General features: G+C 68.7%; 107 protein-coding genes, 5 tRNA genes, 1 pseudogene and 2 riboswitches (2 of these 115 only partly in view). Of the genes and pseudogenes, 65 read left to right on the forward strand and 48 right to left on the reverse strand.

Annotation, left to right across the window (positions count from 1 at the left end; genetic code table 11):
• Positions 1–1,765, reverse strand: the 5' portion of a protein-coding gene (locus ACFOYW_RS05380; RefSeq protein WP_390227721.1) for an alpha-1,4-glucan--maltose-1-phosphate maltosyltransferase. 254 nt of this gene lie to the left of the window's left edge; 1,765 of the gene's 2,019 nt are visible here — the first part of the coding sequence; it begins with the start codon at positions 1,763–1,765; its stop codon lies off the left edge, out of view.
• A gap of 71 nt (positions 1,766–1,836) precedes the next feature.
• Between ACFOYW_RS05380 and glgP the strand changes: the two genes are divergently transcribed.
• On the forward strand, positions 1,837–4,398 hold the full coding sequence (glgP, locus tag ACFOYW_RS05385; RefSeq protein ID WP_390227723.1) for an alpha-glucan family phosphorylase: 2,562 nt from the start codon (positions 1,837–1,839) through the stop codon (positions 4,396–4,398).
• Positions 4,399–4,437: 39 nt separating this feature from the next.
• On the opposite strand, the gene glgX is transcribed toward glgP, so the two are convergent.
• Entirely contained in the window at positions 4,438–6,492 is a 2,055-nt protein-coding gene (glgX, locus tag ACFOYW_RS05390; RefSeq protein WP_390227724.1) for a glycogen debranching protein GlgX, read from the reverse strand.
• Between the two features lie 20 nt (positions 6,493–6,512).
• Between glgX and ACFOYW_RS05395 the strand changes: the two genes are divergently transcribed.
• The gene (locus ACFOYW_RS05395) at positions 6,513–7,667 is read left to right on the forward strand and encodes a cysteine desulfurase family protein (protein ID WP_390227726.1); all 1,155 of its coding nucleotides are present in this window, start codon (positions 6,513–6,515) and stop codon (positions 7,665–7,667) included.
• A gap of 3 nt (positions 7,668–7,670) precedes the next feature.
• Here ACFOYW_RS05395 and ACFOYW_RS05400 read toward each other — a convergent pair whose 3' ends face one another.
• Positions 7,671–8,201, reverse strand: a complete 531-nt coding sequence (locus tag ACFOYW_RS05400) for an EXPERA domain-containing protein (protein WP_390227727.1) — start codon at positions 8,199–8,201, stop codon at positions 7,671–7,673.
• 81 nt (positions 8,202–8,282) lie between these two features.
• Between ACFOYW_RS05400 and ACFOYW_RS05405 the strand changes: the two genes are divergently transcribed.
• From ACFOYW_RS05405 to ligA, 3 genes are all read left to right on the forward strand, one after another.
• Entirely contained in the window at positions 8,283–8,735 is a 453-nt protein-coding gene (locus tag ACFOYW_RS05405) for an SRPBCC family protein (protein WP_390227728.1), read from the forward strand.
• A 9-nt stretch (positions 8,736–8,744) separates the two neighbouring features.
• Complete coding sequence (gene mnmA, locus ACFOYW_RS05410) at positions 8,745–9,851, forward strand: tRNA 2-thiouridine(34) synthase MnmA (RefSeq protein WP_390227730.1); 1,107 nt, start codon at positions 8,745–8,747, stop codon at positions 9,849–9,851.
• 181 nt (positions 9,852–10,032) lie between these two features.
• Positions 10,033–12,264, forward strand: a complete 2,232-nt coding sequence (ligA, locus tag ACFOYW_RS05415; protein ID WP_390227902.1) for an NAD-dependent DNA ligase LigA — start codon at positions 10,033–10,035, stop codon at positions 12,262–12,264.
• 13 nt (positions 12,265–12,277) lie between these two features.
• On the opposite strand, the gene ACFOYW_RS05420 is transcribed toward ligA, so the two are convergent.
• Together ACFOYW_RS05420 and ACFOYW_RS05425 are read right to left on the reverse strand one after the other, a co-directional pair.
• Complete coding sequence (locus tag ACFOYW_RS05420; RefSeq protein WP_390227732.1) at positions 12,278–12,880, reverse strand: TMEM175 family protein; 603 nt, start codon at positions 12,878–12,880, stop codon at positions 12,278–12,280.
• A 7-nt stretch (positions 12,881–12,887) separates the two neighbouring features.
• Positions 12,888–13,325, reverse strand: coding sequence for a DUF6314 family protein (locus ACFOYW_RS05425; protein ID WP_390227734.1), 438 nt, complete (start codon positions 13,323–13,325; stop codon positions 12,888–12,890).
• Between the two features lie 74 nt (positions 13,326–13,399).
• Between ACFOYW_RS05425 and gatC the strand changes: the two genes are divergently transcribed.
• The 9 genes from gatC to ACFOYW_RS05470 all read left to right on the forward strand — a co-directional run bounded on the left by gatC (position 13,400) and on the right by ACFOYW_RS05470 (position 21,074).
• Positions 13,400–13,699 carry an Asp-tRNA(Asn)/Glu-tRNA(Gln) amidotransferase subunit GatC gene (gene gatC, locus ACFOYW_RS05430; protein WP_390227736.1) on the forward strand — a complete coding sequence of 100 codons (300 nt, stop codon included), beginning with the start codon at positions 13,400–13,402 and terminating at the stop codon, positions 13,697–13,699.
• Between the two features lie 4 nt (positions 13,700–13,703).
• Positions 13,704–15,230 carry an Asp-tRNA(Asn)/Glu-tRNA(Gln) amidotransferase subunit GatA gene (gene gatA, locus ACFOYW_RS05435; RefSeq protein WP_390227738.1) on the forward strand — a complete coding sequence of 509 codons (1,527 nt, stop codon included), beginning with the start codon at positions 13,704–13,706 and terminating at the stop codon, positions 15,228–15,230.
• Complete coding sequence (gene gatB, locus ACFOYW_RS05440) at positions 15,230–16,729, forward strand: Asp-tRNA(Asn)/Glu-tRNA(Gln) amidotransferase subunit GatB (RefSeq protein WP_390227740.1); 1,500 nt, start codon at positions 15,230–15,232, stop codon at positions 16,727–16,729. The genes gatA and gatB overlap by 1 nt, the downstream gene beginning before the upstream one ends.
• Positions 16,730–16,801: 72 nt before the next feature.
• Positions 16,802–17,314, forward strand: coding sequence for a VOC family protein (locus ACFOYW_RS05445; RefSeq protein ID WP_390227741.1), 513 nt, complete (start codon positions 16,802–16,804; stop codon positions 17,312–17,314).
• Between the two features lie 50 nt (positions 17,315–17,364).
• Entirely contained in the window at positions 17,365–17,733 is a 369-nt protein-coding gene (locus tag ACFOYW_RS05450; protein ID WP_390227742.1) for a sigma factor, read from the forward strand.
• Positions 17,628–18,608: an RNA polymerase sigma factor gene (locus ACFOYW_RS05455; protein WP_390227743.1), complete on the forward strand. Its 981-nt coding sequence runs from the start codon at positions 17,628–17,630 to the stop codon at positions 18,606–18,608. The genes ACFOYW_RS05450 and ACFOYW_RS05455 overlap by 106 nt, the downstream gene beginning before the upstream one ends.
• Positions 18,601–19,023 (forward strand): YciI family protein, encoded by a 423-nt coding sequence (locus ACFOYW_RS05460; protein WP_390227744.1) that lies wholly within the window; start codon positions 18,601–18,603, stop codon positions 19,021–19,023. Before ACFOYW_RS05455 ends, ACFOYW_RS05460 begins: the two co-directional genes overlap by 8 nt.
• Before the next feature lie 47 nt (positions 19,024–19,070).
• Positions 19,071–20,609: a DUF7059 domain-containing protein gene (locus ACFOYW_RS05465; RefSeq protein WP_390227745.1), complete on the forward strand. Its 1,539-nt coding sequence runs from the start codon at positions 19,071–19,073 to the stop codon at positions 20,607–20,609.
• Positions 20,610–20,624: 15 nt separating this feature from the next.
• The gene (locus tag ACFOYW_RS05470) at positions 20,625–21,074 is read left to right on the forward strand and encodes a DUF3054 domain-containing protein (RefSeq protein WP_390227746.1); all 450 of its coding nucleotides are present in this window, start codon (positions 20,625–20,627) and stop codon (positions 21,072–21,074) included.
• Here ACFOYW_RS05470 and ACFOYW_RS05475 read toward each other — a convergent pair.
• From ACFOYW_RS05475 to ACFOYW_RS05495, 5 genes are all read right to left on the reverse strand, one after another.
• Positions 21,031–21,705, reverse strand: coding sequence for a DUF1345 domain-containing protein (locus ACFOYW_RS05475; RefSeq protein WP_390227747.1), 675 nt, complete (start codon positions 21,703–21,705; stop codon positions 21,031–21,033). The genes ACFOYW_RS05470 and ACFOYW_RS05475 overlap by 44 nt on opposite strands.
• Positions 21,706–21,770: 65 nt before the next feature.
• Positions 21,771–23,459 carry a long-chain-fatty-acid--CoA ligase gene (locus tag ACFOYW_RS05480; RefSeq protein WP_390227748.1) on the reverse strand — a complete coding sequence of 563 codons (1,689 nt, stop codon included), beginning with the start codon at positions 23,457–23,459 and terminating at the stop codon, positions 21,771–21,773.
• Complete coding sequence (locus ACFOYW_RS05485; protein ID WP_390227750.1) at positions 23,456–24,115, reverse strand: SDR family oxidoreductase; 660 nt, start codon at positions 24,113–24,115, stop codon at positions 23,456–23,458. The genes ACFOYW_RS05480 and ACFOYW_RS05485 overlap by 4 nt, the downstream gene beginning before the upstream one ends.
• A gap of 30 nt (positions 24,116–24,145) precedes the next feature.
• Positions 24,146–25,969, reverse strand: coding sequence for a MinD/ParA family ATP-binding protein (locus tag ACFOYW_RS05490; protein WP_390227751.1), 1,824 nt, complete (start codon positions 25,967–25,969; stop codon positions 24,146–24,148).
• A gap of 136 nt (positions 25,970–26,105) precedes the next feature.
• Positions 26,106–27,110, reverse strand: a complete 1,005-nt coding sequence (locus ACFOYW_RS05495) for an aldo/keto reductase family protein (protein WP_390227752.1) — start codon at positions 27,108–27,110, stop codon at positions 26,106–26,108.
• Positions 27,111–27,184: 74 nt separating this feature from the next.
• Between ACFOYW_RS05495 and ACFOYW_RS05500 the strand changes: the two genes are divergently transcribed.
• Complete coding sequence (locus ACFOYW_RS05500; protein ID WP_390227754.1) at positions 27,185–28,429, forward strand: DNA polymerase IV; 1,245 nt, start codon at positions 27,185–27,187, stop codon at positions 28,427–28,429.
• 11 nt (positions 28,430–28,440) lie between these two features.
• On the opposite strand, the gene ACFOYW_RS05505 is transcribed toward ACFOYW_RS05500, so the two are convergent.
• Positions 28,441–29,358 carry an endonuclease/exonuclease/phosphatase family protein gene (locus tag ACFOYW_RS05505; protein ID WP_390227755.1) on the reverse strand — a complete coding sequence of 306 codons (918 nt, stop codon included), beginning with the start codon at positions 29,356–29,358 and terminating at the stop codon, positions 28,441–28,443.
• Between the two features lie 136 nt (positions 29,359–29,494).
• Here ACFOYW_RS05505 and ACFOYW_RS05510 point away from each other — a divergent pair, with 136 nt between their 5' ends.
• The 6 genes from ACFOYW_RS05510 (at position 29,495) to ACFOYW_RS05535 (ending at position 33,931) form a co-directional block, all read left to right on the forward strand.
• Entirely contained in the window at positions 29,495–29,863 is a 369-nt protein-coding gene (locus tag ACFOYW_RS05510; protein WP_390227757.1) for a hypothetical protein, read from the forward strand.
• 124 nt (positions 29,864–29,987) lie between these two features.
• A riboswitch (TPP riboswitch) is annotated at positions 29,988–30,098 on the forward strand.
• 38 nt (positions 30,099–30,136) lie between these two features.
• Positions 30,137–30,766, forward strand: a complete 630-nt coding sequence (locus tag ACFOYW_RS05515) for an ECF transporter S component (RefSeq protein ID WP_390227759.1) — start codon at positions 30,137–30,139, stop codon at positions 30,764–30,766.
• A 77-nt stretch (positions 30,767–30,843) separates the two neighbouring features.
• Complete coding sequence (locus ACFOYW_RS05520) at positions 30,844–32,250, forward strand: ABC transporter ATP-binding protein (protein WP_390227761.1); 1,407 nt, start codon at positions 30,844–30,846, stop codon at positions 32,248–32,250.
• Positions 32,247–33,002: an energy-coupling factor transporter transmembrane component T family protein gene (locus ACFOYW_RS05525; protein WP_390227762.1), complete on the forward strand. Its 756-nt coding sequence runs from the start codon at positions 32,247–32,249 to the stop codon at positions 33,000–33,002. Before ACFOYW_RS05520 ends, ACFOYW_RS05525 begins: the two co-directional genes overlap by 4 nt.
• The gene (locus ACFOYW_RS05530) at positions 32,999–33,589 is read left to right on the forward strand and encodes an ATP-binding protein (protein ID WP_390227764.1); all 591 of its coding nucleotides are present in this window, start codon (positions 32,999–33,001) and stop codon (positions 33,587–33,589) included. Before ACFOYW_RS05525 ends, ACFOYW_RS05530 begins: the two co-directional genes overlap by 4 nt.
• Positions 33,590–33,667: 78 nt before the next feature.
• Complete coding sequence (locus ACFOYW_RS05535; protein WP_390227765.1) at positions 33,668–33,931, forward strand: hypothetical protein; 264 nt, start codon at positions 33,668–33,670, stop codon at positions 33,929–33,931.
• A 49-nt stretch (positions 33,932–33,980) separates the two neighbouring features.
• On the opposite strand, the gene ACFOYW_RS05540 is transcribed toward ACFOYW_RS05535, so the two are convergent.
• The 4 genes from ACFOYW_RS05540 to orn form a co-directional block, all read right to left on the reverse strand.
• The gene (locus tag ACFOYW_RS05540) at positions 33,981–34,364 is read right to left on the reverse strand and encodes a metallopeptidase family protein (RefSeq protein WP_390227766.1); all 384 of its coding nucleotides are present in this window, start codon (positions 34,362–34,364) and stop codon (positions 33,981–33,983) included.
• Entirely contained in the window at positions 34,348–34,977 is a 630-nt protein-coding gene (locus tag ACFOYW_RS05545; RefSeq protein WP_390227767.1) for a response regulator, read from the reverse strand. The genes ACFOYW_RS05540 and ACFOYW_RS05545 overlap by 17 nt, the downstream gene beginning before the upstream one ends.
• Positions 34,978–35,170: 193 nt before the next feature.
• Positions 35,171–35,246 (reverse strand) — tRNA-His (locus tag ACFOYW_RS05550).
• Between the two features lie 45 nt (positions 35,247–35,291).
• A complete protein-coding gene (orn, locus tag ACFOYW_RS05555; RefSeq protein WP_390227769.1) occupies positions 35,292–35,912 on the reverse strand; it encodes an oligoribonuclease in 621 nt (206 codons plus the stop codon).
• A 69-nt stretch (positions 35,913–35,981) separates the two neighbouring features.
• Between orn and ACFOYW_RS05560 the strand changes: the two genes are divergently transcribed.
• Together ACFOYW_RS05560 and ACFOYW_RS05565 are read left to right on the forward strand one after the other, a co-directional pair.
• The gene (locus ACFOYW_RS05560) at positions 35,982–36,242 is read left to right on the forward strand and encodes a thioredoxin family protein (RefSeq protein ID WP_390227770.1); all 261 of its coding nucleotides are present in this window, start codon (positions 35,982–35,984) and stop codon (positions 36,240–36,242) included.
• Between the two features lie 41 nt (positions 36,243–36,283).
• Positions 36,284–36,359, forward strand: a tRNA-Arg gene (locus ACFOYW_RS05565).
• 53 nt (positions 36,360–36,412) lie between these two features.
• Here the strand turns inward: ACFOYW_RS05565 and ACFOYW_RS05570 are convergent.
• Positions 36,413–38,755 (reverse strand): FAD-dependent monooxygenase, encoded by a 2,343-nt coding sequence (locus tag ACFOYW_RS05570; protein WP_390227772.1) that lies wholly within the window; start codon positions 38,753–38,755, stop codon positions 36,413–36,415.
• A gap of 292 nt (positions 38,756–39,047) precedes the next feature.
• Here ACFOYW_RS05570 and ACFOYW_RS05575 point away from each other — a divergent pair.
• Positions 39,048–39,503 (forward strand): annotated as a pseudogene (locus ACFOYW_RS05575) (TetR/AcrR family transcriptional regulator C-terminal domain-containing protein); the annotation flags it as partial.
• A 10-nt stretch (positions 39,504–39,513) separates the two neighbouring features.
• On the opposite strand, the gene ACFOYW_RS05580 reads toward ACFOYW_RS05575, so the two are convergent.
• Together ACFOYW_RS05580 and ACFOYW_RS05585 are read right to left on the reverse strand one after the other, a co-directional pair.
• Positions 39,514–41,592 carry an NAD(+) synthase gene (locus tag ACFOYW_RS05580; RefSeq protein ID WP_390227775.1) on the reverse strand — a complete coding sequence of 693 codons (2,079 nt, stop codon included), beginning with the start codon at positions 41,590–41,592 and terminating at the stop codon, positions 39,514–39,516.
• A 53-nt stretch (positions 41,593–41,645) separates the two neighbouring features.
• Positions 41,646–42,359, reverse strand: a complete 714-nt coding sequence (locus ACFOYW_RS05585; protein ID WP_390227777.1) for a hypothetical protein — start codon at positions 42,357–42,359, stop codon at positions 41,646–41,648.
• A gap of 96 nt (positions 42,360–42,455) precedes the next feature.
• On the opposite strand from ACFOYW_RS05585, the gene msrA reads away from it, so the two are divergent.
• The 6 genes from msrA to ACFOYW_RS05615 all read left to right on the forward strand — a co-directional run bounded on the left by msrA (position 42,456) and on the right by ACFOYW_RS05615 (position 48,359).
• Positions 42,456–42,983, forward strand: coding sequence for a peptide-methionine (S)-S-oxide reductase MsrA (msrA, locus tag ACFOYW_RS05590; RefSeq protein ID WP_390227778.1), 528 nt, complete (start codon positions 42,456–42,458; stop codon positions 42,981–42,983).
• Positions 42,984–43,113: 130 nt separating this feature from the next.
• The gene (locus tag ACFOYW_RS05595; RefSeq protein ID WP_390227780.1) at positions 43,114–43,704 is read left to right on the forward strand and encodes a single-stranded DNA-binding protein; all 591 of its coding nucleotides are present in this window, start codon (positions 43,114–43,116) and stop codon (positions 43,702–43,704) included.
• Positions 43,705–43,791: 87 nt separating this feature from the next.
• Complete coding sequence (locus ACFOYW_RS05600; protein ID WP_390227782.1) at positions 43,792–44,286, forward strand: DUF6993 domain-containing protein; 495 nt, start codon at positions 43,792–43,794, stop codon at positions 44,284–44,286.
• A gap of 51 nt (positions 44,287–44,337) precedes the next feature.
• Positions 44,338–46,050 (forward strand): esterase-like activity of phytase family protein, encoded by a 1,713-nt coding sequence (locus ACFOYW_RS05605; protein WP_390227784.1) that lies wholly within the window; start codon positions 44,338–44,340, stop codon positions 46,048–46,050.
• Between the two features lie 93 nt (positions 46,051–46,143).
• On the forward strand, positions 46,144–47,826 hold the full coding sequence (ettA, locus tag ACFOYW_RS05610; protein ID WP_390227786.1) for an energy-dependent translational throttle protein EttA: 1,683 nt from the start codon (positions 46,144–46,146) through the stop codon (positions 47,824–47,826).
• Positions 47,826–48,359: an acyl-CoA thioesterase gene (locus tag ACFOYW_RS05615; protein ID WP_390227787.1), complete on the forward strand. Its 534-nt coding sequence runs from the start codon at positions 47,826–47,828 to the stop codon at positions 48,357–48,359. Before ettA ends, ACFOYW_RS05615 begins: the two co-directional genes overlap by 1 nt.
• A 15-nt stretch (positions 48,360–48,374) precedes the next feature.
• Here ACFOYW_RS05615 and ACFOYW_RS05620 read toward each other — a convergent pair whose 3' ends face one another.
• Together ACFOYW_RS05620 and ACFOYW_RS05625 are read right to left on the reverse strand one after the other, a co-directional pair.
• Entirely contained in the window at positions 48,375–48,821 is a 447-nt protein-coding gene (locus ACFOYW_RS05620; protein ID WP_390227789.1) for a QcrA and Rieske domain-containing protein, read from the reverse strand.
• 26 nt (positions 48,822–48,847) lie between these two features.
• Positions 48,848–49,732, reverse strand: a complete 885-nt coding sequence (locus ACFOYW_RS05625) for an acyl-CoA thioesterase (RefSeq protein WP_390227790.1) — start codon at positions 49,730–49,732, stop codon at positions 48,848–48,850.
• A gap of 22 nt (positions 49,733–49,754) precedes the next feature.
• On the opposite strand from ACFOYW_RS05625, the gene ACFOYW_RS05630 reads away from it, so the two are divergent.
• Together ACFOYW_RS05630 and ACFOYW_RS05635 are read left to right on the forward strand one after the other, a co-directional pair.
• The gene (locus tag ACFOYW_RS05630) at positions 49,755–50,408 is read left to right on the forward strand and encodes a hypothetical protein (protein WP_390227791.1); all 654 of its coding nucleotides are present in this window, start codon (positions 49,755–49,757) and stop codon (positions 50,406–50,408) included.
• A 69-nt stretch (positions 50,409–50,477) separates the two neighbouring features.
• A complete protein-coding gene (locus ACFOYW_RS05635; RefSeq protein ID WP_390227792.1) occupies positions 50,478–51,983 on the forward strand; it encodes an arylsulfotransferase family protein in 1,506 nt (501 codons plus the stop codon).
• 7 nt (positions 51,984–51,990) lie between these two features.
• On the opposite strand, the gene ACFOYW_RS05640 is transcribed toward ACFOYW_RS05635, so the two are convergent.
• From ACFOYW_RS05640 to pepN, 8 genes are all read right to left on the reverse strand, one after another.
• A complete protein-coding gene (locus ACFOYW_RS05640) occupies positions 51,991–53,658 on the reverse strand; it encodes an FAD-binding dehydrogenase (RefSeq protein WP_390227793.1) in 1,668 nt (555 codons plus the stop codon).
• Entirely contained in the window at positions 53,655–54,095 is a 441-nt protein-coding gene (locus tag ACFOYW_RS05645; protein ID WP_390227794.1) for a globin, read from the reverse strand. Before ACFOYW_RS05645 ends, ACFOYW_RS05640 begins: the two co-directional genes overlap by 4 nt.
• Positions 54,092–55,225, reverse strand: a complete 1,134-nt coding sequence (locus ACFOYW_RS05650; RefSeq protein ID WP_390227796.1) for a mechanosensitive ion channel family protein — start codon at positions 55,223–55,225, stop codon at positions 54,092–54,094. The genes ACFOYW_RS05645 and ACFOYW_RS05650 overlap by 4 nt, the downstream gene beginning before the upstream one ends.
• A gap of 11 nt (positions 55,226–55,236) precedes the next feature.
• Positions 55,237–55,917: a response regulator gene (locus ACFOYW_RS05655; protein WP_390227797.1), complete on the reverse strand. Its 681-nt coding sequence runs from the start codon at positions 55,915–55,917 to the stop codon at positions 55,237–55,239.
• The gene (locus ACFOYW_RS05660) at positions 55,914–57,203 is read right to left on the reverse strand and encodes a sensor histidine kinase (protein WP_390227798.1); all 1,290 of its coding nucleotides are present in this window, start codon (positions 57,201–57,203) and stop codon (positions 55,914–55,916) included. The genes ACFOYW_RS05655 and ACFOYW_RS05660 overlap by 4 nt, the downstream gene beginning before the upstream one ends.
• 14 nt (positions 57,204–57,217) lie before the next feature.
• Positions 57,218–58,084, reverse strand: a complete 867-nt coding sequence (locus ACFOYW_RS05665; protein WP_390227800.1) for an ABC transporter permease — start codon at positions 58,082–58,084, stop codon at positions 57,218–57,220.
• A complete protein-coding gene (locus ACFOYW_RS05670) occupies positions 58,081–58,992 on the reverse strand; it encodes an ABC transporter ATP-binding protein (RefSeq protein WP_390227801.1) in 912 nt (303 codons plus the stop codon). The genes ACFOYW_RS05665 and ACFOYW_RS05670 overlap by 4 nt, the downstream gene beginning before the upstream one ends.
• Positions 58,993–59,078: 86 nt before the next feature.
• Entirely contained in the window at positions 59,079–61,640 is a 2,562-nt protein-coding gene (pepN, locus tag ACFOYW_RS05675; protein WP_390227802.1) for an aminopeptidase N, read from the reverse strand.
• A gap of 53 nt (positions 61,641–61,693) precedes the next feature.
• On the opposite strand from pepN, the gene ACFOYW_RS05680 reads away from it, so the two are divergent.
• The 4 genes from ACFOYW_RS05680 to ACFOYW_RS05695 all read left to right on the forward strand — a co-directional run bounded on the left by ACFOYW_RS05680 (position 61,694) and on the right by ACFOYW_RS05695 (position 65,380).
• Complete coding sequence (locus ACFOYW_RS05680; protein WP_390227804.1) at positions 61,694–62,296, forward strand: mycothiol-dependent nitroreductase Rv2466c family protein; 603 nt, start codon at positions 61,694–61,696, stop codon at positions 62,294–62,296.
• 66 nt (positions 62,297–62,362) lie between these two features.
• Positions 62,363–62,851 (forward strand): ribose-5-phosphate isomerase, encoded by a 489-nt coding sequence (locus ACFOYW_RS05685; protein ID WP_390227805.1) that lies wholly within the window; start codon positions 62,363–62,365, stop codon positions 62,849–62,851.
• The gene (locus ACFOYW_RS05690; RefSeq protein ID WP_390227806.1) at positions 62,851–63,867 is read left to right on the forward strand and encodes an Fpg/Nei family DNA glycosylase; all 1,017 of its coding nucleotides are present in this window, start codon (positions 62,851–62,853) and stop codon (positions 63,865–63,867) included. The genes ACFOYW_RS05685 and ACFOYW_RS05690 overlap by 1 nt, the downstream gene beginning before the upstream one ends.
• Positions 63,868–63,883: 16 nt before the next feature.
• Positions 63,884–65,380, forward strand: coding sequence for an amidohydrolase (locus ACFOYW_RS05695; RefSeq protein ID WP_390227807.1), 1,497 nt, complete (start codon positions 63,884–63,886; stop codon positions 65,378–65,380).
• On the opposite strand, the gene ACFOYW_RS05700 is transcribed toward ACFOYW_RS05695, so the two are convergent.
• Positions 65,362–66,027 (reverse strand): Pr6Pr family membrane protein, encoded by a 666-nt coding sequence (locus ACFOYW_RS05700; RefSeq protein ID WP_390227808.1) that lies wholly within the window; start codon positions 66,025–66,027, stop codon positions 65,362–65,364. The genes ACFOYW_RS05695 and ACFOYW_RS05700 overlap by 19 nt on opposite strands.
• 92 nt (positions 66,028–66,119) lie before the next feature.
• Here ACFOYW_RS05700 and ACFOYW_RS05705 point away from each other — a divergent pair.
• The 6 genes from ACFOYW_RS05705 to clpX all read left to right on the forward strand — a co-directional run bounded on the left by ACFOYW_RS05705 (position 66,120) and on the right by clpX (position 70,575).
• Positions 66,120–66,190: transfer RNA gene (locus ACFOYW_RS05705), tRNA-Gly, on the forward strand.
• Between the two features lie 27 nt (positions 66,191–66,217).
• Positions 66,218–66,292: transfer RNA gene (locus tag ACFOYW_RS05710), tRNA-Pro, on the forward strand.
• A 37-nt stretch (positions 66,293–66,329) separates the two neighbouring features.
• Positions 66,330–67,700, forward strand: coding sequence for a trigger factor (gene tig / locus ACFOYW_RS05715; protein ID WP_390227809.1), 1,371 nt, complete (start codon positions 66,330–66,332; stop codon positions 67,698–67,700).
• A gap of 162 nt (positions 67,701–67,862) precedes the next feature.
• Complete coding sequence (locus tag ACFOYW_RS05720; RefSeq protein ID WP_390227810.1) at positions 67,863–68,450, forward strand: ATP-dependent Clp protease proteolytic subunit; 588 nt, start codon at positions 67,863–67,865, stop codon at positions 68,448–68,450.
• Between the two features lie 23 nt (positions 68,451–68,473).
• Complete coding sequence (locus ACFOYW_RS05725; protein ID WP_390227811.1) at positions 68,474–69,157, forward strand: ATP-dependent Clp protease proteolytic subunit; 684 nt, start codon at positions 68,474–68,476, stop codon at positions 69,155–69,157.
• Between the two features lie 137 nt (positions 69,158–69,294).
• Complete coding sequence (clpX, locus tag ACFOYW_RS05730) at positions 69,295–70,575, forward strand: ATP-dependent Clp protease ATP-binding subunit ClpX (RefSeq protein WP_390227813.1); 1,281 nt, start codon at positions 69,295–69,297, stop codon at positions 70,573–70,575.
• A 35-nt stretch (positions 70,576–70,610) separates the two neighbouring features.
• Here clpX and ACFOYW_RS05735 read toward each other — a convergent pair whose 3' ends face one another.
• From ACFOYW_RS05735 to valS, 4 genes are read right to left on the reverse strand one after another with little or no spacing between them, the layout of a single operon-like run.
• The gene (locus tag ACFOYW_RS05735; RefSeq protein ID WP_390227814.1) at positions 70,611–72,656 is read right to left on the reverse strand and encodes a M3 family metallopeptidase; all 2,046 of its coding nucleotides are present in this window, start codon (positions 72,654–72,656) and stop codon (positions 70,611–70,613) included.
• Positions 72,657–72,691: 35 nt separating this feature from the next.
• Complete coding sequence (locus ACFOYW_RS05740; RefSeq protein WP_390227815.1) at positions 72,692–72,937, reverse strand: hypothetical protein; 246 nt, start codon at positions 72,935–72,937, stop codon at positions 72,692–72,694.
• Between the two features lie 31 nt (positions 72,938–72,968).
• Positions 72,969–73,442 carry a GNAT family N-acetyltransferase gene (locus ACFOYW_RS05745; protein WP_390227816.1) on the reverse strand — a complete coding sequence of 158 codons (474 nt, stop codon included), beginning with the start codon at positions 73,440–73,442 and terminating at the stop codon, positions 72,969–72,971.
• Between the two features lie 41 nt (positions 73,443–73,483).
• Positions 73,484–76,063, reverse strand: coding sequence for a valine--tRNA ligase (gene valS, locus ACFOYW_RS05750; protein ID WP_390227818.1), 2,580 nt, complete (start codon positions 76,061–76,063; stop codon positions 73,484–73,486).
• Positions 76,064–76,195: 132 nt separating this feature from the next.
• Here valS and ACFOYW_RS05755 point away from each other — a divergent pair, with 132 nt between their 5' ends.
• From ACFOYW_RS05755 to ndk, 5 genes are all read left to right on the forward strand, one after another.
• The gene (locus ACFOYW_RS05755; protein ID WP_390227819.1) at positions 76,196–76,810 is read left to right on the forward strand and encodes a TMEM175 family protein; all 615 of its coding nucleotides are present in this window, start codon (positions 76,196–76,198) and stop codon (positions 76,808–76,810) included.
• Positions 76,811–77,018: 208 nt separating this feature from the next.
• A complete protein-coding gene (gene ileS / locus ACFOYW_RS05760; protein ID WP_390227821.1) occupies positions 77,019–80,264 on the forward strand; it encodes an isoleucine--tRNA ligase in 3,246 nt (1,081 codons plus the stop codon).
• Positions 80,261–81,646, forward strand: coding sequence for a bifunctional folylpolyglutamate synthase/dihydrofolate synthase (locus ACFOYW_RS05765; RefSeq protein ID WP_390227822.1), 1,386 nt, complete (start codon positions 80,261–80,263; stop codon positions 81,644–81,646). The genes ileS and ACFOYW_RS05765 overlap by 4 nt, the downstream gene beginning before the upstream one ends.
• Entirely contained in the window at positions 81,643–82,008 is a 366-nt protein-coding gene (locus ACFOYW_RS05770) for a DUF4233 domain-containing protein (RefSeq protein WP_390227823.1), read from the forward strand. The genes ACFOYW_RS05765 and ACFOYW_RS05770 overlap by 4 nt, the downstream gene beginning before the upstream one ends.
• A complete protein-coding gene (gene ndk, locus ACFOYW_RS05775) occupies positions 82,005–82,427 on the forward strand; it encodes a nucleoside-diphosphate kinase (RefSeq protein WP_390227824.1) in 423 nt (140 codons plus the stop codon). Before ACFOYW_RS05770 ends, ndk begins: the two co-directional genes overlap by 4 nt.
• A 73-nt stretch (positions 82,428–82,500) precedes the next feature.
• On the opposite strand, the gene ACFOYW_RS05780 is transcribed toward ndk, so the two are convergent.
• Positions 82,501–83,109 (reverse strand): vitamin K epoxide reductase family protein, encoded by a 609-nt coding sequence (locus ACFOYW_RS05780; RefSeq protein WP_390227826.1) that lies wholly within the window; start codon positions 83,107–83,109, stop codon positions 82,501–82,503.
• A 252-nt stretch (positions 83,110–83,361) separates the two neighbouring features.
• On the opposite strand from ACFOYW_RS05780, the gene ACFOYW_RS05785 reads away from it, so the two are divergent.
• Complete coding sequence (locus ACFOYW_RS05785) at positions 83,362–85,959, forward strand: Rne/Rng family ribonuclease (protein ID WP_390227827.1); 2,598 nt, start codon at positions 83,362–83,364, stop codon at positions 85,957–85,959.
• Here the strand turns inward: ACFOYW_RS05785 and ACFOYW_RS05790 are convergent.
• Entirely contained in the window at positions 85,930–86,196 is a 267-nt protein-coding gene (locus tag ACFOYW_RS05790; RefSeq protein ID WP_390227828.1) for a DUF4031 domain-containing protein, read from the reverse strand. The genes ACFOYW_RS05785 and ACFOYW_RS05790 overlap by 30 nt on opposite strands.
• A gap of 172 nt (positions 86,197–86,368) precedes the next feature.
• Between ACFOYW_RS05790 and rplU the strand changes: the two genes are divergently transcribed.
• The 13 genes from rplU to ACFOYW_RS05855 all read left to right on the forward strand — a co-directional run bounded on the left by rplU (position 86,369) and on the right by ACFOYW_RS05855 (position 95,826).
• Positions 86,369–86,677: a 50S ribosomal protein L21 gene (gene rplU / locus ACFOYW_RS05795; RefSeq protein ID WP_390227829.1), complete on the forward strand. Its 309-nt coding sequence runs from the start codon at positions 86,369–86,371 to the stop codon at positions 86,675–86,677.
• 39 nt (positions 86,678–86,716) lie between these two features.
• Positions 86,717–86,974 carry a 50S ribosomal protein L27 gene (gene rpmA, locus ACFOYW_RS05800; RefSeq protein WP_390227830.1) on the forward strand — a complete coding sequence of 86 codons (258 nt, stop codon included), beginning with the start codon at positions 86,717–86,719 and terminating at the stop codon, positions 86,972–86,974.
• Between the two features lie 109 nt (positions 86,975–87,083).
• Entirely contained in the window at positions 87,084–88,607 is a 1,524-nt protein-coding gene (gene obgE / locus ACFOYW_RS05805) for a GTPase ObgE (RefSeq protein ID WP_390227831.1), read from the forward strand.
• Positions 88,594–89,382: a glutamate 5-kinase gene (gene proB / locus ACFOYW_RS05810; protein WP_390227832.1), complete on the forward strand. Its 789-nt coding sequence runs from the start codon at positions 88,594–88,596 to the stop codon at positions 89,380–89,382. Before obgE ends, proB begins: the two co-directional genes overlap by 14 nt.
• A 42-nt stretch (positions 89,383–89,424) precedes the next feature.
• On the forward strand, positions 89,425–90,720 hold the full coding sequence (locus tag ACFOYW_RS05815) for a glutamate-5-semialdehyde dehydrogenase (protein ID WP_390227833.1): 1,296 nt from the start codon (positions 89,425–89,427) through the stop codon (positions 90,718–90,720).
• A 41-nt stretch (positions 90,721–90,761) separates the two neighbouring features.
• Positions 90,762–90,995 carry a hypothetical protein gene (locus ACFOYW_RS05820; protein ID WP_390227834.1) on the forward strand — a complete coding sequence of 78 codons (234 nt, stop codon included), beginning with the start codon at positions 90,762–90,764 and terminating at the stop codon, positions 90,993–90,995.
• A 20-nt stretch (positions 90,996–91,015) separates the two neighbouring features.
• Positions 91,016–91,618, forward strand: coding sequence for a nicotinate-nucleotide adenylyltransferase (nadD, locus tag ACFOYW_RS05825; protein ID WP_390227835.1), 603 nt, complete (start codon positions 91,016–91,018; stop codon positions 91,616–91,618).
• Positions 91,615–92,619, forward strand: coding sequence for a hypothetical protein (locus ACFOYW_RS05830; RefSeq protein ID WP_390227836.1), 1,005 nt, complete (start codon positions 91,615–91,617; stop codon positions 92,617–92,619). The genes nadD and ACFOYW_RS05830 overlap by 4 nt, the downstream gene beginning before the upstream one ends.
• Before the next feature lie 12 nt (positions 92,620–92,631).
• Positions 92,632–93,012: a ribosome silencing factor gene (gene rsfS, locus ACFOYW_RS05835; RefSeq protein WP_390227837.1), complete on the forward strand. Its 381-nt coding sequence runs from the start codon at positions 92,632–92,634 to the stop codon at positions 93,010–93,012.
• A gap of 105 nt (positions 93,013–93,117) precedes the next feature.
• Positions 93,118–93,193: transfer RNA gene (locus ACFOYW_RS05840), tRNA-Ala, on the forward strand.
• A 157-nt stretch (positions 93,194–93,350) separates the two neighbouring features.
• Positions 93,351–93,584, forward strand: coding sequence for a helix-turn-helix transcriptional regulator (locus ACFOYW_RS05845; RefSeq protein ID WP_390227838.1), 234 nt, complete (start codon positions 93,351–93,353; stop codon positions 93,582–93,584).
• Positions 93,581–94,852 carry a tyrosine-type recombinase/integrase gene (locus ACFOYW_RS05850; protein ID WP_390227839.1) on the forward strand — a complete coding sequence of 424 codons (1,272 nt, stop codon included), beginning with the start codon at positions 93,581–93,583 and terminating at the stop codon, positions 94,850–94,852. Before ACFOYW_RS05845 ends, ACFOYW_RS05850 begins: the two co-directional genes overlap by 4 nt.
• A gap of 167 nt (positions 94,853–95,019) precedes the next feature.
• Entirely contained in the window at positions 95,020–95,826 is an 807-nt protein-coding gene (locus ACFOYW_RS05855; protein WP_390227840.1) for a hypothetical protein, read from the forward strand.
• A gap of 27 nt (positions 95,827–95,853) precedes the next feature.
• Here the strand turns inward: ACFOYW_RS05855 and ACFOYW_RS05860 are convergent, their stop codons facing one another.
• The 10 genes from ACFOYW_RS05860 to ACFOYW_RS05905 all read right to left on the reverse strand — a co-directional run bounded on the left by ACFOYW_RS05860 (position 95,854) and on the right by ACFOYW_RS05905 (position 107,185).
• The gene (locus tag ACFOYW_RS05860) at positions 95,854–96,258 is read right to left on the reverse strand and encodes an HIT family protein (RefSeq protein ID WP_390227903.1); all 405 of its coding nucleotides are present in this window, start codon (positions 96,256–96,258) and stop codon (positions 95,854–95,856) included.
• A gap of 49 nt (positions 96,259–96,307) precedes the next feature.
• Positions 96,308–96,838 (reverse strand): universal stress protein, encoded by a 531-nt coding sequence (locus ACFOYW_RS05865; RefSeq protein WP_390227841.1) that lies wholly within the window; start codon positions 96,836–96,838, stop codon positions 96,308–96,310.
• Positions 96,839–96,987: 149 nt separating this feature from the next.
• Complete coding sequence (locus ACFOYW_RS05870) at positions 96,988–97,824, reverse strand: IclR family transcriptional regulator (RefSeq protein ID WP_390227842.1); 837 nt, start codon at positions 97,822–97,824, stop codon at positions 96,988–96,990.
• Entirely contained in the window at positions 97,737–99,695 is a 1,959-nt protein-coding gene (gene ftsH, locus ACFOYW_RS05875) for an ATP-dependent zinc metalloprotease FtsH (RefSeq protein ID WP_390227843.1), read from the reverse strand. The genes ACFOYW_RS05870 and ftsH overlap by 88 nt, the downstream gene beginning before the upstream one ends.
• Positions 99,692–101,743 (reverse strand): proton-conducting transporter transmembrane domain-containing protein, encoded by a 2,052-nt coding sequence (locus ACFOYW_RS05880; protein ID WP_390227844.1) that lies wholly within the window; start codon positions 101,741–101,743, stop codon positions 99,692–99,694. The genes ftsH and ACFOYW_RS05880 overlap by 4 nt, the downstream gene beginning before the upstream one ends.
• The gene (locus ACFOYW_RS05885) at positions 101,740–102,534 is read right to left on the reverse strand and encodes an NADH-quinone oxidoreductase subunit B family protein (protein WP_390227845.1); all 795 of its coding nucleotides are present in this window, start codon (positions 102,532–102,534) and stop codon (positions 101,740–101,742) included. The genes ACFOYW_RS05880 and ACFOYW_RS05885 overlap by 4 nt, the downstream gene beginning before the upstream one ends.
• Positions 102,534–104,036 (reverse strand): hydrogenase large subunit, encoded by a 1,503-nt coding sequence (locus tag ACFOYW_RS05890; protein WP_390227846.1) that lies wholly within the window; start codon positions 104,034–104,036, stop codon positions 102,534–102,536. Before ACFOYW_RS05890 ends, ACFOYW_RS05885 begins: the two co-directional genes overlap by 1 nt.
• Positions 104,033–105,529 (reverse strand): proton-conducting transporter transmembrane domain-containing protein, encoded by a 1,497-nt coding sequence (locus tag ACFOYW_RS05895; RefSeq protein ID WP_390227847.1) that lies wholly within the window; start codon positions 105,527–105,529, stop codon positions 104,033–104,035. Before ACFOYW_RS05895 ends, ACFOYW_RS05890 begins: the two co-directional genes overlap by 4 nt.
• A 1-nt stretch (position 105,530) precedes the next feature.
• On the reverse strand, positions 105,531–106,223 hold the full coding sequence (locus tag ACFOYW_RS05900) for a hypothetical protein (RefSeq protein WP_390227848.1): 693 nt from the start codon (positions 106,221–106,223) through the stop codon (positions 105,531–105,533).
• 2 nt (positions 106,224–106,225) lie between these two features.
• On the reverse strand, positions 106,226–107,185 hold the full coding sequence (locus ACFOYW_RS05905) for a respiratory chain complex I subunit 1 family protein (RefSeq protein WP_390227849.1): 960 nt from the start codon (positions 107,183–107,185) through the stop codon (positions 106,226–106,228).
• A gap of 86 nt (positions 107,186–107,271) precedes the next feature.
• A riboswitch (Fluoride riboswitch) is annotated at positions 107,272–107,345 on the reverse strand.
• Between the two features lie 176 nt (positions 107,346–107,521).
• Here ACFOYW_RS05905 and ACFOYW_RS05910 point away from each other — a divergent pair.
• The 4 genes from ACFOYW_RS05910 (at position 107,522) to crcB (ending at position 110,535) form a co-directional block, all read left to right on the forward strand.
• Complete coding sequence (locus ACFOYW_RS05910; RefSeq protein ID WP_390227851.1) at positions 107,522–108,280, forward strand: 2,3-bisphosphoglycerate-dependent phosphoglycerate mutase; 759 nt, start codon at positions 107,522–107,524, stop codon at positions 108,278–108,280.
• Between the two features lie 74 nt (positions 108,281–108,354).
• On the forward strand, positions 108,355–109,608 hold the full coding sequence (gene eno / locus ACFOYW_RS05915) for a phosphopyruvate hydratase (RefSeq protein WP_390227852.1): 1,254 nt from the start codon (positions 108,355–108,357) through the stop codon (positions 109,606–109,608).
• A complete protein-coding gene (locus tag ACFOYW_RS05920) occupies positions 109,595–110,155 on the forward strand; it encodes a fluoride efflux transporter FluC (RefSeq protein WP_390227853.1) in 561 nt (186 codons plus the stop codon). Before eno ends, ACFOYW_RS05920 begins: the two co-directional genes overlap by 14 nt.
• Entirely contained in the window at positions 110,152–110,535 is a 384-nt protein-coding gene (gene crcB / locus ACFOYW_RS05925) for a fluoride efflux transporter CrcB (RefSeq protein WP_390227854.1), read from the forward strand. Before ACFOYW_RS05920 ends, crcB begins: the two co-directional genes overlap by 4 nt.
• Here the strand turns inward: crcB and ACFOYW_RS05930 are convergent.
• From ACFOYW_RS05930 to ACFOYW_RS05940, 3 genes are all read right to left on the reverse strand, one after another.
• On the reverse strand, positions 110,528–111,766 hold the full coding sequence (locus ACFOYW_RS05930; RefSeq protein ID WP_390227855.1) for an MFS transporter: 1,239 nt from the start codon (positions 111,764–111,766) through the stop codon (positions 110,528–110,530). The two genes, crcB and ACFOYW_RS05930, sit on opposite strands and share 8 nt — an antisense overlap.
• 3 nt (positions 111,767–111,769) lie before the next feature.
• A complete protein-coding gene (locus ACFOYW_RS05935; protein ID WP_390227856.1) occupies positions 111,770–112,276 on the reverse strand; it encodes an inorganic diphosphatase in 507 nt (168 codons plus the stop codon).
• Positions 112,277–112,540: 264 nt separating this feature from the next.
• Positions 112,541–112,917, reverse strand: the 3' portion of a protein-coding gene (locus ACFOYW_RS05940; RefSeq protein WP_390227857.1) for a hypothetical protein. Its footprint extends 220 nt past the window's final position; 377 of the gene's 597 nt are visible here — the last part of the coding sequence; the start codon falls outside the window, past its right edge; it ends in the stop codon at positions 112,541–112,543.

A 112,917-nucleotide genomic window follows, 5' to 3' on the forward strand; every position in this document is an offset into this window, starting at 1 on the left:
TCGAGTAGACGAGCACCGCGTCGTCCTCCGAGCCGTGCAGCGTGAGGTTCCGCAGCTGTCGCAGGGCGGGGTGCGCATCGCGCGCCTGGTTGAGCATCGTCAGGTAGGGCGCGAGCGAGTCGCCCGACTGCTGCGCCCTGGCGAAGTCACGGGGACGGTACTCGTATTTCTCGTTGTCGATGTACTCTTCGGCACCGGGCCGAGCGACAGACTCGAAGAGCTCGAAGCCCGAGTAGACGCCCCAGACGGGCCCCGCGGTGGCGGCGATGGCGGCGCGGATCTTGAACGCGGGCCGGCCGCCGAACTGCAGGTACTCGGTGAGGATGTCGGGGGTGTTCACGAAGAGGTTCGCGCGGTAGTACGGCGCCCAGTCGTGGGAGATGGTCGTGAGGAACTCTTCGAGCTCGGCGCGCGTGTTGCGCCAGGTGAAGTACGAGTACGACTGCTGGAACCCTGCTTTGGCGAGCGTCTGCATCACGGCGGGGCGGCTGAACGCCTCGGCGAGGAACACGACCTCGGGGTGGCTCGCGTTGACGTCGTGGATCAGCCATTCCCAGAATCTGAGGGGCTTCGTGTGCGGGTTGTCGACGCGGAAGATACGGATGCCGAGCCCGATCCAGTACTCGACGATTCGCCGCACCTCGCGGCGCAGCCCGTCGTAGTCGTTGTCGAAGTTGAGGGGGTAGATGTCCTGGTACTTCTTGGGCGGGTTCTCGGCATACGCGATCGTGCCGTCGGGCAGTGTCGTGAACCACTCGGGGTGCGTCGTGACCCAGGGGTGGTCGGGGGATGCCTGGAGCGCGAGGTCCAGGGCGACCTCCAGTCCGGACAGCTCGGCCTTGCCGAGGAAGAACTGAAAGTCCTCGACCGTGCCGAGGTCGGGGTGGATCGCGTCGTGCCCGCCCTCGGCGCTGCCGATGGCCCAAGGGGAACCCGGGTCGCCGGGCGCTGCCGTGAGCGCGTTGTTGGGGCCCTTGCGGAACGACGTTCCGATCGGGTGGATCGGGGGCAGGTAGACGACGTCGAACCCCATCGCGGCGACCTCGGGCAGCCGCGCGGCGGCCGTGCGCAATGTGCCGGACTGCCAGCTGCCGTCTGCGCGCCGCTTCGCGCCGATCGAGCGGGGGAAGAATTCGTACCACGACCCGACTCCGGCGCGCGTGCGCTCGACGACGATCCGTCGCGTCGCGGAGAGCGTCTGCAGGCCGACCAGCGGACGCTCCGTGAACAACTCGGTGAGACGGCGTTCGGATGCCGCTGCGAGGCGCTCGGCGGCGGAGGCGTTCGTGTTCCGCAGCGCCGCGGCCACGTCGTCGAGGTAGCGGCGTTCGGCCTTCTGGCGCCGCTTGTCCCGTGCCGCGCGCTCGGCGAGCAGCGCGCCCTCTTCGAAGGTGACGGCCTCGTCGACACCCACCGGGATCTTCTTGTCGGCGATAGCGCGCCAGGTCGCCCACTCGTCGGCCCACGCCTGCATGCGGAAGCGCCACTCGCCTTCGCCGTCGAGCGCGGCGAGCACGCCCCATCGGTCGGGATGCTCGGGGCCGAGCGGAGCCATGCGATGGCTCGTCTGCTCGCGGGATGGTGAACGCAGCAGCAGGTCGACGCCGATCAGGTCGTGACCTTCGCGGAATGCGGTGATCTCGAACGGCACAATCTCGCCGCTGAACGCCTTCGCCGGGAAGGTGCCGCCGTCGATTTCAGGCGACGGTTCGAGAAGAGGGATCCTGCCGAGAGTCGGGGTGAAGGCATCCGCACTGTTCGCCACGATGCGAACCTATCGCGTCTCGTCTGCAGCGCGTTACCCTCTGGAAACTCGGCGCCGTTATGGTGACCGGTGTGAAGGCCATCCGCAGATTCACCGTCCGCGCCGTCATTCCCGAAGCCCTTTCGGCGCTCGAGGAACTCGCTCTCAATCTGCGTTGGTCGTGGCACCGGCCGACGCAGCGGTTGTTCCGCGCCATCTCGGAAGAGGCATGGCAGGCGGGGCACGACCCGATTCAGCTGCTCGGCGCCGTCGAGCCGGCCCGGCTCGACGAGCTGGCACGGGACCAGGGATTCGTCAACTGGGCCAACGAGCTGCGCGACGACCTGCGCCGCTACATCGCCGAGCCCCGGTGGTATCAGGGCCTCGAGGGCGCGCCGGAATCGGTCGCGTACTTCTCTGCAGAGTTCGGTGTGGCTGCGGCGCTGCCGCAGTACTCGGGCGGCCTCGGAATCCTCGCGGGCGACCATTTGAAGTCCGCCTCCGACCTCGGCATCCCTTTGATCGGCGTCGGCCTCTTCTACCGCAGCGGATACTTCAAGCAGTCGATCTCCGCCGATGGCTGGCAGCAGGAGTCGTACCCCGTGCTCGACCCGGACGGACTCCCGTTGTCGGTGCTCCGCCAGCCCGACGGCATGGCGGCGCGCGTCTCGCTGGCGCTTCCCGACAACCGCGTGCTGTACGCGCGGGTGTGGGTCGCAGACGTGGGCCGGGTGAAGCTGCTGATGCTGGACACGAACATCCGCCAGAACGATGAGGACCTGCGCTCGGTCACCGACCGGCTCTACGGCGGCGGCGGCGAGCACCGTCTGCTGCAAGAGCTGCTGCTCGGCATCGGCGGGGTCCGCGCCCTCGACCTGGCCGTCGAGCTGCTCGGCCTGAAGCGCCCGACCGTGTTCCACACGAATGAAGGCCACTCCGGGTTCCAGGGTCTCGAGCGCATCTCGAACCTCATCGGCGACGGCCTCAGCTTCGACGAAGCGCTGCAGGTGGTGCGCGCGGGCACCGTGTTCACGACCCACACTCCGGTGCCGGCCGGCATCGACCGCTTCGAGGTGCCGTTGATGCAGCGGTACTTCTCGACGGCCGAACTACTGCCCGGCGTCTCGTTCGAGCAGGTGCTCGGCCTCGGCGTCGAGTCCCAGATGGGCGGCCCCGGCAACGTGTTCAACATGGCGGTGCTCGGCCTGCGCCTCGGCCAGCACGCCAACGGCGTCGCGAAGCTGCACGGCGCCGTCTCGCGCGAGATGTTCTCGCCCCTGTGGCCGGGCTTCGACGTCGCCGAGGTGCCGATCACGTCCGTGACCAACGGCGTGCACGCGCCGACGTGGGTCGACACCACGCTCGCTGCTCTGGCGGAGGAGGTGCTCGGCTCGGCGGACACGACGCGGGTCGACTGGAACAGCGAGGCGCTGACGAACGCGCAGCTCTGGGCGGCGCGCAATGAGATGCGGGCGGCTCTCGTCGCCGACGCGCGGCGACGGGTGCGCGCGGCGCACGAGACGACGGGCGGCATCGCTCCGGCGTGGACCGAGCGGGTGCTCGAGCCCAGTACCCTCACGATCGGCTTCGCGCGGCGCGGCGCGACCTACAAGCGGCTGACGCTGATGCTGCATGACAAGGAGCGGCTGAAGAGCATCCTCGTCAACCCGGAGCGGCCGGTGCAGATCGTGATCGCGGGCAAGGCGCACCCCGCCGACGACGACGGCAAGCGCCTGATCCAGGAGATCTACGACTTCGCGGACACCCCGGAGGTGCGCGACCACATCGTCTTCCTGCCGAACTACGACATCACGATGGCGCAGACGCTCTATCCCGGCACCGACGTGTGGCTGAACAATCCGCTCCGGCCGATGGAGGCGTGCGGCACGAGCGGCATGAAGGCCGCGCTCAACGGCTCCCTCAATCTGTCGATCCTCGATGGCTGGTGGGACGAGTACTTCGACGGCGAGAACGGCTGGGCGATCCCGTCCGCCGATGCCGCCGGCGACGCCGGTGAGCGCGACGCGCTCGAGGCGAACGCCCTGTACGACCTGATCGAGCACCAGATCGCGCCGCTGTTCTACGAGCGCGATGCCGACGACGTGCCCGCTCAATGGCTCACGCGTGTGCGCTACGTGCTGAGCACCCTGTCGCCGCAGCTGTCGGCCGACCGCATGGTGCAGCAGTACGTCACCGAGCTGTACTCGCCCGCGCACAAACTTGCGGTCAAGGTCGAGGCGGACAGCTGGGCGGCGGCACGGTCCCTCGCGGCGTGGAAGGCGCGGATCGCCGCCGAGTGGCCGCGGGTGTCGGTAGCGCACGTCGAGTCCGGCGGGCTCGATTCGGTACCGCAGGTCGGCGATGAGCTGCATCTGCGGGCGCACGTCACCCTCGGCGCACTCACGCCGGAGGATGTGCGAGTCGAGGTGGTCTACGGACACAGCGAGAGCGGCGACGAGCTTTCTGCCGTGCGCGCGTCGGACCTCGACGTCGAGCCCGACGCCGCTGGGTTGGACGGCGCCCAGGCGACGGTCTTCGGCGGCACTGTGAAGCTCGACCGTGCCGGCTCGTTCGGCTACACCGTGCGCGTGCTGCCGCGGAACGAGCTGCTCGCGTCGCCGGCCGAGCTCGGGCTGGTCGCGTCAGCGCACTGAGGGCCGGGCGGCCCGGGCACGTCGGTCTCGGCCGACCGCTCAGGGGCGCCCCGCGCAGCGGAAGAACAGCATCGAGGTCGGCCCGACGGGCACGATCTCACCCGGCTTGAACGTCTCGCTGTGAGGCCGCGGCGTCTCGTCGGTGCTGTCCCACAGCAGCTCGTAGGCGTCGACGCCGTCGTGGACGGGCAGCGTGACGTGCACGGGCGTCTCCAGCGCGTGCACGACGAGCAGGATGCGGTTGAAGTCCTCGAACTCGGGCGTCGAGGCGGCGACGTACTGCAGGGTGCGCGCTGACGGGTCCTGCCAGTCCGCGAGGTCCATGGTGTTGCCGTCCGCGTCGTACCAGTCCATCTGGCTCGACTGGGGCACGCGCTCGCCGAGCACGGCGTAACGCACCGGTCGCACGGCGGGGTTCTCCCGGCGCAGCCGGATCAGCTCGCGGGCCACGTCGGCGAGCTGCAGCGCGGCTGCATCGTGCTCCCACGACAGCCAGCTGAGCTCGCTGTCGTGACAGTAGGCATTGTTGTTGCCGTGCTGAGTGCGGCCGACCTCGTCGCCGGCCGTGAGCATCGGAACACCCGCCGAGAGCAGCAGCGTGCCGAGCAGGTTGCGCATCGACTTTCGCCGCTCGCGGAGGATCACAGGATCCGTCGTCGGCCCCTCGACGCCGTGGTTGAAGGAATGGTTGTTGTCGGAGCCGTCGCGGTTCGACTCGCCGTTGCCGAGGTTGTGCTTGCCGTCGTACGAGACCAGGTCGGCGAGTGTGAAGCCGTCATGGGCGGTGACGAAGTTGACGGATGCGAGCGGCCCGCGCTCAGTGCTGAACGTGTTCGACGACCCGGCGAGCCGGCTCGCGAACCCGCCGATGCCGGTCGACGCGTGCCCGCTCGTCCGCGCCTCGGCGATGTCGCGCAGCCAGAACTGTCGCACCCGGTCGCGGTAGCGGTCGTTCCACTCGCTCCACCCGCGGGGGAAGTTGCCGGTCTGCCAGCCGCCGAGTCCGACGTCCCACGGCTCGGCGATCAGTTTCACGTCGTCGAGCTCCTCGTCGTCGACGAGGCCGTTGGTCAGGGGATGGTCACGGGTGTACGCGCCGCTCTCATCGCGGCCGAGCGTGGCGGCGAGGTCGAAGCGGAAGCCGTCGATCTGGCACTCGTTCGCCCAGTACCTGACCGAGTCGCGCACCAGCTCGCGCGTGACCGGCCTGCCGAAGTCGACCGTGTTTCCGCAGCCCGTCACGTCGTAATACGTTCCGTCGTCGAGCTGGCGGTAGTACGACGAGTTGTCGATGCCGCGAAAACTCGATCGCGGGCCGCCCGGGCCGGCTTCGCTCGTGTGGTTGTAGACGACGTCGAGCCACACCTCGAGCCCCGCCTCGTGCAGCAGTTTGACCATGCCCTTGAACTCGCGCAGCACGGCGGTGGCCCCGGCCTTCTGGGCGTTGCGGCTCGCGTACAGCGAGTGCGGCGCGAAGAATCCGACGGTGTTGTAGCCCCAGTAGTTCGAGAGACCGAGCCGCGTGAGCCGAGGCTCGGAGACGAAGTAGTGCACGGGCAGCAACTCGACCGCGGTCACGCCGAGGCCGGTCAGGTACTCGATCGACGCGGGGTGGGCCAGTCCGGCGTAGCTGCCGCGCAGTTCTTCAGGCACGGCGTCGTTGAGCTTCGAGAACCCCTTCACGTGCGTCTCGTACACGACGCTCGCATCGAGGCGGTGGCGCGGGCGCCGCGATGCGCCCCAGTCGAACGACTCGTCGATCACGACCCCGCGCCACTCGTTGGCGCGCACGAGGTTGATTCCCTTCGCGTACGGGTCGAGCAGGAACGTGGCCGGGTCGAAGGCGTGCCGCGGCCCCTTCGGGCCGTCGACCCGCAGCGCGTAGCGCGTACCGGGCGTGAGGCGCTCGGACGACGCCTGCCAGACATTGTTCGCGCCTCGGGCCAGCGGAACGCGCTCGGTCACCCAGTCAGGATCCTTCGGGTCGAACAGGCACAGCTCGATGGAACTCGCGTTCTCGCTCCACACCCTGAGGGTGCCGCCCGCCTCGGTGACGGTCACGCCGAGCGGGCTTCCCTGGGGCGCTTCGGACATGGTGTCTACAGTAGTGAACCGTGGGCGTTTACCTTGATCATGCGGCCACCACCCCGATGCTCCCGGAGGCGATCGACGCCTTTGCGCGCGCGATGCATGAGGTGGGGAATCCGTCGTCGATTCATTCCGCCGGGCAGGACGCGCGCCGCCGCCTGGAAGAGGCGCGCGAAGAGGTCGCGGCGTCGCTCGGCTGCGACCCGATCGAGGTCGTCTTCACATCGGGCGGAACCGAGGCGATCAACCTCGCGATCAAGGGCATGTTCTGGGCATCGGATGCGACGCGCATCGTCGCTCCCGAGGGTGAGCACCACGCCACCATGGACACCATCGAGTGGCTCGCGACGCACGAGGGCGCGCAGCCCGCGTGGGTGCCGCTCGATTCCGACGGCTTCATCGATACGGATGCGTGGACCGAAGCCATCGGCGCAGGCGACGCGGCCCTCGCCTCCGCCCTGTGGGTCAACAACGAGGTGGGCACCATCGAGCCCGTCGACGCGCTTGCCGCGGCCGCGGCTGCAGCGGCCGTGCCGTTCCACGTCGACGCCGTCGCGGCCTACGGTCACCTGCCGATCGACTTCCGTTCGCTCGGCGTCGCGGCGCTCTCGGTCTCCGCGCACAAGATCGGCGGCCCGGTCGGCGTCGGAGCGCTCGTGCTCTCCCGAGCGGCGAACGTCGTGCCGATCGTGCACGGCGGGGGTCAGCAGCGGAATGTGCGGTCGGGTACGCAGGACGTCGCGGCCGCCGTATCGTTCGCCGCGGCGGCATCCGCTGCGGTTCGGGCTCTCGACTCCGAACGCGCGCGGGTCACCGCTCTGCGCGACCGGCTGATCGCCGGGGTGCGTGCTTCCGTCCCCGCCGCCCGGCTGTCCGGCCCCGAGGGCGAACTGCGGGTCGCGTCGAACGCGCACTTCACGTTCCCCGGCGCACAGGGTGACTCGTTGCTGTTCCTGCTCGACGCGGCGGGAGTCGCCGTGTCGACCGGCTCGGCGTGCCAGGCCGGAGTGCCCGAGCCGTCGCACGTGGTGCTGGCCATGGGGCGGCCGGCGGCGGAGGCATCCGCCTGTCTGCGCATCACGCTCGGCCGTACGACGACCGACGCCGACGTCGATGCCTTCCTCGCGGCCCTTCCAGACGCGTACTCGCGCGCTGCGCAAGCGGGCCTCACGACCCGCTGACCGCTACCAGCGCCGCGTGAACGGGAGCGGTTTGCGCATGCGAATGAGCAGCAGCAGCGGGAAGACGATGTACGGCAGGTTGAAGGCGAGGAACACCCCGACGTTCGGCGTCGCCTGGCCTGCCGGCCCGAACAGCTCGACACCGAAGATCGGGATACCGGTCAGCGAGATGATCATCGTCGCGTAGATGACGCTCGGCAGTTGGATCCAGTTCCAGCCGCGCACCAGTGAGATGTTGAGCAGTACGTAGAAGATGACGTAGGCGAATGCCGAGGTGCCGCTGATGAAGCGCAACCACAGCGGATGCGACTGATACAGCGGGTCGAAGTTGCTCGCGTACCAGAAGTTCCACTGCACCAGAAGGTTCGGGGAGTTCGCGACCTGCGGCAGACCGAGCCCCTCGACGGAGTCGCTGATGATGCACGTGACGATGAACGCGATGAAGATCACCAGGAAGACGATGTCGGCGGGACGCTGCCGCAGTGGGAGGTTCTCAGTGCGTACGGGGCGGGGGTCGGCGGTGAGAGTCGTCACATAATCGAACGTACTCTGCGCGGTTCTTGGCGCGGGGTGCACTCGCGGCTGTAGTGTCACCGGAAATACCTAGGGAGTTCGATGGCACCCATACTCGCCGACACCGACATCACGACCGCGACGATCGTCTCGGTGGGTGCGCTCAGTGTGCCGCCGCACGTCGTGTGGCGCGGCTTCGCCGAGCGCGAGGTGCTCGAGCAGTGGTACGGGCCCACCGACGAGCCGGCGCACTTCGAGAACCATGAACTGCGCGCGCGCACCCGCTCGCTGTACCGCGTTGCTGACCGGGACGGCAGCGAGCGGCTCGGCTACCTGCAGTTCATCGCGGTCGAGACAGATCGGCGGCTGATCTTCACCGATGGCAAGCGCACCGAGTCGGGCGACTTCGGACCCGAATTCCTGCATGCGGTCGTCGAGCTCGAGCCGACGAGCTCCGGCACGCGGATGTTCGTGACGCAGAGCTTCGCCGACCGGAACGACATGGAGCAGCTGATGCTGAGCCAGCTTGAGGCGGTTGTCAGCACCCTTTCGTAGGCTGTACGCATGCGTGTTCTTGCGGCCATGAGCGGGGGAGTCGACTCTGCCGTCGCGGCGGCGCGGGCGAAAGACGCGGGCCACGACGTCGTGGGCGTGCACCTCGCGCTCTCCCGCATGCCGGGAACCCTGCGTACGGGTAGCCGAGGCTGCTGCACCATCGAAGACGCGATGGACGCGCGCCGGGTGGCCGATCTCATCGGAATCCCGTTCTACGTGTGGGATTTCTCCGAGCGGTTCAAGGCTGACGTGGTCGACGACTTCATCGCCGAGTACGAGGCCGGGCGCACCCCGAACCCGTGCATGCGCTGCAACGAGCGCATCAAGTTCGCGGCTCTGCTCGAGAAGGCGATCGCGCTCGGCTTCGATGCGGTCGTGACCGGCCACTACGCGTCCGTCGTGACCGATGCGTCGGGGAATCGCGAGCTGCATCGCGCCGCGGCCTGGGCGAAGGACCAGTCCTACGTGCTGGGCGTGCTCACCGCCGACCAGCTCGCGCACGCCATGTTCCCGCTCGGGGCGACTCCCTCGAAGGCCGAAGTGCGCGCCGAGGCGGAGGCGCGCGGCTTCGCGGTGGCGAAGAAGCCCGACTCGCACGACATCTGCTTCATCCCCGACGGTGACACGCGCGGCTGGCTGGGCGAGCACGTCGGCATCTCCAATGGTGCGATCGTCGACCGCACCGGGGCGAAGGTCGGCGACCACCAGGGTGCGCATGCGTACACGGTGGGTCAGAGGCGGGGGCTCAACCTCACAGTGCCCGCGCCCGACGGTCGTCCGCGGTTCGTGCTCGAGGTGAAGCCGTCGAGCAACGAGGTCGTCGTCGGCCCGAAAGAGGCACTCGACATCGCGGAGCTGGCAGGGTCGCGCTTCACCTGGGCGGGCCGTGCGCCCGAGCATCCGTCGACGCCCTTCGACTGCGACGTGCAGATCCGCGCCCACGCCGACCCGGTCCCGGCCGTCGCCGTCGTCCGTGACGGCGAGCTCCTGATCACGCCGCGCGAGCCGATCAACGGAGTGGCGCCGGGCCAGACCGCGGTGCTCTACGTCGGCACGCGCGTGCTCGGGCAGACGACGATCGCGCGCACCGTGTCGGCGGTTCCCGTCAGCAGCTAGCGGGTCGCGTCAATGGCCTGCCCGTGTCGGTGGCCGTCGCTAGCCTGAACGCGTGGCAGAACTGACTCAGCAGCAGGCCGCGGCGGAGGTCGACGATCTCACCGACCGGATCAACGGTGCGCGCGAGGCCTACTACGGCGAGAACGCGTCGCTCGTCGACGACGCGACCTACGACGGGTGGATGCATCGTCTCGAAGAGCTCGAGCGCTTGTTCCCCGAACTGGCCAGCCAGGACTCGCCGACCCAGACCGTCGGCGCGGCCGAGGTCACCGGCCTCGACACGATCGAGCATGCCGAGCGCATGCTCAGTCTCGACAACGTGTTCTCCCTCGACGAGCTCCGCGAGTGGTGCGCGAAGGCGCGGGAACTGGCGGGGCGAGAGGTCGAGTGGCTCACCGAGCTCAAGATCGACGGGCTCGCGATCAGCCTGCGGTACGAGAACGGCGTGCTGACCTCGGCGGCGACGCGCGGCGACGGGCGCATCGGTGAGATCGTGACGGAGAACGCGCTGAGGCTCACCGACATCCCTGAGCGGCTGTCGGGCTCCGGGCACCCGCCCATCGTCGAGGTGCGTGGAGAGGTCTTCATTCCGGTCGCGGCGTTCGAGCGGTTGAACGAGCTGCAGGCCGAGCTGCGCGAGCGGTATCTCGCTGAGGCGCAGCAGCGGCATGAGGCACGGCGGCTCGATCTGCCGTTCGATGTCGAGCGGGCGAAGACAGCGGCAGGGCGCCGATTCCCGGCGTTCGCCAACCCGCGCAATGCCGCGAGCGGCGGCCTCAGGCAGCAGCTCGACAAGAAGAAGACCGCGCTCGAGCGCGAGGCCTCGATCGCCCGCCTCGGGTCCCTGCGGCTGTATGTGCACGGCATCGGCGCGTGGCCGAACCCGCCCGTTGCCGCACAGAGCGAGGTCTACGAGCTGCTCAAGTCATGGGGCCTGCCGACGAGCCCGCACACGAAGGTGTGCCAGACCGTCGACGAGGTGGCCGAGTTCGTCGAGCACTACGGCGCGGCGCGGCACTCCGTCGAGCATGAGCTCGACGGCATCGTCGTGAAGGTCGATGAGCTCGCTCTGCACGACGAGATGGGCGCCACAAGCCGAGCCCCCCGTTGGGCGATCGCATTCAAGTACCCGCCCGAAGAGGTGCAGACCAAGCTGGTGAACATCGTCGTGTCGGTGGGCCGCACGGGGCGCGCGACCCCGTTCGCTGTCATGGAGCCGGTGCGCGTCGCCGGCTCGGTCGTGCGCCAGGCGACGCTGCACAACCAAGACGTCGTGAAGGCGAAGGGCGTGCTGATCGGCGACACGGTGGTGCTGCGGAAGGCGGGCGATGTGATCCCCGAGGTGCTCGGGCCAGTCATCGAGCTGCGCAGCGGTGACGAGCGCGAGTTCGTCATGCCGTCGGTGTGCCCCGAGTGCGGCACCCCGCTCGCGCCCGCCAAAGAAGGCGACATCGACCTGCGCTGCCCCAACGCGAAGTCCTGTCCGGCTCAGGTGCGCGGTCGCGTCGAGCAGATCGGCAGCCGGGGCGCACTCGACATAGAGGCGCTGGGCGAGGTCTCGGCGGCGGCGCTCACCCAGCCTGAGAAGCCCGAGACGCCTCCGCTCATCACGGAAGCCGGTCTGTTCGAGCTGACTGTCGACGATCTCCTGCCGATCGAAGTCGTCGTCCGAGACGTCGAGACGGGCCTGCCGAAGCTCGAAGACGACGGCGAGGCGAAGGTCCGCACTCCGTTCCGTCGGGTCGAGCTGAGCTACCCGCCCGAGGCTGAGGGGCTCGATGCGGCAGCCAGGCGCAAGGGCGGCTTCCGGAAGACCTACGCCAACGTTCACCCGTCGGTGCAGGCGCTGACGCTGCTCGATGAGCTCGAGAAGGCGAAGACGAAGGAGCTGTGGCGAAAACTGGTGGCGCTCAATATCCGGCATGTGGGGCCGGTCGCGGCGAGAGCCCTGGCGGGCTACTTCGGGTCGCTCGACGCGATTCGCGCAGCGTCCGTCGACGAGCTCGCGCAGGTCGAGGGCGTCGGGCCGATCATCGCGCAGGCGGTGATCGACTGGTTCGAACTCGACTGGCACGGTGAGATCGTCGAGCGCTGGGCGGCCGCCGGGGTGCAGTTCGCGACCCCCGGACACCCGGGGCCCGGGGCCGCGGAGGAGGGCGGCGGCGTGCTCGCGGGTCTCACCGTCGTCGCGACCGGGTCGCTCGACGGCTTCTCCCGCGATGGTGCGAACGAGGCGATCATCGCTGCGGGCGGCAAGGCCGCGTCGAGCGTGTCGAAGAAGACCGACTACGTCGCCGCCGGGCCGGGTGCGGGCTCGAAGCTCGCCAAGGCGGAAGAGCTCGGCATCCCGATCCTCGATGCGGCTCAGTTCGCGCTGCTCGTGACGGAGGGGCCGGCGGCGTTGTCGCTCTGAGCGAGGTCCAGCGTCATTGGTCGGCTTCTGTCCCCGCGGTGCGTTCGAGGTAGCGTTCGACGCGCCTGTCGGGCACGAGCCAGACGAGCGCGACGATGACCGGCGGAATGAGTCCCGCCCATGGAACGAGATACGCGAGGGCGATGCCGGCCAGGTACATGAACGGAGACAGTTTGCCCTTGAGGTCGCGGCCGAGCGCCTCACGCAGGTCCCCGCCCGTCGGGGTGCGGAAGATGGCCTGCTGCAGCAGGAAATAGGCGGCGGCTGCACCGAGCAGGTTGATGCCGTAGACGACGGTCGGGTCGCGAGCGACTGACGACTGATCGAGCCAGCGCTGGGTCAGCGGCACGAGCGACAGCCAGAAGAGCAGATGCAGGTTGGCCCAGAGCACGGCGCCGTCGACCCCGCGGACAACCTGGAACAGATGGTGGTGATTCGACCAGTAGATGCCGACGTACGCGAAGCTGAGCAGGTAGGTCAGCAGGCCGATTCCGGTCGAGTGCCACAGCTCGGCGAACGAGTAGCCCCCGTCTGGCAGCTTCAGCTCGAGCACCATGATCGTGATGATGATGGCCATCACGCCATCGCTGAACGCCTCCAGACGGTTGCTCTGCATCCGCCGATCATGCCCTACGCCGGTACTTCGTCGTCATGGTGTAGCTCTTGTGCGGCCCCACGACGGTCCAGGTGAGCGACCAGGCATCCGATGGCCCGTCCGCGCCGGCCAGGCGCCCGTCGTAGCTGTCGGGGGAGCACCAGTGCGAGATCGGGCCTGCGGCCCAGGGGTGGAAGTCGCTGCCGTCGTCGAAGGTCACCGTCCACGGGTCATCCATTCCGTCTGACGGATTCCTGTCATGGTCGGCGCGGACCAGATAGAGAGTCCGCTCGACCGGTGTCGTGCCGTCGGCCCATTCGAGCACTCCGTGCTCGGCCCACCGGATGCGCCCATCGGCGAGCGGGGTGAACTCCGCCTCCCCGCGAGCCCGGTAGTCGGTGGCGGACGCGCGATCGCGAATCGCGCGCTCGAACCGCCACGTGCCGATGAGTGCGCCCGGTTCCACGATGGTCGAGTTTAGGCAAACGCCGCTCAAACTAGGATGGGCGGGTAACCCTCCCGAACGTTCGACGGAGCCGCATGTCTGAAATCAGCACCGAACTGGTGCGTCACCTCGCGGGGCTCGCCCGCATCGATCTGTCCGAAGCCGAGCTCGAGAGCCTCACCGGTGAGCTGGCGCAGATCGTCGACAGCATCGCCAAGGTGAGCGAGGTGGCGACGCCCGACGTCCCTGCGACGAGCCACCCGATCCCGCTGTCGAACGTGTTCCGCGAGGACGAGGTGCGGCCGTCGCTCACCGTCGAGCAGGCGCTCTCCGGCGCGCCGGAGCGCGAGGGCGACCGGTTCAGGGTTCCGGCGATCCTGGACGAGGAGCAGTAAGCGCATGACTGAACTGATCAGGCTCAGCGCCGCCGAGCTCGCGGACAAGCTGGCGGCACGCGAGATCTCCAGCGTCGAGGCGACGCAGGCCCACCTCGATCGCATCGCTGCGGTCGACGGCGATGTGCATGCCTTCCTGCACGTCTCGGCCGACGCCGTCGAGACGGCGAAGACCATCGACCGGCGCCGCGCCGCCGGCGAGCAGCTCGGCGCTCTCGCGGGCGTTCCGGTCGCGATCAAAGACGTGCTCGCCACGAAGGACATGCCGTCCACCTCGGGCTCGAAGATCCTCGAGGGCTGGCAGCCGCCCTACGACGCGACGGTGGTCGCGCGACTGCGCGGCGCCAATCTCGTGCCCCTCGGGAAGACGAACATGGACGAGTTCGCGATGGGGTCGTCCACCGAGCATTCGGCCTATGGCCCGACGCACAACCCGTGGGATCTGACCCGCACGCCGGGCGGTTCGGGCGGTGGCTCATCGGCTGCCGTCTCGGCGTTCGAAGCGCCGTTCGCACTGGGCAGCGACACCGGGGGAAGCATCCGTCAGCCGGCGGCCGTCACCGGCTCGGTCGGTGTCAAGCCGACCTACGGCGGCGTGAGCCGCTACGGTGCGATCGCCCTCGCCAGCTCGCTCGACCAGGTGGGCCCCGTGAGCCGCACCGTGCTCGACGCGGCGCTTCTGCACGACGTGATCGCCGGTCATGACCCGCTCGACTCGACGTCGCTCACTGATCGGTGGCCCTCGATGGCCGAGGCGGCGCGCCGTGGCGCGGCCGGCGAGCGGCTGAGCGGTCTCAAGGTAGGAGTCGTGCGGGAGCTCTCGGGCGAGAGCGGTGGCTTCCAGGCGGGTGTGAAGCGGCGCTTCGATGAGACCGTCGCCGCTCTCACGGCGGCGGGCGCCGAGGTCGTCGAGGTCGCCGCGCCGAGCTTCGAGTACGCGGTTGCGGCGTACTACCTGATCCTTCCCGCTGAGGCGTCGAGCAACCTGGCCCGCATGGACTCGGTGCGCTTCGGCCTGCGCGTGAAGCCCGAGTCGGGCACCGTGAACATCGAGCGCACGATGAGCGCGACCCGTGACGCGGGCTTCGGCACCGAGGTGAAGCGCCGCATCATCCTCGGCACCTATGCCCTCTCGGCGGGCTACTACGACGCCTACTACGGCAGTGCGCAGAAGGTGCGCACCCTGATCCAGCAGGACTTCGCGCAGGCGTTCGCGCAGGCCGACGTGCTCATCAGCCCGGCCGCGCCGACGACGGCGTTCGAGCTCGGCTCGCTCATCGACGACCCGCTCGCGATGTACCTGAACGACGTCACGACGATCCCGGCGAACCTCGCGGGCATTCCGGGAATGGCGATCCCGATGGGTCTCGCGCCCGAAGACGGGCTGCCCGTCGGCCTGCAGCTGCTGGCCCCGGCCCACGAGGACGCACGACTCTACGAGGTCGGCGCCGCGATCGAAACGCTGTTGACGGATGTCTGGGGCCACAGCCTGCTCAGCCAGGCCCCCGAACTCAAGGAGGTCGCCCGCTGATGGCGAAGGACAAGCTTCTCGACTTCGACAAGGCGATCGAGCTGTACGAGCCCGTGCTCGGCTTCGAAGTGCACGTCGAGCTCAACACGAAGACGAAGATGTTCTGCGGCTGCGCGAACGCGTTCGGTCAGGGCGCGAACACGAACACGTGCCCGACGTGCCTCGGCCTGCCCGGCGGCATGCCACAGGTGAACAAGAAGGCGATCGAGTCGAGCATTCGTCTGGGTCTTGCGCTCGGCTGCGAGATCGCGGAGAACTGCCGGTTCGCCCGGAAGAACTACTTCTATCCCGACCTCGCGAAAGACTTCCAGACTTCGCAGTACGACGAGCCGATCGCGTTCGACGGTCAGATCACGCTCGAGCTCGAGTCGGGCCGCGAGGTCACGGTGTTGATCGAGCGTGCGCACATGGAGGAGGACGCGGGCAAGCTCACCCACGTCGGCGGGGCGACGGGGCGCATCCAGGGCGCGGACTACTCACTCGTCGACTTCAACCGGGGCGGCGTGCCGCTCGTCGAGATCGTGACGAAGATGATCGAGGGTGCGGAGTCCGATGCACCGGAGATCGGCCGGGCCTATGTCGCGGCGATCCGCGACGTGGTCCGCTCGCTCGGCGTGTCGAACGCGCGGATGGAAGAGGGCAACATCCGTTGCGATGCGAACGTCTCGCTGCGGCCGCGCGGCTCGACGAAGCTCGGCACTCGCACCGAGACGAAGAACGTCAACTCGCTGCGCTCGGTGGAGCGCGCAGTGCGCTACGAGATCCAGCGGCAGGCGGCGATCCTCGAGGCGGGTGGCACGATCACCCAGGAGACGCGTCACTGGCACGAAGACACGGGTACGACGAGCGCAGGGCGCCCCAAGTCCGACGCCGACGACTACCGCTATTTCCCAGAGCCCGACCTCGTGCCGGTCGCGCCGAGCCGCGACTGGGTCGAAGAGCTGCGCGCCACTCTGCCCGAGCCGCCCGCGGCGCGGCGCGCGCGGCTGCGTGAGGCATGGGGATTCACGAAGCTCGAGTTCCAGGACGTCGCGAACGGCGGTCTGCTCGACGTCGTCGAGGAGACCATCGTGGCGGGCGCGGCCCCGGCCGACGCGCGAAAGTGGTGGACCGGCGAGCTCACCCGCATCGCCAACTCGCAGGGGGTCGCGGTCGATACGCTCGTCAGCCCCGCCGATGTGGCGCAGCTGTCGGCGTTGATCGCGCAGGGCGACCTCACTGACCGTCTGGCCCGTCAGGTGCTCGAAGGCGTCGTCGCGGGCGAGGGTTCGCCGGCTGAGGTCGTCGAGAGGCGCGGCCTCAAAGTGGTCTCCGATGACGGTGCGCTGATCGCCGCGATCGACGAGGCCCTGGCGGCCCAGCCCGACGTGCTCGCCAAGATCCAGGACGGCAAGGTGCAGGCCGCCGGCGCTGTGATCGGCGCGGTCATGAAGGCGATGAAGGGGCAGGCCGACGCGGCGCGGGTGCGCGAACTGGTGCTGGAGCGCGCGGCGCAGTAGGCGCACGCGGGCGGAGGAAATCGTCGGGCACGGGGCTGGACGCGGCCTGGGCTCGCGTCTAGCGTGACGCCCATGCAGCATGCCACTGATGGCCGCCCGAGCGGCTACACGGCACTCACCCCGTACATCGTCGTCGACGACGCGGCCGCCGCGATCGCCTTCTATGCCGCCGTGTTCGGCGCCACCACCGTGAGCAGGCTGGAGGGCACAGCGCCCGACGGCTCCACGTACATCGGCCAGGCCGAACTCGACTTCGGCGGTGCAGGGCGTCTGCAGGTCTCGGACCCGCAGCCCGCCTTCAGGCTCGTCGCACCCGACCGGGCCGCGCCCGGCATCAGCCAGTCGCTCATGATCTACGTGCCCGATGTCGATGCGACGCTGGTGCGCGCCGTCGAACTCGGGGGCGAGGTGAAGGAGGAGCCGACCGACTTCGTCTCCGGTGACCGGTTCGGCGCCTTCATCGACCCGTTCGGGCGGCGCTGGGCGGTCATGACGCGGGTCGAGGATCTGAGCGGTGACGAGTCGGCGCGGCGCGTCGAGGACTGGTGGCAGCAGATCTCGTCGCCGGTGTCGAAGCAGGAGTGACGGCTCCGACTTCCCTATGACAGCGGTGCTGAGCAGAAGGGGAGGCGGCTATGACCGGATCGGTCGACACGATCTTCGACGCGAACGTGCGTGCCGTGATCCCGCTCGTGACCGCCGCTCTCGTGCGGCGGTACGGGAACCTGAGCGATTGCGAAGATGCGGTGCAGGACGCACTGCTCGAGGCATCCGTCACCTGGCCGCGTTCGGGCGCCCCGCGTGACGCGCGTGCGTGGCTGCTCACCGTTGCACGGCGCCGCTACATCGACGCGGTGCGATCGGATGCCGCTGGCGGGCCCGTGAGGAGCGCGACGCGGTGCTCGACACCGTGCGGGTCGCGAGCGGCGACCATGACGACTCGCTCGAACTGCTCGCCCTGTGCTGCTGCCCGGCGATTCAGCCGCCATCGCGCGTCGCGCTGACGCTGCGCGCGGTGTGCGGGCTGACGACGGCACAGATCGCGGCGGCGTTCTATGCGACCGAGGCGACGATGGCACAGCGCATCTCCCGCGCGAAGACGGCGATCGACCGGGCGGGTCGCGACTTCGGTGCGCTGTCGCCGACCGAGCTGGCGACGCGCAGCGACGCGGTGCGCTCGACTCTGTATCTGATGTTCAACGAGGGCTACGCGCCGTCCGGCGGCGAGCGGGCGGTGCACCGGGAGCTGATCACGGAGGCCATTCGCCTCACGCGCCTGCTGCACGCCGGCCGCCCCGCGGACGGCGAGACGACGGCGCTGCTCGCGTTGATGCTGCTGACGGATGCCCGCACGCCGGCCCGAGTCGATGGCGCCGGCGTGCCGATCGCGCTGCCCGCACAGGACCGGCGGCTATGGGACGCCGCTGAGCTCGCCGAGGGCCGGGCTCTCGCTGCACAGGCACTCGGCGGGTCGCCCGCCGGCCCGATGGCGATTCAGGCCGCGGTCGCCGCCGTGCACGGTGCCGCGGCAGACGCAGACGCAACCGACTGGGTCGAGATCCTCGGCCTCTACGACGCTCTCGTGCGGGTGCAGCCGGGGCCGGCGGCTCAGCTCGGCCGCGCGGTCGCCGTCGGCATGGCGCACGGCCCGCTCGCGGGCCTCGCGGAGGTGGCGCTGCTCGAGCACGACTCGCGCCTGACGCGCGGCCATCGCCTGCTCTCGGTCCGGGCCGGGCTCCTCGAGCGGGCCGGTGCGATCGACGAGGCGCGCGCCGCATACGCCGCAGCCGCCATGAAGGCGTCCAACGCTGCCGAGCAGCGCTGGCTGGAGGCGCAACTGCGCCGAATCGATGCGAACCACAACGAAGGGAATGACTGAGATGACCGACAGCACGACGCAGACGGCGTCCGAGCAATATCTTCTGCTGTACACCGACGCCCCCGACGGCGAGCCGTACAGCGCGGAATCCGACGATATCGACGACTGGCTCGCTTCCACCGACCCCGACGGGATTCGCGTGATCGGCGAGCGGCTGACGTCGCGGGCCGACGCGAGGCTCGTGACGAAGCGGGCCGGGCAGGTGACGGTGACGGATGCTCCCGTCGCCGAATTCAAGGAGTGGTTCGCCGGCTTCGACCTCATCAACGCGCCCGACCTCGACACGGCCGTCGAGATCGGCTCGCGTCACCCGTGCGCCCGCTTCGGCCGGGTGCTGGTGCTGCCGCTGATGGGCGCCGTCCAGTCGAACGCGGTGCTCGCACAGACTGTCGCCGCGCGAGCCGTGGCCGGGTAGCCGTCGCGCGGGCCGCCGTGAGGCGGCCGTGTGGAAGACTCGGGGGCGTGCCGACGCTTGATGCCGACCTCATTGCCGGGCTGCGCGCAGACTTCGCCGCCGCCGACTTCACCGTCGACACGGTGCGGGGACTGTGGTCGGAGGCTGCCGGGGGCGCGCTGAGCCGCTCCCACCGCATTCCCGCCGAACGTGAGCTCCGGGCCGCGCGGAATGCGGGCGAGCTGACGCAGGCGGGCACACTCGCGTGGCTGTTCGTGCTCGGCCTGCCGGCGCCGGTCGACGAGCTCGACGCCGCACTGCCGAGCCTCAGCACCGACGGAGCGGCGGCGCTCGGGCTGATCGAGTTCGCCGAGTCCGGCTCCGGCGAATCCGACCTCGTTCGTCCGCTCGTCGACCTGCGGCCGTACTCCTTCGTCGACGCGATCGGTCCCGCTGAGTGGTGGGTGGCGAGCGATCTCGGTGAGCTCGCGCTCGGCCGCGCCCTCGATGCCGACCACGTACTCGGCATCGGCGGTGCCTCCACGACGCTGTCCGGGCTCATCGTCGCTCGCGAGGTCGAGCGGGCGCTCGACCTCGGCACGGGCTGCGGCATCCAGGCGATGCACGTCGCTCGTCGGGCGACTCACGTCGTCGCGACCGACATCTCGCCGCGCGCGCTCGAGTTCGCTGCGTTCAACGCGGCGCTCAACGGCATCCGCAATATCGAGTTCCGTCTCGGCAGCCTGTTCGAGCCGGTCGAAGGGGAGCTCTTCGAACACATCGTGAGCAATCCGCCGTTCGTCATCACCCCTCGCGTCGACGAGGTGCCCGAATACGAGTACCGTGACGGTGGTTTCGTCGGTGACGAACTCGTGCAGCGCGTGATCGAAGGCATCCGTCATCACCTGGCCCCGGGCGGCATCGCGCAGCTGCTCGGCAACTGGGAGTACCGCGACGGCACTGACGGGCTCGACCGCGTGCGCGCCTGGTCCCGCGGGCTCGACCACTGGGTCGTCGAGCGCGAGCTGCAGGACGCGCCTCGTTACGCCGAGACCTGGATCCGCGACGGCGGCACCCGCTCGGGCGACCCCGAGTACGACCGCTGGTACGCGGCGTGGCTCGACGACTTCACGGCGCGCGGCGTCGACTACGTGGGCTTCGGCTACCTGACCCTGCGCGCACCGATCGGCTCGCCGACCCTCGCGCGCACCGAGCAGGTCGAATCGAGCGGCACGAACCCCGCGGGCCTCGGCGAGCACGTCGCGCGCGCTGTCGCGGCCCACGATGCTCTCGTGCGGCTGACGGATGCCGGGCTCGCCGACTTGGCGCTCACACTGGCCGGCGACGTCACCGAGGAGCGGCACTCGTGGCCCGGCGATGAGAACCCGATCGTCATCACCCTGCACCAGGGCGCGGGATTCGGCCGGTCACTGCAGGTGGACCCTGCGCTCGCCGGACTCGTCGGCGCCTGCGACGGCGAGCTCACCGTAGGGCAGATCAGCGACGCGATCGCCACGCTCTTCGAGGTGGGGCGACCGGAGCTGCGGGCGGACCTGCTGCCACGCGTGCGCGAGCTGGTGTTCACCGGATTCCTGAACCTGCCGTAGGGAAGAATCCTCCCTATGACCGCACCCGAACGCCAGACGTCCGCCGCCACGATCGACCCGAGCCGCTGGGTGCTGCTCTCGGCCGTGCTCGACGCCGTGCTCGTCATCCTGTTCACCGTCATCGGGCGGGTCAGCCATCACGAGGGTCTCGGCTTCGGCGGCGTCGTGCAGACGGCCTGGCCGTTCCTCGCCGGAACGCTGCTCGGCTGGCTTGTGACCGCGGCCTGGCGTCGCCCGCTGGCGCTCGTGCGCAGCGGCCTGCCGATCTGGGTGCTCACCGTCGCGGTCGGCATGGTGCTGCGCGTCGTGAGCGCTCAGGGCATCGCGTTCAGCTTCGTGATCGTCGCGGCCGTCGTACTCGGGGTGTTCTTGCTCGGCTGGCGTGCGGTCGTCGGCCCCGTTGCACGACGCAGCGCACGTGCTACGAGCCGCCCCCGCCAGAGCCCAGTCCAACGACGACGTTGATCGCCGACGCCAGAATCACGGTGCCGAACAGATACGACAGCAGCGTGTGCCTGAGCACGACGCGCCGCAGCTTGGTCGAACGCAGCGTCGTGTCCGAGACCTGATACGTCTGGCCGAGGTCGAAAGCCAGATAGGCGAAGTCGCTGAAGATCGGATCGGCGTCGTCGTCCGAGGGGAAGTCGATTCCGCCCTCGGGGTGGGCGTAATACTCACGGGCATAGCGCTGCGCGTAGAGCGTGTGAATGAGGAACCAGGACAGCGCGAGGCTCAGCATCGCGATGCCGCTGATCCCCGCCGCCCTCCAGCCCGACTCGCTCGACGCGCGGACCAGCACGAGTGCGACCGCGGTGAGCGACGCGACGCTCGCGCTCAGCACGAGCAGATCACCCACGACGATTCCCGGGTCCTCGCGCGTCGCGTGGGCACGGACGCCATCCGAGTCGAGCGGCCAGAGGTGAATCCAGACCCACAGGATGTAGGTCGCGCAGGCGATGATCCAGCCGATCGCGCCGGCGTACCACCACGAGATCGTGAATCCGGCGATCACCGCCGCCACTGCACCGACCGCGAGCATCACGCTGACTCGGCGGGCAGCGAGACTGCTCGGCTGTTCCTTATTGGTGGCGCTCACGGCACAAGGCTGGCACGCCGCATGACCGTGGGGCCGCATGACACGGCACGGCGTCGGCGAAAGGTCTAGGAGCGCTGCTGCAGCTGCTCCTTCACCTTCTTCCGCAGCACCTTGCCGATCAGGTTGCGGGGCAGTTCGTCGAGCTGCACGATCTCGCGCGGCACCTTGTACGGCGTCAGCTTCTCTCGCAGTGTCTGCCGCATGGCCGCGGCGTCGAAAGCTGCGCCGGGCTCCGTCACGACAGCGGCGACGACCTTCTCGCCCGAGTGCGGGTCGGGAAGGCCCACCACCGCGGCATCCAGCACGCCGTCGAGGGCGATGATGGCCTCTTCGACCTCGCTGGGCGAGACGTTGAACCCGCCGGTGATGATCAGCTCCTTGATGCGGTCGACGATGGAGAAGAATCCGCGCTCATCCATGACCGCGACGTCTCCAGTGCGGAACCACCCGTCGCGCAGCACCGCGGCGGTCTCGTCCGGCCGCTTCCAGTAGCCGCGGAAGAGCTGCGGCCCGCGCACGGTGAGCTCGCCCTCTTCTCCGACCGGAACCTCTGTCTCGGGGTCATCGCGCGAGACGACCTTGGCGACCGTGCTCGAAACGGGTATGCCGATGCTCCCGACGTGGCGTTCGTCGGTGAGCGGGTTGATCATGAGGATCGGGCTCGTCTCGCTGAGGCCGTAGCCTTCGACGAGCACGCCGCCGGTCGCGCTTTCCCACTTCTCGATGAGCGTCGTGTCGAGGGGCATGCCGCCCGAGACTCCGATGCGGATCCCCTGGAGCGAGACCTTCTTCTCTTCGGCCCGAGCCAGCAGGCGGTGGATGATCGGTGGCACCGCCGGCAGGAACGTCGCGGGGTGCTTCTTGTGCGCCGCGAGCACGAGGTCGGGGTCGAAGGCCGGGAACAGCACGAGTCGTGCGCCCATCGACATCGCGAACGTGAGGCCGAGGGTGAGGCCGTACGCGTGGAACACGGGAAGCATCGCGTAGACGACGCTGCCGCTGCCGCGCTCGATCTCGGGAATCCACGCGCGGCACTGCAGGGTGTTCGTGATGAGGTTGGCGTGGGTCAGCATCGCGCCCTTGGGGGCGCCGGTCGTACCGCTCGTGTACTGAATGACGGCGAGATCGGATGCCTCGGGCACCGGCACTCTGCGTGAGATGCGCCGTCCTCGCAGCACGTCCTCCCACGGCACAGCCCCCTTGGGGCGCGGTGACCACATCTTCTCCTTCGCCTCGCGCGCCGCTTTCAGCGGCAGGCCCATGGCGAAGCGCTTCGAGGCGGGCAGGCTCGCGGTGATGTCGACCGAGATGACCGTGTTCACCTCGAGATCCGCGGGCAGATCGAGCACCTTCTGCGCGACCTTCTGCCAGACGATCGCGTGCCGAGCGCCGTGGTCCTCGAACTGGTGGCGCAGCTCACGCGCGGTGTAGAGCGGGTTGTGCTCGACGACGACGGCGCCGAGGCGCAGCACGGCATAGAACGCGACGATGTGCTCAGGGCAGTTCGGCAGCACGAGTGCGACGCGGTCGCCGTGTGTGACCCCGCGGCGCCGCAGGCCTTCCGCGGCACGCTCGATCTGCTCGCCGAGCTCCCGGTAGGAGGTCGTCGCGCCGAGGAAGTCGAGTGCGACTGCGCGGGGGAAGTCTGCGACGGTATGGGCGATCAGCTGGGGCAGGGACTCTGTCACGGGTGGCAGCTCGGCGACCACGCGCGGGGCGTAGTGCGCGAGCCACGGCTTGTCGGCCGAGGTCATGCGATCAGACTAGCGATCGCCTCGCTCACGGGTGTCGAGCCACCGGTCAGCTCCCACTGTTCACCGATCGTTCCCTCGTTCTCGAGCACGGCGACGACCGCCGCGGCGACGTCGGCGCGGGGGATCGACCCGTGCTCGACGGCGGGCGCGATTTCGACGCGTCCCGTCCCCTCATCGTTCGTGAGTGCCGTCGGCCGCAGGATGGTCCAGTCGAGCCCAGATTCGCGCAGGGCCGCGTCAGCGTCGCGCTTCGCCTCGACGTAGGCGACCCACTGCTCGCCGCGGCCGGCGTCGGCGGGCGTGTCGACGCCTGCGGCGGAGACCTGCACGAAGCGGCGGATGCCGGCGGCCTTCGCGGCCTCGATCGAGAGCACAGAGGCGCCGTAGTCGACCGTGCGCTTGCGCTCGACCCCGCTGTCGGGGCCGGCGCCGGCCGTGAACACCATCGCGTCGCAGCCGCGAATCGCGTCGGCGAGCGTCGTGGCGTCCGTCCGCTCGAGGTCGAGCATCACGCCTTCGCCGCCGAGCCGGAAGATGTCCTCCGCATGTTCTTCACCTCGCGCGACGCCGACGAAGTCGTCGCCGTTGTCATAGAGCTCGCGCATGAGCTGCTGACCGATTTTGCCGTGGGCGCCGATGATCGCGACTCGAGCCATGCCTCCATCCTGGCACCGCGCCGCGGTGCGCTACAGCCCTTCGGCGACCGTCGCCGCGACGGTGAGCCACGCTTCGCGCGTGCGACGCGACAACAGCTCGAAGGTGATCGCGCCGCCATCGACGAGCGCCGGGTCGTGGGGCACCTCGAGGACCGCGCGCGTGAGCGAGCCGAAATGCCCGCGCAAACGCCGCGCAAGCTGGGGGTCGGGGGCCTCGGCGGTCGACGACAGCACCGTGACCGCGTTGCTCACCTTCTCCTCCAGGCCCTTCTCCCGAAGTCCGTCCACGAGCCATGCCGCGCTCGCCGCCGTGTCCTCGCGGATCGTCGAGACGATGACGAGCTGGTCGGCCGCGCTGACGGCCGCCTGCCAGTTCTCGGCACGCATGTTGTTCCCGGTGTCTACGACGATCAGCCGGTAGAAGCGCTGCAGCGTGGCATGCAGCTTGTCGAACGCTGCCGAGTCGACCAGATCCGTCGCGTTGGGGTCCTCGTCGCTCGCGAGCACGTCGAACTGTGCCGAGCCCTGAGCGCGGACGTAGTCGTCGAGGTCCCCGACCCGCGCCTGGCTGGCCGGCCCGAAGCGGTCGAGGTCGTGCAGCAGACTGATCGCCGTGCGGTGGTGGGCGGCGGGCAGCGCGCGCCAGCCGAGCGTGCCGCGGGTCTCGTTGTTGTCCCATGCGAGCGTGTACCCGCCGCGGTTCTCGCCGAAGGTCGCGGCCAGCAGCATCGTGGCCGTGGTCTTGTGCGCGCCGCCCTTGGGGTTGATCACGACGATGGTGCGCGGGCCGGCGAAGGAACGCTGCACGGCGGCAACGCGGCGGCGGCGCGCGAGTTCCGCGTCACCGGGAGCCGGGCTCACCAACCCGAAGGATGCGCGGCGCACGGCACCCTGCCACCCGAATTCCGCGGGCGCAGTCGGTGCACCGGGTCGGTTTGACATGAAGTCGTCGAGGGTGGGGACCCGGCCCTCGCTGTACGGCTCGGCGGGCGACTGGGGCGTGAAGCGGGAACCGGCGACGGAGGGTGAGGAAACGGAGGGTGCGGGCACGGGCGGCGTCACGGGTTCGGCTTTCGCCTCGGCGGGTGCCGCCGGGGCGATCGAGATCACCGGCGCGAGGCGCTCGGCCGGGCGGCGCGGAATGTGCGGGATCGCCGGCACGGAGGAGATCGGCACCGACGGGATCGGCGCCGCGGGAGCAGGCGCTGGTGCGCTCGCCGGAGCCGGAGCCGGAGCCGGAGCCCGAGCCGGAGCGGGAACCGGAGCCGGAGCGGCAGTGGCGGCCGGAGCGGCGGCTTTCGGCGCGGGCGTGGCGGCCGGCACCGGCTCTGTCGCCGGTGCGGCGTGGCCCGGCACGGACGTCGACGGGGTCGCCGCGTCGGGCGCGGACACCTGAGCCGGCGTCGGCTCGAACAGGTAGTCGAGGTCGGGCACGGCCGCAGACCTGCGTGCGGGCTGGGTCACCGTGTCGTCGTCGCTGACCGGCGACTGGCCCGGATTGTGGGCTCCGCCGATGCCGACGATGCTGTCGAAGTCGAGGCCGTCGGAGACCGGCGCAGAGGCCGTCGGCTGGGCGTTCAGCGGCGTCAGGGGCTCAGTGAAGCCATCGGGGGACACCGACACCTCCTGCGTGCCGAGGCTGTCGCGTGCGACGAGGCGCACGGGGCGCGACAGGCGCTGTGCGACGCCGGCGACGGCACGGATGATGTCGCGTCGCACGCCGTCTTCGGTGCGGCCCTCGATCGTGCTGATCGAGCCGTCGACCGAGATCTGGCCGATGAACGGCCCCTCGGCGCTGCGCACGACGGTCGCTTCGATGTGGGGGTGCTGGGTTATGGGGGTGGTGTCCGTCACGGGTTTCCTCCGCTGATCGTGGGCACTGCCCGCACGGGTCGCGGCACTGTACCCCTAACGGGGGTCGATAGTACCGGAATCCGTCTGGGTACTGAAAAGGGGCCGCCTCGGCAGGCGGCCCCTTCGTCACGAATTGCTAGGCGACGCGCTCAGCCGGCGACTGAGTGAGCGACGGGTCGGTCTCCGCGACGGCGCCGATCACCGACTCGATCTGCGCGAGAACGGATGCTTCGAGCTTGACGCCCGCCGCCGCCGCGTTCGACGCGATCTGCTCCGGCCGGCTCGCCCCGACGATGGCACCCGCCACGTTGGGGTTCTGCAGCACCCACGCGACGGCCAGCTGCGCCTGCGTCAGCTCGAGCTCGTCGGCGATGGGCTTCAGCCCCTGAACGGCAGTCAGGATCTCATCGCGCATCCAGCGCGAGATCATGTTCTTGCCGCCCTTCTCGTCAGTCGCGCGCGAGCCCTCGGGGGCCGGCTGGCCCGGCTGGTACTTGCCGGTGAGGATGCCCTGCGCGATGGGCGAGAACACGATCTGGGAGACGCCGAGCTCTTCGGAGGTCGGCACGACCTCCTGCTCGATGACGCGCCAGAGCAGGTTGTACTGCGGCTGGTTCGAGATGAGCTGGAACCCGAGCTCCTTCGCAAGCTTGTGGCCTGCCCGGATCTGGTCGGCGTTCCACTCGCTGACGCCGATGTAGAGGGCCTTGCCCTGGCGCACGATGTCGGCGAACGCCTGCATCGTCTCCTCGATGGGCGTCGCGTAGTCGAAGCGGTGGGCCTGATACAGATCGACGTAGTCCGTGCCGAGGCGCGTGAGCGAGCCGTTGATCGACTCCATGATGTGCTTGCGCGAGAGGCCGGTGTCGTTCTTCCCGCCGGGGCCGGTCGGCCAGTAGACCTTCGTGAAGATCTCGAGGCTCTCGCGGCGCTCGCCCTTGAGGGCGTCACCGAGCACGACCTCGGCCGCCGTGTTGGCGTACGCGTCTGCGGTGTCGAAGCTGGAGATGCCGGCGTCGAGGGCCGCACGGATGGTGGCGTTGGCCGCATCGTTCTCGACCTGCGAGGCGTGGGTCAGCCAGTTGCCGTAGATGATCTCGGAGATTTTGAGCCCGGAGTTGCCGAGGTACCTGAATTCCATGATCTGAGCCTATTGAAAAACCTCGAATCGTTTCGACCCCGGGTTGTGTCGGCGGTCCGCGAGATCATTGTCGAGTGGGTAAGACGGACGGCAGCGAGCGGCAGGTCACAGTCGGTCCCGTTGACGACTCCGGCGCCGACATCCTGCACGTCGATATGGACGCGTTCTACGCGTCGGTCGAAGTGCTCGATCACCCAGAACTGGCCGGCAAGCCGCTCATCGTCGGCCACGCCACTGGCCGGTCAGTCGTCTCAAGCGCCTCGTACGAAGCGCGTCGCTTCGGGGTGCGGTCGGCCATGCCCGTCTCACAGGCATTACGGCTCTGCCCCGACGCCATCACCGTCGACCCCCGCATGGAGCGGTACGCCGAGCTGTCCCGCCAGGTCATGCAGATCTTCCGTCGCGCGACGCCACTGGTCGAGCCGGTGTCGATCGATGAGGCGTTCCTCGACGTCTCAGGCGCCCGGAAGCTGCTGGGCAGCCCGTCGCAGATCGCCGCACAGGTGCGCGAGTGGGTGCGGCGAGAGACGGGGCTGCCCGCATCCGTCGGCGTCGCCGGCACCAAGTTCGTGGCCAAGCTCGCATCGGGCCGGGCGAAGCCCGACGGGCTGCTCGTGGTCCCCGTCGCCGAGACGCTGGCGTTCCTTCACCCGTTGCCCGTCGGCGCGCTCTGGGGCGTCGGCCCGTCGACGCAGACGGCGCTCAACAACCTCGGCCTGCGCACCGTCGGCGACATCGCCTCGGCGCCGCACCAGCTCCTCGAGAAGCGCCTCGGCGTCTCGGGCACCCGGCTGTGGCAGCTGGCACGCGGTGTCGACGTGCGCGTCGTCGAGACGACCCGCATCGAGAAGTCGATCGGCCACGAAGAGACGTTCGAGTTCGACGTCACCGATGCGGCGATACTGCGGCGCGAGCTGCTGCGCCTCGCCTCTCGCGCGGCGGCGCGGTTGCGTCAGGCATCCGTCGTCGGACGCACGGTCGGGCTCAAACTGCGCTACGCCGACTTCCGCACCATCAGCCGCTCGCGCACGCTGCCCGAGCCCACGTCCGTCGGCAGACGCATCTACGAAGAGGCCGCGGCGCTGCTCGACGAAGCGTGGAGCGACAGGGGCCCGATCCGCCTCATCGGCGTGCGGGTCGAGCAGCTCGAGGCAGCCGGCGGCCAGCCCGCCCTCTGGGACCCCGACGAAGGCTGGCGGCAGACCGAGCAGGCCCTCGACGGCATCGCAGCGAAGTTCGGGTCGGGCGTGCTCGCACCGGCCTCGCTGCTCGGCACCAAGCCCCGCCAGGTCGGCGACAGCGACCACTTTCGCGGCTGACCTCGAAGCGCTCAGCGCAGCCCGACCTCGACAGGGCGGTGGTCGCTCCCGTTGCCGGGCAGCACCGTGTTCGAGACGACCGGAAGGCCGCGCTCGAGCACATGATCGACGCGCACGAACGGCAGCACCGACGGCCAGGTGAACCCGAAGCCCCAGCCGGTCAGATCGGGCTCGTTGACGGTGCCGAGCAGCTGGGTGAAGGCGCGGTCCGTCGACGCCGCGTTGAAATCGCCCAGCGCGATGAGCTTCGTCGAATGATCCGCGCGCAGCGTCGTGGCCAGCGTGTGCAGCATCCGATTGCGCACGGAGAACTCGCCGGGTCGCAGCGACGCCGCGTGCAGCGCGTACAGACGAACCAGCCCGTCATCCGTCGCCACATCGACGCGAAGAGCCCGCTTCCAGCCGAGTCCGAGTGTCAACGACTGCTCGTGGTAGAGCGGCAGCTCGCTCCACACTCCGACGGTTCCGACGATGAAATGGTGCGGGTAGCGCGCGTCGAGGCTGCGCTCGGCCGCTGCGGTCGACGCGCTGGTCAGCTCTTGCAGCGCAATCACCTGCGGCTTCCGCGCGGCGAGCGACGCGATGGTGCGTTCCGGGTCGCGGTTGCCGGCGTCGACGTTCTGACTGATCACCGTCACCTTCGCCGTGCCGTGGCCTCCGTCGGGGACGATATGCGGCACGAACACGGCGAGCCACACGATGACCGCGGCGAGGGTTCCGACGCCGATGAAGGCAGAGCGGCGCACGGCCGCCACGACGGCGAGCACGAGAACCGGGACGCCGAACCACGGCAGCACCGACTCGATGAGGCCCATGACGCCGCCGACGTCGGGAATCGCCCGGTGCCAGAGCAGAAGCGCGCCGACCGCGAGCGCGAGGACGCCCAGGAAGGCGTTGACGATCAGGCGTGCCGGGCGGGGGGAAGGCATCGGTCGATCTTCGCATGACAGGGTCCGGCGGCCTGAGAAGACCCTGGCACCCCGTCGAGCCTTACGCGTAGCGTGGCCGCATGAGCTGCATTTCTAGCGCTCGGCACCGCGCAGAGCACGCTGAAGGAGCGTTGACATGGCCTCACTGACCGAACGACTGGCAGAACTCACCAAGGGCGTCGGCGTCTCGAACGTCTACGGCGAGGCGACCGAGCTGAACGGCATCCACATCGTGCCCGTGGCGATGACCTTTCACGCCTTCGGGGCGGGCGAGGGCCGGGGGAACAGCGCGGGCGACAGCCAGCCGTTCAACGGGGAGGGTGAAGGCAGCGGCGGTGGCGGCATGGCCGGCACCATCCCGCTCGGCGCGTATGTGCGCGACATTCGCGGGCTGCGATTCGAGCCGAACCTCGTCGTCCTGCTCGCCGTCGCGACACCACTCGTGTGGGTCACCGGCCGCGCGCTCGCGCACCTCGCGAAGGCGTCGCGCAAGCGCCGCCGCTAGCGGCGCCCGCGCCGCTGGCGCTCTTCACGTCGCTTGCGCCAGATCAAGACGCGCAGCAGCACGAGGAACGCGATCGTCAGACCGATCACGGGCGCGAACTCGACCATGCGGCAAGTCTATGATTGTGGTCAGTACACGGGAGTCCGGTGAGCCGGGCTGAGAGGAAGGTTCTCAACCTTCGACCGTCGAACCTGATCCGGGTAATGCCGGCGCAGGGAGGCTGATCTATCTCTTAATCCCGTGCCCTCGTCACCGAGAGAAAGGGATGAACGAGTGCACGCAACAATCGATTCACTGGTGGATGCGACGGCGACGGCCCGCAGGCGGAAGTGGCGTCCGGTCGACATCATCGTCGCGGCGGTGCTCGGCATCGCGATCGGCGTCGTCTATTGGCTGTGGGACACGCCCGGCTACGCCTGGTACGGCGCGGCGGATGCCGTGACGCCCGGCCTCGGTGGCGTGGCGAACGGCGCATGGCTGCTCGCGGGCGTGATGGGCGCGCTGGTGATCCGGAAGCCCGGCGCCGCGCTGTTCACCGAGTTGCTCGCGGCGGTCGTCGAGATGGCGATCGGCGAGCAGTGGGGCATTACTACCGTTTACTCGGGGCTCGCGCAGGGCCTGCTGATGGAAGCGGTGTTCGCCCTGTTCCTCTACCGCCGCGGCGGTCTTGGTGTCGCAATGCTGGCCGGGGCCGCGGGCGGTCTCGGCGAGTGGGCGCTCGAGCTGGTCGTGTTCGGCAACGCGGCGAAGTCGGTGGCGTACAACGTCATCTACCTCGTGAGCACCGCGGTGTCCGGAGCGATCCTCGCCGGCCTGGTGGGCTGGCTCGTCGTGCGCGCGCTTGCCGCGACAGGCGCGCTCGACCGCTTCGCCGCGGGGCGCCGGGCGAAGGCACGAGTCTGACCGCGCAGGCCGTCCGCCCGGCGCGCATCGACGCGCGCGGGTGGGGCTGGCGCCACGCGGGGCGGCTGCGCTGGGCGGTGAGCGGGCTCGATCTCGCCGTCGAACCGGGGGAGCGGGTCCTATTGCTCGGACCGTCGGGGGCGGGCAAGTCGACCCTGCTCGCGGCACTCGCCGGGGTTGTCGGGGGCGACGAGGAGGGCGAGCATCAGGGTGAGCTCTCCGTCGATGGCGCGGCGCCGGAGACCGTCCGCGGGCGCGCGGGCCTGGTCCTCCAGGACCCGGACGCCCAGGCGGTCCTGCCACGCGTCGGCGACGACGTCGCGTTCGGGTGCGAGAACCTCGGCGTGCCGCGGGAGGAGATCTGGCCCAGGGTCAGCGCCGCGCTCGATGCGGTCGGACTCGATGTGCCGCTGTCGCACCCGACCGCCCGGCTCTCGGGCGGCGAACGACAGCGGCTCGCGATCGCAGGGGTGCTCGCCATGCGCCCCGGGTTGCTGTTGCTTGATGAACCGACTGCGAACCTCGACCCCGCCGGGGTGACCGAGGTGCGCGAAGCCGTCGGGCGCGCGCTCGAACGCAGCGGCGCGACGCTGATCGTCGTGGAGCACCGCGTGTCGACGTGGCTCGAACTCGTCGATCGTGTCGTCGTGCTCGACGAGGAGGGGCGGATGCTTGCCGACGGCCGCCCCGAGCACGTGTTCGCCGCGCAGCGCTCGACCCTGGAAGCGGCGGGGGTCTGGCTCCCCGACGTTGCGGTTCCGTCGTCGCCGCGGGTGGTGGCGGCCGGTCCCGCGCTGCTCGCGGCGCGTGCTCTTGCCGTCGGCCGTGACCGGCGCGGGCCGGCCGTACGGTCCGGACTGGACGCCGAGGTCCCCGCGGCGGCGTCGACCGTGGTCATCGGGCCGAACGGGGTCGGCAAGACCACGCTCGCGTTGACGCTCGGCGGCCTGCTGGCGCCGCTCGGCGGCGTGCTCGCGGCATCCGATCAGCTCGCCCGCGGTCTCGTGCCGGCACCGCACCGCTGGCGCTCGACGCAGCTGCTCACTCGCATCGGCACCGTCTTCCAGGAGCCGGAGCACAGCTTCGTCGCACGCACTGTGCGCGACGAGATCGCCGTCGGGCTCGTGGCGCTTAAGACGCCGCGCGCGGAGCTCGACAGCCGCTGCGACGAGCTGCTGGAACGGCTGCGGCTGGCGCGGCTGGCGAAGGCGAATCCGTTCAGCCTGTCGGGCGGCGAGAAACGCCGTCTGTCGGTCGCCGCGGTACTGGCCGCGCGACCGCCCCTGCTCGTGCTCGACGAGCCGACCTTCGGGCAGGACAGAACGACGTGGATCGAGCTCGTGCGGCTGCTCAGAGAGCTGGTGACCGCGGGGTCGGCGATCGTCTCGATCAGTCACGACGAGGAACTCGTGCAGGCCCTCGGCGATCGGGTGCTGCGGCTCGATGCGGCGGGGCTGCGCCACGTGGACGGCGTCGCGGCATGAGGCTGGTCTCGCGCACGAATCCGGTGACGAGGCTCGCTGCCGCGATCGTCGTGACCACGCCGCTGCTGCTCACGCTCGACTGGGCGTCGAGCGCGGTCATCCTCGTGATCGAGCTGGTGTTGCTGCTGATCGCCGGGGCGGGCATCGGGCAGATCGCCCGCAGCACGTGGCCTGTCCTGGTCGCTGCGCCCCTCGCCGGCGTGGGCATGCTGCTCTACGGTGTACCGTCGGGGCGCGTGTACGCGTCGTTCTGGCTCGCGCACATCACTGACGGGTCGATCAGCCTCGCGATCGCGGTGACTCTGCGCGCGCTTGCGATCGGCGTGCCGAGCATCATGATGTTCCGCGGAGTGGATTCCACCCAGCTCGCCGATGGGCTCGCGCAGCGCGTGCGCCTGCCTGCGAACTTCGTGCTCGGCACGCTGGCCGCACAGCGGCTGGTGAGCCTGCTCATCTCCGACTGGCGGCAGATGACTCTCGCCCGGCGTGCGCGGGGGCTCGGCGACGCGGCGGCGATCCGCCGGTTCCTCGGGATGGCGTTCGCCTTGCTCGTCCTCGCGATCCGTCGCGGCACCAAGCTGGCGACGGCGATGGAGGCGCGCGGATTCGGCTCGGCCGGCGCGCGCACCTGGGCGCGACCGTCGCCGCTGGGCGGTCGCGACCTTGCACTCGTCATTGTGGCGGCTGCTGTGGCCGCCACCGGGCTCGGCGTCGACATCGCCCTCGGCACACTGCACTGGGTGTGGTCGTGAGCGCTCGGCGGGGCCCCGCGGTGCTCGCCGAACGCGTGGTCGCAGCGGTCGCAGAACTCTGCGTCGCCCGGCCCGTCGTGCTGATCGACGGCCCGAGCGGCGCCGGGAAGTCGACGCTTGCGGATGCGGTGATCGCAGCGTGGCCGGCGCTGGACCGCGCCGGCTCTCCGATCGCCGCACCACCGCAGCTGGTGCGGCTCGACGACCTCTACCCGGGTTGGGGCGGACTGTCGGCCGGTAGCCGGCACGTCGCCGACGACCTCCTCGCCCCGCTCACGCGCACCGGCATCGGCCGATGGCGCGCGTGGGACTGGGCGGCCGGGCGGCCCGGAGCGTGGCACGAGGTGAGCGCACAGCGGCCGCTCGTCGTCGAGGGCTGCGGTGCGCTGTCTCGCGCGGCCGCGCGGCACGCGGATCTCGCCGTCTGGCTCACGGCCGACGACGATCTGCGACGGCGGCGTGCGCTCGAGCGCGACCGGGGCGCGTTCGATGCGCACTGGCAGATGTGGGATGAGCAGTTCACGCGGTTCACGCGCACGCAGCATCCGATCGCCCTCGCCGACCTGAGACTCGCAGCCGGCGCGTGACGCGGCTGACGCCGACGTCGGCGTCAGCCGATGGCAAGCCCCTAGCCCGTGCCCCGCGCGAGGCACTACATTCGCGGAATGAGCACGACAGACAATGCTGCCGAGTACGTCACCGAGTTCCTCGACGGACCTCTCGAGGGCCAGACCATGGGGCGCGAATACCTGGGTGGCGAGTACGAGAAGGAGCTCGACATGTACGTCGCCGTCGAAGGGGTCCCGGCGGAGCAGCGGTACGTCGCGACCTCGACGCGGCACGTCGGCGACACGCTGTTCGTGAGCTACCGCTGGGACTCGAAGGACAGCGACTCCATCGAAGTCGACGACCAGGACACGAACATCTAGCGTGCCTCGCCGCCTTGCCGCCTCGCCGCCGCGCCTCTGCACGCGGTCTCTATGCCCAGCCGAGGCGGTGCAGCTCGTCATCGTCGATGCCGAAGTAGTGCGCGATCTCGTGCACGAGCGTCACGTGGACCTCGTCGCGCAGCTCGACGAGAGACGCGCACGCCGCGAGATGCGGCTCGCGGTACAGGATGATGCGATCGGGCAACTCGCCGAAACCGTAGCGATCGCGCTCGGTGAGGTCGACGCCGTCGTAGCTGCCGAGCAGGTCGAGCGAACCGTCTTCCGGTCGGTCCTCGACGAGGAACACGACGTTGTCGAGCCCCTCGACCATGTCGTCGGGCAGTTCGTCGAGCTCCGCGATCACGATCTTCTCGAACTCCTCAGCGTCGAGCTGAAGCACGGGCAGCGCGTCGCGATCAGAGGGCGGGGCCATGTGCCTGCAGGAGCGCGGCCTGCGTGCGGCTCTGCAGGCCGAGCTTGCCGAGCAGCGACGAGACGTAGTTCTTCACGGTCTTCTCGGCGAGCCCGACGCGCTCGGCGATCTGGCGATTGGTGAGCCCGTCCGCGACATACGACAGGATCTGCCGCTCGCGGCCGGTGAGGTCGTCGAACCGCGGATCGTTGTCGAGGTCGTGCATCTTCCGGGTGATGCGCTCGCGGACGGAGCCCTCGATGAGCGTCTCGCCGTTGGCCGCACGGCGCACGCTCTCGACGAGACCGTTGCCGCGGATGTCTTTGAGCACGTAGCCGACCGCGCCGGCGAGGATCGCGGCGTACACGGCTTCGTCGTCGTCATAGGCCGTGAGGATGATGCAGCGCGCGGAGGGAAAACGCGTCGTGATGTCGCGGCACAGATCGATCCCGTTGCCGTCGGGCAGGCGCACGTCGAGCAGCACGACGTCGGGACGGGTCGCAAGAATGCGCCCGATCGCGTGCCTCGCCCCGTCGGCCTCGCCGACGACTTCGATGTCGCGCTCGCGGTCGAGCAGATCGGCGACGCCGCGCCGCACCACCTCGTGGTCGTCGACAAGGAACACCCTGGCCATGGTTCTCCGATCCTTTCGGTCCAGCGTCGCGCCTCAAGCGGCCCGATGACAGGGCACAAAGTCCCTTGACGCGAGATTAGGTCAGCCCGAGCAGGCGTCGGACCTCGTCGTCGCGCGTCTGGGCGAAGTCCAGGTACGCCTGCCCGGCGCCATCGTCTACCAGCACCGCTTGAATGCGTCGGAATGAACTATTTGGGGTGATCGACGGGGCTTGAACCCGCGACCCCCTGGACCACAACCAGGTGCTCTACCAACTGAGCTACGACCACCATGTGCCACCGCTCAGTCAGCGAGCGGGCAACCAGTCAAGTGTATTACATGCGGGGAGCCCACTCAGCCACCACCGACGTGGCGACCGACTGTGCCTCTTCAGAGTTCGGGCCGGGTTCGGCGACGAAGACGGCCTTGCGGTAATAGTCGAGCTCGCGGATCGATTCGAGGATGTCCGCGAGGGCGCGGTGGCCGCCGGCCTTCTCGGGCGCCTGGAAGTAGACGCGCGGGAACCAGCGCCGCGACAGCTCCTTGATGGAGCTGACGTCGATCGAGCGGTAATGCAGATGGGCGTCGAGTCGCGGCATGTACTTCGTGATGAACATCCGATCGGTGCCGATCGTATTGCCGGCGAGCGGGGCTTTGTTCTCGTCGGGCACGTGGGCGAGCACGTACTCCATGACCTCGTATTCCGCCTCGGCGAGGCTCTTGCCGGTAGGGATCTCGGTGATGAGGCCGCTCGCGGTGTGCATGTTCGTGACGAACTCGCCCATGCCGGCGAGGGCCTCATCGCTCGCCTTGATGACGATGTCGATTCCCTGGTCGACGGGCTTCAGCTGCGAGTCGGTGATCACGACGGCGATCTCGACCAGCTCGTCTTTCTCGGGGTCGAGCCCCGTCATCTCGCAGTCGATCCAGACGAGACGATCCGAGGCGGCAGACATGCCTTCGATCCTATCCACGCGCGTAGCCTTCGGGGCGCGTGGTGCGCACGACGTGCTTATGGTGGAGGAGTGCAGCTGACGCTCTTCACCTCCGCTTTCTGCGGGCCATGCATGGCGACGCGCGCTGTGCTCGCCGAGGCGGCGCGGCTGGTTCCGCAGGCCGCGGTCGTCGAGAAGGACGTCGTGCGCTACGAGGCGGATGCCGAGGCGCACGGCATCCGTTCTACGCCGACCGTGATCATCACGGATGCGACCGGCGCCGAGGTCTTCCGTGCGGAGGGCGTGCCCACGCTCAACCAGGTGCTCGTCGCTGCCGCTCGGGCGGTTTGACCGCTCGCAGAACGTCCATTCGCTACGCTTAGAGGTAGCCAGCCTCCGTGGCCAAATGGATAAGGCAGCCGATTTCTACTCGGCCGATTGCGGGTTCGACTCCTGCCGGGGGCACCACGCGTCCGGCTGTTTCGGCGGGGTGGAGCTCGATGGCGCGACGGCGCTCAGCGCTAGAGGCGGAGCAGGGCGTCGATCATGGCCTGCGCGAGCCGCCTCGAGCCGTTGATGTTCGGGTGGGTGTCGTCGGGGGCCGCGTACTCGGGCCGGAGACGGGTGGGGTCGGCGCCGGAGCGCACGGCGGCGTCGAAGTCGACGCATTCGTGACCTGACGCGGTGCGGATCCACTCGTTCAGCCCCTGACGGAGCTCTTCGCGGTCGGAGTCGAGGCGCAGCTCCGGACCCAGTGGCGTGATGGTCGCGAGGAGCACAACGATCCCGGCCTTCTCGGCCCGGTCGATGAGTTCTTCGTAGCCGGCGATGAGCTGTTCGAGGGTGGGCATCTCCTCGGTACCGGTGACGCGCCCCGGAAGACCCCAGTCATTGCTGTTGTAGGCGACGACCAGGTGCGTCGCGTGAGCGGTGCCGAGTACGTCGTCGTCGAAGCGGCTCAGCCCCGCTTGCCCCCACGACGGCGTCGCGGGCGGAGCGTCGAGGCGGATGCGGTTGCCGGAGATGCCGCGGTTCACCACCGCGATCCGGGCATCGTCGGGGAGGAGCGCCGCGGCGTACTGCGGCCATCCCATGGCAGTGCTGGAGCCGCCCAAGGCGACGACGACCACGTCCGCCCCGGCGCCCGCGACCTCGATGGTACGCAGGAACGGGCCGCCGGCAGGAAGGGACCAGCCGGTACCGTCTGGCTCCGGGCTGCCGCTGTCGGCGCGGGCGCCGGTGTTAGGGGCGGGGAACTCGCGTGACTCATCGATGGCCGCGGGCGTGGAGCCTTCGAGGGGGAACGGGGCGGCGCCAGCGAAATCGCCGGGCAGCGACCGGTCGAACGTGAATCCGGCCGCGGTCGCATACGGGGTGGGGTGGGGCAGGTAGACGTCGACGAGGAGTTCGTCCCCCTTGGTCACGGACAGTTCGACCGGGTCGCTCCAACGGGAGACGCCGACAGGAATGTCGATGGAGGGGGCGCCGTTGAAGGTCGCCTCGACGAAGCGGTCGCCGACGCCGATGGTGGCGTGCCCGATGCGCACGGGGGCGTCGGCGAAGCGGTTGCTGAGCTCGACGCGGACGTGGTGTCCGCCGATGCTGGCGGGCACAGTCATCCGCACCGTGGTGTCGTCGAAGTCGGGCTCGTCGTCCTCTCCCCGGTAATCCGAGACGGCCTGACCCCAGGCAGGCGTCCAGTCGAGGCCGTGTCCGCCGATGAACTCGAGGAACGCGTACGGAGCGCGCTCGCCCAGGCACAGCTCCTGGATCAGGCGCGCATCGGCCGCTTCCGCACTGCTCCGCGCGAACATCGTCGCCTCGAACCCGGCCAGCGCCGCATCGACGTCGCCGGGGTTCGCGGCCAGCGCGCGCGCGAGCTCCGCGCCGTCGAGCATGGCGAGGTTCGCGCCCTCACCCGAGGGCGGCATGAGGTGGGCTGCGTCCCCGATCAGCGTGACGCCGCGCGTGGGCTCCCAGCGGTGGTCGTCGGGCAGGGCGTGGATCAGCCGCGCCACCGGCGGCCGCGCCGCGTCGTTGATCAGCGCGCGGAGCTCGGGCGCCCAGTCCGCGAATTCGGCGGCGATGCGTGTCGTCGCAGCCGCGGCGTCCGTGAAGTCGATGGCGGTGAACCATTCCTCGGGCCGGGCGAGCTGGACATAGCTATGGATGACTCCGCCGGGCTCACGGTGCGCGGTGATGCCGTTGCCGGGCCGGAGCGCATACATCGCTCCGGAGCCGACGGCTGCGGCCGCCTCAGGGTGCTGGTCATCGACGTCCTGCAGGTACGTCTCGACGAACGCCGCCCCGGTATAGACCGGCCGGGCCGTCGACAGCAGCGGGCGCACCTTCGACCATGCGCCGTCGGCTCCGACAAGGAGCTCGGCCGTCACCGTGGCGCCGCCCTCGAAGATCAGCTTGTGGCGCCCGTCGCCCACGGCCGTCACGTCGATCAGCCTGCGCCCCCACTGCACCGTGCCCTCGGGCAGCGAGTTCAGCAACAGCCGACGCAGGTCTCCGCGCAGGACCTCCGGGCGGCCGCCTGCGCCGTCATCCGGCTCATCGAACAGCACGGAGCCCCGCGGATCCAGGACCCGGGTCGCCTCGGCGCCCTCATGAACGAGCGCCCGGAACTCCCCGGTGAGTGCGGCGGCCTCCAGGGCGACCTGGCCGGTGTGCTCGTGAATGTCCAGCTGACCGCCCTGGGCACGCGCCTCCGCGGACGAATCCAGCTCGTAGACGATCGCTGGGATGCCATGCAGGTGCAGGACCCGGGCGAGAACCAGGCCGCCGAGTCCGGCGCCGATGATCGTCACCGGAGATGCGGTCGGCGCCGTGCGCGTCGTGGGTGTGGGTGTCGTCATGGTGGCCTCTCCTGTGTTGCTGCGCGCCCAGCACTTCCTCGCGCGCTGGTACGTCGTACCACCTCAGCTTGGTACGGCGTACCAGCCGTGTCAAGATGAACCCATGGCAACGCCGAGCCGAGCTCCACGCATCCGATCGAATGGCCTGACCCGCGGCCGGATCGTCGATTCCGCCATCGAGCTCCTCGACGCTCGGGGAGAAGACGGGCTGACCTTCCGATCGCTCGCGGCCACGCTGGAGACCGGCCACGGCGCGATCCAATGGCACGTCGCAAACAAGGGCGAGCTGATGATGGCCGCCGCCGTCACCGTGCTCGCGCAGGCATTGGCCGCATCGGGAGCGAACACATCCCCGCGGGAGGCCCTGCGCACCTCGGCTCTGAGCATCTTCGATGCCATCGACGCGCACCCATGGCTCGGACCTCAGCTCTTCGCCGTGCCATGGCAGCCCGCCATGGTGCAGCTGTGGGAACGGATCGCGCGCCTGGTCGAGGCGCTGGGCGTGCCCGACGAGCGACTGTTCACGGCCGTCTCGACCCTGGTGAACTACATCCTCGGCGTCGGCAGCCAGAACGCTGCGAACAGCCGGACGGTTGCCGCCCACCCCGACCGCGACTCATTTCTCGACGCGGTCGCCGGCGAGTGGGAAAGCCACGACCCCGGCGAAGGCAGCATCCTCGGCCGCCTGGCCGCGCAGTTGCGCATCCACGACGACCGCACCGAGTTCCTCGCCGGCATCGACATCGTCCTCCGCGGGCTCAGCCCCGAGGAAAAGCCGAGTGCAGCTCGGCGAGCCACGGTTCCGGCGACGAGTCCGACGGGGCTCGCCAGTCGCCCCGAGGCGACAGCGACCCGCCGGCGGCGACCTTCGGACCGTTCGGCATCGCCGAGCGTTTGAACTGCGCGAAGCCGAAGAACCGGCGCAGGAAGACCTCGAGCCAGTCCACCACCTCGTCGTTCGAATAGGCGACCCGGGCGTCGTCGGGGAAGGCCGGCGGCCACGACCCGGCCGAGGCATCCGCCCACACGCGAGACGCGAGCCACGCGATCCTGCTCGGTCGAGCACCGAGCCGAAGGACGTGAAACAGAGCGAAGTCATGCAGCGCGTACGGGCCGATCGTCTTCTCGGTGGACTGGGCGACGCCGTCCTCCCCGACGGGAACCAGCTCGGGCGTGATCTCGGTCGCGACCACGCGGTCGAGCACATCGGAGACCTCGGTCGAGAACTGGCCCGAGCCGCTCACCCAGCGGATGAGATGCTGCATGAGCGTCTTCGGCACCCCTGTGTTGACCGCGTAGTGCGACATCTGGTCGCCGACGCCGTAGGTCGCCCAGCCGAGCGCGAACTCCGACAGATCGCCGGTACCCACCACGATGCCCCCGCGCTGGTTGGCGAGCCGGAACAGGAAGTCCGTGCGCAGGCCGGCCTGCACGTTCTCGAACGTGACGTCGTAGACGGGCTCGCCGCCGGCGTACGGGTGCCCGATGCGCAGCAGGAGCTCGTTCGCAGCAGGCCGGATGTCGAGTTCTTCGAAGGTCACACCGAGCGCCCGCCCGAGTGCGTGGGCGTTCGCCTTCGTCTCGTCCGACGTCGCGAACCCCGGCATCGTGAAGGCGAGGATGTCGCTTCGCGGGCGCCCGAGCCGATCCATCGCCTGCGCGCACACGAGCAGCGCGTGCGTCGAGTCGAGGCCCCCGGAGACGCCGATGACGAGCTTCGGACCGCCGATCGCATTCACGCGTTGCTCCAGGCCCGAGACCTGGATGTTGTACGCCTCGTAGCAGTCCTGCGCGAGACTCGCGGCATCGCTCGGCACGAAGGGGTAGCGGGCGACGGCCCGCTCGAGGCCGATCTCGCCGACCGGCGGATTCAGCTCGAAGGGGATGCGGCGGAACTCGGCAACGCGCTCATCGAGTGCCCGGCGGTTGTCGTCGAAGGTGCCCTGACGCAGACGTTCCTGGCGCAGCGACTCGACGTCGACGTCGGCCACCGCGATGCGCGGGCCGTCCGGGAAGCGTTCCGTCGCGGCGAGCAGCGCGCCCGTCTCGTAGATCATCGTCTCGCCGTCCCACGAGAGGTCGTTGCTCGATTCGCCCATGCCGGCGGCGGCGTAGACGTAGGCGGCGAGGCAGCGCTGGGACGCCGATTTGGCGAGCAGGCGCCGGTCATCCGATCGGCCGATGGTGATCGGACTGCCCGAGAGATTCGCCAGCACCGTTGCGCCGGCCAGCGCGGCCTCAGCGCTCGGGGGCACCGGCACCCACATGTCCTCGCAGACCTCGGCGTGCAGCACGAGGCCGGGCACGTCGGAGGCCTCGAAGAGCAGTTCGGGGCCGAACGGCACGCTCTGACCCGCGACCACGATCGCACCGCCGCGCTGGTCGTCACCTGGCGCATACCAGCGTCGCTCGTAGAACTCGCGGTAGGTCGGGAGGTACGACTTCGGGGCGACGCCGAGCACGTGGCCACGGTGAATCACCACCGCGCAGTTGTAGAGACGGTTGCCGTGACGCAGCGGCGCGCCGACGACGAGGACGGGAAGAAGGTCGGCGGATGCCTCGGCGATGGCGCGCAGCGCAGAGTCGACACCGTCCAGCACCGCGTCCTGCAGCACGAGATCGTCGAGGGCGTAGCCGGTCAGGCACAGCTCAGTGAAAACCGCCACGGCGACAGAGCGGCGATCGCACTCTCGCGCCTGCTCGATGACGCGACCGGCGTTCGTCGTGGGGTCGGCGAGGCGGATCGGGAAGGTCACCGCGGCGACGCGGGCGAAGCCCTGCGCATAGGCGCCCGCGGCTGTGCCGAGCGCGCGAGCGCCCGTGAGCCGGTCAGTCATGCAGCAAGTCTGGCAGACCGGGTCACGGGCGCGATGGCGTCGGCGAAGAGGTGCTATGCGGTGTAGCGCTCGGGCTCGCGCGCAGCCTCGGCGTCAGCCGACTGCGCAGCCTGGTCGTGGAGGTACTGAGGCGCCTGTGGCAGGTCCATCGACACGGTCTCGAGCTGAGGAACCGGGGCGGACGGCGGGACCGCCGGCGCGGCGTGCTTCTCGTGGTGCTGCTCGGCCACCCACTTGTCCTGCTGGGTCTCGACCTCGCCGGTCGGGGTGCGAGCCTCGAAGCTCCAGCGCTCGAGGTCCCCCGCGAAGATGCGCTTGGCGCTGCCCGGGCGGTTCTGCCATTCGATCAGGCGATCGCGGAACTCGGCCACGACCGGGTCGAGCTGATAGCCGAAGGTCGCCGAATTGCGCTTCATGTCGACCAGCTGGTGGCTCGCCCAGCTCGCTGCGATGCCGGCACCCTTGACGGGCAGCAGGCGAACGAGGATGTCGGCCTGCCCGACCGCGCGGTCACTCAGAATCTGTTCGCCGGGCGTCAGCGAGTTCCACACCGAAGCCTCGGTCGCGGCGTCGACGAGGGCGGCGATCGCCGCCGCCTTCTGCTGGCGGTCCGATCGCTCGAGCATGCCGCGGACCGTGCCGCGCGCGATCCACGCGGCGAGAAGGCCGGCGATGATGATGCCGACCAGAAGGATCGCCGTGGCGAAGACGACGGGCTCGTTGCGGGAGCTGGAAATCCAGTTCACGAAGTCATTCCATAGCTGCATGCCGCGAGGGTACGACGAGACGGCGGCGCCGCCCGGGAACGATCCGCGGCGTGCCGTGGTTTGAGACCATGGACAGACTTCACGAAAGGGGTCGATATGCAGACTTTCGTTCTCGCGGGCGGGTGCTTCTGGTGCCTTGACGCGGTGTATCGCACGCTGCGCGGTGTCTCGGAGGTGGTGAGCGGGTACACGGGCGGCACCGTCGCGAACCCGAGCTATGAGCTCGTGTGCACGGGGTCGACGGGTCACGCCGAGGCCGTGGCCGTCACCTTCGACGAGTCGGTGATTCCGGCATCCGTCATCATGGACGCGTTCTTCACGCTGCACGATCCGCGCCAGCTCAATCGGCAGGGTGCCGACGTCGGCACCCAGTACCGGTCGGCCATGTTCTATGCGGACGACGAGCAGAAGAAGCTCTTCGAAGAGGCTCTCGTGCGCGCCGACGACATCTGGGACGGCGGCATCGTCACCCAGCTCGAGCCGCTCGGCGAGTTCTATCGCGCAGAGGACTATCACCAGGACTTCTTCGCGAAGAACCCGGCGCAGGGCTACTGCCTCGCCGTTGCGGTGCCGAAGGTGAACAAGGTGCGCAAGGCGTTCTCGGAGTACGTCATCGCCGCCTGAGCGCGTCTTTCCCAGCACAGGCCGCGGGCCGGGCGAGTTGTCCCCGGTTCGCGGCCTGCGGCAGATGGCGGATGCCTCGCCCCGGACACACTCGACTGACGCGCCGCCCGGCGCCAGAGAGGAAGTCCCGATGAATGCATCCGTGACCGTGAAGGGGTTCATCGCCACCCAGCCGAAATTCGTGATCGTGGGGGACAACCTCGCGATCTCGAGTTTTCGCCTGGGAGTATCGAACCGGCGGTTCAACGCCGAGATCAATCAGTGGGAGACGACGAACACGAGCTGGTACTCGGTGTCCTGCTTTCGCGATCTCGCGAGCAATGCGTACGCGTCGCTGAACAAGGGCGATCCGGTGATCGTTCAGGGCATGCTCAAGGTGTCCGAGTGGAGTGCCGGCGACAAGTCCGGTCTCGACGTCGAGATCACGGCCGAGGCGATCGGCCATGACCTGCGGTGGGGCAAGGCGACAGGGTTCGCGCGCACGCCGTCGAAGCGCAGCGGTCAAGGCCCCGAGCGGGATGGGGAGTTCGAGGAGCGCGCCGAGCCGGCGGCCGTGGCGACGGGGCTGTCGCCTGTCGCCGCGGGGCTCTGGAACAACCCGGTCGATTCGTTCGAGTCGGCGCACGTGATCGACAGCGGCGAGCCGACGGAAGATTCCCCTGATCTCGGCGCGGGCCCGGAGCTGGTGGTCGACGACGAGGCTCAGAAGACGCCGTTCTGAGTCTCGCCCTGGGCGCCTCACGTAGACTCGGCGCGTTCGGGGCGGCCCCGGGCGGGGAGGGACGTCGTGCGGGGTGTCGGTCGGTCGGTGCTGGCAGTTGCCGTTCTGGGCTTCGGTGTTGCACTCGCCGGGTGCACGGCCGCCGGGAACGATGTGGCCACCCCGACCCAGTCCGCCTGGACAGTGCAGCCCACCGCCGGTGCGACGACCGGCAGCCCCGACTCCTTCGTGGCCAAGGGCACAGCAGCGCAGAACCAGGCGGCCTTCGACGCGACGATCCAAGGGGTACTCGCCAAGAATGCGAAGGCCACCGGCCAGGCGGTGACCGCCGCGCTCGAATCGGCCGGGCTCGCGAAGTCGTCGCTGCAGTTCAGCGCGAGCAGAACCAGTGCAAAGCTCGTGCCCGGATCCATCCTCGTCTCCGCACAGTTCGGTTCCGAATGCGTGATCGGCCAGTGGGGCAACGCCGTCGGCGGCTACCACTCGGCGATCGCGCCGGCGCTCGGCGCAGGGGGCTGTCTCGTCGGCGGCGGGGGGACCGGGTCGACGCCGTCGAGTGGTGGCGGTTCGCTGGGCGATTGATATTCACCAGGGCGTGCCGGGGTGTTCAACTCGGGCGGCCAGGTTCTGTCCATGACCCCTCAACCTCATGCCCGGCGACGCACCCGTATCGTCGTCGCAATCGGCTCTGCCGTCCTGTTGGCCTGCACCGGCGCTGTCGCCGCGCAGGCATCCGGTTGGGTTTCCGCCCCAACGCACAACTTCACCGTCACCAGTGACTCGTTCAGCGGACGTGGCGCAATCAGCGGCAACGTCCTGCGCGACGACAAGGGCGCGACCGCCGTCGTGCGCAGTACGCAGCCCTCGAACGGCACCGTCACCGTCAACGCCGACGGCTCGTTCAGCTACACGCCCAAGGCCGGCTTCACCGGAACCGACACGTTCACGTACACGGCGTCCGACGCCGTCCAGCTGTTCCAGGACACGAGCGCGAACGGCCAGCCCCTCAAGCCTCTCGCGACGGTGACCGGCCCGAACGGAACCAAGACGCCGATCTCGGCTGCGGGCTACGGCTCATCGCTCTCACCGGTGCCGGGCAAGTCCGGCTGGTTCTACGGTGTGACCGACCGGGGCCCCAATGCCGACGACCCGCTGGGGAACAAGTCCGAGCCGCTGCCCGACTTCACCCCGCAGATCGGCGAGTTCAAGCTGGTGGGCGGCAAGGCCGAGCTGCAGAAGACGATCCTGCTCAAGGGCCCCAAGAACAAGAAGGGGCCGAGCGGCGTCTACGGCGAGGACTACAGCGGTCGTCCGCCGCAGCCCGACACCAAGGAGACCATCGACAGCGTCGCCGAGAGCCACGGGACCACGGGCGTGCCGGTCGCCCCGGACGCCGACGGGTATGACTCCGAGGGTCTCGTCGCGATGCCTGACGGTTCGTTCTGGGTCTCCGACGAGTACGGCCCCTACATCACGCACTTCGACAAGAACGGCTACGAGATCGGGCGGCTCACCCCCGACAAGAACAGCACGGTGAACCAGTACCACGACGTCATCGGGTACCTGCCGGCCGAGCTCGCCAACCGGATCAACAACAAGGGCATGGAGGGTCTCACGATCACGCCGGACGGCTCGACGCTCGTCGGTGCGATGCAGTCTGCTCTGCAGATGCCCGACCTCGGAAGCACGAAGGCCTCCAAGGTCGCGGTGACCCGCATCATCACGGTGAACCTGCGCACGTACCAGACCCACCAGTACCTGTACCTGCTCGACGACCCCGCCACGACGGGTGACGCCATCAGTGAGATCACGGCGCTGTCGAACACGAAGTTCCTGCTCGACGAGCGCGACGGCAACTTCGAGCCGTTCGCGAACAAGACCCTCTACGAGGTCGACCTCAACGGTGCGACCGATGTGACGGGGCTCTCGATCCAGGGCAAGTCGCCCGAGGCGTTCGTCGGCACGGACACCACCGATCAGGCGCTCGCCGCACTCACGGCGGCCGGTGTGCAGGTCGCACAGAAGCAGCCGTACGTGCAGGTCGGCACGCTCCTCAGCGAGCTCGACCCGACGGGCAAGCTGTTCGGGCACGACAAGATCGAGGGCGTCGCGACGACGGACGCGGGCAAGACGCTGTATCTGTCCAACGACGACGACTTCGGGATCGACTACATCGGCGACAACGGGGACGCGAACCCGCAGCCTGACGCGGACGGCACCTGGGGCGTCCACCTGAAGACGCTTCCGGCGACCGGCGAGCAGGACAACGGCGAGATCCTCAAGATCGACACCACGAAGCTGCCGGCGGTCCTCAAGACCGTGACGGTGACGGTGCACGTCCGGTAGCCCGCGACGCAGTGCGACCGGACGACGCATCCGCTCGCCGCATTGCCCGGGCCCGGTCACTTCGGAGGCCGGGCCCATCTAAACTCGGTGAACGTGGCTGACTACATCTATTCCATGGTCCGTGCCCGCAAAGCCGTGGGCGACAAGGTGATCCTCGACGACGTGACGATGGCGTTCCTCCCCGGGGCGAAGATCGGCGTGGTCGGCCCGAACGGCGCCGGAAAGTCGACGATCCTCAAGATCATGGCCGGACGCGATCAGCCGAGCAACGGCGAAGCGCGGCTGTCGCCGGGCTATTCGGTCGGCATCCTGATGCAGGAGCCCGAGCTCGACGAAGACAAGACCGTGCTCGAGAACGTGCAGCAGGGCGTCGGCCCGATCAAGGCGAAGGTCGATCGCTTCAATGAGATCTCGGCGGCGATGGCCGACCCTGACGCCGACTTCGACGCGCTGCTCGCCGAGATGGGCACGCTGCAGGAAGAGATCGACGCAGCGGATGCCTGGGACCTCGACTCCCAGCTCGAGCAGGCGATGGACGCCCTGCGGTGCCCGCCGTCCGACGCGGTCGTGGGCGTGCTGTCCGGCGGCGAGAAGCGCCGCGTCGCGCTCTGCAAGCTCTTGCTCGAGAAGCCTGACCTGCTGCTCCTCGACGAGCCCACCAACCACCTCGACGCCGAGAGCGTGCTCTGGCTCGAGCAGCACCTCGCCAAGTACCCCGGCGCAGTCCTCGCGGTCACCCACGACCGGTACTTCCTCGATCATGTCGCCGGCTGGATCTGTGAGGTCGACCGCGGGCGCCTCTACCCATATGAGGGCAACTACTCGACCTACCTCGAGAAGAAGGCCGAGCGCCTCGAGGTTCAGGGCAAGAAGGACGCGAAGCTCGCGAAGCGCCTCGATGAGGAGCTCGCGTGGGTGCGCTCGAACGCGAAGGGCCGCCAGGCCAAGTCGAAGGCGCGCCTCGCGCGCTATGAAGAGATGGCTGCAGAGGCCGAGCGCACGAGGAAGCTCGACTTCGAGGAGATCCAGATTCCTGCCGGCCCGCGCCTCGGTGACATCGTCATCGATGCCCACGACTTGCGGAAGGGCTTCGGCGACCGCGTGCTGGTCGAGGGGCTCAGCTTCACGCTGCCGCGCAACGGCATCGTCGGTGTCATCGGTCCGAACGGTGTGGGCAAGACGACGTTGTTCAAGACGATCGTCGGCATCGAAGACCTCGACGGCGGCTCGCTCAAGGTCGGCGAGACCGTCAAGATCTCGTACGTCGATCAGACGCGCGCGAACATCGACCCCAACAAGACCTTGTGGGAGGTCGTCTCGGACGGCCTCGACTACATCCAGGTCGGCAAGATCGAGGTGCCGAGCCGTGCCTACGTGTCGACCTTCGGCTTCAAGGGCCCAGACCAGCAGAAGAAGGCGGGCGTTCTCTCCGGTGGCGAGCGCAACCGGCTGAACCTCGCGCTCACGCTCAAGGAGGGCGGCAACCTGCTGCTGCTCGACGAGCCGACCAACGACCTCGACGTCGAGACGCTGTCGAGCCTCGAGAACGCGCTCCTCGAGTTCCCGGGCTGCGCCGTGGTCATCACCCACGACCGGTGGTTCCTCGACCGCATCGCGACGCACATCCTCGCCTACGAGGGCACGGAGGAGAACCCGTCGAACTGGTACTGGTTCGAGGGCAACTTCGAGGCGTACGAAGAGAACAAGGTGCAGCGCCTCGGCGCCGACGCGGCACGGCCGCATCGCAGCACGTACCGCAAGCTGACGCGCGACTGATGGGGGACCTCGGAGGCGCGGCTCCTGCCGCCCGTCGTATCCATGTGCCGACGGTCATGCGTTTCAGCGATCTGGACGCCTATGGCCATGTGAACAATGTCGCCATGCTGCGCTTCTTCGAGGACGCGCGCGTGCAGGCCTTCTGGGCGGGCGACCCCGATGAAGAGGGCCACCTGGAGCCCGGGCCGTTCGCCGATACGGCCGTACTGCGTTCGCGGCCGGGCGAGGGCACTCTCACGGTGCTGGCCCATCAGGAGATCGAGTACCTGGCGCAGATCCCGTTCCTGAGGTCGCCGCTCGACATCCAGTTGTGGATCGGTCGCATCGGCGGCGCGAGCGTCGACATGTTCTACGAGATCCACTCCCCGACGACGGCGCGGGAGCCTCTGCTGTACGCACGCGCGGCGACCACGCTCGTGCTCGTGGATGCGAAGACGGGGCGCCCGCGCCGTGTCGGCGACGAGGAGCGCGCCGCATGGGAACCGTATGTGGGCGAGCCGCTGCAGTTCCGCCGCGGCAGCAGCCGGGGCTAGCGAGGGCGAAGCCGGCTAGACCGAGAACTCCAGGTTCGACCCGTTGACCGTCACCTGGACCGCGTCGAGCGGCAGTCTGGCGGGCCCGTTGATGACCTTGCCGGTGAACGCGTCGAACTTCGATCCGTGGCACGGGCAGTGCAGTTGTGCGCCGGCCGCGGCGACGATGCAGCCCTGGTGCGTACAGACCGCCGTATGGGCGACGAAGTCGCCGGCCTTCGGCTGAGCGATCGCGATCGCCGGGTCGGAACCCGCGTTCGTGCTCACGATCACTGACCCGCCCACCGGCACCTTCGAGGACTCCACCGCGAGCGTGCCGGACGGGTCCTTCGTGGCCTCGAGACCGCCGCCCGAGCCGGGGTTCGGCGCATCGCCGCCGGGGGCGGAGCAGGCCGCAAGGCCGAGGGTCGTGGCGGCGGCGCCGGTGAGGGCGATGGCAGTGCGTCGGGTCACGTGGGTCATGATTCGATCCTGCCGCCCCGGGCCTATCAGCGACCTGAGGTGTCGCCGGGAACCCTGATCATGCCCTCCTGCGCGAGGCTGGCGGCGAGCACGCCGTCTTCGCGGTAGACGCGGGCGTGCGCCAGCCCCCGGCCGCCCTGAGCGCTGGGCGAGTCGCCGACGAAGAGCAGCCACTCGTCGGCGCGAGCCGGCCGGTGCCACCACATCGCATGGTCGAGGCTCGCCATCTTCATGCCAGGAGTGGCCCAGGCGAGACCGTGCCGGCGCAGCACGGGTTCGAGGATCGTGTAGTCGCTCGCGTAGGCGAGCGCCGCACGATGCAGCACCGGGTCGTCGGGCAGCCGCTCCTTCGCGCGCAGCCACACGGCCTGGTGAGCGACGCGCTCGCCCGTGTCGGCGAGCGGCAGGTACACGGGCGCGTCCACGTAGCGGATGTCGAAGGGGCGCGCCACTGTCCAGAACTGCGCGGCCGGATGCTCGATGCCGGCGAGCAGTTCGGAGACGCTCTTGAGCGACTCGGGCCCGGGCAGCCCACTGGGCATGTCGAGCTGGTGGTCGACACCGTCCTGCTCCGGCTGGAACGATGCGATGAGCGACATGATCGGCACGCCGTCCTGGAAGGTCTGCACCCGGCGTGTGGAGAACGAACGCCCGTCGTGGATGCGGTCGACACCGAGCGTCACGCCCTTGCCGACATCGCCGGGCCGCAGGAAGTAACCGTGCAAAGAGTGGATCAGCCGCTCGTCGGGCAGCGTGCGCGACGCTGCGACGATCGACTGCGCGAGCACCTGGCCGCCGAAGACCCGCCCATGCGGCATCCACTGGCTCGGCCCGGTGAAGATGTCTTCGTTGGTTCGTGCACCCGTCTCGGCCAGATCCAGGGCGTGCAGCATCGCGGCGACCGGGTCCATGTCTCGTAGTCTATTGGTGACCATGAGCCCCTCTTTCTCGCTCGTCGACGCCCTCGCCGTCCACGACCTGCAGACCTATCTGGGGCGCGCGGGCCGCGTCGAAGACGGCTCTGTTCGGCTGACCGCTGCGGGTGGTGTGCTCGCGGTCTACACCGCGGTGCTCTACCCGCACGGACTGCTCGATCAGACGCCGACGGTGCTCGGCCTGCGCACCTTCGAGACCGACCCCGCCGCGTCTTTCGACGCCGTCGTGCCGACGCGCTCGCTGCTCGACCGGCTCGGCCGCGCCGACCCGGCTGCGATTCGGCTGCCGCTCGAAGTGTCGACCGTCACGTGGGCGGGCATCTCGCCTCCGCGCGGCGGCTGGGCACAGGTGGGGGAGACGGATGCGTCGCTGCTGACGCGCATGGCGGCCGACGGCATCGCCGCGGTGGCCCGCACGATCCCCGAGGGCACGGGCGAGCAGCTGGTGTGGCGCGTGCGCGGCTCGGTGTGGGGCGCGCCCATCGAAGAGCTGTACGACGTGCCGGCCGGCATCGCCTTCGCCGCCGACTCGCTCGGATTCCTCGGCGGGGAGGAGAGGGTTCCGGTGTTCGAGGCGGGCACCTGGACCCGCCTTTCCCTCACCCGCGGCCATGTCCTCGTGAAGCGCGCGGCGTGGTCGCGTCACGGCTGACGCGCGATCCTTACTGTCTTCTGAGCGATGCCTTGGAGTTCCCGGCGCGACGCTTCCTAGCGTCGAAGCATGTCCGACCGAGATTCTTCCTCTCCATCCGATCGCCGCGCCGCCCGCTTCTCCCGTCGCGGGGCGCTGCTTCTCGGCGGCGGCGCGGTCGCCGGCGCGGCGCTGACCGCCGGTGGATTCGGCGTCGGCGACCTGTTCGCGAATCGCGGCAGCTCGGCACCGGCGGCCGCGGCCACCCCGCCCGCGCAGCTGTCCCGGTACGTCAGCACTATGGTCACCGCCCCGCGCATCTCCGTGTGGCGCAAGCCCGGGACGTCGACCGCCCCCGGCCTGTTCTTTGCGACGCCCCGCGTCTCCGGCTTCCAGGGGCTCATCACCGACAACGACGGCGAGCCGATCTGGATCGAGCCCGACGGCCGCAGCGTCACCGACCTGCGGGTGCAGCAGTACCGGGGTGAGCCCGTGCTCACCTACTGGTCCGGCACGCTCGACGGAGGCCACGGGCTCGGCGCCGGCACCATTCTCGACACGAGCTATCGCGTGATCGCCCAGGTGCGTGCCGGCCACGGCCTGCAGTCCGACCTGCACGAGTTCGAGCTCACGCCGCAGGGCACCGCGCTCGTCACGTCGTATCCGACGGTCACGGCCGATCTCACGTCGATGAAGGGGCCGAAGAACGGCCGCATGTACGGATGCCGCATCCAGGAGATCGACATCGCGAGCGGCGCGGTCCTGCTCGACTGGCACGCGGCGCAGCACGTCGACATCACCGAGAGCTATCAGCACGTGGCCGATAGCGGCACCGACGCCAACCCGTACGACCCATACCACCTGAACGCCGCGTCGCTCGACGGCGACGACGCCGTCCTGATCTCGAGCCGGCACACGCACACGATCTACTCCGTCGACCGGAACACCGGTACCACCCGCTGGCGACTCGGCGGCAGGAAGAGCGACTTCGCGATCGCTTCCGACGCCACGTTCGCCTGGCAGCATCATGCACGCCGCCTCTCTGACGGGCGCATCAGCATGTTCGACAACCAGTACAAGACCGGAACGACCGGGGTGTCGTCCGGCCTCTATCTGAACGTGAACGAGTCGGCGAAGACGGCGACGCTGTCGAAGCGGCTCGAGTACGCGGACCATCTCTCCACCGCCGAGGGCAGCAACACGCTTCTCGACGACGGGCATGTCTTCATCGGCTGGGGCGATATTCCGTACGCGACCGAGTTCGATTCAGCCGGCACCGCCATCTGGGAGGCGAGCGGTCTCGGCGACTCGTCGTACCGAGCGTTCCGGCAGGCGTGGGACGCGACGCCGCAGGCTGCGCCGGCCGTGGTCGTCGACGGGGGCACGGCCTACGTCACCTGGAACGGTGCCACGGGAGTGTTGAAGTGGCGGTTCTCGAGCGGCGAGAGTGCCGATGCACTCACCGTGCTCGCCACCGTCGACCGTGCAGGTTTCGAGACCTCGTTGGCGCTCCCGTCGGGCGCGAAGGCCGTCGGCGTCGAGGCACTGGACGCGGCCGGAGCCGTCATCGGGCACGCCGCCCGCACGCTCGCGTAGCGCACTGTCACAGGGCGGCAGCGGCGGCGCGACCCGCGATGCGACCGCTGAACAGGCATCCGCCGAGGAAGGTGCCCTCGAGGGCGCGATACCCGTGCACGCCGCCACCGCCGAAGCCGGACACCTCGCCGGCCGCGTACAGCCCCGGCAGCGGCTCGCCCGACGGCGTCAGCACGCGCGCGTCGAGATCCGTTTGAATGCCGCCCAGGCTCTTGCGGGTCAGAATGTGCAGCTTGACCGCGATGAGCGGGCCGGCCTTCGGATCGAGAATCCGATGCGGCGGTGCGACCCGCGCGATGCGGTCGCCCAGATAGCGACGAGCGTCACGGATGCCGGCGAGCTGCGGGTCTTTGCTGAATGGATTCGCAAGCTCGCGGTCTCGGTCGCGCAGCTGCTGCTCGATCAAAGCGGTGTCGAGCGGAGCATCCGTCTTCGCCAGCATGCCGCCGAGCAGCTTCGGCAACGTGTCGGCGACGACGAAGTCGGCACCGTGCTGCTTGAACGCCTCGACCGGGCCCGGCGCGCCGGGCGCCGCCCGCCTGAGGACCAGGCGCACGTCCTTGTCGGTGAGGTCGGGGTTCTGCTCGGACCCGGAGAGTGCGAACTCCTTCTCGATGATCTTCTGCGTCAGCACGAACCAGGTGTGGTCGTAACCGGTCTCCTGAATGTGCTTGAGCGTCGCCAGCGTGTCGTAGCCGGGGAAGTTGGGGGCGGGCAGGCGACGGCCGACGGCGTCGAACCACATCGACGACGGGCCCGGAATGATGCGGATGCCGTGCAGCGGCCAGATGGGGTCCCAGTTCTGGATGCCCTCGACGTAATGCCACATACGGTCCATGTTGACGAGACGAGCGCCGCCGGCCTCGGCGATCTCGAGCATGCGCCCGTCGACGTGCGCAGGTACGCCCGACAGCATCGACGCGGGCGGCGTGCCGAGCCGATCCGGCCACGCCTTCCGCACGAGCTCATGGTTGCCGCCGATGCCGCCCGTCGCGAGGATCACGGCGCCGGCGCGCAACTCGAACTCACCGACGACGGTGCGGTTGGACGGTTCGCCGCGCGTGATCGCGTCGTCTGCGAGCACGGCACCGCGGATGCCCGTTACCGCGCCGCCTTCGACCAACAGCTCATCGACCCTGTGCCGATGGCGGAACACGACCCGACCGGCAGCGGCCGCTGTCTTCACCCGGTCTGCGAACGGCTGCACCACGCCGGGGCCGGTGCCCCACGCGATGTGGAAGCGCGGCACCGAATTTCCGTGGCCCCCCGCGGAGCCGCCGCCGCGCTCGGCCCATCCGACGAGCGGAAAGATCTTGATGCCCTTCTGCCGCAGCCAGGACCGCTTCTCGCCCGCGGCGAAGTCGAGGTAGGCATCGGCCCAGCGCCGCCCCCATGCGTCTTCCTCTTCACGGTCGAAGGCCGCCGTGCCGAACCAGTCCTGCCTGGCGAGCTCGAGTGAGTCGTGGACGCCCAGGTGGCGCTGCTCGGGCGAGTCGACGAGGAACAGCCCGCCGAACGACCAGAACGCCTGCCCGCCGAGGGCGACCGCAGGCTCCTGGTCGACGATCGCCACGCGTTTGCCCGCGTCGAGCAGCTCGCAGGCCGCGACGAGGCCGGCGAGACCGTGACCGACGATGATGGCATCGATGGGCTCCGTCGCCCTAGCAGCGCTCACGCCTCGAAAGTATTCACCATCGCATGTGCGGCGCGCTCGAGGTAGGCCCAGAGTGTCGCGTCCTGCAACGGCGGCAGCTCCAGGGAGTCGACCGCCGCGCGCATGTGCGACAACCAGCGGTCGCGCGCCGCAGGGTTCACGCGAAACGGCATATGACGCATGCGCAACCGCGGGTGTCCGCGCTCCTCGGAATAGGTTCCGGGGCCGCCCCAGTACTGCTCGAGGAACATGAGCAGCCGCCGCTCGGCCGCGTCGAGCTCGGCCTCCGGGTACATCGGGCGCAGTACGTCGTCCTGTGCGACCCTCTCGTAGAAGGCGTGTACGAGCTTGACGAACGTCGCGTGCCCACCGACCTGCTCATAGAACGAGCCGCCGAGCTGCGGACCGTGCTCGCCGGAGCGGACGATGATCGGCTGCGGGCCGGGTTGATCGGTCATTCGTTTTCCTCCGGGGCGTCTGGGTGTGCGGCATCACGGCCGGCCGTGCCGGGCGTGGTCGAGTCGTCGGCGACCTTGCGCCGTACGATGCGGGGACGCTTGGGCTTTGGCGCCGGCGCGGGCTGCGCGGCGACCGGCCGGGTGCGCGGCGGGTGCGCGCCGTCGACGGATGCCGCGCCCTCGAAGCCCTGCAGGATCGGGTTCGTGATGGCCGGCGTTGTCACGCCCAGCTCGCGCACCGTCCGGAACACGCGTGCGTTGAGCTCGTGAGCGACATCGTCTCGAGCGGTCGAGCGGGTCTTGATCGCGACGCGGAGCACCACCAGGTCGGTCGCGATGGACTGGATGCCCCAGATCTCGGGTCGCTCCACGATGCGCGAGCGCCACTTCGGGTCTTTGGCGAGCGTGTCGGCGGTCTCGAGCAGTCTGTCCTGCACGGCATCCACATCGTTGTCGTAGCCGACGGCGACGTCGGTGATGACCCGGGTCCAGCCCTGCGATTGGTTTCCGACGCGCAGGATCTGGCCGTTGCGCACGTACCAGAGGGTGCCGTGCACATCGCGGATCTGAGTGGTGCGGATGCCCACGCCCTCGACGACCCCGTCCGTCGCCATGGCCGCCATTCCGGCCTCGACGACGTCGCCGACACCGAGCTGGTCCTCCATCACCATGAGGAGGCCGTTGAGGATGTCGCCGACGACGTTCTGTGCGCCGAAGCCCAGACCGGCGCCGATCGCCGCCGAGAGGATCGCGAAGGACGCGAGCACATTCGGGGCGAGCTGCTGCACGATGAGGAGCAGCGCGATGACCGACACGATGACGTTCGCGATGTTCGTCAGAACGGACCCGAGGGTGCGAGTGCGCTGCACGAGGCGCACGGTAGCGACGGGCGACACCTGCAGGGCCTGCGTGGTCTCGACGCCCTGGGCGCGCTTCACGGTCGAGACGATGCGCTGCACGATGTGCTTGATCGCGATGCGGAGGATCCACGCGACGATGATCGCGCCGAGGGCGATCGCGACAGCCGACCCGAATCTTCCGATCAGAATGCCCGGCTGGTGGCTGAAGAACTGGTCGACGCCGGTCCAGAAGTCGTTCGAGGCGGTGGCAAGAGGAGTGGCGAGCTTCATTGTTCGCCAGTCTATGAAGCGGGAGCCCCCGGCCCCTGGACGCCCCGTGCAAGCCCGTGCTCGTAGGCGAAGATCACGGCCTGCACCCGGTCGCGCAGCTGCAGCTTCGCGAGAACCCGGCCCACATGGGTCTTCACCGTCGATTCCGTGAGGAACAGTGCAGTGGCGATCTCGGTGTTCGACAGCCCTGCACCGATGGCGACCAGGATCTCGCGTTCTCGTGGCGTGAGCGCCGCCGTGGCGTCGTCACCCTGGCCCTTCTGAGCGGGAAGGGAGGTGCCGAAGAGCTCGAGCATGCGTCGTGTGATGCGGGGCGAGACGGCCGCGTCACCCGCCGCGATCGCGCGGATCGCGCCGAGCAGATCGTCAGGCCGCGCGTCCTTCAGCAGAAAGCCGCTCGCGCCGGCGCGCAGGCCGCCGAATGCGTACTCATCGAGGTCGAAGGTCGTCAGGATGAGCACGCGCGTGTCGGGGACGGAGGCGGTGATCGCGGCGGTGGCGGCGAGGCCGTCGGTGCCGGGCATGCGCACGTCCATCAGCATGACGTGCGGCCGCTCGCGCTCGGCGAGGGCGATCGCGGCGGCACCGTCGGATGCTTCGCCGACCACCTCGATGTCGCGCTGCGCCTCGAGCACCATGCGGAAGCCCATGCGCACCAGCTGCTGATCGTCGGCGATCGCGACGCGGATCATGCGCCGTCTCTCATGTCGGCGTTGTGCGGCATGTCGGCAGCGCCCCCCTTTCCGTTCCCGGGCGGCACGTCGGCGCGGCGCAGCGTCGCGGCGAGAAGCCACCCTGCGCCGTTGTCGTGCGCGCCCGCCGCGAGCGTACCCCCGAGTGCCGACACTCGCGCGCGGAGGCCGATCAGGCCCTGGCCCGCGCCGACCGACGTGGTCGGCATGCCCGGTAGCCCGTCGTCGTCGACGGCCACCTCGATCGGATCCGTGGCCGCATCCACGCGAACGTCGACGTACGTCGGGCCGTGCGAGTAGCGCAGGGCGTTCGTGAGGCCCTCCTGAACGATCCGATAGGCGGCGAGGCGAGTCGCGGAATCGGCGGGCAGCTCGCCGGCGAGCTGGAGGCGCGCGGGCAGCCCGAGCTCACGGAAGCGCTCGACCAGGCGTGGCAGATCGTCGGCCGTCGGCTGCGGTGCGAGTTCGGCGACGCCGTCGACGCCGAGCACGCCGAGCATGTGCCGCATCCCGCTCAGCGCTTCGCGGCCGGTGTCGGCGACTTGGCGCATCGCAGCGGCGGCGCGCAGGGCATCCGTCTCCGCGGCGACGGCCGAGCCCTCTGCGAGCGTCACCATCACGGTCAGCGAGTGCGAGACGACATCGTGCAGGTCGCGCGCGATGCGGGCCCGCTCGGTGACTGCCGCGAGTTGCGCCTGCTGGTCGCGTTCACGCGCCAGCTGATGTGCGCGGTCGATCAAGGCGTCGAGGTAGCGCCGCCGATTGCCGACGGTGATCCCGAGCGCGAGCGCGATGAGCAGCTCGATGCCGTAGACGGGTGCCCACTGCACGGGCCGGTCCGCTATGGCGTGAACGGCCCCGGCCGGCGTCGCGACCCACATGTAGATCGTCGACACGACCTCCAGGACGCCTGCGCACAACCACGCTGCTGCGTTGGAGCGGTACACGGCGACGCTGTAGACGCCGAACACCGGCAGCACCTGCGCGGCGTCGGCCGGCGTGAACGGCGCGGGAATCAGCGCGAGCGACAGGATGGCGAGGGCGAGGAGGGGGCGCGTTCTACGGACGAACACGCCGACACAGGACCCTGCGACGAGCAGAGCGGCGGGTAGCGGCAGCCAGGCACGATCCGTGTGATGGATGGTCGCGATCAGCCCGGCGAGCGTGATCAGCGTGGCCGGGACACCCCAGAACAGAGCGATGAGCCAGTCGGCGAGTCGCTCGTGGCGTGCCCAGAACTGGCGGACGACCCCCGGCTGCCGAGGCAGTCGGAGGTCGTCCGGCAAGTCTCCGAGGGTCGTCACGCGTCCCGGCGCTTGACGAGCACGCTCGCGACGGTGAGCACCACGGCGTCCCAGCCGAGCATGACCCAGAACCCGAGCCAGCCGTTGAGGGTCAGAATGCCGTTGACGATGCCGGTCTTGCTGCCCGGGGTTGCGTAGCTGACCAGCTGGCCACCCGCGCTGTCGGGGAAGATCGCCCTGAGATCGCCGACCCAGTCCGCATGCGTGAGGCCGGTGAGGATGCCAAGGATGATCGGCGCCACCAGCAGCAGGCCGAGCACGGTCGCGAGGCCTCCCGCCGTGCTGCGCAGGATGAGGCCGAAGCCGAAGGCGAGGAGGCTGATGAGCGTCACGAACACCGAGCCGCCCAAGAGCGGCATGAAGACGCTCGGGTCGCCGAGCTGCACGTCGACGCCGCGGTGATGCAGGATCGGCCACACGATGAGTGCGTTCAGCCAGATGGCGATGCCGCTCGTGATGAATGCGGTCACCGCGAGGATGACCATCTTCGCCACGATCGCGCCGAGTCGACGTGGATCGGCGGTGAAGGTCGAGCGGATCATGCCGGTCGCGTATTCGCCCGTGATGATCAGAGTGCCGAGGATCGACACGATGAGCACAGCCAGATTGATGCCGCCGGTGGCGGCGGTCACCGTGAGGCTGCGCGCCGCGTCGCCTGTGGTCGTTGCTGTCGGCAGAGTCGCGAGCGACGAGACGAGCACGCCGATGCCGATCGTGAGCAGGATGATGAGCGCGTAGCACCAGATCGTCGAGCGCACGGTGCGGAGCTTGATCCATTCGGACCGCAGCAGGCCCAGGGCTGACAGGTGCACGTTGGTGCTGGTCGGGCTCGGGCTCTGTGCCGGAGCGGTTGCCGTGGTCATGCTTCCACCTCCGAGTGGTATTCGACGTCGTCCTGGGTGAGTTCGAGATAGGCCTGCTCGAGGCTGGCCGTCACGGGCGTGAGCTCATGCAGCACGACTCCGGCGTGGGCCGCCGCCTCGCCGATGGCCTCGGCGTTGATGCCGGTGACCGAGAGGGCGCCGTCAGGGGCCTGCTGCACTGCGACGTCGGTGCTGGCGATGGCGCCGATGAGCAGGTCGGGGGTTGGCGTGCGCACCGTGACTCGTCGGCCGCTCGCGCCCGAGATGATGTCGGTGATCGGCGAGTCGGCGAGGACCTTGCCGCGCCCGAGGACGACGACATGGTCGGCGGTCTGCGCCATCTCGCTCATGAGGTGGCTCGAAAGGAATACCGTTCGGCCCTGCGAGGCGAGGTAGCGGGTGAGCTGCCGCACCCAGAGCACGCCCTCCGGGTCGAGACCGTTGACGGGCTCGTCGAGGATCAGAGTCTGCGGGTCCCCGAGCAGCGCCACCGCGATGCCGAGCCGTTGGCCCATGCCGAGCGAGAAGCCGCCGACGCGCTTCTTCGCGACCGACTCGAGGCCGGTCATGTGAATCACCTCGTCGACCCGCGACTTCGGAATGCTGTGCGTCGCGGCGAGCGCGAGAAGGTGGTTGAAGGCGCTGCGGCCGGTGTGGACCGCCTTCGCCTCGAGGAGGGCACCGACCTGGCGCAGCGGGTCGTGGAACGACGCGTACGGCGCGCCGTTCACGGTGACGCTGCCCGACGTCGGCCGGTCGAGCCCCATGATCATGCGCATGGTGGTCGACTTGCCGGCGCCGTTCGGGCCGAGGAACCCGGTGACGATGCCGGGTCGGGCGACGAACGAGATGTCGTCCACCGCAAGCTTGGGACCGTACCTCTTACTGAGGTGCTGGATTTCGATCATGAGGTCAACGGTACGGAAAACGGCCCCCGGCGGGATCCGTCTCGGGGGCCGCTTCACGGCGCGTACGCGTAGTGCTCAGGTACTACTCACGAATCGGCCGACTGCACCTCGAGGGCGCGTTCCACGCGGGCCAGGTTCTCGACGATGAGCCGGCGCAGAGCGGCGGGCTCGGGGTTCGCCTCGAGCCAGGTGCGTGTCGCGTCGGCGAGTTCCTGGTTCGCGAGGGCGAACGGGAACAGGCCGTTGATGAGTCCCGCGGCGATGGCGTAGCTGCGGGAATCCCAGATGGCGCGAAGGCTGTCGAAGTATCGGCCGATGAACGGTGTCAGCAGGGCCTTGTCGTGTGCTCGCTGGAACCCGACGCCGGTGGCGCGCACGATCAGGTTCGGCGCGCCCTCCTGCTCGACCACGGATGCCCACGCCGCGGCCTTGCCCTCGGCCGTCGGCAGCGCGGCTCGTGCATGTGCGGCCGACTGGTTTCCGCTCGCCGTGTTGTCCTCCGCAAGCGCCGCTTCGATGTCGGCGCCGCCGGCCTTACCGCCCACGATGAGGGACTGCAGCAGCTCCCATCGCAGGTCGGTGTCCACCTCCAGGCCCTCGAGCCGAATCGAGCCGTCGCGCAGCCCGGCGATCGTCGCCAGCTGCTCCTCCGTGCTCGCGAGCTGCGCGAACACCTTGACGAACTGGAACTGCGCGTCACTGCCCGCGGGCGCCGACTGCGCGAGCGTCCACACGCCGTCTGCGGCGGCGATGGTCTCCGACTGCTGGCGCGTCGGCGCGACGTACGCGCCGACGGACAGCACGAGCTGGTTCAGCGCCGTACGCATGGTCGTCGAGCCTGTCTCGGCACCGACGTTGTTCAGCACGAGCTGCACGAAGTCGCTCGCGCGCGCCTCGGCGTCGCGCGTCGCGTCCCACACGGCGCCCCAGACCACCGATCGGGCGAGCTCGCTGTCGAGGCGGCCGAGGTAGCCGATCGCAGTCTGGAGGGACCGCTCATCGAGCCGGATCTTCGCGTAGGCGAGGTCATCGTCGTTGAGCAGGACGAGGTCTGGCTGTGCGAGGCCGACGAGCTCGGCGACCTCGGTGCGCTCGCCATCGACGTCGAGCTCCACGCGGTGCGTGCGCGTGAGCTTGTCACCGACGTGCGAGTAGAACCCGATCGCCAGGCGGTGCGGGCGGATCGTGGGGTAGTCGGGTGCGGCGGTCTGCACCACCTGGAACGAGGTGATCGTGCCCGACGCATCCGTCGCGATCTCGGGGCGGAGGGTGTTGACGCCCGCCGTCTCCAGCCACTTCTGCGACCAGTCGGACAGATCGCGGCCGCTCGTCGCCTCGAGCTCGACGAGCAGGTCGCGCAGCTCGGTGTTCGAATGCGCGTGCTTCTCGAAATAGTTGTGCACGCCCGTGAGGAAGTCGTCCTGCCCGACCCACGCGACGAGCTGCTTGAGCACCGACGCACCCTTCGCGTAGGTGATGCCGTCGAAGTTGACCTGCACGTCCTCGAGGTCGCGGATGGCGGCGACGATCGGATGCGTGGACGGCAGCTGGTCCTGGTTGTAGGCCCACGACTTCTCGGTCGACGCGAACGTCGCCCACGCCTCGGTCCACTCGGTGGCCTCGGCGGTCGCGAGCGTCGACGCGTACTCGGCGAACGACTCGTTCAACCAGAGGTCGTTCCACCACTTCATGGTGACGAGGTCGCCGAACCACATGTGCGCGAGCTCATGCAGGATCGTGACGACGCGCCGCTCCCGCTGGGCATCCGCGACCTTCGAGCGGAACACGTACGCCTCGGTGTGCGTCACGGCGCCGGCGTTCTCCATCGCGCCCGCGTTGAACTCGGGCACGAACACCTGGTCATACTTCGCGAACGGGTACGGGTAGCCGAACCTGTCCTCGTAGAACGCGAAGCCCTGCTTCGTCTTCTCGAAGATGTAGTCCGCGTCGAGGAACGGCACGAGGGATTTGCGGGCGTAGACGCCGAGGGGGATCGTGCGCCCGTCGGCGCTCGTGAGCTCGCTCGTCTCGCCCTGGTACGGGCCCGCGATGATGGCGGTGATGTACGACGAGAGAAGAGGAGTGGGGTCGAAGACCCACGTCACCGAGTCCTTCAGCGACTCGCCGTCGATCGGGCCGGAGAAGATCGGCTCGGGCGTGGGGGAGTTGCTGATGACGATCCAGTCCGACGGGGTCGTCACGGTGAACTGATACGTCGCCTTGAGGTCGGGCTGCTCGAACACTGCGAACACCCGCCGCGAGTCGGGCACCTCGAACTGCGAGTACAGGTAGACCTCGCCGTCGACCGGGTCGACGAAACGGTGCAGGCCCTCGCCGGTGTTCGTGTACATCGCGTCGGCCACGACCACGAGCGTGTTCTCGTCTTTGAGATCGGGCAGCTGAATGCGAACTCCGTCGTTGACGGATGCGACATCGAGGGCGACGCCGTTGAGCGTGACCGAGTGCACGACCTTCGTGATGAAGTCGATGAACGTCGACGCACCCGGTGTCGCGGAGAACGTCAGACGGGTCTCGCTGCGGAACAGCTCGGGTCCGGTGGTGAGGTCGAGCTTGACCGCGTATTCATGGGGCTGGACGGTCGCCTTGCGTTCGGCGGCCTCGATTCGAGTGAGGTTCTCTCCGGGCATGTAATCCAGCCTAGAGAACAACGACCGACACCCGACGCGACTAGAACAGAACCATGACTACTGCCGTCGATTTCTGGTTCGATCCCTCGTGCCCCTGGGCGTGGATGACGTCCCGCTGGGTCGACGAGGTGAGCACGGCACGCGACCTCGAGGTCACGTGGCACATCATGAGTCTTGCGATCCTCAACGAGGACAAGGACGTTCCGGAGAGCTACCGCGCGAACTTCCCCCGGCTGCTGCGCTACGCGCGCCTGGTCACCGCTGTCGGCGAGCTCGAAGGGCAATCGAAGGTCAAGCCGCTCTACGACGCGCTTGGCACCCGTATCCACCCCGGCGGCTCGAAGGACGCCGACGAGGTGATCGCGGCGGCGCTCGCGGAGGTCGGTCTTCCCGCCGACTACGCGCGCTACGCCGACAGCGACGAGTACGACGCGCAGCTGCGAGCAAGCCACAACGACGGCATCGACCGGGTCGGGCAGGAGGTCGGCACCCCGGTCATCGCGGTGAACGGCAGCGCGTTCTTCGGTCCGGTGATCTCGCCGACGCCGCGAGGCGAGAAGGCGCTCGTGCTCTGGGACGGCATCGTCGCCGCGGCGTCGTACGACGGGTTCTTCGAGTTGAAGCGCACCCGCACGAGGGAGCCGCAGTTCGACTGAGGTCCGACCGGCGTGAGTGGGGCCGCGGGTCGCGGTCTCGAGCGGCCGCGGTTCTAGGCTGAGACCATGCGCATCCACATCGCCACCGATCACGCCGGACTCGAGCTCAGCCAGCGGATTCAAGCGCATCTGCTCGAGCAGGGACACGAGGTTTTCGACCATGGCCCGGTCGAGTACGACGCGCTCGACGACTACCCTGCCTTCTGCATCAACGCGGCGCAGGCGGTCGCGAAAGACCAGGCGGAAGGCGTGGACGCGCTCGGAGTCGTCTTCGGCGGCTCGGGGAACGGCGAGCAGATCGCAGCGAACAAGGTGAAAGGCATCCGTGCCGCGCTGGTCTGGAACGACTCGACCGCGCTGCTCGCCCGCCAGCACAACGACGCCAACGTGATCGCGATCGGCGCGCGTCAGCACGACGAGGCCGACGCGCTCCGCTTCATCGATCTGTTCATCGCCGAGCCGTTCACCTTCGAGGAGCGACACGTGCGCCGCATCGCTCAGCTCGCGGAATACGAGCGCACCGGGGACATCGCGGGCAAGGGCGTCGACCACTAATGCCCGAGGGGCACTCCGTTCACCGGATCGCCCGCCAGTTCGCCCGCAACTTCGTCGGGCACCGGGTGACCGTGACCAGCCCGCAGGGGCGCTTCGCCGCCGGTGCGAAGATGCTGGACGGCGCGACGATGAAACGGGCGACCGCCGTCGGCAAGCAGATGTTCCTCCAGTTCGACAACGGGCTGTGGCTGCGGGTGCACCTCGGGCTGTACGGCGCGTGGGATTTCGCGGGGGAGATCACGACGGATGCGACGATCCGGTCGGCGGGCGGCCGCATGGGTCAGACGAATCAGCGCGGAACGATCGAGGAAGCGGACCCGCTCGAGACCGACCGGGACTACGTCGACGACTCGGCCGGCGAGGACTCCGTGCGCTCGATCGGTGCCCCGCGCAAGGCACGTCTGCACATGGCCGAGTCGGAGAAGGAGAACGACTCTCCCGACTTCGACTTCCCGCCCCCGCCTGTCGGGCAGGTGCGCGTGCGCATTCTGACGGACGCCGCCTGCGCCGACCTGCGCGGCCCGACCGCATGCGAGGCGATCAGCGCGTTCGAGGTGCAGCAGGTCATCGATCGGCTCGGCCCCGACCCGCTCAACGATGACACCGACGCCGGCGAGGAGCGCGTCGTCACGGGCATCCGCAAGTCGAATCAGCCGATCGCACAGCTGCTGATGGACCAGTCGGTGGTCAGCGGCATCGGCAACGTGTACCGCGCCGAATTGCTGTACCGCGCGCGCCTCAACCCGTTCACGCCGGGTAAGAAGGTGCCGGAGGACGTGGCGCGAGCGCTGTGGCGCGACTGGGCGCACCTGCTCGACATCGGCGTGCGCACGGGCCAGATGATGACGATGGACGGTCTGTCGCCCGAGGCCTATCGGAAGGCGATGGCGCGACGCGACGATCGGCACTGGGTTTACCACCGCACGGGCGAGCCGTGTCGCGTGTGCGGCACCGCGATCGCCATGCAGGACCTGGCGAACCGCAAGCTCTACTGGTGCCCGAGCTGCCAAGCCTGACGAGGAGAGCGGTCACGTGAGCTTCACCTTCAGCGGCGCGCGACTGCTCGACGGGCGTGTGGTCGACGTGACTGTGACGGATACCCGGATCACCGCGGTCACACCCGCGGGTGAGCTGCGAGCGAGCGGCGAGCACATCGAGCTCGACGGCCACGTGCTCGTTCCGGGTCTCTGGGACCAGCACACGCACTTCACGCAGTGGGCACTGTCGTCGCGGCGGGTGCGCCTCGACTCCGCCGCGTCGGCGGATGAGGCGGCACGGCTGCTGGGCGAGCACGCCGCGCGGCACCCGGACGGCGACGTGATCGGCGTCGGGTTCCGTGACGCGCTCTGGGCCGATCGGCCGCACTTCGCGCTGCTCGACGACGCGGTCGACGGCACGATCGGAGAGGCGGGGAGCGGCGCGTCGGCAGCGGGCCCCGAACGCCGGGTCGTCGCGCTGAGCGCGGATCTGCACACGGTGTGGCTCAACTCGGCCGCGCTCAAGGCGCACGGCTTTCATGACCACCCGAGCGGCGTGCTGCGCGAGGCCGATGCATTCGCGGTCGAGGCGGCGCTCGATGAGGTGTCGGACGCGACCGCCGACGAGTGGGCGCACGACGCGGCACTCGCGGCTGCGGCGCGTGGCGTGGTCGGCATCGTCGATTTCGAGATGGCGCTGACGCCCGAGTTGTGGCTGCGCCGGTTCGCGAGCGGGTTCGATGAACTGCAGGTCGACGCAGGGTTCTACCCGGAGCATCTGGACGCGGCGATCGCCGCGGGCTGGTCGACAGGCCAGACGCTCGACGACTCAGGCCGTCTCAGGGTCGGGCCGCTCAAGGTCATCACCGACGGTTCGCTCGGCACGCGTACGGCCGCGATGTTCGCGCCGTACGACGGGGTCGTGGGGGATGAGCCGCGCGGCCGGCTCACCGTGCCACCGAGCGACCTCGTCGCGCTGTTGCGCACCGCCCGCCGCATGGGGCTCAGCGCGGCCGTGCACGCGATCGGCGACGCGGCCAACTCGCATGCGCTCGATGCCTTCGCCGCGACCGGTGCGCGGGGATCGATCGAGCACGCGCAGCTGCTACGACGTGAGGACTTTCCGCGCTTCGCGGCCCTGGGCGTGACGGCGAGTGTGCAGCCCCGGCACGCGATCGACGACCAGGACATCGTCGCGCGCTACTGGGGCGACCGCGCGGGACGCGCCTACGCCTTCCGCTCGCTGCTCGACGCGGGTGCCAGGCTCGCCTTCGGATCGGACGCTCCGGTCGCGCCGCTCGACCCATGGCAGGCCATCTCCGCGGCGGTGTTCCGGCAGGCGGACGACGCGCCGCCGTGGCACGCCGAGCAGGCCATCAGCCTTGGACAGGCGGTCCGGGCATCCGTTCGCTCGAGCATCCTGCCGGGCCAGCCGGCCGACCTCGCCGTGCTCGCGAGCGATCCGCGCGACGCCGACGCGGGCGCGCTGCGTGCCCAGCCGGTCGCCGCGACGGTGCTGGCGGGTCGCTTCACCTACGACGCGATCCGCTGAGAGTGCATGACGGGCGCCGGCCGGTCGCGCCGTACCGCTTGCCGCAGCACGGCCCCGCGCCAGCGGCTCGCGCCCCAGAACGCCAGCGCGAAGACCGTCGCGATGACGACGATCGCGCCGCAGTACATCGCGACGCTCGCGTAGCCGGTCTTCGGGTCCATGAAGGGGTACGGCACCCAGCCATCGGTCGCGCCGCGCACGAGGGTCACGCCGAGCCACACGACGGCGTACGGGAAGATCACCCACAGCTTCGAGAACGCCAGCGGCTCGCGATCGCCCACGAGCAGCCAGTCGAGCAGGCAGTACGCCGGCATCACGGCGTGCATCACGTCGTTGGTCCAGGGGATCGCCACGACAGTGACGGGCGCGAGCAGGGTCCAGAACACGCCGCCGACGATCACGATGTACGTCGTCACGGCGCCGCGCACGTAATCGAGCCAGCGGAAGCGGCGGCCGGTCATGAGCCCGACGGCGGCGACGGTCAGCATGAACCCGGCCGCAAGGTTGTTCTGATTCGTGAAGTAGCCGAACCAGTCCCACGGCCAGACATCGACACCATGCGTCGCGTCATGAACGAACGAGCGGGTCATCGCGACGAGCATCAGGGCGCTGACGGCGAGTCGCAACGCTGCGACGGCATATTTCACGTGGGGAGCGTAACCCGGCACGCGACCGGAACCAGCCAGGGCCATGCCGTATGCTGGTGCGGCCGTCAGTTTGGCGGTGAACACCACCCTTCGGGGGCGTAGCTCAATGGTAGAGCCTCAGTCTTCCAAACTGATTACGCGGGTTCGATTCCCGTCGCCCCCTCGCGGTACCGTGCGGATCGCATGCGTCCGGGGCGTAGCTCAGCTTGGCTAGAGCGCCCGCTTTGGGGGCGGGAGGTCGCAGGTTCGAATCCTGTCGCCCCGACCGGAACGTCCAAGAAAACCAACAGGAGAACCACCTAGTGACTACCACGGTCGAACAGCTGAGCCCGACTCGCGTCAAGCTCACCGCCACGGTGACGCCCGAGCAACTCAAGCCCGCCATTGACCACGCCTACGAGCACATCGCCGCCGATGTCACCATCCCCGGCTTCCGCAAGGGCAAGGTTCCGCCGGCCATCATCGACACCCGGGTCGGCAAGGGCGCTGTGTTGGAGCACGCGGTCAACGACGCGCTCGAGGGCGCCTACCGCGACGCGGTCACCGAGACCAAGGTGCGCCCGCTCGGCCGGCCTGAGGCCGACGTAGTGACGCTTCCCGATGTGAAGACCTTCGACGGTGAGCTCGTCGTGACCTTCGAGGTCGACGTGCGCCCCGAGATCGAGGTTCCCGACTACGACGGCGTCGAGATCACCGTCGAGTCGTCCGCGGTGACCGACGCCGACGTCGAGGAGGAGCTCGAGCGCCTGCGCGGGCGCTTCGGCACGCTCGTCACGGTCGACCGCCCGGCGACCACGGGCGACTTCGCGCAGATCACCCTCGTCGCGAAGATCGGCGACGACGAGGTCGACTCCGCCGACAACATCTCCTACGAGCTCGGCTCGGGCGACCTGATCGACGGTCTCGACGAGGCACTCGACAGCCTGACCGCCGGCGAGACGACCACCTTCGCGTCGAAGCTGCTCGGCGGCGACCACGAGGGCGAAGAGGCCGAGATCACGGTCACCCTGAACGCCGTCAAGGAGCGCGAGCTGCCCGAGGCGGACGACGACTTCGCCCAGATCTCGAGCGAGTACGACACGATCGCCGAACTACGCGAGGGTCTCAAGACCGAGGCTGCCCGCTCGAAGACGTTCGCGCAGGGCAGCGAGGCGCGCGGCAAGTTCGTCGACGCCCTGCTCGAGAAGGTCGAGATCCCGGTACCGCAGTCCGTCATCGACGACGAGGTCCACCGTCACCTCGAGGCCGAGAACCGCCTCGAGGACGACGTGCACCGCGCCGAGGTCGGCGAGGCGAGCGAGAAGGCGCTGCGCACGCAGATCCTGTTCGACGAGATCGCCGAGGCCGAGAAGGTCAGCGTCAGCCAGAACGAGCTCACCAGCTACCTCGTGCAGGCGGCGGCCCAGTACAGCATGGACCCGAACGAGTTCGTGAAGATCCTGTCTGAGAACGGCCAGATCCCGCAGATGGTCGGCGAGGTCGCGCGCAACAAGGCGATCGCGATCGCGCTGGGCAAGGCCGTGGTGAAGGACTCCGACGGCAACGCTGTCGACCTCTCCGAGTTCACCGCCGTCGAAGACGCGAGCGACGACTCCGAGGTCATCCTGCAGGCCGACGGCGAGCCCGCAGACGGTGCGGCTGTGGCCGAGGAAGAGCCCGCAGCCGCCGAGTAGGCGACAGAGAGCGAGACGGATGCCGGGTGCCATTGGCCCCGGCATCCGTCGTCTCCGCGGCTCGGTTCTGCGCCGCATGCGCCGTGGGCGAACAGTCCCCGTTGCTCGCGCAACCCCCCGATAGATTCGATGCAGTTACCCCACGGAAACGGAGCGTCACACATGGCCGAACCGACACTGACTCCCAGTGTTTTCGATCGACTGCTGAGGGACCGGATCGTCTGGCTGGGCGAAGAGGTGCGAGACGACAACGCGAATGAGATCGCGGCGAAGCTCCTGCTCTTGGCCGCCGAGGACCCCAAGAAGGACATCTACCTCTACATCAACTCGCCCGGCGGCTCGATCACCGCAGGCATGGCGATCTACGACACGATGCAGTTCGTGCCCAACGACATCGTCACGGTCGGCATCGGCATGGCCGCCTCGATGGGCCAGTTGCTGCTCACCGCAGGCACGAAGGGCAAGCGCTACATCACCCCGAACGCGCGTGTCCTGCTGCACCAGCCGCACGGCGGCTTCGGCGGCACCTCGAGCGACATCCAGACGCAGGCGATGCTCATCTCAGACATGAAGAAGCGCCTGTTCGAGATCACGGCCGAGGCGACGGGAAAGACCGTCGAGCAGGTCAGCGAAGACGGCGACCGCGACCACTGGTTCAACGCCCAGGAGGCGTTGGCGTACGGGTTCGTCGACCACATCCGCGACAGCGCGAGCGACGTCTCGGGCGGCGGCGGCACCGAGCAGCAGTAGGCGAGAGCGAGAACGAGGAACTGATGGCTGAAACATATAATTCTGGCGCCACTTTCATGGCGGGCGGCCGGAGCCTGCAGGCGCCGAGCTCGCGCTACATCCTGCCGAGCTTCGAGGAGCGCACGGCCTACGGCTACAAGCGCCAGGACCCGTACGCGAAGCTCTTCGAGGACCGGATCATCTTCCTGGGCGTCCAGGTGGACGACGCGAGCGCCGACGACATCATGGCGCAGCTGCTGGTGCTCGAGAGCCAGGACCCTGACCGCGACATCGTGATGTACATCAACTCGCCCGGTGGCTCGTTCACGGCCATGACGGCGATCTACGACACCATGCAGTACATCCGCCCGCAGATCCAGACCGTGGTTCTCGGCCAGGCGGCATCGGCCGCGGCCGTGCTGACCGCGGCGGGGACGCCCGGGAAGCGGCTTGCGCTGCCGAACGCGCGCATTCTCATTCACCAGCCGGCGATCGGCGAGGCCGGCCACGGTCAGGCCTCGGACATCGAGATCCAGGCGGCCGAGATCCTGCGCATGCGCACCTGGCTGGAGGAGACGCTCGCCAAGCACTCCAACAAGACGGTGGAAGAGGTCAACCGCGACATCGACCGCGACAAGATCCTGTCGGGCGTCGAAGCGCAGGAGTACGGCCTGATCGACCAGGTGCTCACCAGCCGCAAGACCCTGCCGGCGGCGCTCGCCAAGTAGCGTCCCAGACCAGGCCGACGACAACACGAGGGGCCGACATCGGCAGATACCCGCCGATGTCGGCCCCTCGGGTTAGGCTCGACACCAGGCAGCCCGCCAGACGCCGACGCAGGCTGGACTTACTGAGGAGATTGCGCATGGCACGCATCGGAGAGAGCGCCGACCTGCTCAAGTGCTCATTCTGCGGAAAGAGCCAGAAGCAGGTGGTGCAGCTCATTGCGGGCCCCGGGGTCTACATCTGCGACGAGTGCGTCGAGCTGTGCAACGAGATCATCGAAGAGCGCATGGCCGACGCCGAGGCGGGCGGTCAGGGCGAGTTCGAGCTGCCGAAGCCGAAAGAGATCTACTCCTTCCTCGAGGAGTACGTGATCGGCCAAGACGCTGCGAAGCGGGCGCTGGCGGTCGCGGTGTACAACCACTACAAGCGGGTGCGTGCGCGCAACGTCATCGGGCCGGCCGACGTCAAGGCCGACGAGGTCGAGATCGCGAAGTCGAACATCCTGCTGATCGGCCCGACCGGCTGCGGCAAGACGTATCTGGCGCAGACTCTCGCCCGCCGGCTCAACGTACCGTTCGCGGTCGCCGACGCCACGGCGCTGACCGAGGCGGGCTACGTCGGCGAAGACGTCGAGAACATTCTGCTGAAGCTGATCCAGGCCGCCGACTACGACGTCAAGCGAGCCGAGACCGGCATCATCTACATCGACGAGGTAGACAAGATCGCCCGTAAGGCCGAGAACCCGTCGATCACCCGCGACGTGTCGGGCGAGGGCGTGCAGCAGGCGTTGCTGAAGATCCTCGAGGGCACGGTTGCGTCGGTGCCGCCGCAGGGCGGTCGTAAGCATCCCCACCAGGAATTCATCCAGATCGACACGACCAACGTGCTGTTCATCGTGGCCGGGGCCTTCGCGGGGCTCGAAGACATCATTTCGGCACGTGCCGGGAAGAAGGGCATCGGGTTCGGGGCCCCGCTGCACTCGAAGGGCGACGACCTCAACCTGTTCAGCGAGGTCCTGCCCGAAGATCTGCACAAGTTCGGCCTGATCCCCGAGTTCATCGGTCGGCTCCCGGTCGTCACGACCGTGACGCCGCTCGACCGTCAGGCTCTGATGCAGATCCTCACCGAGCCGAAGAACGCGCTCGTCCGTCAGTACCAGCGCATGTTCGAGCTCGACGGTGTCGAGCTCGACTTCGAGCAGGGCGCCCTCGAGGCGATCGCCGAGCTCGCGGTGCTGCGCCAGACCGGCGCGCGCGGCCTGCGAGCCATCATGGAAGAGGTGCTCGGCCCGGTGATGTTCGAGGTGCCGTCGACCGACGAGGTCGCCCGCGTCGTCATCACGCGCGAGTCGGTCGAGTCGAACGCGGCTCCGACGATCGTCCCTCACCGCTCATCGCGCCGCGAAGAGAAGTCCGCCTGACGGCAGGCTCCCCGGCTGTTGGCTGAGCCTGAGGCTCAGTCGAGCAGCCCCCGGCGCTTCAGCAGCGGCTCGAGGTTCGCACGACGGCCGCGGAAGTCGACGTAGGCCTCGATCGGGTCCTTCGTGCCGCCGACACCGAGCAGGCGCGAGCGGAAGCGGTCACCGTTCTCGCGGGTCAGGCCGCCATTCTCCGTGAACCAGTCGACCGTGTCGGCGTCGAGCACCTCGCTCCAGATATAGGAGTAGTACTGCGCGTCGTAGCCGCCCGAGAAGGTGTGAGCGAAGTACGAGCTCTGGTACCGCGGCGGCACGGGCGGGAAGTCGAGCCCGACAGCGGCGAGAGCGGATGCCTCGAACGCCGTCGTGTCAGCGACGGCCTGGGCCTCCGCGGCCGTCAGCACGTGCCACGCCTGGTCGAGGAGGGCGGCACCGAGATACTCGCTCGTGGCGAAGCCCTCGTTGAAGGTCTCGGACGCAACGATGCGATCGACCACGTCCTGAGGGATCGGCGCGCCGGTCTGGTAGTGCTTCGCGTAGTTCGCGAGCACCTCGGGCCACAGCATCCACATCTCGTTGACCTGCGACGGGAACTCGACGAAGTCGCGGTGCACGCTCGTGCCGGCGAAGCGCGGGTACACGGCGTGCCCGAACAGGCCGTGCAGCGCATGGCCGAACTCGTGGAAGAGCGTATGCACCTCATCGAAAGTGAGGAGCGTCGGCTCGCCGGCGGCGGGCTTCGGCACGTTGTGGTTGTTGACGACGATGGTGGTCGGCTCGCCGAGCAGTTCGGAGGCATCGACGAGGCTGTTCATCCACGCACCGCCGCGCTTCGAGTCGCGGGTGTAGAGGTCGTAGAGGAACAGGCCGAGCGGCGATCCGTCGGCGTCGGTCACCTCGAAGACACGCACATCGGGGTGGTAGCCCACAAGCTCGGTGCGCTCGGCGAAGGTGATTCCGTACAGCTGCGTTGCGGCGAAGAAGACACCGTGCTGCAGCACCTGCTCGGCCTCGAAGTAGGGACGCAGCTCGGCCGTGTCGACGTCGTATTCGGCGGCGCGCACCTTCTCGGTCCAGTGCGACCAGTCCGCGGCGTCGACGGTGGTTCCGGCGAGCCTCTCGAGTGCTTCGTGCTCACGACGCGCATTACGGGCGGCGGCCGGCGCGAGCCTGCCCAGCATGTCGGCGACGTTCGCCGCGCTGCCGGCCGTCTGGCCCGCGGTGACGTAGTCCGCGTGGCTCGAGAATCCGAGCAGTTCGGCGCGCTCGGCGCGGAGACGGGCGAGCTGCAGCACGAGCTCGCGATTGTCGTAGGCGCCGCCGCGTGCGCCGCGCGCGCGCGACGCCGTCATGATGCGGTCGCGCACCTCGGGCCGGGCGAGCGCGGAGAGCCACGGATGTCCCGTCGGAAGCACGAGGCTGACGAGCCACTTTCCCTCAAGACCACGTGCCTTCGCGGCCTCCGCTGCGGCGGAGATCTCACCGTCGCCGAGCCCCTCGAGCTCGGCCGGGTCGTCGAACACGACGGCCAGATCGTTGGTGTCCGCGAGCAGCTGCTTCTCGAACCGCGCCTGTAGCCCCGAGATCCGCTGGTTCAGCGCGGAGAGCCTCTCCTTCGCCGCGTCGTCGACACCGGCTCCCGCGAGCGTGAAGTCGGTGACGTAGCGCTCGACGAGGTAGCGCGACTCGGCGTCGAGATCATCGCGGTCGGGCAGGGAGTCCTGCACCGCTCGAAGCCGCGCGTAGAGGGCGGCGTTGAGCCTGATCGCGTCCTCGTGAGCGGCCAGACGCGGGGCCAGGCGCTCATCGAGCTCGTTGGTGGCCTCAGTCGAGTCGGCGGACGACTTGTTGTAGAACACGTAGCTCACGCGGCGCAGCAGCTGACCCGAGCGCTCGAGCGGGATGAGCGTGTTCTCGAACGTCGGCTCGGCCTCGTCGTCAGTGATGGCGTCGATCTCAGCGAGCTGCTCCGCGAACGCTGCATCGAACGCGGGCTCATAGTGCTCGTCGGTGATCTGAGCGAACGGCGGCAGCCGGTAGTCGAGCGTGCTGGCTGCGAGAAGCGGGTTCAAGGCATCCGTCATGACGCCACCCTATCGACGCCGGCGCTACGCGCCCGCTACTCGCCGAACTCGGCGGAGGTGACGGTCGCGGTGTCGGACTGCGTGCTGTATCGGATGACCGTGCCGTCGTCGAGTTCGACCACGGGCGCGCCCTCGAGCCAGGTGAGGGTCCAGCGCCACGTATCGGCGTCGACACCGTCGGCGGCGAGCTCTTCTTCGACGGCCTTGATCGCGCTGCGCACCACGCCGGGTAGCGACGGTGGGACCGCCGACCCCACGGGCCAGCGCGTGCCGAGTCTCATCAGAGAACGCAGTGCATCAGAGATCGGCTCATCACGCGGGTTGCGCGACGCGCTGCGCGGTGAGCTGCAGCTCATGGACCTCAGGCGAGCTCGCCTCAGCACCGGCGTTGGTCAGCGCGGCCGGGAGCTGTTCGTCGTGCCCCTTCGTCCAGCGCAGCACCCCGGCGCCGTGCCCGGTCGCGTAGTCGCGGATGGCGTCGAACAGCCTCGTGCCGACGGTCTCGTCGCGCACCTCGGCGCCCACGTACAGCGCGTCCACGAAGGTCCCGCTGTCGCCCTCGAGCGGGCGCGGGAAGGTGTGGAAGTGCGCGAGACCGAGCACCTCGCCCTCGTCATCGACCGCGATGAGCGCGGATTCGACGTGCGCCGGGTCGGAAAGCCAGGTCCACAGGAGCAGGGCCTTCTGCTCGGTCAGGGCCGCACCGCGGGCCGCGGTGTACGCCTCGTACAGGCTGAGCCAAGGGAAGAAATCACTGTCCCTGGGTTCACGGATTGCGATGGTCATGGCACCCCTCCAATTGCCGAGACTAGCGTGATTTGTGCTGATCAGGCGAGATCTCCGAGCTCGCCGTCGACGGCGGAGATCTCGGTCCCGGCTGCGAAGGAAATGCGCTCGATCCGTCCGACCGCCTTGAGGTCGGCCTCGGCGAGGCGAAGCGCGGCCAACTGCTCATCGGTCCCCGTCAGGGTGACAGAGCGGATCGGCGTCTTCTGCGAGACCTTCGCGTCGGTCTTGAGGCGTCGGATGCCGACCAGGGCGGCGCTGGCCGCACGCAGCACAGCGGGCCCTTCTTCCGTGACACCAAGCTCGTCGACGACAGGCCACGCCGCGACATGCACGGAGCCGGCGTTGAACCAGCTCCACGTCTCCTCGGTCGCGAACGGGATGAACGGCGCGAACAGGCGCAGCATGACGCTGAGGGCGAGACGCAGGGCGGCGACAGCGGATTCGTGACCCGCGTCCTCCGCCGCGCCGTGCGCACGCTCTTTCACGAGCTCGAGGTAGTCGTCGCAGAAGGTCCAGAAGAACGTCTCGGTGACCTCGAGCGCGCGTGCGTGGTCGTATGAGTCGAGGGCGGCCGTCGCGTCGCGGACGACCTGCGCGAGACTGCGCAGCATCGCGTTGTCGAGTGCCTCCGTGACCGTTGCCTCAGGGCTCGACGCGAAGCCGAGCACGAACTTCGCCGCGTTGAGCACCTTGATCGAGAGGCGGCGCCCGATCTTGATCTGCGTCGGGTTTGCAGGGTCGAACGCCGCGTCGGCACCGAGCCGGCTGGAGGCCGCCCAGTAGCGCGTCGCGTCGGATCCGTGCTGCTCGAGGATCGCGGCGGGCGTCACGACGTTGCCCTTCGACTTCGACATCTTCTTGCGGTCGGGGTCGACGATGAAGCCGGAGATCGCGGTGTGGCGCCACGGCAGCGAATCGTGCTGCTGGACCGAGCGCAGCAGCGTCGAGAACAGCCAGGTGCGAATGATGTCCTGGCCCTGCGGGCGCAGGTCGAACGGGAAGAGGGCTGCGAAGAACTCAGGGTCGCGCTCCCACCCGGCGGCGATCTGCGGAGTGAGCGACGACGTCATCCACGTGTCCATGATGTCGACCTCGCCGACGAATCCGCCCGCGACGCCGCGCTGCGCCTCGTCGAAGCCGGTGGGGGCGTCGCTCGATGGATCCACGGGAAGTTGCTCGGCGGTGGGCAAGATCACCTGATCGAACTGCGTCTCGCCATGCTCGTCGACGCGGTACCACACGGGCAGCGGCACGCCGAAGAATCGTTGGCGGGAGATCAGCCAGTCGCCCGCGAGGCCGTTCACCCAGTTCTCGAAGCGCACGCGCATGAACTCCGGGTTCCAGTCGAGCTCGCGGCCGGCGTCGAGCAGGCGCGCGCGCAGAGCCTCGTCCTTGCCGCCGTTCTTGACGTACCACTGACGCGTCGAGACGATCTCGAGCGGGCGGTCGCCCTTCTCGTAGAACTTCACCGGGTGCTGGATCGGCTTGGGATCCCCGATCAGCTCGCCCGACTCGCCGAGCAGCTCGACCATCGTCTTCTTGGCGCTGAAGATGGTGAGGCCCGCGAGCTTCGCGAAGGCGTCGCGACCGGAGGCCGACACGATGGCCTCAGGCGCGTCCGCGACGATGCGGCCGTCGAAGCCGATGATCGCGCGCGTCGGCAGCTGCAGCTCCCGCCACCAGGTCACGTCGGTGATGTCGCCGAAGGTACAGACCATCGCGATTCCGGAGCCCTTGTCGGGCTGAGCGAGGTGGTGTGCGACGACCGGCACCTCGACACCGAACACGGGCGTGCGCACGGTGGTGCCGAACAGCGGCTTGTACCGCTCGTCGTCGGGGTGCGCGACGACCGCCACGCAGGCGGCGAGCAGCTCGGGCCGGGTGGTCTCGATGAAGACGTCGCTGTCGGCTCCGTGGAACGCGAGCCGATGGTAGGCGCCCGGCTGGTCGCGGTCCTCGAGCTCAGCCTGCGCGACCGCCGAGCGGAACGTCACGTCCCAGAGGGTCGGCGCCCAGTCCTGATAGGCCTCGCCGCGCTCGACGTTGTTCAAGAACGCGAGCTGTGAGGCGCGGATCGACTCGGGACCGATCGTGCGGTACGTCTGTGCCCAGTCGACCGAGAGCCCGAGCATGCGCCAGAGCGCCTCGAACTGCTTCTCGTCCTCTTCAGTGAGGCGCTCGCACAGCTCGATGAAATTACGCCGCGACACCGGTACCTGGTCGGACGCCTTGCTCGACTTGTTGTCGCCGCCCTCGTAGGGCGGCGTGAAGTCGGCCACGTAGGGCAGCGACGGGTCACAGCGCACGCCGTAGTAATTCTGCACGCGGCGCTCGGTCGGAAGCCCGTTGTCGTCCCACCCGATCGGGTAGAACACCTTCTTGCCCGTCATGCGCTGGTAGCGCGCGATCACGTCGGTGTGCGTGTAGCTGAAGACGTGCCCGATGTGCAGCGAGCCGGACGCCGTCGGCGGTGGAGTGTCGATCGCGTAGACGCACTGACGATCGGATGCCTCGAGCGCAGACTTCCCGTCGAATGCGTACGTTCCGGCCTGCTGCCAGACCGCGCCCCACTTGTTCTCGAGGCCCTCAAGGGCAGGCTTGTCAGGAATCGCTGTCATGTCGGGGCCTCTTCGTTATATGCGGCACCGCGTCAGAGGGTGCCTGAGTGTGGGGTTCTGCGCCCAGTCTACCGGGCGGTTCCCGGCAGAGCCGGCCTTCCTCGATCGCCCATGCCATGCGATTGTGGCCGCATGGCGCGCTTCACGACGGAACGAGGGTTCGACCGCGTCGTGTTCTTCTCGGACGCGACGGTGGCGATCGCCCTGACGCTGCTCGTGCTGCCACTCGCCGATCTCGCCAGCGCGGCGCACGGCCTCACGACGCGAGCTCTGATCGACCAGAATTTCTCGGCGATCGTCGCATTCGTCATCTCATTCGTGGTCATCGCCGTCGTATGGCTCGAGCATCACCGGCTGTTCGAGTCGCTCGCGAACTACTCGTGGCCGCTGCTGCTCATCAACTTCGTCTGGCTCTTCGCGGTCGTGGGGCTGCCCTTCAGCACCGAGGCCAACGAGGAGGCTCCCGGGAGCGATCGCGGCGCCATCGCGCTCTACATCGCCAACCTGCTGCTCGCGTTCGTCGCGATCGCACTGATGCGCATCACGGCCCTGCGAAACCCCCGGCTCATCGAGCCGTCGCAGCGCGAGCACTTCAGCGCGACAGAGAGCATCGCGCTCGTGATCCTCTGCGTGATCGCCCTCATCGTCGCCGTGAGCGTGCCGGCGATCGGCATGTGGTCGCTCTTCCTTCTGGCTCTGTCGGGCGTGCTGTCCCGCCTGCTGCGAGGGATGCGCCGTAGCCGGTAGAATCGCGCTATCGACTGTGATCCGGCCATCACCGGGGAGTCTTCGGAAGAACGCGGCACCACCGTCAGTAGAACCGAACGGGTCGGGCCCGTCATCGCCTACGAACGAGTGGCTGAAGCGTGGCTGAGACCCGCGTGGAAGCAATCGAGGTGGTACCGCGCGACCCCGGCCGCGTCCTCGGGTAGTGCACAACCCGTGAGGAGCCCCGTTGCCGTACCCCAAGTCCGATGAGCCCGACGTCGTCCCGAGTCCGCGATTCCCGGACATCGAGCAGAAGGTGCTCGCGTTCTGGAAGAACGACGACACGTTCCGCGCATCGGTGGAGAATCGCGACGGATGCCCCGAGTGGGTGTTCTACGACGGACCGCCCTTCGCCAACGGGCTGCCGCACTACGGTCATCTGCTGACCGGCTACGCGAAGGACCTGTTCCCGCGCTATCAGACCATGCGGGGCAAGCAGGTGAAGCGCGTCTTCGGGTGGGACACCCACGGTCTGCCGGCCGAGCTCGAGGCGGAGCGCCAGCTCGGCATCAACGGCAAGGCCGACATCGAGAAGATGGGGCTCGCCGCGTTCAACCAGGCCGCCAAGGAATCCGTATTGCGGTACACCGAGGAGTGGCAGGCCTACGTCACCCGCCAGGCTCGGTGGGTCGACTTCGACGGCGGGTACAAGACGCTGGACCTGTCGTTCATGGAGAGCGTGCTGTGGGCGTTCAGCCAGCTGTACGACAAGGGCCTCGCCTACGAGGGCTATCGCGTGCTCCCGTACTGCTGGCGTGATGAGACGCCGCTGTCGAACCACGAGCTGCGCATGGACGACGACGTGTACCAGATGCGTCAGGACCAGACCGTGACGGTCACGTTCCCGCTCGTCGGCGAGAAGGCGGAGGCGCTCGGCCTCACCGCCGTGCGCGCGCTCGCGTGGACGACGACGCCGTGGACCCTGCCGACGAACCTCGCGCTCGCAGTCGGGCCGGCGATCACCTATGCGGTCGTGCCGGAAGGCCCGAACGGCGCGGCGGACACGCCGGGACACGCGGGGGAGTACCTGCTCGCACTCGACCTCGTCGGCAACTACGCCAAAGACCTCGGCTACGACGATGCCGCCGCGGCACAGGCATCCGTCACGCGAACCATCACGGGCGCAGACCTTGCCGGCGTGCACTACGACCGTCTCTGGGACTTCTACGCCGACACCGAGGCCTGGGGCACCGCGAACGCATGGCAGATCCTGGCCGACGACTACGTGTCGACCACCGACGGCACCGGCATCGTCCACCAGGCACCCGCCTATGGCGAGGACGACCAGCGCGTCTGCGAGGCCAACGGCATCCCCGTGATCGTCTCCGTCAACGACGGCGGCCGATTCCTGTCACAGATCGAGCCCGTCGCCGGTCTGCAGGTCTTCGACGCCAACAAGCCGCTCACCCAGCTGCTGCGGGCGAACGCCCGCCTGCTGCGCCAGGCGAGCTATGAGCACTCGTACCCGCACTGCTGGCGCTGCCGGAACCCGCTGATCTACAAGGCGGTTTCGAGCTGGTTCGTGCGCGTGACCGAGTTCAAGGACCGGATGTCCGAGCTCAACCAGGAGATCACCTGGGTGCCTGAGAACGTGAAGGACGGCCAGTTCGGCAAGTGGCTCGAGGGCGCCCGCGACTGGTCGATCAGCCGCAACCGCTTCTGGGGTTCGCCGATCCCCGTGTGGAAGAGCGACGACCCCGAATACCCCCGCATCGACGTGTACGGCTCGCTCGCGGACCTTGAGCGCGACTTCGGCACGCTGCCGCGCAACACCGCCGGTGACATCGACCTGCACCGGCCGTTCATCGACGAGCTCACGCGCCCGAACCCCGATGACCCCACGGGCAGGTCGACGATGAAGCGGATCACCGATGTCTTCGACGTCTGGTTCGATTCGGGGTCGATGCCCTTCGCGCAGGTGCACTATCCGTTCGAGAACCGCGAGTGGTTCGACGGGGTCGACGGCGACGCCTCACGGCCGCGGCACAACCCGGCGGACTACATCGTCGAGTACATCGGTCAGACCCGCGGGTGGTTCTATGTGCAGCACGTGCTTGCGACGGCCATCTTCGATCGCCCCGCATTCCGCAGCGCTCTGAGCCACGGCATCGTGCTCGGCTCAGACGGGCAGAAGATGTCGAAGAGCCTGCGCAACTACCCGGATGTCTCCGAGGTGTTCGATCGCGACGGCTCCGACGCCATGCGCTGGTTCCTGATGTCATCGTCGGTGATCCGCGGCGGCAACCTCGTGGTCACGGAGGAGGGCATCCGCTCGGGGGTGCGCGAACTGCTGCTGCCGCTGTGGAGCACGTACTACTTCTTCACGATCTACGCGAACGCGTCCGGCTATGAGGCGACGCGGCGTACCGACTCCACGAACGAGCTCGATCGCTACATCCTGGCGAAGACTCGCGAGACGATCGAGAGCGTGACCGCGCACCTCGATGAGCTCGACAGCCCGTTCGCTGCCGCCGCCCTGCGCGAATTCGGCGATGTGCTGACGAACTGGTACGTCCGCCGCTCGCGCGACCGATTCTGGATCGGCGTGAACGAGACGGGCGAGAACTCGGAAGCGTTCGACACGCTGTTCACCGTGCTCGAGACGCTGTGCCGCCTCGCCGCGCCGCTCCTGCCCCTCGTCACCGAGCAGGTCTGGCAGGGGCTCACCGGCGGCCGGAGCGTGCATCTCGAGGATTGGCCCGACGCCGCCGAATTCCCGGCCGACCACGGCCTCGTCGCTGCGATGGACCTGGTTCGGCAGGTCGCCTCCACCGGCCTGTCGCTCCGGAAGGCGAACGGCCTGCGGGTCCGGCTGCCGCTCGGCCGCCTGACCGTCGTGGTGCCGGACGCCGAGGCCCTTGTCCCCTTCGAGTCGATCCTGCGCGACGAGCTGAACGTCAAGTCGGTGGCCGTCATCGCGGAGACTCCCGCGAGCGCCGACGACTACGGCATCACGAGGCGTCTGTCGGTCAACGCGCGTGCCGCAGGCCCCCGCCTCGGCAAGCAGGTGCAGCAGGCCATCAAGGCTGCACGCAGCGGCGAGTGGAGCGAGGTCGACGGCGTCGTCACGGCCGGTGGCATCGCGCTCGAGGCGGGCGAGTACGAGCTCGTTCTCGAGGTCGCCGAGACGGAGGGCTCCTCCGAGGCACTCGCACTGCTGCCGAGCGGCGGCTTCGTGCTGCTCGATACCGGCGTGACGCCCGAGCTCGAAGCCGAGGGAGCCGCGCGCGACCTGATCCGCAGCGTGCAGGACGCGCGCAAGGCAGCCGGTCTCGACATCAGCGATCGCATCCGCCTGCGTCTGACACTGGACGAGGAATCCGCCCGCGCCGCCCGCACGCACGCGGAGCTGATCGCCGGCGAGACGCTCGCCGTCGCGCTCGAGGTGGCCGAGGGCGCACGCGCGATCGAGGTCGAGAGGGTGGCCCAGTGAGCGATGCACGTGCGGCCGCCGACGCCGCGTACGCCGAACTGCTCGAGCGCGTCGGCGAGGCGAAGCCCGAGAGGCGCCTCGATGCGACCCGCCGCGCCGTCGAGGTCCTCGGTGACCCGCAGAAGGCCTACCCGATCATCCACATCACGGGGACGAATGGGAAGACCTCGACGAGCCGCATCGCCGAGAGCCTGCTGCGCGCGTATGGGCTGCGCACGGGCCTGCTGACGAGCCCCCACCTCGAGCGGTTCAACGAGCGCATCCTTATCGACGGCAAACCGATCGCCGACGACGCTCTCGCCCGCAACTGGGCCGAGATCAAGCCGTACCTTGAGCTGGTCGACAAGGAGCTCACGGATGCCGGCAGGCCGCGCCTCACGTTCTTCGAGGCGGTGACGGCCCTGGGCTTCGCCTGCTTCGCAGACGCGCCCGTCGACGTCGCCGTGATCGAGGTCGGCATGGGCGGGGAGTGGGACTCCACGAACATCGGCGATGGGACCGTCGCGGTGTTCACGCCGATCTCGCTCGACCATATGGCGGCGCTCGGAAACACCATCGCCGAGATCGCGCGCACGAAGGCGGGCATCATCAAGGACGGAGCGACGGTCATCACCGCGCGGCAGCCTCCCGAGGCGCTCCGCGAGATCGAAGCGAAGGCCCGCGCGCACGGCGCATCGGTCATCGCCCAGCCGGCTCAGTTCGACGTGACGGCGACCGCCGTCGCCGTCGGCGGCCAGCTCATCGACGTGCGCGGTGTCGCGGGCGCGTACGACGGCCTCAGCCTGCCGCTGTACGGCGACCACCAGGCGCAGAACGCCGCGGTCGCGATCGCTGCCGTCGAGGCATTCATCGGCGGTGGCTCTCAGCGACTCTCCACCGAACTCGTGGAAGAGGGCATCGCTGGGGCGAGCTCGCCCGGGCGCCTGCAGCTGATCGGCACGGAGCCGACGGTGCTTGTCGACGCCGCGCACAACCCGGCCGGCGCCGCAACACTGCATGCGGCGCTCGATCGATTCTTCGACTTCGATGAGCTCGCGTTCGTGCTCGGCGTGCTCACGGACAAGGACGCGCACGGAATCGTCGACCAGCTCGCGCCCCACGCGGCGCTGCTGATCGTGACCCAGTCGCACTCGGAGCGCGCCCGCTCGGCCGAGGACCTCGCCGAGGACATCTATGAATGGACGAGCGAGCGAGTCGACGAGATCGCCGATCTGGGTGACGCGATCGAGGCCGCCCGCTCGTGGGCGGCCGAGGGCGAGAAGCGCGCCGTAGTCGTCACGGGGTCGATCACCCTGGTCGGCGAAGCGATGACTCTCGCTGAGCATCGCGGCTGGAAGGGCGGACGTCCGGGCGAGCTGAGCGAGGCGGAGGACGGCGCATGAGGCAGCGGGGAGTTCGCGAGTCGCTCGGCTCGATCGTGCTCGGGTTCGAGCTGATCGTGCTCTTCCTCGGCGCACTCGTCGCGTGGGGTCTGCACGCCGGCCCCGCCGTCATCGTGATCGTCGGGGGCGCCGTGCTCGTCGTGCTGTGCGCTGTCGGCATTCTCGCCATGCGCTACCGCGTCGGCACGAGCATCGGGTTCGCCGTGCAGATCCTCGCCATCGTCAGCGGCATCTGGGTGCACATGATGGTCGTGGTCGGATTGATCTTCCTGGCCATCTGGATCTACGCGATGTATCAGGCTGGCAAGATCGAAAGGCAGCTCGCGGCTCAGCAGTCGCGCAACGGAACGGAGAACCAGTGAGCACCCCCGTGGAAGAGACCCTCGTCCTCGTCAAGCCCGACGGCGTCGCCCGCAACCTGACGGGAGAGATCCTGCGCCGAATCGAGGCGAAGGGCTACCAGCTCGTCGACGTCCGGCTGATCGAGGCCGAGCTGGACCTGCTGTCGCAGCACTATGCCGAGCACGTCGGAAAGCCGTTCTACGAGCCGCTGCTCGAGTTCATGCAGTCCGGTCCGATCGTCGCGTTCCGCATCGCGGGTGAGCGAGTCATCGAGGGGTTCCGCTCGCTCGCCGGGACGACTGATCCGACCACGGCGGCGCCCGGCACGATCCGCGGTGACTTCGGCCGCGACTGGGGCCTCAAGGTGCAGCAGAACCTCGTGCACGGCTCCGACTCGCCCGAGTCCGCGCAGCGCGAGCTCGCCCTCTGGTTCGGGTAGCCGCCTAGCAGCCCGGGTGCGCGGGCGTCGAATGCGCTTGCGCGCCCCAGGGCCGGCCAGCACGAGGCGTGCTTCAGCCGACTAGCTGCTGGAGCACGCCGAGCCGCAGCTGCGCCTCGAGCGCGATGACGATGTAGAGCACGAGCGTGATGAGCGGCACCCAGCCGGTCAAGACCTCACCGGTGCGCACGAGGGCGCGGCCGTAGCGCCCTGCCGACATGTTGAGCAGGGTCACCGTCAGCCACATCGGGATCACGACGGCGTAGACGAGCGAGCACCACGGGCAGATGGTGCCGATGAACCAGATGCTCTCGGTCGACAGCCACGCGATGAACGCGAGCGCGAACCAGTGGCCCAGGTTGAAGACGAGCCAGAACCAGTTCGGGAAGCGGACTCGGCCGAGCATCGCGGCCCCGACGATGATCGGCGCCGGGAACATCATCAGACCGAGCAGCGGGTTCGGAAACCCGAACACCTTGCCCTGCCAGGAGAGGATGTTCTTGCCGCACTGCACGGCCGCCGAGATGGTGCAGCCGAGCTGCGCGTCGGGATGCGACAGCAGCGTCAGGTCGTCCATCGTCAACGAGAACGAGGCGAGAATGCCCAGCGCTCCGCCGACTATCAGCAGAATGGCGAGGGCGAGATGGCGGGGGGCGGGTTCGTCAGCTCCGGGCTCAGACACGAGTGCGAGTATCGCATGCAAGTCAATGCGCGATCCGGGCCGAAAGACACGCCGTGCGATAATGGGACGTGAGTCATCCCGCGAGGCGGACGATGACTAGTGACAACAAAGGTTTTCGCGTTCCCTCAGGCGAACGCGAGCGGTGGGCCGTGTGGCGCACCGCCGAGGATTTTGGCGGCGTCAGAGCCGCCCGAGAGATTTCCCGAGTGACAGCGCAACTCGTGCTCGCTCGGTATGAGGAGTGCACCAGAGATGGTGGAAAAAGATGAATACGCCGGTTCGCAGGACTCAAGCAAGCGTCGGGGGCGCCTCTTCGGCGGCCGCCGCCGCCGGAGTGAAACCCCCCAGGCAGGCGCGCCGGAAGTGACGCCCGACGCCACGCCGGCCGACGGGCCCCGCGACGCAACTGTGTCCGACGTCGCGGTTCGCGACGAGCCACCGGCTGTCGAGGCATCCGTCGACGAAGAGGCGGTCGCTGCTGATCACGACCACCCGCTCGCCCCCGCGCTGCCGCAGCCGTTGACGACCCCGATCCCGGTCGTCGGCACGCAGCAGAGCGCGTCGTCCAACCCGATCTCGACCACGACACTGCTGTTCCAGGCGCCCCCCGCGCTGCCGCCGCAGCCGTTCGACGACGAGGAGGAGATCGAGGACGAGCCCTCCGGGACCGGCCGAAACCGGCGTCGCCGCCGCGGCGGCTCGGGGCAGGCACCCGAGGAGCAGCCGCAGCCGCAGCAGCGGGAGCCCAAGCAGAAGCGCGAACCCGAGCTCATCACCGAGCCGCAGAAGGTGAAGGGCTCGACCCGCCTCGAGGCGAAGAAGCAGCGCCGTCGCGACGGTCGTGACGCGGGGCGCCGCCGCGCCGTCATCACCGAGGCCGAATTCCTCGCGCGTCGCGAGGCTGTCGATCGCACCATGGTCGTGCGCTCGAGGGGCGGTCGCATTCAGATCGGCGTGCTCGAGGACAAGGTGCTCGTCGAGCACTACGTCGCCAAGTCGCAGGAGGCGTCGCTCATCGGCAACGTCTACCTGGGCAAGGTGCAGAACGTGCTGCCCAGCATGGAGGCGGCGTTCGTCGACATCGGCCGTGGCCGCAACGCCGTGCTCTACTCGGGCGAGGTCGACTGGGAGGCCGCGCAGGCCGAGTCCGGCGAGAAGAACCAGCCGCGGCGCATCGAACTCGCGCTCAAGCCGGGCGACAAGGTGCTCGTGCAGGTCACGAAGGACCCGGTCGGCCACAAGGGCGCCCGTCTCACCAGTCAGGTGTCGCTCCCTGGTCGCTACCTGGTCTACGTGCCGAACGGCTCGATGAACGGCATCAGCCGGAAGCTGCCGGACACCGAGCGTGCGCGCCTCAAGAAGATCCTCAAGGCCGTATTGCCCGACAACGTGGGCGTCATCGTGCGCACCGCAGCCGAGGGGGCGACGGAGGAGCAGCTGACGCTCGATGTGACCCGCCTTACGGCGCAGTGGGCTGAGATCCGCCAGGCCAACGAGAAGGTCCAGGCGCCTGCGCTGCTGCACAGCGAGCCTGACCTGCTGATCAAGATCGTCAGGGACGTCTTCAACGAGGACTTCCAGAAGATGGTGATCCAGGGGGACGACGCGCGCGCGACGATCGAGCGCTATCTCGGCCAGGTCGCCCCCGACCTGCTCGAGCGGGTCGAGGCGTACGACGGCGCGAAGGACGATGCCTTCGACGAGTTCCGCATCTCCGAGCAGATCGAGAAGGCGCTCGACCGCAAGGTCTGGCTGCCCTCCGGCGGTTCGCTGATCATCGACCGCACCGAGGCGATGACGGTGATCGATGTGAACACCGGCAAGTTCGTCGGCTCGGGCGGCAACCTCGAAGAGACGGTTACAAAGAACAACCTCGAGGCCGCAGAAGAGATCGTGCGCCAGCTGCGGTTGCGCGACATCGGCGGCATCGTGGTGGTCGACTTCATCGACATGGTCCTCGAGTCAAACCGGGACCTCGTGCTGCGGCGTCTCGTCGAGTGCCTCAGCCGGGACCGCACGAAGCACCAGGTGGCCGAGGTCACCTCGCTCGGCCTCGTACAGATGACCCGCAAGAAGCTCGGCCTCGGGCTTCTGGAGACATTCAGCGAGCCGTGCGAAGTCTGCGCCGGTCGTGGCGTGATCGTGCACCACGACCCCGTCGTCAAGCATCGCGCGCAGCAGCCCGAGCGGGGCACTGAACGTCGCCGCGGCCGTAGCAACGGCGCGGCGCAGAGCAGCAACAGCTCGAGCCCGGCGAACGGCGCTGCCGGCGGCAACGGGAACGGGAACGGCGCACACGCCCACGAAGGCACGCACCAGCTGACCGACGAGGCGCGCAACAGGCTCGCGCGGATCGCCGCGAGCACCCTCGGGCACCCCGCCACAGGGTCCATTCCTGTGATCGAGACCGAAGGCGACCTCGACCAGGTCGTCGCAGCCGCGGAGGCGGCGGAGGCCGAGCCGGCACAGCAGACGGCGAAGTCCGGCGGTCGGCGCTCGCGTTCACGGCGCGCTCGCGGTGGGGGAGAGGCGGCGGATGCTCCGAGCACGCAGCCCCAGGAATCCGCGCCTGCCGCGGCGGCGGAGCCCGTCGCTCATGCTCCGGAAGCCGAGGCATCCGTGCCCGACGTGCCCATCATCGAACTGCCGGACGCGCCCGCTGCGGCCGAATCACGCCAGATCGATCGTGAGGCGGCGGCTCAGCTCCTCGACTCGGTGCTCGACGCACTGCCGCCGGCACCCGCACCTCGCGAGGGGCGGCGCAGCCGCCGGGTGACGACTCCCGCGCTCACCACCGACGCACCGTCGCGCGACGCGATCTCAGCGCCGGTCGACGGCACGGACGCGTAGCCCGCTGGCGCGGAGCCGCTCGACGAGTTCGCGCATCGAGACCGGACGTGCGCCGAGCGACACCAGCTCGGCGTACCGTTCGGCGGGGACGTCGTAGTGGTCGAGATCGAACGCGCGGCGTGGCACGCCGGCCCGCGCGGCGAAGGCGTGCAACTCTTGCAGGGTCTCGTCACTGACCAGATGCGACCAGAGTGTGCCGTGGGCTGGCCACGCCGGACGGTCGATCAACACGGTCATGAGCGCGAGCGTACCTGAGCCCCGTCTGCGAGGGTCGGGCTCGGTTTGACCGGGCCTGTCGGCATCAAGTACTCTTGATTGTTGGCGTGCGCTGGCTCTGCCCCCGCCCATGTAAGTAAGCATTGCATCAAGCATCCGAGCGATTTCGCTCCCCGGAGAAGTAGGTACTCAAGTGGTTTTCGCAGTTGTGCGCGCCGGCGGTCGGCAAGAGAAGGTGGAGGTCGGCACCATCGTGACCCTCGACCGCATCAAGGCTTCCGAGAACGGCACGGTCGAGCTCGCTCCCGTCCTGCTCGTCGACGGCGACAAGATCACGTCCGACGCTGAGGCTCTGGCCAAGGTGACGGTCACCGCTGAGGTGCTTGGCGACCTCCGTGGCCCGAAGATCGTGATCCAGAAGTTCAAGAACAAGACCGGCTACCGCAAGCGCCAGGGCCACCGCCAGGAGCTCACGCGCGTCAAGGTCACCGGCATCAAGTAGTCCTGCAGGGCTCGAAACGACACGTAAGGCAGACAGAGAATGGCACACAAGAAGGGCGCGAGCTCCACTCGCAACGGCCGTGACTCGAACGCTCAGCGCCTCGGCGTGAAGCGCTTCGGCGGCGAGCAGGTCAACGCCGGCGAGATCATCGTCCGCCAGCGCGGCACTCACTTCCACCCCGGCGCAGGCGTCGGTCGTGGTGGCGACGACACCCTCTTCGCCCTCGAGGCGGGCGCGGTGCAGTTCGGCGTCAAGGGTCGCCGCAAGGTCGTCAACATCGTCGCGACCGAGGCGTAAGCGCCTCACGCGCTGATTTTCACTGGAGGGGCGGGCTTCGGCTCGCCCCTTCGTGCATCTGTCCGGTTCGGCCATCAGGGTTCGGCAATCGAGAAGGGAAGTGAGCTTCATGGCGACGTTCGTTGACCAGGTCACTCTGCACCTGCGCGCGGGGCACGGTGGCAACGGCTGCGTCAGCGTCCGCCGTGAGAAGTTCAAGCCGCTCGCCGGCCCCGACGGTGGGAACGGCGGCCACGGCGGCGACATCGTCCTCGTCGCCGACCCACAGGTGACGACCCTGCTCGGGTATCACCGCCGCCCGCATCGCACGAGTGACAACGGCGGTTTCGGCATGGGTGACCTGCGGCATGGGGCCCGCGGCGAGGACCTCGAGCTGGCCGTGCCGGTCGGCACGGTGGTCAAGACATCCGACGGCGAGCAGCTTGTCGATCTCGATCAGCCCGGCCTGCGCTTCGTCGCGGCCGCGGGCGGCGTCGGCGGCCTGGGAAACGCGGCCCTGTCGAACCCGAAGCGCAAGGCGCCCGGCTTCGCTCTGCTCGGAACGCCCGGGTGGGAAGGCGACGTCGAGCTCGAGCTCAAGACGATGGCCGATGTTGCGCTGGTCGGCTTCCCGTCCGCCGGCAAGTCATCTCTTGTCGCCGCGTTGTCCGCCGCGAAGCCGAAGATCGCCGACTACCCGTTCACGACCCTGACGCCCAATCTCGGCGTCGTGCAGGCGGGGGAGTCGCGCTACACGATCGCCGACGTGCCGGGCCTCATCGAGGGTGCGAGCGACGGAAAGGGCCTGGGGCTCGAGTTCCTGCGCCACGTCGAGCGCTGCAGCGCGCTGCTGCACGTGCTCGACTGCGCGACGCTCGAGGCAGGCCGCGACCCGATCTCCGATCTCGACGTCATCCTCGGCGAGCTCGCCGCGTACCCCGTGCCCGATGGGCAGGTGCCGCTGCTCGATCGCCCCCAGCTCGTGGCGCTCAACAAGATCGACGTGCCCGACGCCAAAGAGCTCGCTGAGTTCGTGCGCCCCGAGCTCGAGTCGCGGGGCTACCGCGTTTTCGAGATCTCGACCGTGAGTCACGACGGACTGCGGCCGCTGTCGTTCGCACTAGGGGAGGTCGTCGATGCCGAGCGCGCGCGCCTCGCCGCCGCGCAGGAGGCCGCGCCCCGCATCGTGATGCGGCCGGACGCCGTCGATGAGAGGCCGTTCACGATCCGCGTCGAGGGCGGCAGCGACGGCACGTACTACCGGATCCTCGGCCGCAAACCCGAGACCTGGGTCGCGCAGACCGACTTCCAGAACGATGAGGCGGTCGGATTCCTCGCAGACCGGTTGGCGAAGCTCGGTGTTGAAGACGGGCTCTTCGGGGCGGGCGCCGTCGCAGGCGACACCGTCGTCATCGGTCCCGGCGGCGGCATTGTCTTCGACTGGGAGCCCACGCTCACGTCGACGGCCGAACTCGTCACCGCGCCGCGCGGCACCGACGAGCGCCTGAACCAGATCGGGCGTGCCACGCGCCGTGAGCGGCGCGAGCAGTACTACGACCGCATGGACGGCAAGGCGGCCGCCCGTGCCGAACTCGATGCCGAGCGCGAAGCCGGCATCTGGGCCGACGACGGGAGCGACGGTGACGACGAGTAGCGACCGCCGCGTCGTCGCCGATGCCCGCCGCATCGTCGTGAAGGTCGGCTCCTCGTCGATCAGCGGTGACAACGCCTGGCAGATCGCCCCGCTGGTGCTTGCGCTCGCGCAGGCCCACCGCCGCGGTGTGCAGATCGTTCTCGTCTCCTCTGGTGCCATCGCCACAGGCATGCCGTTCCTGCAGCTCGAGTCGCGTCCCAACGACCTCGCGACTCAGCAGGCCGCTGCCGCCGTCGGGCAGAGCGTCCTCGTGCACCGCTACCAGGCGGCGCTCGACCCATACGCCATCGTCGCGGCGCAGGTGCTGCTCACGGCCGGCGACATCGAGAATCCGACGCACCGCGGCAACGCGCAGCGTGCAATGGAGCGGCTGCTGCAGCTGCGCATCCTGCCGATCGTGAATGAGAACGACACCGTGGCGACGCAGGAGATCCGGTTCGGCGACAATGATCGGCTGGCGGCCCTCGTCGCGCGGCTGATCGGGGCGGATGCCTTGATCCTCCTGTCCGACGTCGACGCCCTCTACACGAAGCCGCCGCAACTGCCCGGCGCGGAGCGCATCCCTCATGTCGCGCTCGGTGATCGTCTCGCCGGCGTCGAGATCGCTGCGACGAGTGTCAACGGGGTCGGCACCGGGGGAGCGCAGACGAAGGTGTCGGCCGCGCGGTACGCAGCTGAGGCCGGCAGCGCCGTCATCATCACGTCGACGACGCTCGTGGCGGATGCCCTGAGCGGCGCACCTGTCGGAACGTTCTTCGAGCCGGCCCGGAACTAGCGCACCTCGCCGCCTCAACACCGCGCCGCCTAAAATAGCTCCATGTCGCTGCTCGAGAACGTCCGAACGTCCGCGGCTGACGCATTCGACGCCGGTGCCTTCTCCGACAGGCTGAGGCTCGCGCAGAGCGCCGCGCGTACTCTCGCCACCGCGACGACCGCCGTGAAGAACGCAGCCCTCGAGGCGATCGCTCACGATCTGATCGAGCACGTCGACGACATCGTCGCGGCGAATGCGCACGATCTCGAGCGGGGCAGGGGAAGCGGCCTCGCGGACGGGCTCCTGGATCGCTTGGCACTGAGCCCGCGACGCGTGCACGACCTCGCCGACGCGGTGCTCGACATCGTCGCGATCGCCGACCCCGTGGGGGAGACCGCGCGCGGCAGGACGCTTCCGAACGGGGTGCACCTGGAGCAGGTGCGCGTGCCTTTCGGCGTCGTGGGGGCCATCTACGAGGCGCGCCCCAACGTGACGGCCGATATCGCCGCGCTCGCTCTGAAGAGCGGGAACGCGGTGGTGCTGCGCGGCGGTTCTGCTGCGGAGCGAACCAACGCCGTGCTCGTGTCGGTGATCCAAGGCGCACTCGCGCGTACGGGTCTGCCGGAGGCATCCGTTCAGACCATCGACGGCTTCGGTCGCGCCGGCGCAGCAGAACTCATGCGCGCACGCGGCTACGTCGATCTGCTGGTACCGCGCGGCAGCGCACAGCTGATCCAGACGGTCGTGACGGAATCGACCGTGCCGGTCATCGAGACCGGCGCGGGCGTCGTGCACATCGTTCTCGACGAGAGTGCTCGCGAGGACTGGGCCGTCGAGATCGTGCACAACGCGAAGGTGCAGCGACCCAGCGTCTGCAACGCCGTCGAGACGCTGCTCGTGCACGCGGCCGCGGCCGAACGGTTGCTTCCGCCGGTACTGCAGGCCCTGCGCGCCTCCGGCGTCACCATCCACGCTGATGCGCGCGCCACGGCGATCTTCCCCGACTCGGTGCCCGCAACTGACGAGGACTGGGCGACCGAGTACATGAGCCTTGACCTGGCCGTGCGAGTCGTCGACACTCTCGACGAGGCGATCGACCACATTCGCCGGTACTCGACGCATCACACCGAGTCGATCATCACCAATGACCTCGGCAACGCCGATCGTTTCCTCGCGGAGGTCGACTCGGCTGTGGTCATGGTGAATGCGTCGACCCGTTTCACGGACGGCGGCGAGTTCGGCTTCGGCGCCGAGGTCGGCATCTCGACGCAGAAACTGCATGCCAGGGGGCCGATGGGCCTGCCGGAACTCACGAGCACCAAGTGGATCGTGCGCGGATCAGGGCAGATCCGTCGATAGACTGCTGACCAGACATTTCTGTCGGAAGGAACCACACCCCAATGCGTCACGCCGCCGTTCTTGCCGCGTTCCACTACACCGAGCACGAGCTGCCGATTCCGCCTGTGGTGTACGGCATCATCGGCGCGATCGCGTTCATCTTCCTCGGTGCAGTGCTGTGGAGCTACAAGGACGTCGCATCGCGGCACGCGCTCCCTCATGACCCCGAGGCCACCCAGCACGCCACGTCGACCGGGTCCGAGACGCACGGCGCAGGGCACGCCGGCAACCACTGAGGCCCCACCGACTGACGCAAATGGTCGTTCCTCAAACCGGGCGCCGCCGAGTCGGCGTCATGGGCGGCACTTTTGACCCGATCCACCACGGCCACCTGGTCGCCGCGAGTGAGGTCGCGCAGTCGTTCGGACTCGACGAAGTCGTCTTCGTTCCGACCGGGCAGCCCTGGCAGAAGGGCGTCGTGACGCCGCCGGAGCACCGCTACCTGATGACAGTGATCGCCACTGCGTCGAACCCCCGGTTCACGGTGAGCCGAGTCGACATCGATCGCCCGGGGCCGACCTACACGATCGACACGCTGCGCGACCTCAAAGAGCAGCACCCGGACGACGACTTGTACTTCATCTCGGGCGCCGACGCGATCGCTCAGATCCTCACCTGGAGAGATGCTGATCAACTGTGGAAACTGGCCCACTTCGTCGCTGTGAGTCGTCCGGGACATGAACTGAGCGTTACGGGTTTGCCGAAGGGCGACGTAAGCTTGTTGGAGGTTCCGGCATTGGCGATCTCTTCGACGGACTGCCGTAGTCGGGTTAGCAGGGGCTTTCCCGTCTGGTATCTCGTTCCAGACGGTGTTGTCCAGTACATCTCCAAGCACCACTTATACCGGAGCGTGGCATGACGTTGAGGCAGGATCAGCAGCAGCCGCTGACTCGCCGCCAACTGCGTGAGTTGGAGAAGGCGCAGCAGCGGGGCGCAGAGGGCGAGCAGCAGGTTCCGCCTGTCAGCCTCCCGTTCAGTTCCGATCCGGCACCCGCGCCCGCTGAGCTTCGTCCGACGCTGTCCGAGCCGCAGCCAGATGCCGAGCCTGTCGCCGAGGCGCCGAAGCCGCCGGCACCGCAGACGTCGGCTGCACCCGTCGTCCCCCTCACTCGCCGTCAACTCCGTGCACTGCAGCAGGCGTCCGAGGGTCATCAGGTTCCGATCGCCGAGGTGCCGCAGGCCGAGGCATCTGCGCCTGTTGCCGCCGCGCCGTCCGTCGAGCCGATCGTCGATGTGCCGATCTCCGCGCTGCCGCTGCCGCAGAACGAGGCGGCGGCGCCGCCCGTCATCGCGACTGCGCCTGCTCCGGAGCCGGCCGCCGCGCAGGTGTCGAGCCCCGAGGTCATCGCCGATGCGCCTCAGGGCCCCGTCACGGGTCAGGTTCGCGCCTTCCAGCCGCCGACCGGTCACTGGTCGCTCGCGGGCGAGCAGGGTGACGACGATGTGACCAGCTCGACCGGCAGCATTTCCGCCTCGAATGCACTGATCATGCCCATCGTTCCGTCGGCGGCTGACGTCACGGGGCCGCTCAACGCGACGGGCGAGATCCTGCTGACGGGGTCGATCGACCTGCCGCGGGGGCTCGGGTCCACCGGCCAGGTGCAAGGGCGCTTCGACGGCAACGACATCGATCACATGCTCGACCAGAACGATCGCGACGCGAGGCCCGATTCCGGGGTCGAGCCCGTCGCGGCCACTCGAGCGATTTCGACGCACGCGCCCAGCGTGAGCCCGAACATCGTTCCGCCCAGGAAGACCAGCCACAAGGTCGGTGCCATCGTCGGTTCCGTTGTCGGCGGCGTGGCTGCCCTCGGCGTCGCCGGTGTCCTGGTCGCCGGCTTCGTATTCCATGCGTTTTAGGGGATTTTCTGCATGACGGCATCCGCCCACGCCCGAGAGTTGCTCCACTTCGCTGCAGTCGCAGCCGACTCGAAGGCCGGTGAGGATCTTGTCGCGCTCGACGTGAGCGGTCCGCTCCCGCTCACTGACGTGTTTCTGCTCGTCTCGGGCAACTCGGAGCGCAACGTGATCGCCATTTCCGACGCTGTCGAAGATGCGTTGAACGACGCCGGCCAGAAGACGTTGCGCCGCGAGGGTAAGGAGCAGGGTCGCTGGGTGCTGCTCGACTTCGGAGATCTCGTGGTGCACGTCTTCCACCAGGAAGACCGGCAGTACTACTCGCTCGAACGGCTGTGGCGGGACTGCCCGGTCGTGCCGTTCGAGCTGCCGAACGCAGCTGTCGCGAACTCCTAGCGTCGAGCTTGCTGAAGCTGTCTCGATTTTTGGGCGCGGCGGCCGTGTAGTAAGCTTGACGAGTTGCCGCGAGAGCGAATCGAGCGGAAACACCGTCTAAACAACGGGTCTGTGGCGCAGCTGGTAGCGCACCTGCATGGCATGCAGGGGGTCAGGGGTTCGAGTCCCCTCAGATCCACCAAGAGTCCTGATAGAACGGTTATTCCGGAGCCCTGAACAAGGGAAACGTGATGGCCGTTCGACATTTATTCGACACTTCACCGTCAACGCAGGCCGAGTGTTTTTGCGCCTTCGGTGACCCTCGGGGAATCACGTCTGGTCTCGGCCTCCTTTGGTGCATGCAGAGCAAAGCACCGGATGAGCCGCAATGGGACGAGATTCTGACGCTCTCACGACTGGCGGCGTGGCTCGGAGTGCCCGTCCAGACGATCTACGACCTGCGCAGTCAGGGTCGTGGACCGCGCGGGTTCCGTGTGGGCCACGAACTCCGCTTCCGCCGGAGCGAAGTTGAGACGTGGCTCGAGCAGCTCGAAGCGGCCGATGAGGCCAAGCACGACGGAGCGGAGAGATGAGCGGCGGCAGGCCTCGAACCGCAATCGGGACCTATGGAACGGTGAGCGTTCGCCGACACGGGCGCAGCTACATCGCGACCACCCGCTTCCGGGATCTTGACGGCCGGCTTCGTGCGGTCGCAGCCTGCGCCGCATCGCGCTCGGCGGCGCAAGCGCACCTGAAGGAACGACTGCTGAGTCGTCCGGGCTTCGGCAGCGGGGGAGTGCTTTCTCTGTCGAGTCCGTTCAGCGATCTCGCCGAGCTATGGTTGGCGGACCTCGAGCTGCAGGATCTGACGGAGGGCACAAGGAAGAACTACAGGCAGGATCTGAAGCGTCAGATCCTGCCGGCGTTCCAGAACTACACCCTCGGGGAAGTGACTACCGGCCGTGTCGAATGGTTCCTCAAATCTGAGGCAAAGGTCTCCTACTCGCGAGCCAAGCACTCCCGAACCATGCTCAACCTGTTATTCGCTTTCGCGTTACGGCACGACGCGATCCCTCGCAACCCCGTGGAAGGCACCTCGCCGCTCGAGAAGCCGAAGAACACGCCCCGGGCGCTGACGCTCGAGCAGGTGGCCGCAATTCGCCAGGCTGCAGCGGTGTGGCGCACTGGGCCGGACGTGAAGGGCCCGAAGCCCGACGGACAGGTGCGCGACATCACAGAGGTCCTGCTGGGAACCGCTTTGCGGATCGGAGAAGCCCTGGCCCTGCGTCCCTGCGACATCTTTGACGGCCCCAATGGCATGGAACTCCAGGTCCGCGGAACTGTCGTGCTACGCACCGGGCAAGGAGCCGTGCGGCAAGATCATCCGAAGACAGAACACTCCGTGCGACGCATCGCGGTGCCAGAGTTCGCCGCCACGGTGCTGCGTGCACGACTCGCGGCGAGGGGCGAGGGCGAGCGGCGACGAACCATTTTCTCAAATAAGAGCGGCGCCCCGCTGAGCCCGTATAACGTCCGCCGGACATTTCGTGAGTTCCTGGCCCTCGCCGGGCTCCAGGATTCCGGGATATCTCTGCGCTGGTATCGCCGCACTGGCGCCACGGTGATCGCCCGGGGAGCCAGCACGGATGCAGCCGCCTTGTTCCTCGGCCACGGATCGACGGCCATCACCGAAGGGCACTACATCGAGCCTGATCGCACCGTCGATCGGGAACCGGCCGCGCTCCTCGAACGTACGCTGCGCCGGGACGCCGCCGACAGCGCTCTTCTGCAAGCTCCGTATTCCAGTGCGGAGGAGGAACTACTCGCAGAACTCGATGAAGCCGATAGCGAAGCCGCGTAGTCGCCCGAACTCGATGTCCCATTGGAAGACGGCTTTTACCCGGCCTGTCCTCGCTCACATAACGTCGGTAGACTCAGCAGTGGTGGTGGGGCCCACCGATTGAACCGCGGATACTCCGCCAACGGTCCCTGACTCGAATCCGATGTTGGACGAGCAGGAGATGCGTTATGGCACCACGGATGGTCGTTATCGGGCGGAATGCTCGGCAGCTCGGTGAGGACGAGGACCACAACCTGACGCATGAGGAAGTGCGCATCCTCTGGTCGTTTGTTCACGGCGACATCATGAATCCCGGCGTCCGCGCACAGCTCTACGGAAACTGGGGGCTGTGCGAGCGGCACTCGTGGGCATATGCGGTTGTCGAGATCGAGCTCTGGGAGTCGGGCGCGGGGGCGCGCGGCGGGCATCAGCCCTTCGACGTGTCCGTGCTGTATGCGGATCTCCTGGCGCGGATGCGCGCCGAGATCGGTCGTGCTCACCGCCGGCATGGGCAGCTGCGTGCGATCACTCGTTCGGGGACGTGCGTGGTATGCGCTGACATCGCCTCGGATGAGCCCGGTGAGATGGCGGTGACGCATGCGGGCATGGATCTGGAGAAGCTCACGGCCGAGGCGAACCGGATGACGTACACGAAGGCATGGCTTGACGACACGATGCGGTACTGGCGTCCGCAGGTGTGCCCGATGTGCCGGCGCGAACCGGGCCCCGATGGGGATGCTCAGCTGTGCCGGATGCACCTGGAGAGGCTGCTGGACCAGCGCGCCATCGAGGGCGAGCTTCTCGCCGGCTACCTGGGCGGACTGGAGCGTCGGCTGCGGCAGCTGACGGACTCTATGACGGAAGGCGGGCAGCCGTCCTCACCTGAGGCGGACGCGTCGTGGGTGTCGACCTTGGCGTGGTTCAACAACTGGACCTTCCCGCTACGGATGACGGGCGGCCGTGAGAGCGAGGCGGATCCTTCGCCATCGCTTTGACCCGCTCCTCTGAGCAGCCTGAAGGCGTTAGACCACGCGGCCGTTCAGAGCGGCACGTATGCGCACTGCTTCGCGGGCGAGGTCGACGTCATCGGCCTCGGGCGGAAGATAGGTGAAGTCGAAGTCCTCGAGGCCGTTCGTGGGGAAGACGTGCAGATGTGCGTGGGGTATGTGGTAGCCCGCGATCACGAGCCCGGCTCTGCGTGCCTCGTAGACCTGGACGAGCGCGGCGCCAACCCGTTGGGCGGCCAGGAAGACGCGTGCCGCGGTGGCGTGGTCGAGATCTGTCCATCTGTCGACGGCCATCGTGGGGATGACCAGGGTGTGGCCGGCGGTGTGGGGGTGTGAGTCCAGGAAGGCGACGACGCTGTCGTCTTCCCAGACGATGTGCGCGGGTGCCTCGTGGCGGACGATCCGCGCGAACGCGTCCATCACCACTACGGCCCCGCAAGCTGAAGAGCGGGCGCGACTGCGACGGTGCTCAGTGGTCCTCCCAAGGCAGCTTCTCGCCGTGTGCCACAGGGTTCAGAGGGATGACGATGACCGGACGGTGTTGCCGGTGCGCGAGATGGACGGCAACGGATCCGGTGAAGAACTCGTGCGCGGTTGTGCGAATGCCCTGCTTGCGGGTCCCGACGATGATCGCCTCAGAGTCGAGCTCATGCGCGACCTTGGCGAGCTCGTGCGCAGGTTCTCCCGCGAGGGCGCGCAAGGAGTACGAGACACCACTGGGGTCGAGCAGCGAACGCACATGGGCGGCGAAGCTGGCGTCGAACTGCTCCGTCACTTCCTCGTCCTGGAGATCGGGGTCGATGTCCCAAGCCACGACGCTCCCGTCGGGGTTGCGTCGCACCTCGTAATGCGTTGGGTCGACGGTGGCGATGACGAGCTCGGCGTCGAATTTCTGGGCGAAGACGATGGCCTGGCGGATGACGTCGTCTGGCCGCTGGTCTTTGTCTTTGACGAGGCCGACGACCAGGCTCGAGTGGCGCGATGCGGGCGTGTCAGTCATCTGGGGCTCCTATCGTGACGCAGCTGTGACTGCTTCCTGATAGGGACTGTTGTCGGCGCTCCGCCGAGGTTGGGTACGGCGAGCCCCACCGCCGTTGCATCTGTGCATTCATGACACTAGCGCCTCCGCGTCGAGTTGAAAGGGGGTAGTCATGGTCGTTTCCCCTCGTTCTCGGCCCTGACCGGCGATGCTGGGACGGCAGGCGGCCATGATGATGCGCCGAGGGCTGTGGACAGCTGCTGTGCGGCCCGCCGGAGCGCGGTGATGGCGTTCTCAGAGGCGGGCCACTCATCGATGGGGAGCTCAATTCCGACGGCAGCGACCGCGGAGCCGGTGTTGTCGGAGACGATCGCCACGATCTCGGCGAGGCCGGCGCTTTCCTCGTAGCGCTCTTCGGCGACGCCGGTTTGGAGCACGCGCTCCTTCTCCGGCCATGCCGGCTGAGGCAGTGCCAGGGAGGCACCGTGTGCGAGGAAACAAGCGAAGACCTTACCGAAGGCGCTACCGGCCAGCGGCGCCGTGAGCCCCGTCTCGTCAAGCTGGAGCTCGCTGCCTGGACGCGGCTCGTGCCGGACGATCGCATAGCTCTCGTGCAAGGGCACAGCCGCGCGCGAGGCGAGTCCGGTGCTCCGGCTGAGGTTCGTAAGCGGTCGCGAAGAATGTAGGCGCAGCTCGCTGGAGTCCAGGTAGGCACGGGCCAGGCCCAACACACCCGCACCCAGACGGTAGCGGCCGCCGTCCTTATCTCGCTGGATGAGTCCACCCCGCTGGAGCTGCTTGAGATTGTTGACGATGGTGCTCGGCGGAAGATCCAGCTCCGCCGCGATCTCCGCAGCAGTCAACTGCCCGCCGTCCCGCAAAGCATTCAGGATGGCGACAGCACGGTCAATCGTCTGAATCACGGTCCGTCCTCTTGCGCTGCAGAAAAGGCCGCCATCCGGATCGGGGGGATGTTCGGCAGCGGCCGGTTCGGGCTGGAGACCCACTGCGGCCGCTCGGGCAGCTTCTTGACGCCGGCGAAGATCTCGGCGATCTGGGTGTGGTCGAGCGTCTCGTGCTCGAGCAGCTCGGCGGCCAGGCGGTCGAGGATCTCGCGGTTCGCGTTGAGCACCTCGTAGGCCTCGTCGTGCGCCTTCTCGATGAGGGCGCGCACCTCGGCGTCGACCTTCTCGGCGATGGACTCGGAGTAGTCGCGCTGGTGGCCCATGTCGCGGCCGAGGAACATCTCGCCGGAGGACTGACCGAGCTTCACCGAGCCGATGTCGGCGCTCATGCCGTAGTCGGTGACCATCTGCCGGGCGATGCCCGTGGCCTTCTCGATGTCGTTCGCGGCGCCGGAGGTCGGGTCGTGGAAGACGATCTCCTCGGCGACGCGGCCGCCCATCGCGTAGGCGAGCTGGTCGAGCAGCTCTTCGCGGGTGACCGAGTACTTGTCCTCCAGCGGAAGCACCATCGTGTAGCCGAGGGCGCGGCCGCGCGGCAGGATCGTGATCTTCGTGACCGGGTCGGTGTGGCGCATCGCGGCCGCGGCGAGGGCGTGGCCGCCCTCGTGATAGGCCGTGATGAGCTTCTCCTTGTCCTTCATCACGCGGGTGCGGCGCTGGGGTCCTGCGACCACGCGGTCGATGGCCTCGTCGAGGGCGCGGTTGTCGATCAGCTGCGCGTTGGAGCGCGCGGTCAGCAGCGCGGCCTCGTTCAGCACGTTGGCAAGATCTGCGCCGGTGAAGCCCGGCGTCTTGCGCGCGACGACCTCGAGGTCGACCGACTTCGCGAGCGGCTTGCCGCGGCCGTGCACCTCGAGGATGCGCTTGCGGCCCTGCAGGTCGGGCGCGTCCACGCCGATCTGGCGGTCGAAGCGGCCGGGGCGGAGAAGGGCCGGGTCCAGGATGTCGGGCCGGTTGGTCGCCGCGATCAGGATGACGTTCGTCTTGACGTCGAATCCGTCCATCTCCACCAGCAGCTGGTTCAACGTCTGCTCGCGCTCGTCGTGACCGCCGCCGAGGCCCGCGCCGCGGTGGCGCCCGACCGCGTCGATCTCGTCCACGAAGATGATCGACGGCGCGTTCTGCTTCGCCTGGTCGAACAGGTCGCGCACGCGCGAAGCGCCGACGCCGACGAACATCTCCACGAAGTCGGAGCCTGAGATGGAGTAGAACGGCACGCCCGCCTCACCCGCGACGGCGCGGGCGAGCAGCGTCTTGCCGGTTCCAGGGGGGCCGTAGAGCAGCACGCCCTTCGGGATCCGGGCGCCGACGGCCTGGAACTTGGCCGGCTCCTTGAGGAAGTCCTTGATCTCCTGAAGCTCTTCGATGGCCTCGTCGGCACCGGCGACGTCGTCGAAGGTGACCTTCGGGCTCTCCTTCGAGACGAGCTTCGCCCGCGACTTGCCGAAGTTACCGAGCGGGTTCTGCCCGACAAGCCGGGTGCTGAGGAACCAGAACAGCGCAGCCATGAGCGCAAACGGTGCAAGTTCGCCAAGGACGTCCAGGATCGGGTTGCTGCGGTCGATCTGGTCGTTAAAGCCCTTGGCGAGCTTGGCTTCGTCGACGGCGTTCACGATGTCGGCGCCGCGTTGTGACACGTAGGAGAACTGCACACGGGTGCCGTTGGTGCCATCTGCCTTCGCCAGGCGCAGTGTCACGCTCTGACGAGTGCCGTCGATCGTGGCGCTCAGCGCTCGGTTTTCACTGAGCAGTTCGAGACCGTGCTGCGTGCTGACACTGTGAACCCCGTTGGCGGCCGTTGCGGTGAACCAGATCAACCCAGCGAGTGCACCGATCACGTAGCCGATGACGATCTGTCGACTGAAAAAGGGGCCTGTGCCCGAGTCGCGGCCGCCAGCTGAGCGTCCGGTCACGATTGGGCGATCCCGGTGACGACGGCGAGGATGGCGAGCACGGCGATGAGCATGTAGGCCATGTAGGCGTCGAGGCGCCCGGACTGCAGGCGTTGTGCGGCGTGCACGATGCGGCGGGCGGCGGGGATGAGGGGTCGGTAGAGGTAGCGTTCGATGATGTCGACGACGTCCACGGTGTAGCCGAGTTGGACTGCGCCGGGCCCGCGGTCTTCGTCGCCGACGCGTCCGCCGGTTTGGGCCTCCTCGCGGCGCAGCTCGCCGCGAGTGAGGAGGATCGCGGCGAGGACCTTCCGCATGGGGTTGGCGAAGGCGAAGGAGGTGTAGCCGCGACCGTGGGCGACGCCGGGAGAGGCGGAGGTCCACGGCGGTACGCGGCGGACGCGCAGGAGTCGGCGGCCGGAGATCGCCCAGCTGAGCAGGGCGATGAGGAGGACGTAGCCGGGAATGACGATCCAGAGCCAGCTGGGCGAGAGAGCGGAGAAGCCGGAGTAGACGGGTTGGAGGATCCACCTGCCGGTGACGGCGGTGCTGGCGGTGCCGTCGGTGATCTGGGTGAGGCCTGCGGCGATGGTGCGCAGCTCGAGCGGTGCGAAGGCGGCGGTGCCGAGGCATCCGATCACGAGCAGGACGATGCCGAGGCGGTGCGTCCAGGCGCGTTCGTAGCGGCGGCGTTCGGGTCGTAGGGGCGTGCTGCGGCGTCCGAAGGCGGTGAGGGCGATGAGGCGGACGAAGGCGACGGATGCCACGCCGACGGTGAGCGCGACGAGGACGCCGGCGACGGCCAATGACAGGTCGAGGGGCAGCGACTGGATGCGGAATTGCTGCATGAGGGCTTCGAGGGTGAGCCATTCGGAGGCGAAGCCGGCGGTGAGGGGGATGCCGGCGAGGGTGAGGGCGCCGATGACGAGTCCGGTGGCGGAGAACGGGAGGTTGTGCGCGGTGGCGCGGAGTCGGTCGAGGTCGGTGGTCTCGTAGGCGTCCTCGATGCCGGCGGCGGCGACGAACAGGAGGGATTTGCCGAGGGCGTGGGCGATGACCTGTGCGGTGGCGGCGAGGAGTCCTGCGGCGAGGAAGGCGTGTTGCCCGGTGATGGCGCCGACGAGGGCGACGCCGTAGCCGGTGAGGATGACGCCGGCGTTCTCGACGCTGGACCAGGAGATGAGGTAGGCGAGGTCGGCGTGGACGGCGGCGTGGCTGATGCCGAGGAGCGCGGTGAGCCCGGCGACGATGAGGACGACGCAGGCGAGCCATGCGGGCGGGGCGCCGAGGATGTGGAGGGTGCGCCAGAGTCCGTAGAAGCCGACGTTGACGGCGCTGCCGGCGAGGATGGCGCGGGCGGGGCCTGGGGCGGCGGCGTAGCTGGGCGGTAGCCAGAGGTGGACGGGCATGAGGCCGACCTTGATGGCGAAGCCGAGGATGAACAGCACGTAGGCGGTGTCGCGGACGAGCCGCGGTGCACCGTCGGCGATGCCCGTGAGGTCGAGGGTGTGGCTGTAGGCGTAGAGAAGGGATCCGGCCAGCAGCACGGCGGCGCCACTGAAGCTGCTGAATGCGGCGGCGAGCACGGCGGCGCGTGCGCGGCCGGGTCGGCGGCGGTCGTAGCCGACGACGAGGTAGAACGCGAAGCCGAGGCCCTCCCAGCCGAGCAGCAGGGTGAAGAGGTTCCCGCCGGTGATCACCACGAGCGTCGCCAGGAGTACGACGGCCACGCCTGCGCTGAGTCTCGCGCGGTGCGCGGCGCGGGAGGCGGTGGCGGAGATCACGGCGGGGAGGGCGACGCCGAAGGCGATGAGCAGGAAGAGCGCGGAGAGCCGGTCGACGTGCACGGCCGACTCCGTGAACGCATCCCCAGCAACCCCGCTCGTCACTGCGCGACCGTCTAAGAGCCTCGAGCCGGCGATCAGCACGAGGAGGATGCCGGCGATGCTGAGCACCCAGCTCGCTTGACCGAGAATCCGCGTGCCGAGGCGGCGGCGGGGCACGCCGGCGAACCAGCCGACCACGGCGGCGAGGGCGAAGAGTCCGGCGGCGGTGAGGACGAGTGTCATGGCTGCTCCTTCCCGGTGCGGGGCTGGAGCCGGCCGAGGGCGAGCAGGATGCCGTGCAGGATGCTGAACGGGGTGGCTGGGGCGCCGGGCACCCACACGTCGACGTTGACGAGGGGTTCGATGCCGAGGCCTTGGGTGTAGCCGCCGCCGATGAGGCCTCCGCTGGCGGCATCCGCGCCGACGCCGATGACGACGACGGGGTCGGGCATGCCGTCCCGGGTACGGGCGAGCGGTTCGTGCATGCCTTCCGTGCCGATGCCGGTCACGAGCAGGATGTCGGCGTGGCGGGGGCTCGGGGTGATGAAGATGCCGAGGCGGTGGATGTCGTAGACAGGGTTCAGTAGCGCCTGCACCTCCCATTCGTCGGAGCCGTCGGAGCCGGCATCGACGTGCCGGATGTGGATCGATTGCCGCAGCGACCGCACCCGCTCGGCGATGCTGCGGCGCAGCAGCCGGAGCGCCTCGTGGTTTTCCTGCACGTCGCCGACGACGAGCGCGCTGCGCCCAACCCGCGCCGTGTCCGACCCGCGTCGGATCGCGAAGCTGCCGGGGGCGATTGTTGTGCACCGACGGCAGAGGATGCACCGGCCACGGTCGAGCGTGATGCCGTCTGCCCCCACGTCGATGGCGCCGGTCGGGCACCGGGCGGCGGCCTCGCGGGCGTTCTCGGTCGCGTTCGTCTGCGGGATCACGTCGATCGCGGCGGGGAACCCGTCGAAGTAGCCGTCGGGCTTCTTCGGCCACCCGGCGGTGAGTTTTCCGTTGCTGATTCCGTGCGGGACCCAGGGCATCACATCGCCACCCCTGCATAGCTGAGGCCGAAGCTCGCTTCGATGAACGGGAAGTCGGTGAAGATGTCGGTGCGGAACGCGTCGTGGAACGCCACGAGGTTGTGCAGCGAGGCGGAGCGGGCGAAGCATCGGGCGATGAGCCCATTCTGGAAGCTCACGGCGTAGAGGACCTCGCCTTGCGGCGCCTCTGCGGCACCGATCGAGAGCCCGTCGGCCGGTCGCGCGGGTTCGTCGGCGACCAGCCGCTGTTCGGACTGCATGCCGAACGCGGCGGTCGCTGCATGGATGAGCTGGAAGGAGACCTCGATCTCCGCCCACCGCACCCGCAGCCGGGCGCGGGCATCCCCGTCCTCATCCACTGCGGGGCTGCTCGGGAGCGATAGGTGCCGGTAGCCGTCGTAGGGGTGGTGCCACCGGTCGTCCACACTTTGGCCGCTGGCGCGGCCGATCGGCCCGAGCAGCGCCCAGGCGGCCGCGTAGTCGGCATCCAGGGGGCCCGTGCCGCGCAGCCGGTCCAGGAACGATGGCGTGCCCATGGTGCGCCGCGCGTCGTCCCGGATGCGCCGCTCCAGCGTCTTCAGCTCGGCGAGCGTGTCCTCGTCGGGTGCGGTGAGTCCGAGTCGTACGCCGCCGGGGATGACGGCGGTGCGGCCGAATCGGCTGCCGGTGAGCCGGGACATGATCCGCATGGTGATCTCCTTGTGCCACCCGAAGCGGGCGGTCGCAACGGCGAGCCCTGCGGCATCCGTCAACCGCATTGCGACGTCGAGGTGGTTCGCGATCCGTTCGAGCTCGGCGAGCACGACGCGCAGATGCTGGGCGCGGGGCGGCACGAGGATGCCGGCGGCGGCTTCGGTGGCGTGGCTGAAGGCGAGGGCATGGGCGACGGATGCGATTCCCTCGACCCGTTCGGCGACCAGGACGCCGTCGTCGGGTGTGCGTCCTTCGAAGCGTTTGGCGACGCCGCGGTGCTTGAAGTGCGGGCGGATGTTGAGGTGCGGGATGTCCTCGCCCGGCGTCTCCAGCAGGAACTCGATCGACTCGAACACCCCGGACCGCACCGGCCCGAAGGTGAGCGTGAACAGGCCGTGCCCGGTCACATCCACGGGGCCCTGCGTGTCGGTGCGGGCGGTCACCCGCGCCCCGTCGCCGTCTGAGCCAGGCTCGGGGTGGGCGCTGCCGGGGGAGAGGGGCAGCAGCAGCGGGTCCGGGCGCGGGTGCCCGACAGGCGTGAGGCCGGACAGGTCGTGCAGGGCGCGCTCGTACCAGAACGCGGGCGGCAGCTGCGGGCTGAGCGACGGGTACTCGCGGCGTCCCATCGGGTCCGTGGTGACCGGTACTTCAATGGTGTCGAAGCCGTCAGGCGTGGCCAGCAGCGCGATGAGACGCGCGGCGGGGCCGTTGGCGGTGCTGTACAGCCCGGCAAAACGGATGCCGCGTGCCACCGCGGACAGCACGGCGTCGTGCCACTCGTCCGGGCTTTCGTACGGGTGCCGGGTCATGAGGAGGCTCCGTTCAGCTCGGCCGCCCCGCGGGTCAGCAACTCCTGCAGCACCTCGGGCGGGTGCACCCCGAGGAGAAGCAGCGCGGCGACGCCGATCAACACGGGGACGACCATCCAGTAGCTCGGCTCCGAGCGCGGCAGGGAGGGTGCGGGGCCGGGCTGGAAGAGGACGCGGGTCGTGGCGATCATGAGGCCGAAGAACGCGCACGAGACCAGGACGAGGAGGATCGCTGCGACCACTCCGTGACCCGATGCGACGCCGCCGGTGACGATCTGGAACTCGCTGCGGAACATGCCGAATGGTGGGAGTGCGCCGAGGGAGAAGATCGCGACGAGGAACACCGGGCCGCTCCACGGCAGGGAACGGATGCCCCCGCGCATCCCGGCCATTTCCTTCGTGTCGAACTTGTGCACCAAGGTGCCGGCCCCCATGAACGCGGTGCCTTTCGCGGCGGCGTGGGCGAGGACGTGCAGGAGGACCCCGGCGAGGGCGATCGGTGCGCCGAAGCTGACGCCGATGGCGAGCACGCCCATGTGCTCGACGCTGGAGTAGGCGAGCATCCGTTTGATGTTCTTCTGCGCGAACAGGTACAGCGCCGCCAGCAGCAGAGAGAGCACGCCGAAGATCAGCAGCGTGTTCTGCGGGAAGGCGTGCCCGAGAGCGGCGGTGGCGATCTGGTAGTAGCGCAGGATCGCGTAGAAGCTCGTCGCCAAGAGCGCCCCGGACAGCAGGGCGGAGATCGGGGTCGGGGCCTCGGAGTGCGCGTCGGGGAGCCAGGTGTGCACCGGGAACAGGCCCACCTTCGTTCCGTAGCCGACCACCGCGAGGCCGAAGGCTAGCTCGACCGGTGTCGCGGGCAGCTTGTGGGCGACTTGCAGGAGTGGGGCGAGGCCGAGGTCGTAGGACTCGCCGATGACGGTGGATCCGGCGTAGTAGAGGATGATCGTCGCCAAGAGTCCGATGCCGAGGCCGCTGGAGGCGATGAGCACGTACTTCCACGCCGCCTCGGTCGCCTCCTGGGTGCGGTCGATCGACACGAGCAGCGCCGAGACGACGGTCGTCACCTCCACGGCGATCCATAGCAGCGCGAGCCCGTTCACGAGCGGTGCGGCGATCATGGACCAGGCGAAGAGGTTGAAGCCGAGGTAGAACAGCCGCGAGTAGCGGCCGAACATCGGCAGCGCATCCCTGCCGCCGCGGCGGATCATGCCGCGCTCGTGGGAGAAGTAGCCCACCGTGTAGATGGCGGTGACCGGGTAGAGGAACGCGGTCGCGAGCAGGAACACCTCTGACAGGGCGTCCACCCGCAGGAAGGGCGGAGCGGTGATGACCCCGTGCGTGGCTGCGGGGGCGAGCGTGATCGCGAGGACGAAGCTGATCGTCGCGGCGACGATCGTGCCGATCTCGTTGGCCTGCCGAGGCAGCACGAGGCACAGCACCGTCATCGCGGCCGGCACGAGGAACAGGATCAGGAGGGCGGAGGAAGCCATGTCAGCCTCGCAGCCGGTCGAGGTGGACGGTGGAGTACGACTTCGTGCGCTGCGACTGGACGCGGATGATGACCCCGAACACCACCACCGCCACCAGCAGGTCGAAGAGGAACGCCACCTCGAGGATCAGCGGCAGGCCTGCGGCGACGACGAGGCTCGCCATCGACACGCCGTTCTCGAGCGAGAAGAATCCGATCGCCTGGCTGATGACGTCCCGTCGCAGGATCATCAGCACGAAGGAGACCAGGATCACCGCCACCGCCAGGCTGAGCGCCGCGGTCGGCAGGACGTCCGAGTGGATGCCGAGGGCGCCGACGGCGAAGAACCCGAAGCCGGCGACGATGATCGACACGATCACCTCGCTCGCCACTCCGAGCGTGCCGGAGCCGGCGATCTCGCTCGGACTGTCGCGCAGCTGGCGCAGCATCACGAGGGGCACGATCACCGCCTTCAGCAGGAAGGAGACCGCGGCGAGGATGAACAGCTCCGGCACCCCGCGCCCGACCGCCACTACCCCGGCGAGCACGCTCACCACGAAGGACTGCGCCGCGTACAGGCGCACCTGGGCCCGGAAGAGGGAGGCGCGCAGCATCCCGAACTCCAGCAGCAGCACGATCACCGCGACCGTGTTCGCGGTGCCGTCGAACACCGTCGGTGCGGGCCGCGAGACCGCGGCGAGGACGAGCGGATGCATGACTAGCCGCCTCCCAGATAGAGGGTGAAGATCGCGAGCACGGCCAGCAGGAACGCCGCCGAGACGAACTCGGTGATGCGGAACAGGCGCAGCTTCGCGAAGGTGTTGTCGATCACCGTCACCACGACCCCCAGCACGATCGCCTTCGCCAAAAGGGCCACGATCGCCAGCAGCACCCGCCCCAGACTGTGGGTGGAGGCGAGCCCCCAGGGGGCGACGAACACGTTCAGGAAGATCGTGAAGAAGATCAGCTGCTTCGCGCTCGACCCCCACTTCAGCAGCGCGAGATACGGGCCGGAGTGCTCGAAGGAGCGGCCTTCCTCGATCATCCCCAGCTCGATCGTGCCCGAGTGCGTCTCGATCGGGATGCGGCCCGTCTCGAACAGGATCACCATGAACAGCGCGGCCGACGCCAGCAGGTGCGCGGGCCGCACGATCTGCGCCGGCCCGCTCGTCACCGTCGCCGCCAGCACGTACGGCAGGTCCGTCGCGGTCAGCAGCGAGACGGTGAAGACCACGAGCAGCACCACCGGCTCCGTGATCGCCCCGAAGGTCTTGGCGCGGCTCGCGCCGAGCTGCGCATACGGATCCCCGGTCTCGCCGGCTGCGACGGCGACGACAAAGCTCGCGAACGCGAGGATGATGCCGCCGCCGAGGATGTCGCCCATGTCGCCCAGCGGCAGCGCATAGGTGGTCAGCACCGGGATCAGCAGCGGCACCGTCAGGTAGCAGGCGAAGGCCAGCACGGGTGCGAGCAGGAAGAACGGCCCAACCCCGGCCGGCATGAGCGCTTCCTTGCGGAACAGCTTGGCCAGATCGAAGTAGGGCTGCAGGATGCGCGGGCCGCGCCGGCCCTGCATCCGCGCCTCCACCTGCGCCATCACACCCGTGATGCCGGGGGAGGCGAGCACGATGGTCGCCACCTGCAGGACCTGCGTGACGACGGGCGAGAGGGTCAGCACGCGGCCACCTCTGCACGCGCGCCACCTGCGTCGAGGGCTGCTTCTGCCCTGGCAGTTGTGCGCATGTCGTGCTCCTTCTCCCGTTGAGGGGATCAGGGGCTATCAGCGCAAGCGCGGTTCGGACGGCATCGTCCTGGCGAGCTCCATCGCCGGATTCAGTAGACCAAACCAATCACGCCCGGTCAAGGAACGCCACACCCTTGACCCGCCGGCAGCGGCGCCGCTATGTCGGCGAAGTCGTGTACTGTCGCATTCGACGGCGATGGACCCCGCCGGAGCATCATGCTCGAACCGCCCTGTTGGCTGACGGATCCTACCGATCTGGGTAGGTGACGCGTGGGCGAAGAGATGGGCCGGCTTGTTCTGCTTCGGCATGGTGAGAGCGTCGCCAACGCCAACGGCCTGTTCACCGGTGCTCTTGATGTGCCGCTCACGCCGGCCGGAATCCGAGAGTCTCTGGGTGGAGCGGAATTGGTCGCCACCGCGGGAGTGGCGATTGCAGCGATCTTCTCCTCGCCGTTGCGGCGCGCCCGCACCTCAGCCACGATCGCTGCCGCGTCTCTCGATTTCGACTTGGAGGGCGTCGAGTTCGACTGGAGGCTCATCGAGCGCAGTTACGGGGCTTTGACCGGGCAGTCCAAGGCGGACGTGCTGCACCGATACGGAAGTCAGCAGTTCCGACACTGGCGCCGCTCCGTCACGGGCATGCCGCCCCGCATGTCTGAGGCGCTGCACCGTCGGCTGGCCGCGCAGGCATCCTTCCATGGTTTGCCTAGCGAGGCGCTGCCCTACACGGAGTCGTTGCGCGACGTGATTACCCGGCTCGGTCCGTTCGTGAGCGAGAGGGTCTTTCCTCGGCTGCGCACGGGAGAGAGCATCCTTCTGGTCGCCCACGGCAACTCCTTGCGAGCAGTGTGCGCCATCCTGGACAAGCTCGACGACGATGAGATCGCCGATTTGAACATCCCGACGGGGCATCCGCTGGTGTACGACTTCACTCCTGAGCTCACGCCCGTCGCCAGGGGCGGCCGCTATCTCGACGAAGAATCCGCCCTGGCCGCCGCGGCCGAAGTCGCAGCACAAGGAGGCACATGATGAACAATCCGTCGTCAGCAGGCTCATCCCCGATCGAACTCGTCGGTGAATACCCCGGCGTCCCGGGAACCACCATGACTGTCATCGCCGTAGACGCCGAACAGATCCTTGACTCGCGCGGCTGGCCAACCCTACAGGTGTCCCTGACTCTTCACGACGGGACAACAGTGGTGGCATCAACACCCGCAGGTGCGTCCACGGGTGCTTTTGAAGCTGCTGAGGTCCGTGATGGCGGCCACTCGTTCCAAGGTCGAGGCGTTCACAAGGCAGTGGCCGCAGTGACCGGTGAAATCTCAGAACTCCTGATGTCCACTCCGTGGACCAGCATCACAGAGATCGACGACGCACTCCGGGAACTCGACGGCATCCCGAACCTGTCCCGTCTCGGGGCGAACTCGACAGTGGCCGTCTCAATGGCTGCGGCACGGGGATTGGCATACGCCACCGGATTCCCCCTTTACCGGTGGATCAGCGCCGTCACAGGATCAACCGCGCTCCTCCCCGTGCCGCACTTCAACGTCCTCAACGGCGGCGCTCACGCGGCCAATGAACTGGACTTTCAAGAGTTCATGCTCGCCCCGATCGGCGCCGCGAACGAGGAACACGCGATCCAAGCCGGCAGCGAGATCTACCACGTCCTCGCGAACAAAGTGAACTCTGCATATGGCGGAGTCGGCCTCGGAGACGAGGGCGGATTCGCCCCGCCCATCTCCCACCCCAGCGAGGCGCTCGATCTGCTCACCGACGCGATCCTCGCGGCGGGCTACACCACTGATCAGGTCAAGATCGCCATCGACTCGGCCGCCAACGGCTTCTACCGCGGCGACGGGGTGTACCGGCTGGGCGGCAAAGACCTCAACCGGCAGCAACTCGCGGACTACTACGTGCAACTCGCCTCCGACTACCCCCTGTGGAGCATCGAGGACGGCTTCGCCGAAGACGACCACCAAGGCTGGGGCATCCTCTTCGATCGCATCTCCGACAAGGTCCAGATCGTGGGCGACGATCTCTACGTCACGGACGCACGACGCATCCAATCCGGCGCCGACAACGGCTACTCCAATGCCGCCCTGATCAAGCTCAATCAGATCGGGACCGTGAGCCAGACATTCGACGCGATCGCGGTCGCACGCCAGAATTCCATGAGATGCATGATCTCCCACCGCTCGGGCGAGACCGGCGATGACTTCATCGCCGACCTCGCCGTCGGTACCGGCGTCGGCCAAATCAAGGCCGGCGCTCCGGCGCGCGGCGAGCGAGTAGTCAAATACAACCGACTGATGCGGATCGAGAAACAGGAACCCACGCTGCGCTATGGACTCGAATAGAAAGGGACACAGGCTGGACGAGAACAACGAGAGCCTGCGACAGGCGGAGCACGTCGACGAGTTACCTGTCGACAGCGATGTCGAGGTCGATGACATCAGGCCGGCAAGGCCCGCACGTCCGGTGCATCTGCGGTGGAGCTATGTCGGCATCGTCGCGCTCGGCGGTGCCGTCGGCTCGGGGGTGCGTGAGGCGCTCAGTCTCGTGATCCCGCCGTTGGGCGCGTTCCCGATGGGGATCTTCGTGATCAACATCACCGGCGCGTTCGCGCTCGGTGTCGTCCTCGAGCTGCTGCGCCGCCTCGGCCCCGACGAAGGCCACCGACGCCGCCTGCGGCTGCTGATCGGCACCGGCTTCATGGGCGGCTACACGACGTACAGCACGCTGGCGGTGGGAACGGCGACCGCGATCACCGGTGGTCACGCCGTCGTCGGGATCTTCTACGCGCTCATCAGCGTCATCGCGGGGGCGGCGGCCGGATTCGCGGGCATCGCGGCGGCCGCTGAGGCGCATCGGTGGGGGACCACGCCGAAGGGGCAGGCGCAGTGAGCCCGAGCCCTCTCGTCTTTCTCGGCATCTGCGTGGCCGGCGGCATCGGCGCCGCGGCGCGCTTCGTCATCGACGGGCTGATTCGTGGGCGCTTCCGTACGGTGTTCCCGTTCGGGACCGCGGTCATCAACGTCACCGGATCCTTCATCCTCGGCGTGCTGACGGGGCTGCTGCTGTCCACGGTGCTGTCGCAGAGCTGGGAGCTGGTCCTCGGCACCGGGATCATGGGCGGCTACACGACCTTCAGCACCGCCAGCATCGAGACGATGCGCCTGGTTCAGGACCGCGAGTACACGATGGCGCTGACCAACGGGGTCGCGATCATTGCCGTCACGGTCCTGGTCGGACTGCTCGGCCTGTGGGTGGGCAGCGTCATCTAGTCTTCGGCCGGACGAGGACCGCCGTGATCCCCGCGGCAGCCATCCACGCCCCGGCGTAGCTGAAGCAGGCCGCGGCGCCAGCTGCGGTATAGATGGCGCCGCCGACGACGGTGGCGGTGAGGTCGCCGCCGGCTTGGACGAGGCCGAGCATGCCGAATCCGGAGCCGCGCATCGCGTCAGGAACATGCTGGGCGACGAGCGTCGACTCTGCGGTCTCGCCGAGTCCGATCCCGATGCCGCCGAGCACGAAGAACAGCAGGACGAGCCCCCAGGCAGGTTTAGTGAACGCGAGCCCGAGATATGCGGCGACATAGGCCGCGGCGCCGAGAGCGAGGACGGTGTGGGCGCCGATGCGGTCGATGAGCGCTCCGGCGGGAATCGACAGCAGCGCCGCGGCGGCGTTGTAGGCGGCGTAGAGGACGGTGGTCAGCGCGATCGCGGCTGTGGTCGGGAGGCCTTCGGCGATGAGGAGTTCGTTGGCGCGCAGGATGAGGAGGGTGGCGGCGAGGTTGCCGCCCTCGAAGAGGGCGATCGGGATCAGCACGCGCAACAACCCGGTGCCGCGCAGCCGCCGGTACCCGGCCAGCAGCCGGACTCTGCCTTCCGGGGCGTCGGCGACGATGCGGCGCGCTTGTCGGGCGGCGATGCCGATGGCGACAGCGGCGAGGAGGCCGGGGATGACGGAGACCCAGATGGTGGGTCGGATGCCGATCCAGGTGGCAAGCGCCCCGCCGAGGAGCGGCCCGATGACGGCGCCGAGGTTGTCACCGGCGCGCTCGACCCCGTAGGCGCGACCGGTAGCGCCTTCGGCGGCGAGGGTGGCGAGCATGCTGTCGCGGGCGGGGGAGCGGAAGCCGCGGGCGGCCCAGCTGATGCCGCGCAGGATGCCGGCCTGCCAGGTCGCGACCGCGAGGCCGATGGCGGCGGTGGCGACTGCGGTGACGGTGTATCCGCCGGAGGCCATGCGTCGGCGCCGCCTCGGGTCGTCGGCCAGGGGGCCGCCGGCGAGCTTGCTGAGTCCGGTGAGCGCGTCGGAGAACCCTTCGATGACGCCGAGGACGGCGGCCGATCCGCCGAGGACACTCGTGATGAAGCTCGGCAGGATGGCGGTGACCATCTCGTGCCCGGTGTCGGACAAGAAACTGGTCGCCCCGATGCTGGTCACCCCGAGCGTGAGCCACCGTGGCCGGCGACGGCCCGGCCGGTCAGGGCCGGGGTTGGTGCGGCTCACCGTTCAGCTCTCGTAGCTATCGGCGAGACGGTAAGCGTGGACCGCCGCCTGCACGAGTGCCTCGGCCTCGGCGCGGGTGCCGAAGCCGTGGACGTTGACGAACTTGCCGGGCTCGAGGTCTTTGTAGTGGGTGAAGAAGTGTGCGATGGCGTCCTTCGTCGGTGCGGGCACGTCGTCGATGTCGTCCACCCACGCCCAGCGGGGGTCGCTGGCGGGCACGGCGAGGATCTTGGCGTCCTTGCCGTTCTCGTCCTCCATGCGGAACACGCCGACGGGGCGCACGTCGACGAGGACGCCGGGGAAGGTCGGCTCTTCCAGCAGCACGAGGGCGTCGATGGGGTCGCCGTCGTCGGCGAGGGTGTGCTCGATGAAGCCGTAGTCGGCGGGGTAGACCATCTGCGTGTACAGGGTCCGGTCGAGCTTCACCCGCCCGGACTTGTGGTCGACTTCGTACTTGTTGCGGCCTCCGCGCGGGATCTCCACGACCATCTCGAGCGCCGATTCGGACATGCTTCCACCTCTCCTGATCTCAGGGGGTAGGAAGCCATCAGCACGAGGGCGGTTCAGCCGGGAATCGGCTCGGCGGGATCCATCACCGTGGAACCCATGCTAGCGCCCTCCGAAAGTGGTAGCCCATGCAGTGTGCGCGGCCTGCGGGAGTAGATGGATTCCCGTGGTGGTCGCGCGTCATCATCCTGGGGCGGGGACTCTGGGAGCCGGCGGGCAGTGGTCTCTGCGGGATGAGTTGTCCGCAGCGGCACTGCCCGCCTCGGATTATTCCCCTGTCGGGGATGTCGGCCACGGATTCAGGAAGTAAGCCAGTCCCGTCAGGGCGGTGATGATCGCGAAGATGAACCCCACCCACCACACGCCCAGGCCAGTGACGCTGAACAAAGGCAGCAGGAGAAAAAGGAGGGCGAGGAGCGCGACCGCGTACAGCGCCCACTTCCCGATCGGGCCGGCCACGCCCCGCCACTGGATGGTCACGGCAGCCACTACCGTGCCCACGAAGATCGCGATCGCGATGATCCATTGGGCTATGTCAGGGAGCTTGGTGGCGTCGGGGAAACTGCGGGTGACGATGTCCCAGATGCCCCAGACCAGGAAGCCGAACGCGGCCACCCACAACGCTATCTTTCCCACCAGGTTCT

This window comes from Gryllotalpicola reticulitermitis, from assembly GCF_042651345.1.
Lineage (GTDB): Bacteria > Actinomycetota > Actinomycetes > Actinomycetales > Microbacteriaceae > Gryllotalpicola > Gryllotalpicola reticulitermitis.

Bases quoted from the DNA above. Each gene is read 5' to 3' on its own strand.
- ACFOYW_RS05740 (WP_390227815.1), bottom strand. From the start codon at position 72,937: ATGAGACTCGGCACGCGCTGGCCCGTGGGGTCGGCGGTCCCACCGTCG.
- ACFOYW_RS05485 (WP_390227750.1), bottom strand. From the start codon at position 24,115: ATGGCTCGAGTCGCGATCATCGGCGCCCACGGCAAAATCGGTCAGCAG.
- ACFOYW_RS05615 (WP_390227787.1), top strand. From the start codon at position 47,826: ATGGGGGACCTCGGAGGCGCGGCTCCTGCCGCCCGTCGTATCCATGTG.
- ACFOYW_RS05495 (WP_390227752.1), bottom strand. From the start codon at position 27,110: ATGGAATTCAGGTACCTCGGCAACTCCGGGCTCAAAATCTCCGAGATC.
- ACFOYW_RS05525 (WP_390227762.1), top strand. From the start codon at position 32,247: ATGAGGCTGGTCTCGCGCACGAATCCGGTGACGAGGCTCGCTGCCGCG.
- ACFOYW_RS05580 (WP_390227775.1), bottom strand. From the start codon at position 41,592: ATGACTGACCGGCTCACGGGCGCTCGCGCGCTCGGCACAGCCGCGGGC.
- ACFOYW_RS05850 (WP_390227839.1), top strand. From the start codon at position 93,581: ATGAGCGGCGGCAGGCCTCGAACCGCAATCGGGACCTATGGAACGGTG.
- ACFOYW_RS05405 (WP_390227728.1), top strand. From the start codon at position 8,283: ATGGCACCCATACTCGCCGACACCGACATCACGACCGCGACGATCGTC.
- ACFOYW_RS05895 (WP_390227847.1), bottom strand. From the start codon at position 105,529: ATGGCTTCCTCCGCCCTCCTGATCCTGTTCCTCGTGCCGGCCGCGATG.
- ACFOYW_RS05545 (WP_390227767.1), bottom strand. From the start codon at position 34,977: ATGGCCAGGGTGTTCCTTGTCGACGACCACGAGGTGGTGCGGCGCGGC.
- ACFOYW_RS05570 (WP_390227772.1), bottom strand. From the start codon at position 38,755: ATGACGACACCCACACCCACGACGCGCACGGCGCCGACCGCATCTCCG.
- ACFOYW_RS05460 (WP_390227744.1), top strand. From the start codon at position 18,601: ATGACTGAGATGACCGACAGCACGACGCAGACGGCGTCCGAGCAATAT.
- ACFOYW_RS05680 (WP_390227804.1), top strand. From the start codon at position 61,694: ATGACTACTGCCGTCGATTTCTGGTTCGATCCCTCGTGCCCCTGGGCG.
- ACFOYW_RS05890 (WP_390227846.1), bottom strand. From the start codon at position 104,036: ATGACCCGGCACCCGTACGAAAGCCCGGACGAGTGGCACGACGCCGTG.
- ACFOYW_RS05865 (WP_390227841.1), bottom strand. From the start codon at position 96,838: ATGACTGACACGCCCGCATCGCGCCACTCGAGCCTGGTCGTCGGCCTC.
- ACFOYW_RS05540 (WP_390227766.1), bottom strand. From the start codon at position 34,364: ATGGCCCCGCCCTCTGATCGCGACGCGCTGCCCGTGCTTCAGCTCGAC.
- ACFOYW_RS05920 (WP_390227853.1), top strand. From the start codon at position 109,595: ATGGACTCGAATAGAAAGGGACACAGGCTGGACGAGAACAACGAGAGC.
- valS (WP_390227818.1), bottom strand. From the start codon at position 76,063: ATGACAGCGATTCCTGACAAGCCTGCCCTTGAGGGCCTCGAGAACAAG.
- ACFOYW_RS05845 (WP_390227838.1), top strand. From the start codon at position 93,351: ATGCAGAGCAAAGCACCGGATGAGCCGCAATGGGACGAGATTCTGACG.
- ACFOYW_RS05420 (WP_390227732.1), bottom strand. From the start codon at position 12,880: ATGCAGAGCAACCGTCTGGAGGCGTTCAGCGATGGCGTGATGGCCATC.
- ACFOYW_RS05815 (WP_390227833.1), top strand. From the start codon at position 89,425: ATGTCGCTGCTCGAGAACGTCCGAACGTCCGCGGCTGACGCATTCGAC.
- ACFOYW_RS05720 (WP_390227810.1), top strand. From the start codon at position 67,863: ATGGCCGAACCGACACTGACTCCCAGTGTTTTCGATCGACTGCTGAGG.
- clpX (WP_390227813.1), top strand. From the start codon at position 69,295: ATGGCACGCATCGGAGAGAGCGCCGACCTGCTCAAGTGCTCATTCTGC.
- ACFOYW_RS05725 (WP_390227811.1), top strand. From the start codon at position 68,474: ATGGCTGAAACATATAATTCTGGCGCCACTTTCATGGCGGGCGGCCGG.
- ACFOYW_RS05855 (WP_390227840.1), top strand. From the start codon at position 95,020: ATGGCACCACGGATGGTCGTTATCGGGCGGAATGCTCGGCAGCTCGGT.
- glgX (WP_390227724.1), bottom strand. From the start codon at position 6,492: ATGTCCGAAGCGCCCCAGGGAAGCCCGCTCGGCGTGACCGTCACCGAG.
- eno (WP_390227852.1), top strand. From the start codon at position 108,355: ATGACTGTCATCGCCGTAGACGCCGAACAGATCCTTGACTCGCGCGGC.
- ACFOYW_RS05830 (WP_390227836.1), top strand. From the start codon at position 91,615: ATGACGTTGAGGCAGGATCAGCAGCAGCCGCTGACTCGCCGCCAACTG.
- ACFOYW_RS05480 (WP_390227748.1), bottom strand. From the start codon at position 23,459: ATGACCTCGGCCGACAAGCCGTGGCTCGCGCACTACGCCCCGCGCGTG.
- ACFOYW_RS05605 (WP_390227784.1), top strand. From the start codon at position 44,338: ATGACCCCTCAACCTCATGCCCGGCGACGCACCCGTATCGTCGTCGCA.
- nadD (WP_390227835.1), top strand. From the start codon at position 91,016: ATGGTCGTTCCTCAAACCGGGCGCCGCCGAGTCGGCGTCATGGGCGGC.
- rsfS (WP_390227837.1), top strand. From the start codon at position 92,632: ATGACGGCATCCGCCCACGCCCGAGAGTTGCTCCACTTCGCTGCAGTC.
- rpmA (WP_390227830.1), top strand. From the start codon at position 86,717: ATGGCACACAAGAAGGGCGCGAGCTCCACTCGCAACGGCCGTGACTCG.
- ACFOYW_RS05885 (WP_390227845.1), bottom strand. From the start codon at position 102,534: ATGCCCTGGGTCCCGCACGGAATCAGCAACGGAAAACTCACCGCCGGG.
- msrA (WP_390227778.1), top strand. From the start codon at position 42,456: ATGCAGACTTTCGTTCTCGCGGGCGGGTGCTTCTGGTGCCTTGACGCG.
- ACFOYW_RS05450 (WP_390227742.1), top strand. From the start codon at position 17,365: ATGACCGGATCGGTCGACACGATCTTCGACGCGAACGTGCGTGCCGTG.
- ACFOYW_RS05655 (WP_390227797.1), bottom strand. From the start codon at position 55,917: ATGATCCGCGTCGCGATCGCCGACGATCAGCAGCTGGTGCGCATGGGC.
- ACFOYW_RS05900 (WP_390227848.1), bottom strand. From the start codon at position 106,223: ATGCATCCGCTCGTCCTCGCCGCGGTCTCGCGGCCCGCACCGACGGTG.
- ACFOYW_RS05935 (WP_390227856.1), bottom strand. From the start codon at position 112,276: ATGTCCGAATCGGCGCTCGAGATGGTCGTGGAGATCCCGCGCGGAGGC.
- ACFOYW_RS05770 (WP_390227823.1), top strand. From the start codon at position 81,643: ATGAGGCAGCGGGGAGTTCGCGAGTCGCTCGGCTCGATCGTGCTCGGG.
- ACFOYW_RS05860 (WP_390227903.1), bottom strand. From the start codon at position 96,258: ATGGACGCGTTCGCGCGGATCGTCCGCCACGAGGCACCCGCGCACATC.
- pepN (WP_390227802.1), bottom strand. From the start codon at position 61,640: ATGCCCGGAGAGAACCTCACTCGAATCGAGGCCGCCGAACGCAAGGCG.
- ACFOYW_RS05635 (WP_390227792.1), top strand. From the start codon at position 50,478: ATGTCCGACCGAGATTCTTCCTCTCCATCCGATCGCCGCGCCGCCCGC.
- ACFOYW_RS05790 (WP_390227828.1), bottom strand. From the start codon at position 86,196: ATGACCGTGTTGATCGACCGTCCGGCGTGGCCAGCCCACGGCACACTC.
- ACFOYW_RS05470 (WP_390227746.1), top strand. From the start codon at position 20,625: ATGACCGCACCCGAACGCCAGACGTCCGCCGCCACGATCGACCCGAGC.
- ACFOYW_RS05670 (WP_390227801.1), bottom strand. From the start codon at position 58,992: ATGATCGAAATCCAGCACCTCAGTAAGAGGTACGGTCCCAAGCTTGCG.
- ACFOYW_RS05445 (WP_390227741.1), top strand. From the start codon at position 16,802: ATGCAGCATGCCACTGATGGCCGCCCGAGCGGCTACACGGCACTCACC.
- ACFOYW_RS05820 (WP_390227834.1), top strand. From the start codon at position 90,762: ATGCGTCACGCCGCCGTTCTTGCCGCGTTCCACTACACCGAGCACGAG.
- gatA (WP_390227738.1), top strand. From the start codon at position 13,704: ATGACTGAACTGATCAGGCTCAGCGCCGCCGAGCTCGCGGACAAGCTG.
- ACFOYW_RS05785 (WP_390227827.1), top strand. From the start codon at position 83,362: ATGGTGGAAAAAGATGAATACGCCGGTTCGCAGGACTCAAGCAAGCGT.
- ACFOYW_RS05645 (WP_390227794.1), bottom strand. From the start codon at position 54,095: ATGACCGATCAACCCGGCCCGCAGCCGATCATCGTCCGCTCCGGCGAG.
- ACFOYW_RS05595 (WP_390227780.1), top strand. From the start codon at position 43,114: ATGAATGCATCCGTGACCGTGAAGGGGTTCATCGCCACCCAGCCGAAA.
- ACFOYW_RS05650 (WP_390227796.1), bottom strand. From the start codon at position 55,225: ATGAAGCTCGCCACTCCTCTTGCCACCGCCTCGAACGACTTCTGGACC.
- obgE (WP_390227831.1), top strand. From the start codon at position 87,084: ATGGCGACGTTCGTTGACCAGGTCACTCTGCACCTGCGCGCGGGGCAC.
- ACFOYW_RS05665 (WP_390227800.1), bottom strand. From the start codon at position 58,084: ATGACCACGGCAACCGCTCCGGCACAGAGCCCGAGCCCGACCAGCACC.
- ACFOYW_RS05735 (WP_390227814.1), bottom strand. From the start codon at position 72,656: ATGACGGATGCCTTGAACCCGCTTCTCGCAGCCAGCACGCTCGACTAC.
- ACFOYW_RS05510 (WP_390227757.1), top strand. From the start codon at position 29,495: ATGGCCTCACTGACCGAACGACTGGCAGAACTCACCAAGGGCGTCGGC.
- orn (WP_390227769.1), bottom strand. From the start codon at position 35,912: ATGTCTGCCGCCTCGGATCGTCTCGTCTGGATCGACTGCGAGATGACG.
- ACFOYW_RS05685 (WP_390227805.1), top strand. From the start codon at position 62,363: ATGCGCATCCACATCGCCACCGATCACGCCGGACTCGAGCTCAGCCAG.
- gatB (WP_390227740.1), top strand. From the start codon at position 15,230: ATGGCGAAGGACAAGCTTCTCGACTTCGACAAGGCGATCGAGCTGTAC.
- gatC (WP_390227736.1), top strand. From the start codon at position 13,400: ATGTCTGAAATCAGCACCGAACTGGTGCGTCACCTCGCGGGGCTCGCC.
- ACFOYW_RS05690 (WP_390227806.1), top strand. From the start codon at position 62,851: ATGCCCGAGGGGCACTCCGTTCACCGGATCGCCCGCCAGTTCGCCCGC.
- ACFOYW_RS05505 (WP_390227755.1), bottom strand. From the start codon at position 29,358: ATGCCTTCCCCCCGCCCGGCACGCCTGATCGTCAACGCCTTCCTGGGC.
- ACFOYW_RS05755 (WP_390227819.1), top strand. From the start codon at position 76,196: ATGGCGCGCTTCACGACGGAACGAGGGTTCGACCGCGTCGTGTTCTTC.
- ACFOYW_RS05620 (WP_390227789.1), bottom strand. From the start codon at position 48,821: ATGACCCACGTGACCCGACGCACTGCCATCGCCCTCACCGGCGCCGCC.
- ACFOYW_RS05535 (WP_390227765.1), top strand. From the start codon at position 33,668: ATGAGCACGACAGACAATGCTGCCGAGTACGTCACCGAGTTCCTCGAC.
- ACFOYW_RS05880 (WP_390227844.1), bottom strand. From the start codon at position 101,743: ATGACACTCGTCCTCACCGCCGCCGGACTCTTCGCCCTCGCCGCCGTG.
- ACFOYW_RS05585 (WP_390227777.1), bottom strand. From the start codon at position 42,359: ATGCAGCTATGGAATGACTTCGTGAACTGGATTTCCAGCTCCCGCAAC.
- ACFOYW_RS05625 (WP_390227790.1), bottom strand. From the start codon at position 49,732: ATGGACCCGGTCGCCGCGATGCTGCACGCCCTGGATCTGGCCGAGACG.
- ACFOYW_RS05630 (WP_390227791.1), top strand. From the start codon at position 49,755: ATGAGCCCCTCTTTCTCGCTCGTCGACGCCCTCGCCGTCCACGACCTG.
- ACFOYW_RS05745 (WP_390227816.1), bottom strand. From the start codon at position 73,442: ATGACCATCGCAATCCGTGAACCCAGGGACAGTGATTTCTTCCCTTGG.
- mnmA (WP_390227730.1), top strand. From the start codon at position 8,745: ATGCGTGTTCTTGCGGCCATGAGCGGGGGAGTCGACTCTGCCGTCGCG.
- ligA (WP_390227902.1), top strand. From the start codon at position 10,033: ATGCATCGTCTCGAAGAGCTCGAGCGCTTGTTCCCCGAACTGGCCAGC.